This is a genomic window from Streptomyces vietnamensis, assembly GCF_000830005.1.
Classification (GTDB): Bacteria; Actinomycetota; Actinomycetes; order Streptomycetales; family Streptomycetaceae; genus Streptomyces; species Streptomyces vietnamensis.
The window spans coordinates 4,119,201-4,230,886 of record NZ_CP010407.1 but is presented as its reverse complement, the minus strand read 5'-3'; the positions used below and the strand labels follow the sequence as shown (position 1 = coordinate 4,230,886).

The 111,686-nt window shown below is 72.8% G+C and carries 108 protein-coding genes and 1 tRNA gene (2 of these 109 cut by a window edge); 54 read left to right on the top strand and 55 right to left on the bottom strand.

All coding sequences use genetic code 11. The annotated features are described in order from the left end of the window. Positions 1 to 52, bottom strand: the beginning of a protein-coding gene (locus SVTN_RS18875) for a glycosyltransferase (RefSeq protein ID WP_041130158.1). 1,100 nt of this gene lie to the left of the window's left edge; the window shows 52 of its 1,152 coding nt (coding positions 1-52); it begins with the start codon at positions 50 to 52; its stop codon lies off the left edge, out of view. Positions 53 to 266: 214 nt separating this feature from the next. Here SVTN_RS18875 and SVTN_RS18870 point away from each other — a divergent pair, with 214 nt between their 5' ends. From SVTN_RS18870 to soxR, 6 genes are all read left to right on the top strand, one after another. After that, the gene (locus SVTN_RS18870) at positions 267 to 1,949 is read left to right on the top strand and encodes an MDR family MFS transporter (RefSeq protein WP_041130157.1); all 1,683 of its coding nucleotides are present in this window, start codon (positions 267 to 269) and stop codon (positions 1,947 to 1,949) included. A 299-nt stretch (positions 1,950 to 2,248) separates the two neighbouring features. After that, positions 2,249 to 3,310 (top strand): glucose-1-phosphate thymidylyltransferase, encoded by a 1,062-nt coding sequence (locus SVTN_RS18865; protein WP_041130156.1) that lies wholly within the window; start codon positions 2,249 to 2,251, stop codon positions 3,308 to 3,310. Further along, complete coding sequence (rfbB, locus tag SVTN_RS18860; protein WP_041130155.1) at positions 3,307 to 4,272, top strand: dTDP-glucose 4,6-dehydratase; 966 nt, start codon at positions 3,307 to 3,309, stop codon at positions 4,270 to 4,272. Before SVTN_RS18865 ends, rfbB begins: the two co-directional genes overlap by 4 nt. 112 nt (positions 4,273 to 4,384) lie before the next feature. After that, complete coding sequence (locus SVTN_RS18855; protein ID WP_041130154.1) at positions 4,385 to 4,993, top strand: hypothetical protein; 609 nt, start codon at positions 4,385 to 4,387, stop codon at positions 4,991 to 4,993. 146 nt (positions 4,994 to 5,139) lie between these two features. After that, positions 5,140 to 5,763, top strand: a complete 624-nt coding sequence (locus tag SVTN_RS18850) for a DsbA family oxidoreductase (protein ID WP_052499203.1) — start codon at positions 5,140 to 5,142, stop codon at positions 5,761 to 5,763. Position 5,764: 1 nt separating this feature from the next. After that, a complete protein-coding gene (gene soxR / locus SVTN_RS18845; protein ID WP_078908406.1) occupies positions 5,765 to 6,322 on the top strand; it encodes a redox-sensitive transcriptional activator SoxR in 558 nt (185 codons plus the stop codon). A gap of 140 nt (positions 6,323 to 6,462) precedes the next feature. Here the strand turns inward: soxR and SVTN_RS18840 are convergent, their stop codons facing one another. Beyond that, on the bottom strand, positions 6,463 to 7,620 hold the full coding sequence (locus SVTN_RS18840; protein ID WP_078908405.1) for an acyl-CoA dehydrogenase family protein: 1,158 nt from the start codon (positions 7,618 to 7,620) through the stop codon (positions 6,463 to 6,465). 150 nt (positions 7,621 to 7,770) lie between these two features. Between SVTN_RS18840 and SVTN_RS18835 the strand changes: the two genes are divergently transcribed. Next, on the top strand, positions 7,771 to 8,736 hold the full coding sequence (locus tag SVTN_RS18835) for an NAD-dependent epimerase/dehydratase family protein (protein WP_063782262.1): 966 nt from the start codon (positions 7,771 to 7,773) through the stop codon (positions 8,734 to 8,736). Positions 8,737 to 8,830: 94 nt separating this feature from the next. Continuing rightward, on the top strand, positions 8,831 to 10,132 hold the full coding sequence (gene rfbH, locus SVTN_RS18830) for a lipopolysaccharide biosynthesis protein RfbH (RefSeq protein ID WP_041130153.1): 1,302 nt from the start codon (positions 8,831 to 8,833) through the stop codon (positions 10,130 to 10,132). A gap of 26 nt (positions 10,133 to 10,158) precedes the next feature. Here the strand turns inward: rfbH and SVTN_RS18825 are convergent, their stop codons facing one another. The 8 genes from SVTN_RS18825 to SVTN_RS18790 form a co-directional block, all read right to left on the bottom strand. Then, entirely contained in the window at positions 10,159 to 11,346 is a 1,188-nt protein-coding gene (locus SVTN_RS18825; protein ID WP_041130152.1) for a DUF6365 family protein, read from the bottom strand. Then, positions 11,343 to 11,954 (bottom strand): dTDP-4-dehydrorhamnose 3,5-epimerase family protein, encoded by a 612-nt coding sequence (locus SVTN_RS18820; protein WP_041130151.1) that lies wholly within the window; start codon positions 11,952 to 11,954, stop codon positions 11,343 to 11,345. Before SVTN_RS18820 ends, SVTN_RS18825 begins: the two co-directional genes overlap by 4 nt. A gap of 21 nt (positions 11,955 to 11,975) precedes the next feature. After that, positions 11,976 to 12,977 (bottom strand): Gfo/Idh/MocA family protein, encoded by a 1,002-nt coding sequence (locus tag SVTN_RS18815; protein ID WP_041134041.1) that lies wholly within the window; start codon positions 12,975 to 12,977, stop codon positions 11,976 to 11,978. Then, positions 12,974 to 14,323 carry an NDP-hexose 2,3-dehydratase family protein gene (locus SVTN_RS18810; protein ID WP_052499201.1) on the bottom strand — a complete coding sequence of 450 codons (1,350 nt, stop codon included), beginning with the start codon at positions 14,321 to 14,323 and terminating at the stop codon, positions 12,974 to 12,976. The genes SVTN_RS18815 and SVTN_RS18810 overlap by 4 nt, the downstream gene beginning before the upstream one ends. Then, entirely contained in the window at positions 14,320 to 15,069 is a 750-nt protein-coding gene (locus SVTN_RS44290) for a DUF6081 family protein (protein WP_041130150.1), read from the bottom strand. The genes SVTN_RS18810 and SVTN_RS44290 overlap by 4 nt, the downstream gene beginning before the upstream one ends. A 118-nt stretch (positions 15,070 to 15,187) precedes the next feature. Further along, positions 15,188 to 16,207 (bottom strand): LLM class flavin-dependent oxidoreductase, encoded by a 1,020-nt coding sequence (locus tag SVTN_RS18800; RefSeq protein ID WP_041130149.1) that lies wholly within the window; start codon positions 16,205 to 16,207, stop codon positions 15,188 to 15,190. Positions 16,208 to 16,241: 34 nt separating this feature from the next. Beyond that, positions 16,242 to 17,036: an SDR family NAD(P)-dependent oxidoreductase gene (locus SVTN_RS18795; RefSeq protein ID WP_078908404.1), complete on the bottom strand. Its 795-nt coding sequence runs from the start codon at positions 17,034 to 17,036 to the stop codon at positions 16,242 to 16,244. After that, entirely contained in the window at positions 17,036 to 17,854 is an 819-nt protein-coding gene (locus SVTN_RS18790; RefSeq protein ID WP_052499200.1) for an SDR family NAD(P)-dependent oxidoreductase, read from the bottom strand. Before SVTN_RS18790 ends, SVTN_RS18795 begins: the two co-directional genes overlap by 1 nt. A gap of 245 nt (positions 17,855 to 18,099) precedes the next feature. On the opposite strand from SVTN_RS18790, the gene SVTN_RS18785 reads away from it, so the two are divergent. The 4 genes from SVTN_RS18785 to SVTN_RS18770 all read left to right on the top strand — a co-directional run bounded on the left by SVTN_RS18785 (position 18,100) and on the right by SVTN_RS18770 (position 22,015). Then, on the top strand, positions 18,100 to 19,365 hold the full coding sequence (locus SVTN_RS18785; protein ID WP_041130148.1) for a beta-ketoacyl-[acyl-carrier-protein] synthase family protein: 1,266 nt from the start codon (positions 18,100 to 18,102) through the stop codon (positions 19,363 to 19,365). Then, positions 19,362 to 20,621, top strand: a complete 1,260-nt coding sequence (locus tag SVTN_RS18780; protein WP_052499199.1) for a ketosynthase chain-length factor — start codon at positions 19,362 to 19,364, stop codon at positions 20,619 to 20,621. Before SVTN_RS18785 ends, SVTN_RS18780 begins: the two co-directional genes overlap by 4 nt. Before the next feature lie 17 nt (positions 20,622 to 20,638). Then, positions 20,639 to 20,896 carry an acyl carrier protein gene (locus SVTN_RS18775; RefSeq protein ID WP_041130147.1) on the top strand — a complete coding sequence of 86 codons (258 nt, stop codon included), beginning with the start codon at positions 20,639 to 20,641 and terminating at the stop codon, positions 20,894 to 20,896. Between the two features lie 132 nt (positions 20,897 to 21,028). Continuing rightward, positions 21,029 to 22,015, top strand: coding sequence for an aromatase/cyclase (locus SVTN_RS18770; protein ID WP_041130146.1), 987 nt, complete (start codon positions 21,029 to 21,031; stop codon positions 22,013 to 22,015). A gap of 15 nt (positions 22,016 to 22,030) precedes the next feature. Here the strand turns inward: SVTN_RS18770 and SVTN_RS41045 are convergent, their stop codons facing one another. Beyond that, the gene (locus tag SVTN_RS41045; protein ID WP_052499198.1) at positions 22,031 to 22,813 is read right to left on the bottom strand and encodes a DUF6081 family protein; all 783 of its coding nucleotides are present in this window, start codon (positions 22,811 to 22,813) and stop codon (positions 22,031 to 22,033) included. A gap of 141 nt (positions 22,814 to 22,954) precedes the next feature. On the opposite strand from SVTN_RS41045, the gene SVTN_RS18760 reads away from it, so the two are divergent. From SVTN_RS18760 to SVTN_RS18750, 3 genes are all read left to right on the top strand, one after another. Further along, positions 22,955 to 23,383 (top strand): nuclear transport factor 2 family protein, encoded by a 429-nt coding sequence (locus SVTN_RS18760; protein WP_041130145.1) that lies wholly within the window; start codon positions 22,955 to 22,957, stop codon positions 23,381 to 23,383. Between the two features lie 128 nt (positions 23,384 to 23,511). After that, a complete protein-coding gene (locus SVTN_RS46185) occupies positions 23,512 to 24,168 on the top strand; it encodes a 4'-phosphopantetheinyl transferase family protein (protein ID WP_159026469.1) in 657 nt (218 codons plus the stop codon). Between the two features lie 19 nt (positions 24,169 to 24,187). Then, complete coding sequence (locus tag SVTN_RS18750; protein WP_052499196.1) at positions 24,188 to 25,108, top strand: MBL fold metallo-hydrolase; 921 nt, start codon at positions 24,188 to 24,190, stop codon at positions 25,106 to 25,108. A gap of 56 nt (positions 25,109 to 25,164) precedes the next feature. On the opposite strand, the gene SVTN_RS18745 is transcribed toward SVTN_RS18750, so the two are convergent. Continuing rightward, a complete protein-coding gene (locus tag SVTN_RS18745; protein ID WP_052499195.1) occupies positions 25,165 to 25,698 on the bottom strand; it encodes a flavin reductase family protein in 534 nt (177 codons plus the stop codon). Between the two features lie 270 nt (positions 25,699 to 25,968). On the opposite strand from SVTN_RS18745, the gene SVTN_RS18740 reads away from it, so the two are divergent. Then, positions 25,969 to 26,349, top strand: a complete 381-nt coding sequence (locus SVTN_RS18740; protein ID WP_041130144.1) for a DUF6344 domain-containing protein — start codon at positions 25,969 to 25,971, stop codon at positions 26,347 to 26,349. A 324-nt stretch (positions 26,350 to 26,673) separates the two neighbouring features. Here SVTN_RS18740 and SVTN_RS18735 read toward each other — a convergent pair whose 3' ends face one another. Further along, positions 26,674 to 27,372, bottom strand: coding sequence for a DUF5324 family protein (locus SVTN_RS18735; protein ID WP_041130143.1), 699 nt, complete (start codon positions 27,370 to 27,372; stop codon positions 26,674 to 26,676). A 247-nt stretch (positions 27,373 to 27,619) separates the two neighbouring features. Between SVTN_RS18735 and SVTN_RS18730 the strand changes: the two genes are divergently transcribed. Then, positions 27,620 to 28,147, top strand: a complete 528-nt coding sequence (locus SVTN_RS18730; protein ID WP_041130142.1) for a peptidylprolyl isomerase — start codon at positions 27,620 to 27,622, stop codon at positions 28,145 to 28,147. A 22-nt stretch (positions 28,148 to 28,169) separates the two neighbouring features. Beyond that, entirely contained in the window at positions 28,170 to 29,039 is an 870-nt protein-coding gene (locus tag SVTN_RS18725) for a rhomboid family intramembrane serine protease (RefSeq protein ID WP_041130141.1), read from the top strand. Between the two features lie 312 nt (positions 29,040 to 29,351). Here the strand turns inward: SVTN_RS18725 and crgA are convergent, their stop codons facing one another. Next, a complete protein-coding gene (crgA, locus tag SVTN_RS18720; protein ID WP_041130140.1) occupies positions 29,352 to 29,606 on the bottom strand; it encodes a cell division protein CrgA in 255 nt (84 codons plus the stop codon). 140 nt (positions 29,607 to 29,746) lie between these two features. On the opposite strand from crgA, the gene SVTN_RS18715 reads away from it, so the two are divergent. From SVTN_RS18715 to SVTN_RS18690, 6 genes are all read left to right on the top strand, one after another. Beyond that, positions 29,747 to 30,514, top strand: coding sequence for a DUF881 domain-containing protein (locus tag SVTN_RS18715; protein WP_078908402.1), 768 nt, complete (start codon positions 29,747 to 29,749; stop codon positions 30,512 to 30,514). 15 nt (positions 30,515 to 30,529) lie between these two features. Then, entirely contained in the window at positions 30,530 to 31,237 is a 708-nt protein-coding gene (locus tag SVTN_RS18710; RefSeq protein WP_041130138.1) for a class E sortase, read from the top strand. A gap of 64 nt (positions 31,238 to 31,301) precedes the next feature. Beyond that, on the top strand, positions 31,302 to 31,463 hold the full coding sequence (locus SVTN_RS44820) for a hypothetical protein (protein WP_015034837.1): 162 nt from the start codon (positions 31,302 to 31,304) through the stop codon (positions 31,461 to 31,463). Then, a complete protein-coding gene (locus SVTN_RS18700) occupies positions 31,460 to 32,098 on the top strand; it encodes an aminodeoxychorismate/anthranilate synthase component II (protein ID WP_041130137.1) in 639 nt (212 codons plus the stop codon). Before SVTN_RS44820 ends, SVTN_RS18700 begins: the two co-directional genes overlap by 4 nt. After that, positions 32,095 to 33,354, top strand: coding sequence for a class E sortase (locus SVTN_RS18695; RefSeq protein WP_041130136.1), 1,260 nt, complete (start codon positions 32,095 to 32,097; stop codon positions 33,352 to 33,354). The genes SVTN_RS18700 and SVTN_RS18695 overlap by 4 nt, the downstream gene beginning before the upstream one ends. 37 nt (positions 33,355 to 33,391) lie before the next feature. Next, on the top strand, positions 33,392 to 34,069 hold the full coding sequence (locus tag SVTN_RS18690; protein ID WP_041130135.1) for a class E sortase: 678 nt from the start codon (positions 33,392 to 33,394) through the stop codon (positions 34,067 to 34,069). 132 nt (positions 34,070 to 34,201) lie between these two features. On the opposite strand, the gene pknB is transcribed toward SVTN_RS18690, so the two are convergent. From pknB to SVTN_RS18660, 6 genes are all read right to left on the bottom strand, one after another. Continuing rightward, on the bottom strand, positions 34,202 to 36,217 hold the full coding sequence (gene pknB, locus SVTN_RS18685; RefSeq protein ID WP_041130134.1) for a Stk1 family PASTA domain-containing Ser/Thr kinase: 2,016 nt from the start codon (positions 36,215 to 36,217) through the stop codon (positions 34,202 to 34,204). A gap of 155 nt (positions 36,218 to 36,372) precedes the next feature. Further along, positions 36,373 to 37,833 carry a peptidoglycan D,D-transpeptidase FtsI family protein gene (locus tag SVTN_RS18680; protein ID WP_041130133.1) on the bottom strand — a complete coding sequence of 487 codons (1,461 nt, stop codon included), beginning with the start codon at positions 37,831 to 37,833 and terminating at the stop codon, positions 36,373 to 36,375. Next, positions 37,830 to 39,251 (bottom strand): FtsW/RodA/SpoVE family cell cycle protein, encoded by a 1,422-nt coding sequence (locus SVTN_RS18675; RefSeq protein ID WP_041130132.1) that lies wholly within the window; start codon positions 39,249 to 39,251, stop codon positions 37,830 to 37,832. The genes SVTN_RS18680 and SVTN_RS18675 overlap by 4 nt, the downstream gene beginning before the upstream one ends. A gap of 26 nt (positions 39,252 to 39,277) precedes the next feature. Continuing rightward, positions 39,278 to 40,771 carry a Stp1/IreP family PP2C-type Ser/Thr phosphatase gene (locus SVTN_RS18670; RefSeq protein ID WP_041130131.1) on the bottom strand — a complete coding sequence of 498 codons (1,494 nt, stop codon included), beginning with the start codon at positions 40,769 to 40,771 and terminating at the stop codon, positions 39,278 to 39,280. Between the two features lie 189 nt (positions 40,772 to 40,960). Beyond that, positions 40,961 to 41,479 (bottom strand): FHA domain-containing protein FhaB/FipA, encoded by a 519-nt coding sequence (locus tag SVTN_RS18665; protein WP_041130130.1) that lies wholly within the window; start codon positions 41,477 to 41,479, stop codon positions 40,961 to 40,963. A 10-nt stretch (positions 41,480 to 41,489) separates the two neighbouring features. Beyond that, a complete protein-coding gene (locus SVTN_RS18660; protein WP_041130129.1) occupies positions 41,490 to 42,356 on the bottom strand; it encodes an FHA domain-containing protein in 867 nt (288 codons plus the stop codon). Between the two features lie 435 nt (positions 42,357 to 42,791). On the opposite strand from SVTN_RS18660, the gene SVTN_RS18655 reads away from it, so the two are divergent. The 3 genes from SVTN_RS18655 (at position 42,792) to SVTN_RS18645 (ending at position 45,530) form a co-directional block, all read left to right on the top strand. Further along, a tRNA-Leu gene (locus tag SVTN_RS18655) sits at positions 42,792 to 42,878 on the top strand. 168 nt (positions 42,879 to 43,046) lie between these two features. Next, a complete protein-coding gene (locus SVTN_RS18650) occupies positions 43,047 to 44,834 on the top strand; it encodes a sensor histidine kinase (RefSeq protein WP_425428988.1) in 1,788 nt (595 codons plus the stop codon). Positions 44,835 to 44,870: 36 nt separating this feature from the next. Then, the gene (locus tag SVTN_RS18645) at positions 44,871 to 45,530 is read left to right on the top strand and encodes a response regulator (RefSeq protein ID WP_041130128.1); all 660 of its coding nucleotides are present in this window, start codon (positions 44,871 to 44,873) and stop codon (positions 45,528 to 45,530) included. A gap of 49 nt (positions 45,531 to 45,579) precedes the next feature. Here the strand turns inward: SVTN_RS18645 and SVTN_RS18640 are convergent, their stop codons facing one another. Then, the gene (locus SVTN_RS18640) at positions 45,580 to 46,047 is read right to left on the bottom strand and encodes a MarR family winged helix-turn-helix transcriptional regulator (protein WP_041130127.1); all 468 of its coding nucleotides are present in this window, start codon (positions 46,045 to 46,047) and stop codon (positions 45,580 to 45,582) included. A 106-nt stretch (positions 46,048 to 46,153) separates the two neighbouring features. Here SVTN_RS18640 and SVTN_RS18635 point away from each other — a divergent pair, with 106 nt between their 5' ends. The 4 genes from SVTN_RS18635 (at position 46,154) to SVTN_RS18620 (ending at position 50,408) form a co-directional block, all read left to right on the top strand. Next, positions 46,154 to 47,230: an ABC-2 transporter permease gene (locus tag SVTN_RS18635; protein WP_041134031.1), complete on the top strand. Its 1,077-nt coding sequence runs from the start codon at positions 46,154 to 46,156 to the stop codon at positions 47,228 to 47,230. 138 nt (positions 47,231 to 47,368) lie between these two features. After that, complete coding sequence (locus SVTN_RS18630; protein WP_041130126.1) at positions 47,369 to 48,829, top strand: DUF2252 domain-containing protein; 1,461 nt, start codon at positions 47,369 to 47,371, stop codon at positions 48,827 to 48,829. 149 nt (positions 48,830 to 48,978) lie between these two features. Then, positions 48,979 to 50,007 (top strand): hypothetical protein, encoded by a 1,029-nt coding sequence (locus tag SVTN_RS18625; RefSeq protein ID WP_245727587.1) that lies wholly within the window; start codon positions 48,979 to 48,981, stop codon positions 50,005 to 50,007. A 56-nt stretch (positions 50,008 to 50,063) separates the two neighbouring features. Beyond that, entirely contained in the window at positions 50,064 to 50,408 is a 345-nt protein-coding gene (locus SVTN_RS18620; protein ID WP_041130125.1) for a rhodanese-like domain-containing protein, read from the top strand. A gap of 15 nt (positions 50,409 to 50,423) precedes the next feature. On the opposite strand, the gene SVTN_RS18615 is transcribed toward SVTN_RS18620, so the two are convergent. The 6 genes from SVTN_RS18615 to paaA form a co-directional block, all read right to left on the bottom strand. Beyond that, the gene (locus tag SVTN_RS18615; protein ID WP_041130124.1) at positions 50,424 to 51,557 is read right to left on the bottom strand and encodes an acyl-CoA dehydrogenase family protein; all 1,134 of its coding nucleotides are present in this window, start codon (positions 51,555 to 51,557) and stop codon (positions 50,424 to 50,426) included. 143 nt (positions 51,558 to 51,700) lie between these two features. Next, positions 51,701 to 52,789 (bottom strand): 2Fe-2S iron-sulfur cluster-binding protein, encoded by a 1,089-nt coding sequence (locus SVTN_RS18610; RefSeq protein WP_041130123.1) that lies wholly within the window; start codon positions 52,787 to 52,789, stop codon positions 51,701 to 51,703. After that, positions 52,790 to 53,287 carry a 1,2-phenylacetyl-CoA epoxidase subunit PaaD gene (gene paaD / locus SVTN_RS18605; RefSeq protein ID WP_041130122.1) on the bottom strand — a complete coding sequence of 166 codons (498 nt, stop codon included), beginning with the start codon at positions 53,285 to 53,287 and terminating at the stop codon, positions 52,790 to 52,792. It lies immediately after the preceding gene. Continuing rightward, positions 53,281 to 54,006, bottom strand: coding sequence for a 1,2-phenylacetyl-CoA epoxidase subunit PaaC (gene paaC / locus SVTN_RS18600; protein WP_041130121.1), 726 nt, complete (start codon positions 54,004 to 54,006; stop codon positions 53,281 to 53,283). Before paaC ends, paaD begins: the two co-directional genes overlap by 7 nt. Further along, positions 54,003 to 54,290: a 1,2-phenylacetyl-CoA epoxidase subunit PaaB gene (gene paaB / locus SVTN_RS18595; protein ID WP_041130120.1), complete on the bottom strand. Its 288-nt coding sequence runs from the start codon at positions 54,288 to 54,290 to the stop codon at positions 54,003 to 54,005. The genes paaC and paaB overlap by 4 nt, the downstream gene beginning before the upstream one ends. Beyond that, a complete protein-coding gene (paaA, locus tag SVTN_RS18590) occupies positions 54,287 to 55,303 on the bottom strand; it encodes a 1,2-phenylacetyl-CoA epoxidase subunit PaaA (protein ID WP_041130119.1) in 1,017 nt (338 codons plus the stop codon). Before paaA ends, paaB begins: the two co-directional genes overlap by 4 nt. A gap of 112 nt (positions 55,304 to 55,415) precedes the next feature. On the opposite strand from paaA, the gene SVTN_RS18585 reads away from it, so the two are divergent. From SVTN_RS18585 to SVTN_RS18575, 3 genes are read left to right on the top strand one after another with little or no spacing between them, the layout of a single operon-like run. Next, entirely contained in the window at positions 55,416 to 56,291 is an 876-nt protein-coding gene (locus SVTN_RS18585; protein ID WP_041130118.1) for a DUF5819 family protein, read from the top strand. Continuing rightward, positions 56,288 to 57,568 (top strand): HTTM domain-containing protein, encoded by a 1,281-nt coding sequence (locus tag SVTN_RS18580; RefSeq protein WP_041130117.1) that lies wholly within the window; start codon positions 56,288 to 56,290, stop codon positions 57,566 to 57,568. The genes SVTN_RS18585 and SVTN_RS18580 overlap by 4 nt, the downstream gene beginning before the upstream one ends. Continuing rightward, entirely contained in the window at positions 57,565 to 58,224 is a 660-nt protein-coding gene (locus SVTN_RS18575; protein WP_041130116.1) for a TrmH family RNA methyltransferase, read from the top strand. The genes SVTN_RS18580 and SVTN_RS18575 overlap by 4 nt, the downstream gene beginning before the upstream one ends. Positions 58,225 to 58,276: 52 nt before the next feature. Here SVTN_RS18575 and paaN read toward each other — a convergent pair whose 3' ends face one another. Then, a complete protein-coding gene (gene paaN / locus SVTN_RS18570; RefSeq protein ID WP_041130115.1) occupies positions 58,277 to 59,974 on the bottom strand; it encodes a phenylacetic acid degradation protein PaaN in 1,698 nt (565 codons plus the stop codon). A 124-nt stretch (positions 59,975 to 60,098) separates the two neighbouring features. Between paaN and SVTN_RS18565 the strand changes: the two genes are divergently transcribed. Both SVTN_RS18565 and SVTN_RS18560 read left to right on the top strand, forming a co-directional pair. Continuing rightward, positions 60,099 to 61,694 carry a 3-hydroxyacyl-CoA dehydrogenase gene (locus SVTN_RS18565; protein WP_078908401.1) on the top strand — a complete coding sequence of 532 codons (1,596 nt, stop codon included), beginning with the start codon at positions 60,099 to 60,101 and terminating at the stop codon, positions 61,692 to 61,694. Continuing rightward, a complete protein-coding gene (locus SVTN_RS18560; RefSeq protein WP_041130114.1) occupies positions 61,691 to 62,284 on the top strand; it encodes a TetR/AcrR family transcriptional regulator in 594 nt (197 codons plus the stop codon). Before SVTN_RS18565 ends, SVTN_RS18560 begins: the two co-directional genes overlap by 4 nt. Before the next feature lie 96 nt (positions 62,285 to 62,380). Here the strand turns inward: SVTN_RS18560 and SVTN_RS18555 are convergent, their stop codons facing one another. Then, positions 62,381 to 62,905 carry an Lrp/AsnC family transcriptional regulator gene (locus SVTN_RS18555; protein ID WP_041130113.1) on the bottom strand — a complete coding sequence of 175 codons (525 nt, stop codon included), beginning with the start codon at positions 62,903 to 62,905 and terminating at the stop codon, positions 62,381 to 62,383. A gap of 192 nt (positions 62,906 to 63,097) precedes the next feature. On the opposite strand from SVTN_RS18555, the gene pdhA (SVTN_RS18550) reads away from it, so the two are divergent. The 7 genes from pdhA (SVTN_RS18550) (at position 63,098) to SVTN_RS18520 (ending at position 71,300) form a co-directional block, all read left to right on the top strand. Beyond that, on the top strand, positions 63,098 to 64,258 hold the full coding sequence (gene pdhA / locus SVTN_RS18550; protein WP_041130112.1) for a pyruvate dehydrogenase (acetyl-transferring) E1 component subunit alpha: 1,161 nt from the start codon (positions 63,098 to 63,100) through the stop codon (positions 64,256 to 64,258). Further along, the gene (locus tag SVTN_RS18545) at positions 64,258 to 65,304 is read left to right on the top strand and encodes an alpha-ketoacid dehydrogenase subunit beta (RefSeq protein WP_041130111.1); all 1,047 of its coding nucleotides are present in this window, start codon (positions 64,258 to 64,260) and stop codon (positions 65,302 to 65,304) included. The genes pdhA (SVTN_RS18550) and SVTN_RS18545 overlap by 1 nt, the downstream gene beginning before the upstream one ends. Further along, positions 65,304 to 66,677, top strand: coding sequence for a dihydrolipoamide acetyltransferase family protein (locus SVTN_RS46180; protein WP_041130110.1), 1,374 nt, complete (start codon positions 65,304 to 65,306; stop codon positions 66,675 to 66,677). Before SVTN_RS18545 ends, SVTN_RS46180 begins: the two co-directional genes overlap by 1 nt. Positions 66,678 to 66,982: 305 nt before the next feature. Beyond that, entirely contained in the window at positions 66,983 to 67,873 is an 891-nt protein-coding gene (locus SVTN_RS18535) for an NTP transferase domain-containing protein (protein WP_041130109.1), read from the top strand. Between the two features lie 11 nt (positions 67,874 to 67,884). Beyond that, entirely contained in the window at positions 67,885 to 69,183 is a 1,299-nt protein-coding gene (locus tag SVTN_RS18530; RefSeq protein WP_041130108.1) for a molybdopterin molybdotransferase MoeA, read from the top strand. 20 nt (positions 69,184 to 69,203) lie between these two features. After that, the gene (locus SVTN_RS18525; RefSeq protein ID WP_041130107.1) at positions 69,204 to 70,265 is read left to right on the top strand and encodes a potassium channel family protein; all 1,062 of its coding nucleotides are present in this window, start codon (positions 69,204 to 69,206) and stop codon (positions 70,263 to 70,265) included. A 48-nt stretch (positions 70,266 to 70,313) separates the two neighbouring features. After that, positions 70,314 to 71,300: an NAD(P)H-quinone oxidoreductase gene (locus tag SVTN_RS18520; protein WP_041130106.1), complete on the top strand. Its 987-nt coding sequence runs from the start codon at positions 70,314 to 70,316 to the stop codon at positions 71,298 to 71,300. Positions 71,301 to 71,462: 162 nt separating this feature from the next. On the opposite strand, the gene SVTN_RS18515 is transcribed toward SVTN_RS18520, so the two are convergent. From SVTN_RS18515 to SVTN_RS18495, 5 genes are all read right to left on the bottom strand, one after another. After that, entirely contained in the window at positions 71,463 to 72,008 is a 546-nt protein-coding gene (locus SVTN_RS18515; protein ID WP_041130105.1) for a bacterial proteasome activator family protein, read from the bottom strand. 97 nt (positions 72,009 to 72,105) lie between these two features. Beyond that, the gene (locus tag SVTN_RS18510; RefSeq protein WP_041130104.1) at positions 72,106 to 74,970 is read right to left on the bottom strand and encodes an ABC transporter permease; all 2,865 of its coding nucleotides are present in this window, start codon (positions 74,968 to 74,970) and stop codon (positions 72,106 to 72,108) included. After that, positions 74,967 to 75,701: an ABC transporter ATP-binding protein gene (locus SVTN_RS18505; RefSeq protein WP_041130103.1), complete on the bottom strand. Its 735-nt coding sequence runs from the start codon at positions 75,699 to 75,701 to the stop codon at positions 74,967 to 74,969. Before SVTN_RS18505 ends, SVTN_RS18510 begins: the two co-directional genes overlap by 4 nt. 144 nt (positions 75,702 to 75,845) lie before the next feature. Further along, the gene (locus SVTN_RS18500) at positions 75,846 to 76,502 is read right to left on the bottom strand and encodes a PadR family transcriptional regulator (RefSeq protein WP_052499193.1); all 657 of its coding nucleotides are present in this window, start codon (positions 76,500 to 76,502) and stop codon (positions 75,846 to 75,848) included. A gap of 96 nt (positions 76,503 to 76,598) precedes the next feature. Further along, positions 76,599 to 76,799: a hypothetical protein gene (locus SVTN_RS18495; protein ID WP_041130102.1), complete on the bottom strand. Its 201-nt coding sequence runs from the start codon at positions 76,797 to 76,799 to the stop codon at positions 76,599 to 76,601. Between the two features lie 280 nt (positions 76,800 to 77,079). Here SVTN_RS18495 and SVTN_RS18490 point away from each other — a divergent pair, with 280 nt between their 5' ends. Then, the gene (locus SVTN_RS18490; protein ID WP_159026468.1) at positions 77,080 to 77,568 is read left to right on the top strand and encodes a hypothetical protein; all 489 of its coding nucleotides are present in this window, start codon (positions 77,080 to 77,082) and stop codon (positions 77,566 to 77,568) included. 113 nt (positions 77,569 to 77,681) lie between these two features. Here the strand turns inward: SVTN_RS18490 and SVTN_RS18485 are convergent, their stop codons facing one another. Beyond that, entirely contained in the window at positions 77,682 to 79,322 is a 1,641-nt protein-coding gene (locus SVTN_RS18485) for a protein kinase domain-containing protein (protein ID WP_041130100.1), read from the bottom strand. A gap of 277 nt (positions 79,323 to 79,599) precedes the next feature. Here SVTN_RS18485 and SVTN_RS18480 point away from each other — a divergent pair, with 277 nt between their 5' ends. Beyond that, entirely contained in the window at positions 79,600 to 81,222 is a 1,623-nt protein-coding gene (locus SVTN_RS18480) for a protein kinase domain-containing protein (protein ID WP_041130099.1), read from the top strand. Positions 81,223 to 81,256: 34 nt separating this feature from the next. Here the strand turns inward: SVTN_RS18480 and SVTN_RS18475 are convergent, their stop codons facing one another. The 3 genes from SVTN_RS18475 to SVTN_RS18465 form a co-directional block, all read right to left on the bottom strand. Further along, the gene (locus tag SVTN_RS18475) at positions 81,257 to 82,273 is read right to left on the bottom strand and encodes a phosphotransferase (RefSeq protein WP_041130098.1); all 1,017 of its coding nucleotides are present in this window, start codon (positions 82,271 to 82,273) and stop codon (positions 81,257 to 81,259) included. 15 nt (positions 82,274 to 82,288) lie between these two features. Further along, the gene (locus SVTN_RS18470; protein WP_078908764.1) at positions 82,289 to 82,798 is read right to left on the bottom strand and encodes a pyridoxamine 5'-phosphate oxidase family protein; all 510 of its coding nucleotides are present in this window, start codon (positions 82,796 to 82,798) and stop codon (positions 82,289 to 82,291) included. 163 nt (positions 82,799 to 82,961) lie between these two features. Beyond that, complete coding sequence (locus tag SVTN_RS18465; protein WP_041130097.1) at positions 82,962 to 83,621, bottom strand: response regulator; 660 nt, start codon at positions 83,619 to 83,621, stop codon at positions 82,962 to 82,964. 344 nt (positions 83,622 to 83,965) lie between these two features. Here SVTN_RS18465 and pdhA (SVTN_RS18460) point away from each other — a divergent pair, with 344 nt between their 5' ends. The 5 genes from pdhA (SVTN_RS18460) to SVTN_RS18440 all read left to right on the top strand — a co-directional run bounded on the left by pdhA (SVTN_RS18460) (position 83,966) and on the right by SVTN_RS18440 (position 89,679). Beyond that, entirely contained in the window at positions 83,966 to 85,159 is a 1,194-nt protein-coding gene (pdhA, locus tag SVTN_RS18460; protein ID WP_041130096.1) for a pyruvate dehydrogenase (acetyl-transferring) E1 component subunit alpha, read from the top strand. 2 nt (positions 85,160 to 85,161) lie between these two features. Then, positions 85,162 to 86,142, top strand: coding sequence for an alpha-ketoacid dehydrogenase subunit beta (locus SVTN_RS18455; protein WP_041130095.1), 981 nt, complete (start codon positions 85,162 to 85,164; stop codon positions 86,140 to 86,142). 13 nt (positions 86,143 to 86,155) lie between these two features. Then, positions 86,156 to 87,577, top strand: coding sequence for a dihydrolipoamide acetyltransferase family protein (locus SVTN_RS18450; RefSeq protein ID WP_041130094.1), 1,422 nt, complete (start codon positions 86,156 to 86,158; stop codon positions 87,575 to 87,577). 138 nt (positions 87,578 to 87,715) lie between these two features. Then, positions 87,716 to 88,390 (top strand): GntR family transcriptional regulator, encoded by a 675-nt coding sequence (locus tag SVTN_RS18445; protein WP_078908763.1) that lies wholly within the window; start codon positions 87,716 to 87,718, stop codon positions 88,388 to 88,390. Further along, positions 88,387 to 89,679 carry an MFS transporter gene (locus SVTN_RS18440; protein WP_041130092.1) on the top strand — a complete coding sequence of 431 codons (1,293 nt, stop codon included), beginning with the start codon at positions 88,387 to 88,389 and terminating at the stop codon, positions 89,677 to 89,679. The genes SVTN_RS18445 and SVTN_RS18440 overlap by 4 nt, the downstream gene beginning before the upstream one ends. 115 nt (positions 89,680 to 89,794) lie before the next feature. Here SVTN_RS18440 and SVTN_RS18435 read toward each other — a convergent pair whose 3' ends face one another. Continuing rightward, positions 89,795 to 90,622: a maleylpyruvate isomerase family mycothiol-dependent enzyme gene (locus tag SVTN_RS18435; RefSeq protein WP_041130091.1), complete on the bottom strand. Its 828-nt coding sequence runs from the start codon at positions 90,620 to 90,622 to the stop codon at positions 89,795 to 89,797. A 155-nt stretch (positions 90,623 to 90,777) separates the two neighbouring features. Between SVTN_RS18435 and SVTN_RS18430 the strand changes: the two genes are divergently transcribed. Both SVTN_RS18430 and SVTN_RS18425 read left to right on the top strand, forming a co-directional pair. Then, positions 90,778 to 91,587, top strand: coding sequence for a carbon-nitrogen family hydrolase (locus tag SVTN_RS18430; RefSeq protein ID WP_041130090.1), 810 nt, complete (start codon positions 90,778 to 90,780; stop codon positions 91,585 to 91,587). Continuing rightward, complete coding sequence (locus tag SVTN_RS18425; protein ID WP_041130089.1) at positions 91,584 to 92,699, top strand: SMI1/KNR4 family protein; 1,116 nt, start codon at positions 91,584 to 91,586, stop codon at positions 92,697 to 92,699. The genes SVTN_RS18430 and SVTN_RS18425 overlap by 4 nt, the downstream gene beginning before the upstream one ends. Positions 92,700 to 92,768: 69 nt before the next feature. Here the strand turns inward: SVTN_RS18425 and SVTN_RS18420 are convergent, their stop codons facing one another. The 5 genes from SVTN_RS18420 to SVTN_RS18400 form a co-directional block, all read right to left on the bottom strand. After that, positions 92,769 to 93,587 (bottom strand): hypothetical protein, encoded by an 819-nt coding sequence (locus tag SVTN_RS18420; protein ID WP_041130088.1) that lies wholly within the window; start codon positions 93,585 to 93,587, stop codon positions 92,769 to 92,771. 31 nt (positions 93,588 to 93,618) lie between these two features. Next, on the bottom strand, positions 93,619 to 94,227 hold the full coding sequence (locus SVTN_RS18415) for a hypothetical protein (RefSeq protein ID WP_041130087.1): 609 nt from the start codon (positions 94,225 to 94,227) through the stop codon (positions 93,619 to 93,621). Between the two features lie 17 nt (positions 94,228 to 94,244). Beyond that, the gene (locus tag SVTN_RS18410; protein ID WP_041130086.1) at positions 94,245 to 95,702 is read right to left on the bottom strand and encodes a hypothetical protein; all 1,458 of its coding nucleotides are present in this window, start codon (positions 95,700 to 95,702) and stop codon (positions 94,245 to 94,247) included. 11 nt (positions 95,703 to 95,713) lie between these two features. Beyond that, the gene (locus SVTN_RS18405) at positions 95,714 to 96,091 is read right to left on the bottom strand and encodes a hypothetical protein (RefSeq protein ID WP_245727586.1); all 378 of its coding nucleotides are present in this window, start codon (positions 96,089 to 96,091) and stop codon (positions 95,714 to 95,716) included. 144 nt (positions 96,092 to 96,235) lie between these two features. After that, positions 96,236 to 97,777 (bottom strand): aminotransferase-like domain-containing protein, encoded by a 1,542-nt coding sequence (locus SVTN_RS18400; protein ID WP_052499192.1) that lies wholly within the window; start codon positions 97,775 to 97,777, stop codon positions 96,236 to 96,238. 63 nt (positions 97,778 to 97,840) lie between these two features. Between SVTN_RS18400 and SVTN_RS18395 the strand changes: the two genes are divergently transcribed. Beyond that, the gene (locus SVTN_RS18395; RefSeq protein WP_041130084.1) at positions 97,841 to 99,025 is read left to right on the top strand and encodes a trans-sulfuration enzyme family protein; all 1,185 of its coding nucleotides are present in this window, start codon (positions 97,841 to 97,843) and stop codon (positions 99,023 to 99,025) included. A gap of 6 nt (positions 99,026 to 99,031) precedes the next feature. Here SVTN_RS18395 and SVTN_RS18390 read toward each other — a convergent pair whose 3' ends face one another. From SVTN_RS18390 to SVTN_RS44990, 3 genes are read right to left on the bottom strand one after another with little or no spacing between them, the layout of a single operon-like run. Continuing rightward, the gene (locus SVTN_RS18390) at positions 99,032 to 99,523 is read right to left on the bottom strand and encodes an LURP-one-related/scramblase family protein (protein WP_041130083.1); all 492 of its coding nucleotides are present in this window, start codon (positions 99,521 to 99,523) and stop codon (positions 99,032 to 99,034) included. A gap of 31 nt (positions 99,524 to 99,554) precedes the next feature. Further along, the gene (locus SVTN_RS18385) at positions 99,555 to 100,304 is read right to left on the bottom strand and encodes a bestrophin-like domain (RefSeq protein ID WP_041130082.1); all 750 of its coding nucleotides are present in this window, start codon (positions 100,302 to 100,304) and stop codon (positions 99,555 to 99,557) included. Between the two features lie 2 nt (positions 100,305 to 100,306). Then, entirely contained in the window at positions 100,307 to 101,761 is a 1,455-nt protein-coding gene (locus SVTN_RS44990) for a DUF7507 domain-containing protein (protein WP_159026467.1), read from the bottom strand. A gap of 142 nt (positions 101,762 to 101,903) precedes the next feature. Here SVTN_RS44990 and SVTN_RS18375 point away from each other — a divergent pair, with 142 nt between their 5' ends. After that, positions 101,904 to 103,703: an NHL domain-containing thioredoxin family protein gene (locus tag SVTN_RS18375; RefSeq protein ID WP_041130080.1), complete on the top strand. Its 1,800-nt coding sequence runs from the start codon at positions 101,904 to 101,906 to the stop codon at positions 103,701 to 103,703. Here the strand turns inward: SVTN_RS18375 and SVTN_RS18370 are convergent. The 8 genes from SVTN_RS18370 to SVTN_RS41040 form a co-directional block, all read right to left on the bottom strand. Then, positions 103,700 to 104,023 carry a hypothetical protein gene (locus tag SVTN_RS18370; protein WP_052499191.1) on the bottom strand — a complete coding sequence of 108 codons (324 nt, stop codon included), beginning with the start codon at positions 104,021 to 104,023 and terminating at the stop codon, positions 103,700 to 103,702. The genes SVTN_RS18375 and SVTN_RS18370 overlap by 4 nt on opposite strands. A gap of 52 nt (positions 104,024 to 104,075) precedes the next feature. Then, positions 104,076 to 105,383, bottom strand: a complete 1,308-nt coding sequence (locus SVTN_RS18365) for a M18 family aminopeptidase (RefSeq protein ID WP_041130079.1) — start codon at positions 105,381 to 105,383, stop codon at positions 104,076 to 104,078. 96 nt (positions 105,384 to 105,479) lie between these two features. Further along, positions 105,480 to 106,763, bottom strand: a complete 1,284-nt coding sequence (locus tag SVTN_RS18360) for an ABC transporter permease (RefSeq protein WP_041130078.1) — start codon at positions 106,761 to 106,763, stop codon at positions 105,480 to 105,482. Beyond that, entirely contained in the window at positions 106,760 to 107,476 is a 717-nt protein-coding gene (locus SVTN_RS18355; protein ID WP_041130077.1) for an ABC transporter ATP-binding protein, read from the bottom strand. Before SVTN_RS18355 ends, SVTN_RS18360 begins: the two co-directional genes overlap by 4 nt. After that, positions 107,473 to 109,239 (bottom strand): peptidoglycan-binding protein, encoded by a 1,767-nt coding sequence (locus SVTN_RS46175; protein WP_052499190.1) that lies wholly within the window; start codon positions 109,237 to 109,239, stop codon positions 107,473 to 107,475. Before SVTN_RS46175 ends, SVTN_RS18355 begins: the two co-directional genes overlap by 4 nt. Next, a complete protein-coding gene (locus SVTN_RS18345) occupies positions 109,239 to 110,216 on the bottom strand; it encodes a hypothetical protein (RefSeq protein ID WP_041130076.1) in 978 nt (325 codons plus the stop codon). The genes SVTN_RS46175 and SVTN_RS18345 overlap by 1 nt, the downstream gene beginning before the upstream one ends. Before the next feature lie 132 nt (positions 110,217 to 110,348). Next, a complete protein-coding gene (locus SVTN_RS18340; RefSeq protein WP_159026466.1) occupies positions 110,349 to 111,311 on the bottom strand; it encodes a hypothetical protein in 963 nt (320 codons plus the stop codon). 122 nt (positions 111,312 to 111,433) lie between these two features. Further along, positions 111,434 to 111,686 carry the 3' portion of a peptidase inhibitor family I36 protein gene (locus tag SVTN_RS41040; protein WP_052499189.1) on the bottom strand. Its footprint extends 158 nt past the window's final position, so 253 of the gene's 411 nt are visible here — the last part of the coding sequence; its start codon lies beyond the right edge, outside the window; it ends in the stop codon at positions 111,434 to 111,436.

Sequence of the window (111,686 nt, the reverse complement as noted above, 5' to 3'; positions counted from 1 at the left end):
TGATGGGGAAGACCGCCCCCGCGCTTCCTCCGGACACAAAAAGGAATCTCATGGCCGCGGACGCTAGGGAGCGGGGGTCGAGCGCTCCTGGAGCGCTCCTCGAAGGGGTACGGGGGCGGGCGCGGTCGAGGGGCTCTGTAGTCGGGCCCTAGCCGGGCGCCGCACGATTCCCCTTGACCTCCAGTGCGCTAGAGGTTTCATCCTGGTCCGGACGCAGCGGCCACCCCTCCCGACGTCCCTTCCGAATCCGAAGGAAGAAACTCCCGATGACAGACACAGCGAAGCCGGATTCCCCCGCGCCCGATTCCGGTGCCGACGCCGGGACGGTGGACAAGCGCAGGATCCGGCTGATCATGACGGGTCTGCTGCTCGGCCTGTTCATGGCCGCGCTCGACCAGACGATCATCTCCGCGGCGCTGCGTACCATCGCCGACGACCTGGACGGTCTCTCGGAGCAGGCCTGGGCGAACACCTCGTACATGATCACCTCGGTGATCACGACGGCGCTCTACGGCAAGCTCTCGGACATCTACGGCCGCCGGCCCGTCTACGTCAGCGCCGTCGGCATCTTCATCCTCGGCTCCGTGCTCTCCGGCCTCGCCCAGTCCATGACGACGCTCGCCGTGTTCCGCGGCATCCAGGGCCTCGGCGCCGGCGGTCTGATGAGTCTCGCCTTCGCGATCCTCACCGACCTGGTGCCGCTGACCGAACGCAGCCGCTACCAGGCGTGGTTCGGCGCGGTCTTCGGCGTCTCGGCCGTCATCGGCCCCGTCGCGGGCGGCTTCTTCGCCGGGCTCGACTCCTTCCTCGGCGCGACCGGCTGGCGCTGGGCCTTCTTCGTCAACGTGCCGATCGGCCTGGCCGCCGCGCTCCTCATCGGCACGCTGGTGCGCGTCCAGCCGAACCGCACCCGGCACAAGTTCGACATCGCGGGCCTGCTCGCGCTGATCGCCTGCCTGCTGCCGCTGCTCTTCGCGGTCGAACAGGGCCCGAAGTGGGGCTGGACCGACCAGGGAACGCTTCTGCTGTTCGGTCTGGGCGCGGTCGGCCTGGTGCTGTTCCTGCTGGCGCAGAAGCGGGCGGCCGACGCGGCCCTGCTGCCCACGCCGATGTTCCGCAACCCGCTCTTCTCCGTCTACAACGGCGTCAACGTCCTCATCGGCGCCGCCGTGTTCGGCGCGCTGTCCGTCCTGCCGCTGTACTTCCAGATGGTCAAGGGCCTGTCCCCCACCGAGGCCGGCCTGATGATGCTGCCTCAGACGCTGGGCATCGTCGTGGCGGGCCGGATCGCCGGTCCGTACGTCACCAAGACCGGCCGCTACAAGGTGGTCCTGCTGACCGGCCTCGTCCTGATGGTCGCCGCGACCCTCTGGTTCGGGACGCTCACCGTGGACACCTCGCTGTGGCTGACGGGCGTCGCCGCCGGACTGATGGGCTTCGGAATCGGCCTGTGCTGGCAGGTCATGCTCATCGCGATCCAGACGGGTGTCGCGCCTCAGTACATGGGCGCCGGCATGGGCTCGTTCACCTTCTTCCGGCAGATCGGGGGCACCGCCGGCATCGCCGTCTTCCTGTCGATGTTCTTCGGCGCGGTCGGCGAGAAGGTCGCCGCCGCCTACCGCGACGCCGCCTCCGACCCCGCCTTCGCGGCGGCCCTGAACGACCCGTCCGTGACCGGGCAGGCAGCCAACAAGGTGCTGCTCGGGGCCCGGGACGGTGCCGTACCGATGGACGACAGCTCCTTCCTCGACCACGCCGACCCGCGGCTCGCCAAGCCGTTCCTGGAGGGCCTGGCCGAGGCGATGCAGACCGTCTTCGTGGTCAGCGCGGTCATGCTGCTGATCGCCCTCGTCCTCGCGGCCGTGCCGAAGGAGAAGCGCCGTGAGCCCGCCGCCGGTGCGCCGGGCGGCGCCAAGGAGCAGGGGAAGCAGCCCGCGGGCAAGAACTGACCGATCACCGCGCCGGGACCTCGGGGCCAGCACCCCGGGACCCCCGCCGCGCACCCGCGTGCCGCCCGCCCCACCGGCGGGCGAGCACGCCCCCGTACGGACGCGCGCCATTCCCCCGTCGCGCGCGTCCACGAAGGGGGCCGGCCCGTGCCGGCCCCCTTCTCCGTGTTCGCCCGGGCACGCTCGTACGGGAAGGTCCCGCGCCGGGTCCAGCTGGATTGGACCGGCCCTCTAGGTCGGCTTCGCAGAATCGTCCCCGTAACCGAGGCAAGGGCCCAAGGCGGGAGTGAAGGGTTGCCATGAAGGCACTGATTCTGTCCGGAGGGATGGGGACCAGACTGCGTCCCTTCACCTATTCCATGCCCAAACAGCTGGTGCCCGTCGCCAACAAGCCGATCCTGACGCACTGCCTGGAGAACGTCCGCGCCATCGGCGTCGAGGACGTCGCCGTCGTCGTCGGCGACCGCGCCGAGGACATCCGCGCCGTCGTCGGAGACGGCTCCGCCTACGGGCTGAACGTCACCTACCTCCAGCAGGAGGCCCCGCTCGGCCTGGCGCACGCCGTCGCCATCGCCGAGGAGTTCCTCGGCGACGAGGACTTCGTGATGTACCTGGGCGACAACGTCCTCGCCGACGGGATCGCCGAGCCCGCCCGCGATTTCCTGGCCGACCGTCCCGCCGCCCGGCTGCTGCTCACCAAGGTGGACGACCCGCGCGCCTACGGCGTCGCCGAGGTCGACGCCGAGGGCCGGGTCCGCGCGCTGGTCGAGAAGCCGCAGCAGCCGCGCAGCGACCTCGCCGTGATCGGCGTGTACTTCTTCACCGCCGCCGTGCACGAGGCGGTCCGCGCCATCGAGCCGAGCGCCCGGGGCGAGCTGGAGATCACCGACGCGATCCAGTACCTGGTGGAACGCGGCGACCGCGTCGTCGCCGGCGAGTACTCCGGCTACTGGAAGGACACCGGCAGCCCCGACGACCTGCTCGACTGCAACCGGGTGCTGCTGCGCGGACTCCACCCCGGTGTCCGGGGCGAGGTCGACGCGGCCAGCACCCTCGAAGGGCACGTGGTCGTCGAGGCCGGGGCCCTCGTGGAGCGCTCGCACCTCGTCGGCCCGCTCGTGGTGGGGGCGGGCAGCGTCGTGCGCGACAGCGAGCTCGGCCCGTACACCGCCCTCGGCCGCGACTGCGTGCTCGAGGACGCCGGCATCCGCGACTCGATCGTCCTCGACGGCGTGTCCATCCAGGGCGTGCGCGGCCTGTCCGGCTCGCTCATCGGCCGCTCGGCCGACGTGCGCGGCGGCGAGGCCACCGGCCGCCGGCTCATCATCGGCGACCACACCCGGGCGGAGGTGGCCGCATGAGGCTCCTGGTCACCGGCGCCGCCGGGTTCATCGGCTCGCACTACGTCCGCCAGATCCTCGCGGGCGCCTACCCCGAGACCGAGGACGTCCACGTCACGGTCGTCGACCGGCTCACCTACGCGGGCCGCCGCGACAACCTCCCCGAGGAGCACGGCCGGCTCGACTTCGTCCGGGGCGACATCTGCGACCGGGGCCTCCTCGACCGCGTCCTCCCGGGCCACGACGCGATCGTGCACTTCGCGGCCGAGTCCCACGTCGACCGCTCCCTCACCGGCCCCGGCGAGTTCGTCCGTACGAACGTCATGGGCACCCAGCAGCTGCTCGACGCCGCCCTGCACACCGGGGTGGACCGGGTCCTGCACGTCTCCACCGACGAGGTGTACGGCTCGGTGGACAGCGGCACCTGGACCGAGGACAGCCCGCTGCTGCCCAACTCGCCCTACGCCGCGTCCAAGGCCTCCAGCGACCTGATCGCCCGGGCCTACCACCGTACGCACGGGCTCGACGTCCGCGTCACCCGCTGCTCCAACAACTACGGGCCCCGTCAGCACCCCGAGAAGCTCATCCCCCACTTCGTGACGCGGCTGCTGACCGGCCGGAAGGTCCCGCTGTACGGCGACGGCCGCAACGTGCGCGAATGGCTGCACGTGGACGACCACTGCCGGGCCCTGCACCTGGTCCTCACCAAGGGCCGGGCCGGCGAGATCTACAACATCGGCGGCGGCAGCGGCATGAGCAACCGCGAGATGACCGCCCGCCTGCTCGACCTCCTGGGCGCGGACTGGGACATGGTGCGCCATGTCGAGGACCGCCTCGGACACGACTTCCGCTACGCGATCGACGACTCCAAGATCCGCGATGAGCTGGGTTACGCGCCTCGCTGGTCGATCGAGAGCGGACTGGGGGCGGTCGTGGACTGGTACCGCGACCACCCCGAATTCTGGCGCGCCCCCGTCTCCTGACAACGGGACGCCGTGTGCCGTCGGTCGGCACCGGCGCGCCTTCCGCACCATCCACCCAGCCGCCGGCACCCGGCCGGCGGAACACCGTCGACGAGAACGGAACCCCATCACCATGTCCGCACTGCGCAGCCGTGCCCGCACCGCCGCGATCGCCGTCCCGCTGGCCCTGGCCGGTGTCGCGGCCACCACGTCCGGCGCCCAGGCCGCTCCGGTGAAGACCTACTTCGACTGCCGGGTCGGCACCGTGACCGGCCTCGCCTACTCCGTCTACGTGGACGCAGTGGCCCCTGAGACCGTCCGCCCGGGGGCGACCTTCGACGTCACCCTCGACCCGGCCCCGATCACCCCGAACCCGGCCTACAACAAGGAGGTCAAGAACGTCGCCCTGCAGTTCAAGCTGCCGGCCGGCGCGACGGTCGTCTCCTACCAGGTCGCCGACGGCGGCGCCGCGGGCACCCCGGAGCTGCAGATAGACGGCACCAAGGCCGTGCTGCGCGCCGCCGGCCCGTACGTCGCCAACACCCCGTTCGACCTGCCCAAGATCACCATCAAGCTGAAGGCCCCCTCCACCCGGACCACCCTGGAGACCCGCTTCGGCGGCACCTCGCACGACGACCCGGGCTTCAGCTGGACCTTCCTCTCCCCGAACTGGAACGGCGAGGCCCAGCTCGCCTGCTGGCCCGACCAGCCGATCGCGCTCGCCAAGACGCTCGTCAAGTAGCGGTTCCGCGCGTGCGCCGCGCCGGCCGGTCCCCGAACGGGGCCGGCCGGCGCGTTTTCGGTGCACGGACCTCGAGCGCGCTTGACCTCCAGCGCACTCGAGGTTGCAGCCTGAGAGGTATTACCGGAAGTGGGGAGAGAGCGTCCGTGAAGATCGAGATCTGGTCCGACATCATGTGCCCGTGGTGCTACATCGGCAAAGCGCGCCTCGACAAGGCGGTCGCGCGCCTGGAGGACCGTGAGGCCCAGGTGGTGTGGCGAAGCTTCGAACTCCGTCCCGACCAGCCCCGTACGCCCGGTGCTACGCTCGGCGAGATGATGCGGGAGAAGCTCGGACTCCAACCCGGGGAGACGGTCGAGCTGTTCGAGAAGATCCGGATCCTGGGCGAGGCCGAGGGGCTCGACATCCGCCTCACCGGCGTACGCCCCGTGAACTCCTTCGACGCGCAGCGCCTGGTGCACCTGGCGGCCGAGGACGGTCTCTCGCACCGGATGAAGAGCGAGCTGTTCCGCACCTATCTGACGGAACAGCAGAACGTGGCGGACCACGAGGTCCTGCTGCGCACCGCGACCGCCGCCGGGCTCGACGCCGACCGCGTCACGGAGGTCCTGGCGACGGACGCCTACGGCGAGGACGTACGCGAGGACGAGCGGCTCGCTGTCCGCCGCGGGGTCACCGGCGTTCCGACGATCTTCGTCGACGGCGTACGGGTCACCACCGGCGTCCCCTCGGTGGACCAGCTGCACCAGGCCCTGGTGGAGGCCGGCTGACATGACCGTCGCCCGGCCCGCGTACCACCTCACCGAGCTCACCGTCGGACAGCTGTCGGCACGCAGCGGCGTCGCGGTCACGGCCCTGCACTTCTACGAGTCCAAGGGGCTCATCAAGAGCCGCCGCACGCCCGGCAACCAGCGCCGCTACACCCGGGACACGCTGCGCCGCATCTCGGTGATCCGGGTCGCCCAGCGCATGGGCATCCCCCTGAGCACGGTCGCCGACGCGCTGGCCGAGCTGCCCGAGGGGCGCACGCCCAACCGGGACGACTGGGCGCGGCTCTCGCAGCGCTGGCGCGCGGATCTCAACGCGCGCATCGAGCAGCTCCTCGCGCTGCGCGACGGCCTGGAGGACTGCATCGGCTGCGGCTGTCTCTCGGTACGGGACTGCCCGCTGACGAACCCGTACGACGAGCTCGGCGAGGAGGGCCCCGGGCCGCGCAGGCTCCTGCGCGAGCCGACGGGGGCGGCGGCCCGCGGCCGCCGGCACCGCGCCCCCACGGCGGACCCGTGCGGCGGCACGAGCCCCAGCTGCCAGGACGGCCCGCAGGACTGAGGGGAACGGGGCGGGCGCGGGACCGGGGCGGCGGGTGCTGGAGCGGGCGCGGGCGCGGGACCGGGGTGGTGAGGGCGCCCGCGGCGGCGGGCGCCGACCGGGGTGGTGAGGGCGCCCGCGGCGGCGGGCGCCGACCGGGGTCAGTTCGCGGGCTGCGGCGGGTGGAGTTCGCGGGCGTACGACTCGGCCGCGGCGGAGAAGGCCAGCACCACGTGGCCGGACGCCGTGTGCGCGTCCCGCCAGTGGCGCTGGAGCGGGGCCGCGTCCTGGTGGGCGCGGGTCCCCGCGGAGGCGAACAGGCGGTCCACGGCGGACGTGGCGAGTTCGGCCGCGAGCGCGCAGTCCCGGCCGCTGCGGGCCACGTCGAAGGCGGTGACCTCTCCGCTGTCGGCGGCACGGGCCGCCGCCTCCAGGAGCAGCGCCGCCGCGTCCGCCTCGCCCGCCGCGCGGCCGAGGACGACCGCCGCCGCACTGTCCAGACCGCCGGACGCCGAGGTGTGGCGGGGTGCCGTGCCCTCCCGCCAGGCCGCCAGGGCGGCCCGCGCGGCGCCGAGGACAGGGGCCGCGAAGCACAGCCCGTTGACGGCCTTGAGGGGCACACGGTGGCAGGGCGCGTCCCCGCCCTCGGCGACACCGCCGGCGATGGCGTCACGGGTGAAGGTCAGCTCGTCCGGCACGAACACCCCCTCCACCGACAGCGTGTTGCTGCCGGTCCCGCGCATCCCGACCGACGACCACGTGTCCTCGGTGCGCCAGTCGCCGCGCGGCACGGCGAAGAACCGGGCGGTCGGCCGGTCCTCGGTCGTCATCGCGCACACCAGCGCCCAGTCCGCGTAGTCCACGACGCTCACGTACGGCCAGGTGCCGCCGATCCGCCAGCCGCCCTCCTCACGCCGGGCCCGGCCCAGCGGCATGAGCGCGCCCACGATCAGGGCGTCCGGGCCCCCTGCCCAGATCCGCCGCTGTCCCTCCTCGGGAAGGTAGGCGGCCATCCGGCCGAGGGAGGCGGTCAGCGACGCCGCCCAGGCGGCCGAGGTGCAGCCCTCGCCGACCACGGACACCGCCCGCACGATCTCCTCGAAGGTCCCGGACCCGCCGCCGTGCCGACGCGGTACGAAATGGCGCGCGAAACCGGCGTCCAGCATGGACCGCACCACCTCCGGGGCGAGCCGGCGATCACGCTCGGCGTCCCGCGCGTGCTCCGCGGCGATCTTCGCGACACCGGCGGCCGCGACCACCACGGCCGCGGAATCGATGCGGGACGACGTCTGCCGTGCCGTCAACTGCTGAGTCGGCATCCTGGTCTGCTCCTTGTGAGTGCCTGCGGCCGGTGCCGGTCGCCCGGTCCTGTGCTCCTCGCGCCAGCCTCACGCGGACCGCTCGAGCGGGACTACAGGCCGCCCTGGAAGGCTCGGGCCCCGGCAGCAGCCCTGAAGGAAGGCCCTGACATGGCATCCCGTCCCCGCTCCGCGCCGTGTGTGCTCGTCCTCGGCGGCAGCGGATTCGTCGGAGGGCATGTGTGCGCCGCGTTCCTGGCCGCCGGCTGGGAGGTGCACGCCTGGTCCCGGCGCGCCCGGGCACCCAGAGGGGTCACGGCGCACACCGTCGACCTGGTGCGGGCCGGGCCGGGACGGCTGACGGACGAACTGGCCGCGCTGGCGCCGCGGGTGGTGGTCAACGCCGCCGGCGCGGTGTGGGGCGCGAGCGAGGAGGAGATGGCCCGGGCCAACGAGGAAGCGGTGCTCCGGCTCATGACGGCCGTGACCGCTCTGGGAGCCCTCGCGCCCCGGTTCGTCCAGCTCGGCAGCGTGCACGAGCACGCGGCGACGACCGTCTACGGCCGTACGAAGGCGGCGGCCACCGCGTGTGTGACGGCGGCGGGCGGTACGGTGCTGCGGCTGCCGAACCTGCTGGGTCCGGGCACCCCCGAGGGCAGTTTCCTGGGCGGGGTCGCCGCGCGGCTCGCCCGGGCCGCGCGCACCGGCGAAGCCGTGACCGTGACGACCCTCGCGGTGCGCGAGCGCCGTGAGTTCCTCGACGTACGGGACGCCGCCGACGCCGTGCTCGCGTCCACCGCGCCGCCCGCCGCCTCGCGGACGGGCGGCCGGTCCCTCGATCTGGGCACGGGCCGCCCGGTCGACGTACGGGAGCTCCTCGACACGCTCATCCGGCTCAGCGGGGTGCCCGCGCGCGTGGAGGAGCGCCTCCCGGAGCCGGGTCACACACCGCCCGGCGGCCTGTCCGGGGTGGAGCCGGGACCGTCCCACGAGGTCGCCGGGGAGCTCCTCGGCTGGCGGGCGGTGCGCGACCCGGAGGAATCGCTGCGGGGGCTGTGGGAGGCGGTGGCCGGGGCTTCCAGCGGGCTTCCAGCGGGGCTCGAGCAGGGGCCCAGCGGCGGGCTAGCGACCGGCTAGTCGGCGGCTAGCGGACGGCCCCAGGGTGACGGGGTCCGCGGTGGCACGTCCGCGCCGCGCTCCCTGTCAGCCCAGCGAAAGGCCAGTGGATCCGATGGACGCGGAGAAGACGCACATCCTGGCGAAGGTGCGCGAGTACCACCGGGCCACGGAGGACCTGGAGTTCGTGCCGGGAGTGACGCCGGTGCAGCCGGCGGGCGCGACACTCGACGCGAACGACCGGGTGGCGCTCGTCGAGGCGGCGCTCGACCTGCGGATCGCGGCCGGGCCCAGCAGCCGGCGCTTCGAGCGCGACTTCGCCCGCTACTTCGGCCTGCGCAAGGCGCACATGACCAACTCCGGTTCGTCGGCGAACCTCCTCGCCCTGACCTCGCTCACCTCCCACACGCTGGGCGAGCGCAGACTGCGCCCCGGTGACGAGGTGATCACCGTGGCGGCCGGATTCCCGACGACGGTCAACCCGATCATCCAGAACGGCCTGGTCCCCGTCTTCGTCGACGTCGAGCTCGGTACGTACAACACGACCGCGGAGCGGGTCCTCGCCGCGGTCGGCCCGCGGACGAAGGCGATCATGATCGCGCACGCGCTGGGCAACCCCTTCCCGGTGGCCGACATCGCCGCGATCGCCGCCGAACACGGCCTGTACCTCGTGGAGGACAACTGCGACGCGGTCGGCTCGTACCACCGCGGCCGGCTGACCGGCACCTTCGGCGATCTGACGACGACCAGCTTCTACCCGGCGCACCACATCACCACGGGCGAGGGCGGCTGCGTCCTGACCCGGAACCTGGCGCTGGCGCGGATCGTGGAGCAGCTGCGGGACTGGGGCCGGGACTGCTGGTGCGAGCCGGGCCAGGACAACACCTGCTTCAAACGCTTCGACTACCAGCTGGGGACGCTGCCGCACGGCTACGACCACAAGTACATCTTCACGCACCTCGGCTACAACCTGAAGGCCACCGACATCCAGGCGGCGCTCGGCGTCAGCCAGCTGACCAGGCTCGACTCGTTCGGCAAGGCCCGCCGGGCCAACTGGCAGCGGATGTACGAGGGGCTCGCGGAGGTCCCCGGGCTGCTGCTGCCCCGGGCGACGGAGCACAGCGACCCCAGCTGGTTCGGTTTCGTGCTCACCGTGCTGCCCGACGCGCCGTTCACCCGGCGCGATCTGGAGGGCTTCCTGGCCTCCCGGGCCATCGGCACCCGGCGGCTGTTCGGCGGCAATCTGACGCGCCACCCTGCCTACCAGGGCCGTGAGTTCCGGGTGGTGGGCGAGCTGGCCAACTCCGACGTCATCACCGAGCACACCCTGTGGGTGGGCGTCCACCCGAGCCTGACGGACGCGATGATCGACCATGTGACGGGCAGCATCCGGGAGTTCGCCGCCTCGGCGCGGTGAGCCGTACGGGGCCCGGTCCCGCGGGTTCAGCCCAGGCGGCGGACGGCCTCCGCGAAGATCTCGGGTACGGCGGGCAGCGCGTCGAGCAGGGCCAGATAGCGGGCGCGTCCCTCCGCGAGCCGGGCGCGCTCCCCGGGGTCGTTCAGGACGGCGTCGACGGCCGCCACCATCCCGTCGGTGTCGAGGAGTTCGGCCTGCCGGAAGGTGCCGGTCAGAGGGTTGTCCGCGAGCAGCGGCCGGACGACGGAGTTCCAGCGCAGCGGCCACATGCTGTACGGGGCGAGGGCGTCCGGCTCCTCGGTGTGCGGGCCGCTGTGGCCGACGTGCACGGCGGGCAGGTCCGAGAAGACCGAGCGGACCAGTGCCGAGGCGGGTACGTGCAGCGAGAGCACGGCGTCCGAGGCGTCCAGGAGGTCCTGGTAGCGGTCGGGCGGGCAGGACGGCACCCGGAGGGTGCGCTCGGCGGGCAGCCCTTCGAGACCGTCCAGGTCGGGCCCGACGACCAGGAAGCGGGTGGTGTCGGGCAGCCGGCGCAGCGCGGCGGCGACCCGCTCGGGCACCCGCCGGGCGAGGCCGCGCGTCACCGGGTCCTCGACCGACTGGGCGTGGCGTTGCCAGCCCGAGACGGACAGGGAGAGCAGCCGGTCCTCCTCGCGCAGTCCGAGGGCGGACCGCACGGTGCGGCGCGCCCCGGCGCCGGGGCGGGGCAGCGGACGCATGAACGGGTAGACCAGGGCACGGCTGCCGGGGCCCGGGTCGGGGCGGGCCCAGGGCGCGGGCCGCAGCGCGACCGGCATGCCGAGGATCCGCCGGTCCACCTCCAGGCCGAGCCCGAAGTGGTCGACGCGGAAGTCGGTGTTCTCCCACTCGTACAGGTCGAGCGGGATCACCGGGACGCCGAGCTGCTCCACGAACCAGGGGTCGGTGCGGTAGACGCGGTGCATCATCAGCCAGTACGAGAGGTAGTCGCTGAGCACGATCACGTCGGGCCGCTCGGCCCGTACGGTGTCCTCGACGACCGCGCGGACACCCGTACCCATCGACGCGTCGATGACGGTGCCGGGCACGCCGGCGGCCTTGAGCTGCGGTGCGTTGTGGGTGTCCACCACGAAGTGGGCGGTGATGCCGGCGGGTGCCAGGAGCCGGGCCAGGCCCAGACCCGTGGTGACCTCGCCGTGGGTGCCGACGACCGGCGCGAGGAACAGCAGCTTCATGGTGTCCCGTTCTTTCGGTGGGCCCCGGCGGGCGCGGTGCCGGGCCAGCGGGGGAGGATGCCGCGCTCCAGAGCGGTGCGCAGCGACGGTGCCCGGGCGTCCTTCTCGGACAGCAGGGGCGGTTCCTCATGGCCCCAGGGCAGTGCCAGTTCGGGGTCGAGCGGGTCGATCTCGAACTGGGTGCCCGGGACGTGCGCGGTCGACAGGGCGTAGGAGATGCAGGTGTCGTCGGTGAGGGCGAGGAAGCCGTGGCCGAGACCTTCGGTGACGTGTACGGCCATCCCGTTCTCGGGGGTGAGCAGGGTGCTCGCGCTCTGCCCGAAGGTCGGCGAGCCGACCCGTAGGTCCACCACCATGTCGCGCAGCGCGCCGCGCACGCAGGTGACGTACTTCGCCTGACCGGGCGGGATGAGCACGCCGTGGATGCCGCGCAGGGTGTTGCGGCGCGAGGTCGAGTAGTTGATCTGCCGTACCTCGAAGGGGCGCCCGACGGCCTCGCCCACCAGGTCGGTGCGGAGCGACTCGAAGAACGTGCCGCGCGGATCGGGCCACTGGTGCGGGGTGATCACGTAGGAGCCCGGGACCTGCGGGATCTCTCGGATGTCCATGTCCGTCGTCCGTTCCTCCGCTCAGACCTTCACGAGGTGGGCGGTCCGGCGGATCTCGTCCACCAGCCGGGCCTGGCGCACCACGGCTGCCGCGTCGCCCGCGTCGCCCGCGTCGGCCGCGCCGCCCGTGCGCCGGTGCCGTACGGACTCGGCGAAGGCGGCGACCGCGGTGGCCGCCTGGTCGTGGGCGGGCAGGACGCGTTCCTCGGCGCCGCCCGCACGCTCGATCCGCAGCACCGGGCGGTGCCCCGCCGGCGGGGAGTAGGCGCGGTCGAGGGCCAGGCTGCCCTCGCTGCCGAGCAGCCGCCAGCCCGCCGTGTACCCGTGCTCCATGCCGAAGACCAGCTGGGCACTCGCCCCCGTGGCGGGATCGCCGAGCAGCGCGCTGCCGCCGAGGTCGACGCCGCGCGCGGTGTCGTGGCGCAGGACGGCGCCGTGCACGCGCAGCTCGGGTCCGAGCAGCAGGGAGGCCAGCCGGACCGGGTACACGCCGATGTCGAGAAGGGCCCCGCCGTCCAGGTCGGCGCGGTAGCGGATGTCGTCGGCGGGGCGCGGCGGGATCGTGAACGAGGCGTGCAGCGCCCGTACCTCGCCGACCGCCCCCTGGGCCACCAGGTCCCGTACGGACGTGTACGCGCTGTGGTGGACGAACAGGTAGTTCTCGGCGAGGACGACACCGTGCTCGCGGGCGAGGCCGAGCAGCCGGACGGTGTCGTCGGCCCGTGCGGTGAGCGGCTTCTCGGCCAGGACGTGCTTGCCCGCGCGCAGCGCGCGCTCGGTCCACCGGGCGTGCAGGGCGACCGGCAGCGGTACGTACACGGCGTCCACGTCGGACCGTTCGAGCAGGGCGTCGTATCCCACGACGGCCGCGCAGCCGAAGGTGTCGGCGGCGGCCCGGGCCTTGTCGGCGGTGCGGCTGGCGATCGCCGTCACGACCGTGTGGGGGGAGGCCTCGAAGGCGGGCAGCATGCGGCGCAGCGCGATGTCGGCACAGCCCGCCACACCGATCCTCAGCGCGCTCACCGGGACGCCCCGTGGCCGGGCAGGGTACGGACGCACGCCAGGAGGGTGCGGGCCTCGACGTCGACGAGGTTGCCGATCCGGCCTGCCCGGGTGAGCTGGCGGACCGTCATCCAGGTGTAGTCCTCGGGGACGTCCAGGGGGATGTCGGTCCCGTCGACCACCAGGTAGCGGTTCTCCGCGTGGTAGAACCGGCCGCCCTCCTCGGAGTGCACGGTGTCGAACAGCACCTGCTCGGGCCGGGCGGCCAGCACGGCGTCCAGGTACGGCGGCCGCCGCGCGGACTCGGCGAGATTGCCCGGGTTGCACTGCACGCTGGGCCCGATCTCGGCGACGTCGAAGGTGCCCGCCTCCGCACGGGCCTGCACCAGCAGATGGCGCTCCCCGCGGATCTCCTTGCTCACGAAGGCGATGACCCCGCGTCCTGCCGGGGCCAGCATCGGCTGGGACCAGGAGGGCACCTCGCGGCTGTCGGCCTCGACGTCGACGCCGATGATCCGGAAGTACCGGCCCGCCTCGTGGGCGATCTCGCCGCGCCGGTCGTCGCGGTGCCAGCCGCCGACCCGCCTCAGCGGGATCGTCGTGCGCTCGGAGCGGTGACGCATCTTGGCCCCGGTGAACCAGTGCAGCAGCGTCGCGGTGTCGTGCAGCGGCTGCTCCGACGCCCGCCCCGGGAGCGGAGCCTCGCCGGAGCCGTCGCCGGTCACCTCGTCGGGCAGCCCCGCGAGCACCGTGCGTGAGTCCATGTTGACGAGGTTGTCGACCCGCAGCAGCTCCGCCATCACCGGGCGCGGCACCCAGCAGAAGTCCTCGTGGACCGGGACGTCGGCGGTCGTCTCGACGACGATGTTGCGGTTGCGCTTGCCCAGGAACCACGAGCCCTGCTCGCTCTGCAGGGCGTCGTAGTGGACCCGGTCCGCGGCGCCCGGGGTGAGGAAATGGTCGATGTAGCGGACGGCGGCGCCCCGGTGCACTCGCGTGTAGTTGCTGAAGGTGGCCTGCACGGTCGGCGAGAGCTGGAGCGTGGTGATGTTGCCCGGCTCCATCTTGGCCTGCATCAGCAGATGGGGGACCCCGTCGAACCGCTTGAGCAGCACGCCGAGGATGCCGGTCTCCGGCTGCCGGATGATCGGCTGCGTCCAGGCCGGTGCGTCCGGGGCGGCCGGCTCGAACCGCAGGCCCTCGATCGAGAAGAACCGGCCGCTGCGGTGCCGGACGTCGCCCGTGGCGGAGTCGGTGTACCAGCCGTCCAGGTCGTGCAGGGGGGTCGGGGTGATGCGGTACCGGTGGGCGGCGCTCCGGCCGGCGAACCAGGAGTGGAAGCCGGCCGCGTCCTCGATGTGCGTCACGCCGCCACCTCGTCGGCGACCGACAGCGCGCCCACGGTGAGACGCAGCCCCTGTCCGTGCGGACGGTCGCAGATCAGCGCCAGGCCGGGCACGAGCGTCGTGGACCGCACGGGGCCGAGCGGGCCCGGGGTCACCGAGTCCGGTCGTACCCCCTCCGGCAGGCCCTGGCCGAGGTGTTCCACGGAGAACACCTCGGTGCCGTCGAGGAACCAGCGGGCCACGGCCTCCGCCGTGTCCACCACGAGTGCGCAGCGGTGTGTGTCCAGGGGGCCGCGCGGGGCGAGCGGCACGCTGTACGAGAAGCCGCCCCGTGTGCCGTCCGGGCCGGGCACGCGGCCGTACAGCGCCCACACCCGGCCGCCGGTCAGCGCGAAGTCCAGGATCAGACCGGCGTCACGGTCCAGTACGACGAGGGCGCCCGCCCCGTCCGGTACGTCGTCCGCCGCCTCCCCCAGCGGCTCGGCCGAGAGCGTCGCGGACACGGTCAGCGTGGCGCCCCCGGTCGGGCACCCGGGGCCGAAGGCGGCCCAGCGCAGATGGTCGAGGGGCTCATTGCCGGGCGGCACCACGAAGGCCGGCTGCCCGGTACCCGGGGCCGTACCGGTCGGCTCCACCACCAGGCCGGCGTCCGTGGCGCGCGTGATGCCGTCCCCGGCCGTCAGCGCGCCGGCGGGCCGCAGCGACCAGGGGCCGTCGGGCCGGGCTCGCAGCCCTTCGGTGAAGTCGTCGTGGAAGAGGATCGTCATGGCGTTCTCCGTGCGATGAGCCGGGCGGGGACAGGGGACGACGGGGGCGGCCCTGTTTCACGTGAAACAGGGGCTCGTTTCACGTGAAACGAGACCTTCACGTGAAACGAGACCGGAGTCAGCCGGTGGCCAGGCCGGAGCGTTCCAGGGCCCGGGCGGCCGCTTCGACGATGGCCAGACGGCCCTCCAGGCCGGTCGCGGCGGCCGAGACCATCACCCCGAGGGTGGTCACGCCCGCGTCCGCGTAGGCGCGCATCCGGTCCGCGATCCGGTCGACGGGGCCGATCAGCGCCGTTCGGTCGATGAAACCGAGCGGGAGCGCCGCGCCGGCGCCCGCGCGGTCGCCGGCCGCGAGCCGGTCGAGGAAGGCGGCGACCTCGGCCTCGTACCCCATCGAACGGGCCATCGCGCAGTAGAAGTTGCGCTCGGGGTCGCCGATGCCCATGAGGTACACGTACTGGCCGCGCAGCGTGTCCGCCGCCTGGCCCGCGGTGTCCGCGACGGCGGTGGGCAGGCTGGGCAGCACCTCGAATCCGCTCAGGTCGTCCGTGCCCCGGCCCTTGCGGATCTCCGCGACGGCCCGGGTGACGGCCTCCGGGGAGGTGAAGACCCCGAGCCAGCCGTCCGCGATCTCGCCCGCGAGCCGTAGGTTGCGCGGGCCGACCGCCGCGAGCAGCACCGGCAGCCGGCCGGGGGGCCGCTCGGTCAGCAGGTGCAGGGGGGCGGGTCCGCCGACCTCGAAGTGCGTGCCCCGGTGGGTGACGGGCTCGCCGTCCAGGGCGCGGCGGACGATGTCGACGTACTCCCGGGTGCGTTCGAGCGGCTGCGTGAACTCGACGCCGTACCAGCCCACCGACACATCGGGGTTGGACACTCCGAGGCCGAGCCGGAAGCGGCCGCCGCTCAGCGAGTCGAGCGTGGCGGCGGTCAGGGCGGCCATGGCCGGCGGGCGGCCGGGGATCTGCATCACGCCCGAGATCAGGGCGATGCGTTCGGTCACCCCCGCCACGAGGCCCAGCACACTGGCCGCGTCGGAGCGGTAGCCCTCGGGGGCCAGCGCGGCGGCGTAGCCCAGCCGTTCGGCGGCGCGGGCGAGTTCACCGGCACCTTGGTGGACGAGGTTCACGGCGAGCCGCACGGTGGAACTCCTCGGAGAGACGGGGGTGGACGGTTCAGAGCAGGTGGGCGCCGCCGTCCACCAGCAGGACCTGCCCGGTGGTGTACGTGGCGCGGAGCAGCCCCAGGACGGCTTCCGCGACGTCCTCGGGGCGGCCCGTGCGGCGCAGCGGAGTGGTCTGCCGGACGTGCTCGGCGATCGGAGCGAAGAAGTCGCTGTTCTGTGTCCAGGGCGTCTCGATCAGTCCGGGAGCGACCGCGTTGACCCGGACGGCCGGACCCACCGTGTTCGCGAGGAGCCGGGTCATGTGCTCGATGGCCGCCTTGCTCACGGCGTACGGGATCGAGCTGCCGGCCGGGCGGCTGCCCGCGATGGAGGACACGTTGACCACGGCGCCGGCGCCCGAGCGGGACAGGTGCGGCATCGCGGCGACGGTGGTCTGCCAGGTCCCGATCACGTTGAGGTCGAGGATCTCCCGCCACACCTCGGGCGTGGCGGCGGTCAGGTCGGCGTGCGGGATGGCGCGGGTGCGTCCGGCGTTGTTGACCAGGACGTCCAGCCGGCCGTAGTGCGTGACGGCCGTGTCGACGAGGCGGCGCGCGTCCGCCTCGTCGGAGACGTCCGCCCGGACGTAGAGGGCGTCGGGCAGCGCGGCGGCCGTCTTCTCGCCCTCCTCCACGGAGCGGGCGGAGTTGACGACCACGCGGTAGCCCGCGGCGGCCAGCCGCTGGGCGACGGTCTGCCCGATGCCGGAGGAGGAGCCGGTGACCAGCGCGACGGGTGCCACGGCCGCCACGCGTGCGACGGGGGCGGGCGCCGTGTCCGGTGTCGTGGGGGCTTCGGCGGCCATCAGTAGTTGCCCAGCCCGCCGCAGACGTTGAGCGCCTGCGCGGTGACCGCCGCCGCGTCGTCCGCCACCAGGTACTCGACCATCGCCGCGACCTCGCGGGTCTCGACGTACCGGCCCATCGGCACCCGGGCGGTGATGCGGTCGAAGGTCTCCTGCTCGGACACCTGCCAGATGCCGGCGTAGTGCTCGCGCACCTTCTCGGCCATCGGGGTCTCCACGAAGCCGGGGCACACGGCGTTCACGGTGATGCCGGTGCGGGCCAGCTCCAGGCCGAGGGCCTTGGTCAGACCGACGACACCGTGCTTGGACGCCGAGTACGGCACCGCGTGCACCACGCCCTGCTTGCCGCCCGTGGACGCGATGTTGATGATCCGGCCGCGCTTCTTGGCCAGCATCCCACCGGCGCCCAGCACCTCCTTCGTCATGAGGAAGACGCTCGTCAGGTTGGTGTTGATGACGTCGAGCCACAGCTCGTCGGGGATCTCGGCGGTGGCGCCGCCGCCGCTGCGGCCGGCGTTGTTCACCAGGATGTCGACCGTTCCGTACCGTTGGACGGCCGCCGCCACATAGGCGCGGATCTGCGCCGGGTCCGCCACGTCGCACACCGTGCCGTCCACGTCGAGGCCCTCGGCCTGGAGCTCCTTGACCGTCTCCGTGAGCCGCGCCTCGTCCCGGGCGCAGAGGAAGGTGCGCGCGCCGAGTGCGGCGAGCCGCCTGGCGATCGCCAGACCGATGCCGCTGGTGGCACCGGTCACCAGCGCCACCGGCTTCGCCGGAGCGTCGGCCTCGGCCGTGTCCGTGGCTGTCTGCGTCGTCATGCTGCTCGTCTCCCTTGGGTTCCTCGGGCGGGTGCACGGCGGGGTCGCGGGGCGTCCCGCCGTCCACCCGAGAGCGTGGCCGCGGCCCCTTGAGCGGGGCTGGAAGGCGGCTCGCGGGCGCCCGCGAGCGCACCATCGGCCCACGAGCCGCCCTCAAGCCGGGCGGGGGAGTGTGCCGCTGTGTCAGAGAGGTACGGCGGGCGAAAGGAGCCCCACGCGATGCCCAGCAGCACAGGAGGACGACGGTGACCCGACGCGTAGTGATCACCGGGGTCGGGGTGCGCGCCCCTGGCGGCTCGGGGACGAAGGAGTTCTGGGACCTGCTCACCGCGGGCCGCTCGGCCACCCGGCCCATCAGCTTCTTCGACGCCGCTCCGTTCCGGTCCCGGATCGCGGGCGAGGTCGACTTCGACGCGCGGGCCGAGGGCTTCTCGCCGCGCGAGGTCCGGCGCATGGACCGCGCCACCCAGTTCGCCGTCGCCTGCACCCGGGAGGCGCTCGCCGACAGCGGCCTGGAGACGGGCGCGCTCGATCCCTCCCGGATCGGCGTCGCCCTGGGCAGTGCCGTCGCCTCCGCGACCAGCCTGGAGAACGAGTACCTCGTGATGGCGGACGCCGGCCGTGAGTGGGTGGTGGATCCGGCGCACCTGTCGCCGTACATGTTCGACTACCTCAGCCCGGGGGTCATGGCCGCCGAGGTCGCCTGGGCGGCCGGCGCCGAGGGGCCGGTCACCATGGTGTCCGACGGCTGCACCTCGGGTCTGGACTCGGTCGGCTACGCCGTCCAGCTGATCCGCGAGGGCAGTGTGGACGTGGCGGTCGCGGGTGCGGCCGACACCCCCGTCTCCCCGATCGTCGTCGCCTGCTTCGACGCCATCAAGGCGACGACTCCCCGCAACGACGACCCGGAGCACGCCTCCCGGCCCTTCGACGGCACCCGCAACGGCTTCGTCCTCGCCGAGGGCGCCGCCATGTTCGTCCTCGAGGAGTACGAGGCCGCCAAGCGGCGCGGGGCGCACATCTACGCCGAGGTCGGCGGCTATGCCACGCGCTGCAACGCGTACCACATGACGGGTCTGAAGAAGGACGGCCGCGAGATGGCCGAGTCCATCCGGGCGGCCCTCGACGAGGCCCGTCTCGACCGCACCGCCGTCGACTACGTCAACGCGCACGGCTCCGGCACGAAGCAGAACGACCGCCACGAGACGGCCGCGTTCAAGCGCAGCCTCGGCGACCAGGCGTACGCGGTGCCCGTCAGCTCCATCAAGTCCATGGTGGGCCACTCGCTCGGTGCGATCGGCTCCATCGAGATCGCCGCGTCGATCCTGGCCATCGAGCACAACGTCGTCCCGCCGACGGCGAACCTGCACAACCCCGACCCCGAGTGCGACCTGGACTACGTGCCGCTCACCGCGCGTGAGCTGCGCGTCGACACCGTCCTCACGGTGGGCAGCGGCTTCGGCGGGTTCCAGAGCGCGATGGTCCTGCACCGCCCGGAGGTGGCCGCATGAGCACGCCGTCGAGCGCCGGGGCCGGTGCCTCGGGACAGCGGATCGTCGTCACCGGTCTCGGCGTCACCGCGCCCGGCGGCATCGGCACCGAGCGTTACTGGAAGGCCCTGCTGACCGGCGAGAACGGCATCGGCGAGCTGTCCCGGTTCGACGCCTCGCACTACCCGTCCCGGCTGGCGGGCCAGATCGACGACTTCGAGGCCTCCGATCACCTGCCCGGCCGGCTGCTGCCGCAGACCGACGTGTCCACCCGTTACGCGCTCGTCGCCGCGGACTGGGCGCTCGCCGACGCGGGCGTGGGCCCCGACGCGGGCTTCGAGGACTACGACCTCGGTGTCGTCACCTCCACCGCGCAGGGCGGCTTCGACTTCACCCACCGGGAGTTCCACAAGTTGTGGAGCCAGGGACCCCAGTACGTCAGCGTGTACGAGTCGTTCGCCTGGTTCTACGCCGTCAACACCGGTCAGATCTCCATCCGCAACACCATGCGCGGCCCCAGCGCCGCGCTGGTCGGGGAGCAGGCCGGCGGCCTCGACGCGATCGGACACGCCTGCCGCACGGTCCGCCGCGGCACCCGTCTCGTGCTCACCGGCGGCGTCGACTCCGCGCTCGACCCCTGGGGGTACGCCTCCCAGCTCGCCGGCGGCCTGGTCAGCACGGTCGCCGACCCGGAGCGCGCCTACCTGCCCTTCGACGCCGAAGCCTCCGGCCACGTGCCCGGCGAGGGCGGCGCCGTGCTCATCGTCGAGAACGCCGACTCGGCGCGCGAGCGCGGCGTCGAGCGGATCTACGGCGAGATCGCCGGCTATGCCGCGACCTTCGACCCGGCGCCCGGCTCCGGCCGGCCGCCCGCCCTCGGCCGCGCCGCCGAACTCGCCCTCGCGCAGGCGGGTCTGACGCCCGCCGACGTCTCCGTGGTGTTCGCCGACGGCGCGGGTGTCCCGGACCTCGACCGGGCCGAGGCCGAGGCGATCAGCCGGCTCTTCGGACCGCACGGCGTTCCCGTGACCGCGCCCAAGGCCCTCACCGGGCGCCTGTGCGCGGGCGGCGGTCCCACCGATCTCGTGGCCGCCCTGCTCGCCCTGCGCGACCAGGTGATCCCCGCGACCGGCCGGACCGCGCGGGTGCCGGACGCCTACCGGCTCGACCTGGTGACCGGGCAGCCCCGCGAGGCCGCCCTGAGCACCGCCCTGGTTCTGGCCCGAGGCCGCCACGGCTTCAACTCGGCCGTCGTCCTCACCACCCACCGACCCTGAACCCAAGGAGCCCCACGATGGCACGACTGACCCTCGACGCACTGCGCACCATCCTCGTCGCCTGCGCCGGAGAGGACGACAGCGCCGACCTCTCCGGCGACATCCTCGACATCACGTTCGAGGACCTCGGCTACGACTCCCTGGCCCTCATGGAGAGCGCCGCCCGCATCGAGCGGGAGTTCGGCGTCACCCTCGACGACGACGACGTCAACGAGGCGCTCACCCCGCGTCTCCTGCTCGACCTCGTCAACGGTTCGGAAGTGCGGGCCGCCTGACGCGACCTCACCACCGGTCGGCCGGTCGGCCGGCCCCGGGGGCACGGCCAGCACCACCCGTGCGCGAGGTGCCCCCGGGGCATCCCGGCGACGCCGCCCCCGTACGAATCCCCCGTCCAAGGAGTACGCCCCATGGCCCGCACCGCCGCTCTCCCCTCCCCGACCGTCCACCGCAGCGAGCACTCCGTGACGGTGGCCGCGCCCGCCGAGACGCTGTACGCCCTCGTCGCCGATGTGACGCGGTGGCCCGCCGTGTTCGAGCCGACCGTGCACGTGCGGCACCTCGCCCGGGAGGGCCGGACCGAACGGTTCGAGATCTGGGCCGAGGTGAACGGCGAGATCGCGCACTGGCGCTCGCGCCGCGTCCTCGATCCGCGGCGGTTGTACGTGTCCTTCCGCCAGGAGCACAGCAGGCCGCCCGTCACGTCGATGTCCGGCGGCTGGCTCTTCCGGCGGCTGGCCGACAGCCGCACCGAGATCGTGCTGCGCCACCGGTTCACGGTCGCCGGCGACGACCCGGCCGCCGCAGCCCGGATCGAGGAGGCCCTCGACCGCAACAGCGCCCGCGAACTGGGAGCCCTCGCGGCGCTCGCGGAGACCGGCCACCCCGTGGACGACCTGGTCTTCTCGTTCACCGACACGATCCCGCTCACCGGAGCCGCCCACGACGCCTACACCTTCGTCGAGCGCGCCGAACGCTGGGCGGAGCTGCTGCCGCACGTCGCCCGCGTCACGCTGACCGAGCCCGAACCGGGCCTGCAGTGGCTGGAGATGGACACCGTCACGGCCGACGGCTCGGCCCACACCACGCGCTCGGCGCGGATCTGCCGCGCGCCGGAGTGGATCGCGTACAAGCAGCAGCGCACCCCCCGGCTGCTGTCCGGCCACAGCGGCGAGTGGACGTTCGCGCAGACCCCGCAGGGGGCGGTGGCGACCGCACGTCACACGGTCGCCGTCGATCCGACGGGCATCACCGAGGTGCTCGGCCCCGAGGCCACACTCGACGACGCCCGTACGTACGTTCGCGAAGCTCTCGGCCGCAACAGTCTGACGACCCTGCGCCACGCGGCCGGGGCGTCCGACGCGGCGGAGACGGCGGAAGCGGCCGAGGCCGGCTGACCGCCGCGCCCGGGATCAGGGCGCGTCACTCCCCTGAGAGCCCGCCGCCAGCGCCACGCGGCGGGCTCGCAGGCGCACCCCCTGACCGTACGCCGCCGCGGCGAGCAGCCCGATGCCGACGGTCAGCCGGTCCGGAGCCACCTCGGTGCGCGGACCCGGCGTGGAGCGCTCCAGGCGGTGGCCGTACCGGGCGTCGAGCTCCAGGCCCGTACGGTCCACCGCGAACACCTCCTCGCCCGCGAGCAGCCAGCGGGCCCGTCCCGCCGACGCGTCCACCTCGACCGCACAGTGATGCCACGCCTCCGGAGTGCGCGGCGCCACCGGAACGGCGTACGCGAACGAGCCGTGGGTCCCACCGGGGCGTGGCAGACGTTCGTACAGCGCCCACACGAACCCGTTCGTCAGCGCGAAGTCGAAGGCCAGGCCCGAGACCATGTCCACGCAGATCAGCGCGGCCATCGCGCACGCGGGGCCGTCCCCCTCCGGGTGCCGGTCCGCCGAAAGGACACGCGCCGACAGGTCCGCCTCCGCCCGGAACGGCCCGGGCCCGCGCGCCTCCGGCTCCGCGAACGCGGCCCACCGCAGATGCGGCTCCTGCTGCCCCGCCGGCACCCGGGTGAACGCGGGCCGCTCCCCGCGCCCCGTGCCGTACCCCGACGCCACGCACAGCCCGTCGCCGTCGCCGGGCGTCCACACCCGGGCGTCGCCCTGCGCGAGCCACGGCAGCGGTCGCAGCCGCCAGCGGGCCACCCGCCCCGGCGCGGCCCAGTCCTCGCGGAAATCGTCCTCGAACAGCATGCCCGGCTCCTGTCTCGGCTCGGTGACGAGGGGGTGTGACGGAGCGAGGTTCGTCGCCCCGGCTCAAGCCGCAGTGGAGGCCCCTTCGAGCCCGCCCGGCGAGGGTGACGCCACCGACCGTCCCGCGCTCCGGAGGAACCGATGACCGCCACCGCCGTCCGTACCGAGGTCTACGCCCAGGTCCAGCACTTCTACGCCCACCAGATGCAGGCCCTCGACGGGGGCCGCTTCGCCGACTACGCGGCCACCTTCACCGAGGACGGCACCTTCCAGCACTCCCCCGGCGTACAGCCGGCGGTGGGTCGGGCCGGGATCGTCGCCGAACTGGTGGAGTTCCACAAGCGCTTCGAGGGCGACCCGGTCCAGCGCCGCCACTGGTTCAACCACATCGCCCTGGAGCCGCAGGCCGACGGCTCGCTGCGCTCCACCGTGTACGCCCTCGTCGTCACCGTCCGGCCGGGTGGAAAGCCCGAGATCGCGCCCAGCTGCGTCGTCCACGACGTCCTGCTCGTCACCGACGAGGGGGTACGGACCCGCTCCCGCATGATCACCCACGACCAGCTGGTCTGACCGGCCGCGCCGCCGTGCGGACACCACGGGGCCGAGGCCCGGACCCCGGCCGCGATCCCCGCCCCGGCCCAGAGCCGGCCCCGAGCCCCGGCCCCGAGCCGACCCCCCGACCCGGGCGGCCGTTGCTCGTGCACGGCACCGTCGAGGACTGGGCGCGGGCCGCCGCATCCCGCCGGGCCCCGCCGCATCCCGGTGACACCGCCCGCCTGCGGGCCCTGCGCGACGACCGGCTGCGCCGCCGCTTCCTGGCCTCCCGGCTGCTGCTGCGCACCACACTCGGCGCGCTCGCGGACCGCGACCCCGACGGGATCGTGCTCGCCCGCACCGCACTGGGCCGCCCCTACGCCCCCGACCTGCCGGAGCTGGACTTCAGCCTCAGCCACACCGGCTCCCTGCTGGCCGTCGCGGTCGTCCGCGGCGGCCGGGTCGGCGTGGACGCGGAACGGCCCGGCCGCCCCATGTCCGTACTGGAGCACCGGATGTGCACACCCCATGAACGTGCCGGACTCGACGCACGAGGGCTGCGCGGCACGGCGCGCGACGCGGAGCTGCTGCGCCTGTGGACCCTCAAGGAGGCCTACGCCAAGGCGCTGGGCACCGGACTTCGGCACCCGCCCCGCACCTTCGGCCTCGACCCGGCGGACCCGGCCGGCAGGCCCACGCTGCCCGGCACCCTGAGCACCGCCACCCGCACACTGCCCGACGGGACGGTGGTCGGCGTGGTCAGCGCGATCGGGTTCGAGCGGGGCTCCAGCCGCTCAGCCGACGATGAGCCAGTTCCATGATGTCGAGGAGGAGACCCACATGACCGGAATCACCGCCGGCGCCGTCCGGACCGAGCTGACGGAGGTCGCCGACGGGGTGTTCGCCCACGTCCAGCCGGACGGGGGCTGGTGCCTGAACAACGCCGGTCTCGTCGTCTCGGGCGACCGCGCCGCGCTCGTGGACACCGCGGCCACCGAGGCGCGCGCCAGGACCCTGCGCGAGGTGGTGCTCCGGGTCGCCCCGGCCGCCCCACAGGTCCTGGTCAACACCCACTTCCACGGCGACCACACCTTCGGCAACTTCGTCTTCCCGGAGTCCCTCGTCGTCGGCCACGAGCGCACCCGTACGGAGATGACCGAGACGGGCCTGCACATGACCGGCCTGTGGCCGGACGTGGAGTGGGGCGACCTGCGGCTCGTCCCGCCGGCGCTGACCTTCCGCGACCGGCTCACCCTGCACATCGGCGAGAAGACGGCCGAGCTGCTGCACCTGGGCCCGGCGCACACCAGCAACGACACGGTGCTCTGGCTGCCGGCCGAACGGGTGCTGTTCACCGGCGACCTGGTGATGAACGGGGTGACGCCGTTCTGCCCCATGGGCTCGGTCGCCGGCTCCCTCGAAGCCCTGGACACGATGCGCGCCCTCGCCCCGGAGGTGGTCGTCCCCGGCCACGGCCCGGTCGCGGGCCCCGGCGTGTTCGACGAGACCGAGGGCTATCTGCGCCTGCTCCAGGACCTCGCCGAGCAGGGGCTCGCCGAGTCCCTCGACCCGGTCGAACTGGCCCGCCGCACCGACCTGGGCGAGTACGCGCGCTGGCTCGACGCCGAGCGGCTCGTCCCCAACCTCTTCCGCGCGTACGCCGAGAAACAGGGCGAGCCCCGCGGTTCCCACGTGGACATGAGCGAACTCTTCGCCCGCATGATCGACTACCACGGCGGCCTGCCCACCTGCCACGCCTGAGCGCCCGGCGGGTTCCCCGCCCGGCCGCCCCGGGCGGGGAACCCGCCGCCGCCCGGTCACGTGCCCGCGGCGATCTGTGCCGGTGCCGCGGCGGCCGACAAGGAGTCCCACGCGGCGAAGGCCCCCCGCCGGTAAAGCAGCGGGCGGGCCTCCTCGCGTAACAGAACCCGCTCCATGCGGCCGATCAGCAGCCGGTGGTCACCGGCGACCAGGCTCCGCTCCAGCGTGCACTCCGCGTGGCCCAGCACCCCGTCGAGCAGCACCGGGCACGCGGGCACGGAATCGCCGCGCCGCCACGCCACACCGTCGAACTTCCGGTCCGAGCGCCCCGCGAAGGTACGAGCGAGCTCCTCGCCCCCCTCGGCGTCGAGCAGATGCAGCGCGAAGGCCTCCGCGCCGAGCACCGCGGGCAGCGTCCGGGAGCCCTCGTCCACGCAGACCAGCAGCTGGGGCGGGTCGAGGGACACCGCGCTGAACGCGGTGCAGGTGAAGCCGAGTGGTCTGCCGTCAGGGCCGGCCGTGGTCACCACCGCGACGGCCGCCGGTACGGATCCGAAGAAGTCGCGGAATGCCTCGGGCCCCAAAGCCATGCCTCTCACCGCCGTCGTCTCGCACATGCGCAGCACCGGGGCGGACCCCCGGGGCTCTGACAGCGTCTGCGGGAGGTCTGGAGGCCGTCTGGACTCCCGCTGGAGAAGCAGATGCCCGGCCCTGGGCCGGACGGGTGGTGTTCATCGGAAGAACGGCGCGACGACGGCGTCGGTCCGCGGAAAACGGGCCCACATCCAGATCATGAGAAAAGTACGTAAAGCGCGCAACCCGAAATGAACCATCCGAGAACATCACGAAAGTGAGGGGCCATGGCCACCGCCAGGGTCAAGCAGTTCTGGACCGCCTTCATCTCCGTCCTCTTCGCCCTGCTCGCCTCCGTCGGTCTGGCGAACACCGCCGCCGCGGCCGGGCAGCCCGCCGTCCAGCAGCCCGAGGAGCCGGCCGCGCCCGCCGCCGCCACCGCCCCCGTCGCCGGGGAGCGCGCCCTCGTCTCCGTACCGGCACAGCGGGCGCATCGGTGGCCGCTCGTCGGGGACCGCTCCCTGCCGCCCACCATCAAGCAGCGCATCGCCGCCGAGGCCCACGGTTCCTCGCCCTCCGCTCGGCAGCGGTCCTCGTCGACCGCCGGCGTCGAGAGCGACCCGGCGGCGCTGACGGAGCTGGCGCTCGCCGCCACCGCGGCGGCGTAGGGAGCGGGGAGCCGACGACGCGTACTCCCCACACCCCACACGCAGCACCTCACACGCAGTTCCTCACGCACAGGACCCCGGCAGGACCCCGGCAGGAGCCGGTGAGGGTCCCGGCAGACCCCGGCAGGAGCCGGTGAGGGCCCCAGCAGGTCCCAGCAGGACCTAGCCAGGAGTCAGAAGAACCCCAGCAGAACCCCAGCAGGACCCCAGCAGGACCCCAGCAGAACCCCAACAGAACCCCAGCAGGACCCCAGCAGGACCCCAGCAGGACCCGGTAGGACCCCAGCAGGACCTCGGCAGGACCTCGGCAGGAGTGGCGGTCGGTCAGCGGCGCTCGTCGCGTTCGGCGGCTTCTGCGGCGGCCGCGGCATCGGCCTCGGTCTCCGCCTCCGCATCGAGGGAGGCCCCACTGCCGTCGACGGACGACGGCGAGGAGCCCTCGTCCATCTCGGTGGGCGCGGGAGGCTCGACCAGCCAGTCGGGATTGGCCTGCTTGTCCCACCACTTCCAGGCGGCGAACGCGCCGCCGACCAGTACGCCGAGGACGACGAGTCCCTTGGCGAGGCGTCCGGCCCTGACCCGACGCTCGTGCTTCTTCACGATCTTCCGGATTTCCTTCGGCGTCACCTGACCGCGCAGCGCGGCCCAGGCGGCAGTGGAACGCGACCCGGCCTCCTCGAGGACGGGACCGGTCGCGGCGACCGCGCTCTCGACGCGCGGAACGGTGTAGTCGGCCGCCTGACGGGCGGCCTGGCGGGTCTTGACCGCCGCACGGTGTGCGGCCGCGTCGACCCGCGGCGGTACGTGCGGCGCGACATACGAGTCGTACTGCGCGCGAGCCTGTGTACGGGCCGCGGACGCGGCCTTCGAGACCTTCGGCGCGAGCACCGCCCGCGCCTCGTGTGCGTAGTGCGTGGCCTGGTCCCTGGCCGAGCCGGCGTACGGCGCCACCACTTCCGCGGCGTGCAGGACGCTCTCCTTCGCCGAACCTGTCGCGGCGCGCACGCTGTCCATGCGGGTCACGGGATTCCTCCTCCTCGGTGGCGATGTCGGTTTTTCACCTTTCCATCCTTTTCGGAATCATGCCCGCCGGAGCGGCGTCCGGCATGCGGGGCTGGCATCCGGGGCATGCGAGGATCGGACACGCCAGAGACAGACGTGACATGACGCGAGTCGGCGCGATTCGACGCGATTCCATCCGAGACGACGCGAGCCGCCGCCGGACGACGCGGCACGACGCGACACGACGTGGGACGGAAGGCGACCGACCGTGGCCGAGCAGCTGTACGCGATCCTCAAGACGAGCCTGGGTGACATCACGGTGCGGCTGATGCCGTTCCACGCTCCGAAGACGGTCCGGAACTTCGTCGAACTCGCCTCCGGCGAGCGCGAGTGGACGCACCCCGCCACCGGCACGGTCTCCTCGGACCCGCTCTACGACGGAACGGTCTTCCACCGGGTCATCAAGGGCTTCATGATCCAGGGCGGCGACCCGCTGGGGAACGGCACGGGCGGACCGGGCTACGAGTTCGCCGACGAGTTCCACCCGGAGCTCTTCTTCGACCGGCCCTACCTGCTGGCCATGGCCAACGCCGGCCCGGGCACCAACGGCTCGCAGTTCTTCATCACCGTCGGCCCGGCGACCTGGCTGAACCGCAAGCACACCATCTTCGGCGAGGTCGCCGACCAGGAGAGCCGGAAGGTCGTCGACGCGATCGCGGCCACCCCGACCGACCCGCACACCGAGCGGCCGCTCCAGGACGTCGTCGTCGAGTCCGTGGTGATCGAGAAGCGCTGAGGCGGAAGGGACGGAACCTCCCATGGACACGCAGCCCGGTCTGCTGCGCTGCTACCGCCACCCGGAGGCCGAGACGGGCGTCCGCTGCGCCCGCTGCGAGCGGCCCATCTGTCCGCAGTGCATGATCCCCGCGTCCGTCGGCTTCCAGTGCCCCGAGTGCGTGCGGAACGGCTCGGGCACCGGTCACGCCGCCGGCGCCAACCAGCCCCGGACGCTCGCGGGCGGCCGGGTGGCGGCGGACGGGCGCCTCGTCACCAAGATCCTCATGGCGATCAACCTGGCGCTGTTCATCGCCGTGCAGGTGGTGGGCGACCGGCTCCTCGACGACCTCGCGCTCATCGGCGGCGGCCACGTGGTCCTCCCGAACGGTGAGCCGGTCGGGGTCGCGGACGGCGAGTGGTACCGCCTGCTGACCTCCGCCTTCCTCCACCAGGAGCTCCCGCACTTCCTCTTCAACATGCTGGGCCTGTGGATGATCGGCGGGATCGTCGAGCCCGAGCTGGGGAGGATCCGGTACGCGGCCCTCTGTCTGCTCTCCGCGCTCTCCGGCTCCACGCTGGCCTATCTGCTCTCCCCGCACACCCAGTTCTCGCTCGGCGCCTCCGGCATGGTCTACGGCCTGATCGGCGCCTGGATCGTGCTGGCCCGGCGCAGGCGGCAGGACATGCGTCCGGCACTCCTGTTCGTGGCGCTGAACCTGCTCATCACGTTCACCCGTCCGGGGATCTCCTGGGAGGCGCACATCGGCGGTCTGGTGGCCGGCGTCCTGGTGACGTACGCGATGGTGCACGCGCCGCGGGCCCGGCGGGACCTCGTGCAGTACGGGGCCTGTGGATTGGTGCTCCTGATCGACCTGGGGATCGTGCTCGCCCGTTCGGCAGCGCTCACCTGAGCACAGGGACCTGTGGAAGAGCTTCTCCGTAAGCTTTCCCCAGAGTTATCCACAGTGTGTGGCGAATCCTTCCCGCTCTGTGGGGAAAGACAAAGCCCCTCGCCTCTGACCTGGTGTTTCTCCAGGGAGGCGAGGGGCTTTGTGTGTTCTGCCGAGGGTGATTCCGGTCATACCGCCGTCAACCCCGTGTGAGTTATCCACAGATCTTCGTAAGTTATCCAGTGCTGTGCACAACGCTGTGGATAAGCTCGGGGGTGAGCTTGACGAGGGCCTGTCGCGACCGCTAGATCGCCCGGAGCACGGCTCCTCGGGCTACTTCCACTGCGTGGAGACGCCGAAGCCGGCCGCGATGAAGCCGAAGCCCACCACGATGTTCCAGTTCCGGATCGCCTCGACCGGCATGGAGCCGTCGGTGACGTAGAAGACCACGATCCACACAAGACCGATGGCGAACAGCGCCAGCATCACCGGCGCCACCCAGCCGCGGTTGGTCAGCTTGATGTTGGTGGCCTGCTTGGCGGGCGGAGGCGTGAAGTCGGCCTTCTTGCGGATCCGTGACTTCGGCACGAGGGACTCTCCTGTCGATGCGCTGCGTGACCGCGCAGGGAACTGTGGCTGGCGCCGGGATGTGACGAAGGAGGACGACTGCGTCCCCCAGGCGTCCGTTAGCGTAGTGGTTCCGCGGCACCGAAGGGGATCAGGGTACGTTGAGCAATTCCGCCGACACTCCCGAAGGGCCGGGCCGCACCACGAGGTGGCGCCCCGTCCGGGTGCTCACCCTTGCCGTTTTCGCCCTCGCCGGACTGATCTTCGTCACGAGCTTCAACACGGCCAAGGGCACCAACCTCCGGACGGACGCCTCGCTCCTCAGGCTGTCCGACCTCATCGAGGAACGCAGCCACAAGAACGCCGGCCTCGACGAGTCCACTGCCGCCCTCCGCGCCCGGGTCGACTCCCTCGCCGCCCGCGACGACGGCTCCACGCGCGCGGAGGACAAGGAACTCGACGCGCTCGAAGCGAAGGCGGGCACCACCGAGGTCTCCGGCTCCGGCCTCACCGTCACCCTCGACGACGCCCCGCCGAACGCCCAGGCCGCCCCCGGCTACCCCGAACCGCAGGCCAACGACCTGGTCATCCACCAGCAGGACCTCCAGGCCGTCGTCAACGCCCTCTGGCGGGGCGGCGCCGAGGGCATCCGGGTCATGGACCAGCGGCTCATCTCCACCAGCGCCGTGCGCTGCGTCGGCAACACCCTGATCCTCCAGGGCCGCGTCTACTCCCCGCCGTACAAGATCACCGCTGTCGGTGACCAGGGGAAGCTGACCAAGGCGCTCGCCGCCTCCCCCGCGCTCCAGAACTACCAGCTGTACGTCAAGGCGTACGGACTCGGCTGGAAAGTCGACGAGCACAGGGCGGTGACTCTTCCGGGGTACTCGGGCACAGTGGACCTCCACTACGCGAAGCCGGTGAGCTGACAGCGGGAGGGCCGCTTGCGTCTCGTCGTGAGGACCCTCAGCGAGCTGTGCCTGACCGTCGGCACCCTCATCGTCCTCTTCGTCGTGTACGTCCTGTACTGGACCGGCGTCCAGGCCGACAGCGCCAGCGCCGCCCAGATCGACACCCTCCAGCGCGAGTGGGCCGACCTGCCGGTCGCCGCCGCACCCGACCCCGCACCCGGCCCGGCACCCGACCCCGCGCGCGTACCGAAGCCGAAGCCGAAGCCGTACGTCACCGGCAAGGGCATCGCCGTGATGTACGTCCCCCGGCTCGGCCGCGACTGGAAGTGGCCCGTCCTCGAAGGCACCGGCCCCGACATCCTCAAGAAGGGCCTCGGGCACTACACCCGCACCACCACGCTCGGCGGCACCGGGAACTTCGCCGTCGCCGGCCACCGCCGCACCCACGGCGACCCCTTCAAGGACTTCCCGCGGCTGCGCCCCGGCGACGCGATCGTCCTCACCGACGGGACGACCTGGTTCACGTACCGGATCGACCGCGGGCCCTACCGGACCGTCCCCGGCGACACCGCCGTCGTCGACCCCGTCCCCAGGAAGTCCGGCTTCCACGGGCCCGGCCGCTACCTCACCCTCACCACCTGCGACCCCGAGTGGGGCAGCAGCCACCGGTTGATCGTGTGGGCGCACCTCGACGCCACCCGCCCGGTGACCGACGGTCGTCCACAGGCTTTGGACAGCTGACCCCTCACGGCCCCCTCGCCCCGTACTCTGGTCCCCGTAACGAACGGAAGGGGCGGTCCACGTCATGTACGGCTGGATCTGGCGGCATCTGCCGGGCAACGCGTGGGTACGGGCGCTGATCTCGATCGTGCTGGTCCTCGCGGTCGTCTACGTCCTCTTCCAGTACGTGTTCCCCTGGGCGGAGCCTCTGCTTCCGTTCAACGATGTGACGGTGGACGGCCAGTGAGCGCGCGAATTCTCGTCGTCGACAACTACGACAGCTTCGTCTTCAACCTCGTTCAGTACCTCTACCAGCTCGGTGCCGAGTGCGAAGTGCTCCGCAACGACGAGGTGGAGCTCAGCCACGCGCAGGACGGCTTCGACGGCGTGCTGCTGTCGCCCGGGCCGGGCGCGCCCGAGCAGGCCGGCGTGTGCATCGACATGGTGCGCCACTGCGCCGACACCGGTGTGCCCGTCTTCGGCGTCTGCCTCGGCATGCAGTCGATGGCCGTGGCGTACGGCGGCGTCGTCGACCGTGCGCCCGAGCTGCTGCACGGCAAGACCTCCCTCGTCACGCACGAGGGCCAGGGCGTCTTCGCGGGCCTCCCCTCGCCGTTCACCGCGACCCGCTACCACTCGCTGGCCGCCGAGCCCGCCGCCCTGCCGACCGAGCTCGAGGTCACCGCGCGGACCGAGGACGGCATCATCATGGGGCTGCGCCACCGTGAACTCCCGGTCGAGGGCGTGCAGTTCCACCCCGAGTCGGTCCTCACGGAGCACGGGCACCTGATGCTGGCCAACTGGCTGGAGCAGTGCGGCGACAAGGGGGCGGTCGGCCGGTCGGCGGGGCTCGCGCCGGTGGTGGGCAAGGCCGTCGCGTGACGACGGGCTCGCCGTGGTTCCGGCCGACGAACGGACCGGAGCCCGAGCCGATACCCGGTGACCCGTACGCGCCGTCCGCAGAACCGTACGTACCGGCCGAGCAGTACGTACCGGCGGATCAGTACGTACCGGCCGAGCAGTACGGGGCCGGGGAACCGTACGCGCCCGCCGAGCCGTACGCGCCCGCACCCGAGCCGTACGCGCCCGCACCCGAGCCGTACGCGCCGCCTGCCGAGCCGTACGTCCCCGCGGACCCGTACACGCCCGCGCCCGAGCCCTCGTACGCGTACGAGGGCCCCTACGAGCCCTCCTACGGCCCGTACGAGGCGGAGGAGCCCCCGCAGGCCCCGCAGGCCCCACAGGCCCCGCGGGACGGGACGATGCCCCTCCCGGTCGTGGAGGGGGGCTCCGAGCCGTCTCCGCCGTCCCCGGGGCCGGGGAGGGCCGAGCGCCGGCGCGCCGCCAAGGGCGGCCGGGGCAAGGGCCGGGGCGCGGCCCCCGCCGCCCCCGCGACTCCCGCTGCCGAGGGGCGGCCCCTCTCCCGCGTCGAGGCCCGGCGGGCCGCCCGCGCCGCCAAGGAGAGCGTCGGCGTCGTCGCCAGCCGCGTCGTCGGGGAACTCTTCATCACCTTCGGCGTCGTCATGCTGCTCTTCGTCACCTACCAGCTGTGGTGGACGAACGTCCGGGCCGGGCAGGAGACGGACCGGGCCAAGGAGCAGATCGAGGACACCTGGTCCAAGGGCGGGGACACCAGCGAGCCCGAGGCCTTCGAGCCCGGCAAGGGCTTCGCCATCATGTACATCCCCAAGCTGGACGTCGTCGTCCCCATCGCCGAGGGCATCAGCAAGACCAAGGTCCTCGACAAGGGCATGGTCGGCCACTACGGCGAGGGCAAGCTCAAGACGGCCATGCCCGCCGACAAGCAGGGCAACTTCGCGGTGGCCGGCCACCGCAACACGCACGGCGAACCGTTCCGGTACATCAACCAGTTGAAGCCCGGGGACCCGATCGTCGTCGAGACCCAGAGCGCGTACTACACGTACGAGATGGCCAGCATCCTGCCGCAGACCTCGCCCTCCAACGTCTCGGTGATCGACCCCGTACCGAAGCAGTCCGGCTTCAAGGGCCCCGGCAGGTACATCACTTTGACCACCTGCACGCCGGAGTTCACCAGCACGTACCGCATGATCGTGTGGGGCAAGCTGGTCGAGGAACGCCCGCGCAGCAAGGGAAAGCCGAAAGCGCTCGTAGGCTGAGCCCCCACACCTCCGGACGGGACGACGGGACGACCTAGTGGCACGCGCGCGCAACCGGATCGCCGGGCTCATCAGCCTCATCGGCGAACTCCTCATCACGGCGGGCCTGGTGCTCGGCCTCTTCGTCGTCTACTCCCTGTGGTGGACCAACGTCCTCGCCGACCGGGCCGCCGACAAGGACGGCGCCCAGGTCCGCGGCCAGTGGGCCGACCAGGGCCCGGGGGCGCTCGACACCAAGGACGGCATCGGCTTCCTCCACGTCCCCGCCATGCAGAACGGCGAGGTCCTGGTGAAGCAGGGCACCGGCACCGACGTCCTCAACCACGGCGTCGCCGGCTACTACACCGACCCGATCAAGTCCGGGCTGCCGCAGGACAAGCAGGGCAACTTCACGCTCGCCGCGCACCGGGACGGGCACGGCGCCAAGTTCCACAACATCCACAAGGTGAAGACCGGGGACGCGATCGTCTTCGAGACCAAGGACACCTGGTACGTCTACAAGGTCTACAAGACCCTGCCCGAGACCACGAAGTACAACGTGGACGTCCTCCAGCCCGTCCCGAAGGAATCCGGCAAGACCAAGCCCGGCCGCTACATCACCCTGACCACCTGCACCCCCATGTACACCTCGGACTACCGCTACATCGTCTGGGGCGAACTGGTGCGCACGGAGAAGGTCGACCGCGACCGCACGCCTCCGGCGGAACTGCGCTGAGCTTCGGGCCCCGATCTTCGGGCGCCGATCTTCGGGCACAGACGGGAGAGCCCCGGCATCCAGTGCGGATGCCGGGGCTCTCCCGTTGGTGCGTGCCGGTGCGTGCCGGTGCGTGCCGGTGCGTGCTGGGCGTCAGCCGAAGAAGCCGCCGCCGGGGTTTCCGTTGTTGTTGTCCCCGCCGCCGCCTCCGCCGCCCATCGTGGTGACGGTGACCGGCTGGTTGGTGGGGATCGTCGAACCCTCCGGAGGGTTCGTGCCGAGGACGAAGGCGTCCTCCTTGTCGGAGCCCACCTGGACGACCTGCAGACCCAGGGCCTGGAGCTGGTCCCGGACGTCCTTGAACTTCTTGCCGGCCAGGCCCGTGGGGATCTGGACCGTCTGCTGCTGCGGTCCCTTGGAGACCTTCAGCGTGATCTGGACGTCCTTCGGCTGGTTCGACGGGCCCTGCGGGGTCTGGTCGATGACGGTGCCCGCGGGCTGATCCGAGTCGACCTCCTCCTTGGTCACGTTCGTGAAGCCGATCGCGTTCAGCTGCTGGATGGCCTGGTCGACGTTGCGGGTCTTGACGTCGGGAAGCTCCGACAGCTGCTTCTTCGCGACCGTGATCGTGATCTCGGAGTTCTTCTCGGCCTTGGTGCCGCCCTCAGGGTTCTGCCGCAGGACCGTGCCGGGGTCCTGGTCGGACTCCTCCTGCTCGACCTTGACCTTGAAGCCCTTGTCCTTGAGGCTCTGCTCGGCCCGCTCCTGGGACTGCTCCATGACGTCCGGGACCTCGACGAGCGGGGCGCCCTCGGAGACGTACACCTGGATCGTGCCGTCGGTTTCCATCTTCGCGCCGGGGCCCGCGGCCGGGTCCTGGCGGCAGATGGCGTCCTTGGGCTGGTCGCAGCGCTCGGTGCCGGCCTGCTGGACCTTCACCTGGGCGTTCTTCGCCAGGTCCTGCGCCCCCTGCATGGTCTGGCCGACCAGCTGCGGGACGCTGACCTGCTGCTTGCCGTCCTTCTTGTCGAAGATCGAGACACCGATGAAGATCGCGCCGACGAGTACCAGGACGCCCGCGATGGCCAGCAGGATCGTCGAGGTGTTCGACTTCTTCTGGCCACCGCCGCGGCGGCGGTCCGGGCGGTCGTCGTAGCCGTAGCCGTCGTCCGGGGCGACCGGCGGCATCATCGAGGTCTGGCCGGCCGGGTCGGCCTGGCGCAGCGCGGTGGTCGGCTGGTCCTCCGGCGGATAGCCGTAGCCCCCGCCGTACGCGGGCGCGCCCGCCATGCCCATGCCCATGCCCATCGCGGCGGCGGCCGCGACCGGCTGACCGTCGAGGCAGGCCTCGATGTCCGCGCGCATCTCGTCGGCGGACTGGTAGCGGTAGTCGGGGTCCTTGACCAGTGCCTTCAGGACGATGGCGTCCATCTCGGGCGTGATCTCGGGGTCGAAGTTGCTCGGCGGCTGCGGTTCCTCGCGGACGTGCTGGTACGCGACCGCGACCGGGGAGTCGCCGATGAACGGGGGCCGGACGGTGAGCAGCTCGTAGAGCAGGCAGCCCGTGGAGTACAGGTCGGAGCGGGCGTCGACCTGCTCGCCCTTGGCCTGCTCGGGGGAGAGGTACTGGGCCGTGCCGATCACCGCGGAGGTCTGCGTCATGGTCATGCCGGAGTCGCCCATGGCGCGCGCGATGCCGAAGTCCATGACCTTGACCTGGCCGGTGCGCGTCAGCATGACGTTCGCCGGCTTGATGTCACGGTGCACGATGCCGGCGCGGTGCGAGTACTCCAGCGCCTGGAGGATGCCGACCGTCATCTCGAGGGTGCGCTCGGGCAGCAGCTTGCGCCCGGAGTGCAGCAGCTCACGCAGGGTCGACCCGTCGACGTACTCCATCACGATGTACGGGATGGAGACCTGGTCGACGTAGTCCTCGCCGGTGTCGTAGACCGCGACGATCGCCGGGTGGTTCAGCGAGGCGGCGGACTGTGCCTCACGGCGGAACCGGGCCTGGAAGGACGGATCGCGGGCCAGGTCGGCCCGCAGCGTCTTCACGGCGACGGTGCGGCCGAGCCGGGTGTCCTGGGCGAGGTACACCTCGGCCATGCCACCACGGCCGAGCACCGGGCCCAGCTCGTACCGGCCGCCGAGGCGACGCGGCTCTTCCATAGCTAATCCAGCCCTCTCCGTCTGTCCCGACCGCACCCATGGGTGGTCCGGCGGTGTGTGCTGTTCGCGCATACGCTACCGGCCCCGGGAAGGCGATCCGCCCGGGGCCGGTAGCTGATACCTGACCGGTACCTGGCTCGTACGGGGTCTGGGGGTCAGCCCCGGGTCTTGATGACCGCCTTCATCACGGCCTTGGCGATCGGGGCGGCCAGGCCGCCACCGGTGATGTCCTCACGGTCGGTGCCCGCCGAGTCCTCGACGACGACGGCGACCGCGACCGGGGAGCCCTCGGAGGTCTTCGCGTACGAGATGAACCAGGCGTACGGGCGCTTGGCGTTCTTCTCGCCGTGCTGGGCCGTACCCGTCTTGCCGCCGACCTTCACGCCGTCCATGTTCAGGTCGGCGTTGCCGCCGGTGCCCTTCGTGACGACGCTCTCCATCATCTGCTGGAGCTTCTGGGCGGTCTCCGGCGAGACCGGGCGGCTCAGCTCCTCCGGCTCGTTCTGCTTGATGACGTCGAGGTTCGGGGCCCGCAGCTGGTCGATCATGTACGGCTTCATCAGCTTGCCGTCGTTGGCGATCGCCGCTGTGACCATCGCCATCTGCAGCGGGGTGGTCGCGGTGTTGAACTGGCCGATCGACGAGAGCGCGTTGCCACCGCGGTCCGAGTTCTTGTCGAACACGGAGGCGGAGGAGCGGACCGGGGTGAACTGCTCGGCGTTGAAACCGAACTTCTCCGCCATCTCGACCATCTTGTCGCGGCCGACGTCGTCGCCGAGCTTCGCGAAGACCGAGTTGCAGGAGATCTCGAGGGCGTGGATGAGGCTGGTGTTCGCGCAGCCGTGGGCGTGGTTGACCATCTCCCGGTTGGAGAGCGGGATCTTCCAGCCCTCGGGGGTGTCGGTCGGCGCGTTGATGTCGGTGACCTTGCCGTTCTCCAGGGCCGCGGCGGCGGTGACGACCTTGAAGACGGAGCCGGGGGGGTAGATCTCGCGCAGTGCCCGGTTCTGCATCGGCTTGCTCTTGGACTCGTTCAGCGAGACCCAGGCCTTCTCGTCGTCGCTGCCGGCGATGGTCGACGGGTCGTACGACGGGGTGGACGCGAGCGCGAGGATCTTGCCGGTCTTCGGCTCGATCGCGACGACGGCGCCGGTCTTGTCGCCGAGGCCCTCGAAGGCGGCCTTCTGCGCGGCGCCGCTGAGGGTGGTGACGACGTCGCCGCCCTTCTTCTTCTCGCCGGTGAACATGGAGAGGGTGCGGTCGAAGAACAGCCGGTCGTCGTTGCCGGTGAGGATGCCGTCCTCGATCTTCTCGATCTGGTTGGCGTCGTACACCTGCGAGGCGTACCCGGTGACGGGGGCCCACATGGGGCCGTTCACATAGGTGCGCTTGTACTTGTAGTAGTTGCCGCCGGAGTCGACGGAGCTGGTGATCGGCTTGCCGTCGACGATGATGTTGCCGCGCGGGTTCGCGTACCGCTCGATCCGGACACGGGTGTTCTTGGGGTGCGCGTTCAGCTCGTCGGCACGGACGAACTGGATCCAGTTGTCCCGCAGGAGCAGGGCGAGGACGAGCAGGCCGCAGAAGATCGCGACCCGCCGCAGCGGCTTGTTCACGGACGGACCACCTGGGTCATCTCGGCGTCGGGGTTCGGGGCGGGGGCGGGCGCGGGACGGCGCGCGGTGTCGCTGATCCGGATCAGGATGCCGATCAGGGCCCAGTTGGCGATCACGGAGGAACCGCCGTACGCGAGGAACGGCATGGTCATACCGGTGAGCGGGATGAGGCCCATCACACCGCCGGCGACGACGAAGATCTGGAGCGCGAAGGCGCCGGACATGCCCATCGCGAGCAGCTTGCCGAAGGGGTCGCGGGCGGCGAGGGCGGTGCGGACACCGCGCTCGATGATCAGCCCGTAGAAGAGCAGGAAGACCATCACACCGGTGAGGCCGAGCTCCTCGCCGACCGTGGCGAAGATGAAGTCGGAGTTCGCGGCGAAGCCGATGAGGTCCGAGCTGCCCTGTCCCAGGCCGGCGCCGAGGATGCCGCCGGAGCCGAAGGACATCAGCACCTGGGTCATCTGGTCACAGGCGGCGACCTTCTCCGCACAGGCGAACGGGTCGGACCAGGCGTCCACACGGGCTTGGACGTGGCCCGCGAAGGAAGCCACGCTGACGGCGCCCGCGACGGCCATGAGCAGACCCATCACGATCCAGCTGGTCCGCTCCGTCGCCACGTACAGCATGATCACGAACATGCCGAAGAACAGCAGCGACGTACCGAGGTCGTTCTCGAAGACCAGGATGAGGAGGCTGACCGCCCAGATCGTGATGATCGGGCCGAGGTCACGGCCGCGCGGCAGGTAGAGCCCCATGAAGCGGCGGCTGGCCAGGGCCAGGGCGTCCCGCTTCACCATCAGATAGCCGGAGAAGAAGATCGCCAGGACCAGCTTGGCGAACTCACCGGGCTGGATGGAGAAGCCACCGATGTGGATCCAGATCTTGGCGCCGAAGACGTCCGCGCCGAGACCCGGCACGAGCGGCAGCAGCAGCAGGACGAGCGCCGCCATCATCGAGATGTACGTGTAGCGCTGCAGGACACGGTGGTCCTTGAGCAGCAGCAGCACGCCCACGAACATGGCGATGCCGACCGCCGAGTACAGCATCTGCTTGGGGGCGTCGGGGCTGAAGCTGCCGAAGTCCCGGATGGACTTGGCGATCAGCCGCGGCGACTGGTCGAGACGCCAGATCAGCACCAGACCCATGCCGTTCAGCAGGGTCGCGAGCGGCAGCAGCAGCGGGTCCGCGTACGGGGCCCACTTCCGCACCACCAGGTGCGCGACGCCCGCGAGGAGGGTCAGGCCGAGGCCGTACCCGAGCATTCCGGCCGGGACCTTGCCGTCGATGGCCAGGCCCACGTTGAGGTACGCGAACACCGGGATGACGACGGCGAACGCGAGCAGCGCCAGCTCGGTGTTGCGGCGGCTCGGCGCCTCGATCGCGCCGATGGTGGTCGTGTTGGTGACAACGCTCATGGTGGTGAAAGGCCCCCTACGGGTGCTTACTGCTTGCCGCAGTTCGAGGCCAGCTTCTGCTCCTCCGCGGTGAGGGTGGGACCCGGGGACGGAGCGGCTGTGGTGGGCTTGGAGGTCGGGGTGGCGGTGCCCGCGGGCTGCTGGGTGGCCGGCGGCTTGCTCGCCTGGTCGGCGGCCTTCTCGGCGGCGGCGTGACGCTGCTCGGCCTTCTTGCAGGCCGAGGCCTGCACAGCCAGCTCGGCGATCTTCGTCTCGGCCTTGCCGAGGCTGCCGCCCGCGATCGTGTCCTCGACCTGCTTCCGCTGGTAGGCGGGGAGGTACTTGAGTTCGATCTCGGGGTGGTCCTTCTCGACCTTCGAGAGCGACACCCACGCCAGGTCCTGGCTGATGCCCTGGTACAGCGCCACGTGCTGGTCCTTGGACCCCACGTAGTACTGCGTCTGCGTCCAGCGCCAGGCGCCGTACAGGCCGCCGCCGATGACGCCGAGGGTGAGGACGAGGAAGAAGGAGCGCTTGAGCCACTTGCGGCCGGTGCGCGGCTTGACGAAGTCGTCGTCCGTGTACGAGTCGAAGGAGCCCTGCGGGGGCATGCCGCCGTAGCCGTGGTCGCCGCCGCTGCCGGGCGGGCCGAAGCCGCCGGCGGGGGGCTGCTGGTGCGGCGCGGGGCGGCCGAGGCCGGAGGCACGGCCGGCGGGGGTCTGCATCGCCCCGCCGTCGTTCAGCTGGGCCTGGTTCTCGGCGACGGCGCCCACGATGACCGGGGTGTCGCTGAGGTGACCGGCGAGGGTGTCGCCGCCGTCGACGTCGAGGACGTCGGCGACGATCACCGTGATGTTGTCGGGGCCGCCGCCGCGCAGCGCGAGCTGGATCAGCTCCTGCACGGTCTCGTGCGGGCCCTGGTAGCTGGCGAGGGTGTCCTCGAGGGTCTGGTGGGAGACCACGCCGGACAGGCCGTCGGAGCAGATCAGGTAGCGGTCGCCGGCCCGGACCTCGCGGATGGAGAGGTCGGGTTCGACGTGGTCGCCGCTGCCGAGCGCGCGCATGAGGAGCGAGCGCTGCGGGTGGGTGGTGGCCTCTTCCTCGGTGATCCGGCCCTCGTCGACGAGGCGCTGGACCCAGGTGTGGTCCTGGGTGATCTGGGTGAGGACGCCGTCGCGCAGCAGGTAGGCGCGCGAGTCGCCGACGTGCACGAGACCGAGCCGCTGGCCGGTCCACAGGAGGGCGGTGAGCGTGGTGCCCATGCCCTCCAGCTGCGGGTCCTCCTCGACCATCATCCGCAGCTGGTCGTTGGCGCGCTGCACCGCCGTACCGAGCGAGGTGAGGATGTCGGAGCCGGGGACGTCGTCGTCGAGCGTGACGAGCGTGGAGATCACCTCGGAGGAGGCGACCTCGCCGGCGGCCTGGCCGCCCATGCCGTCGGCGATGGCGAGCAGCCGGGGCCCGGCGTAGCCCGAGTCCTCGTTGCCCTCGCGGATCATGCCCTTGTGCGAGCCCGCGGCGAATCGCAGGGACAGAGTCATGCCCACCTGCCCTGTCGACGCTGCATCGGGGTACAGCCGGTCTCGACCCACACTGCCCACCCTCCGGTCGCTCCGTTCACGCCGGCCCCGCCGGTCGCTCCGGTCGCTTCAGTCGCTCCGGTCGGGAGCGCGGCACGGCCTTTGACGGGGCTCGTCCCGGCTCGCTCGCTCCGCTCGCTCATTTTCGTACTACTTCCGCAGCTCGATGACGGTCTTGCCGATGCGGATCGGCGCGCCCAGCGGAATCGGTGTGGCGGTGGTGAGGCGGGCCCGGTCGAGATAGGTGCCGTTCGTGGACCCGAGGTCCTCGACGATCCACTGGCCGTCCCGGTCCGGGTAGATCCGGGCGTGGCGGCTGGAGGCGTAGTCGTCGTCGAGGACGATCGTCGAGTCGTGCGCCCGGCCCAGCGTGATCGTCTGGCCCTGGAGGGCGACGGTCGTGCCGGTGAGGGTGCCCTCGGAGACGACCAGCTTGGTCGGGGCGCCGCGGCGCTGGCGGCCTCCCGCGTTCTGCTGGCCGCGCTGCTGCGGAGGCGCGGCGGCCTGGCGCGCGTTCTGCTGGGGTCGCGCCTCCTGGCGCCGCGAACCGCGCTGGGTGACCCGCGTACCGAAGAGGTCGCTGCGGATGACCTGGACGGCCACGATGACGAACAGCCACAGAACGGCCAGGAAACCCAACCGCATGACCGTCAGGGTCAGCTCTGACATTGCCCCCGCTTCACCCTTCGGCTTGCCGGTAAACGATGGTGGTGCTGCCCACGACGATCCGCGAGCCGTCGCGGAGCGTAGCGCGGGTGGTGTGCTGCCCGTCCACCACGATGCCGTTGGTGGATCCCAGATCCTGGATCGTCGAGGGCGTTCCGGTCCGGATCTCGCAGTGCCGGCGGGAGACGCCGGGATCGTCGATCCTCACGTCCGCGTCGGTGCTGCGGCCGAGGACCAGGGTCGGGCGGGAGATCTGGTGGCGGGTGCCGTTGATCTCGATCCAGCGGCGCACCGGGGTGCCCGCTCCGGCGTGGGTGCCGGGGCCGGGCATGGATCCGGGGCCGCCCGCCGGGCGTCCGGCGGGCGCCGTCGGCCGGTGGCCGGGCGCGCCGGGAGGCGGAGAGGCGGGCATGGGCGGGGCGCCGGCCGGGGGGTACCCGTAGCCGCCGCGGCCCTGCTGCTGGTGCTGCTGCTGTCCCGGGGAGGGCGGCTGCGGCTGTGACGTACTCGACGCCAGCGTGCGGCTGCGGACGCGGTACAGGCCGGTGTCGAGGTCCTCGGCCTTCTCCAGGTGGACCTTGATCGGGCCCATGAAGGTGTACCGCTGCTGCTTCGCGTAGTCCCTGACCAGGCCGGCGAGCTCGTCGCCGAGCTGGCCCGAGTAGGGGCTGAGACGCTCGTAGTCCGGCGTGCTCAGCTCCACGATGAAGTCGTTGGGGACGACGGTCCGCTCGCGGTTCCAGATCGTCGCGTTGTTGTCGCACTCGCGCTGGAGCGCGCCGGCGATCTCGACGGGCTGGACCTCGGACTTGAAGACCTTGGCGAAGGTGCCGTTGACCAGACCTTCGAGACGCTGCTCGAAACGCTTCAGGACTCCCATGGGGCACCTCCTCCGTCGTTGTCGCCCTGGTACTGCTTACTGATCGTATCCACGCGTCGGGAAATCGGCTGGTTCCCCTTCTCTGCCCTGTGGACGAGTGTCACCTCTCACAGGCTTTCCCCACGGATCGTAGAGGCGGCCTGTGGACAGTGTCCCGCACCCGGCTGTGGGAGCGGAGGCGCGGGCCGGGGTTCCGGGGCGGTCCGTCCCCTTCCTCCCTCCTTCTCCCCTCCTTCTCTCCTCCTTCGCGCTTCCTTCTTCTCTCCTCCGGCCTCGGGTCCCTCCCCTCCTCGCTCCTCCTCTCCTCCCCCTCTCCTTGTTCTCCGGGAGCGGGGGCGAAACAACGGATGTGAATCCACGGTCTGCGACGTGCTAATCTTCAGATGTCGCCAGGCGCTCCCACTGAAAAGTGAGAGGGCAGGGAGACCACCCAATGCGCGGGTGGCGGAATAGGCAGACGCGCTGGATTCAGGTTCCAGTGCCCGCAAGGGCGTGGGGGTTCAACTCCCCCCTCGCGCACCAGACGGAAGCCCCGTAGGTCATCAACCTACGGGGCTTCCGCGTGTGTTGGCCTGGATGTGAGCCTTCCCACGTCGGCGCGGAGGACGCGCGACTTTTGTCTTCGGGGGGCGAGACGAAAGAGAGGCGTCCGGGGTTGTGGGCGCTGCCTAGGGTTCGAGCGTGGACGCTATGTCGAAGTCGGGGGGCTGGACCGCACGGGAGCTCGGAGCCAGGGCTGCCGCCTGGTGGAACTGGTTCGTGATGCCCGGGCAGTGGTCGCGGCAGAGGATCACCGGTGAGGTGGCCCTCGCCGTGGTCCTCGCGCTGCTCGCCGCGGGCGCCGAGGAACTCATGGGCGGCGAGGGATGGCGGCTGGCCGCAGCCGCCGCGGGCGCGGCCGTGCTGTCGCTGGCGCGGCGCAGACTCCCCGCGGGCGTGCTCGTCCTGACCGCCGGCATCGCACCCTTCCTGCCTGGCCTCGGGCCCCTGCTCATCGTGCTCGGCTGGTCGTCCGGCCGGTACGTGGCCAGCGCCGGGCGGGCACTGGCCGCGTTCGTCGCCGCCTTCGTCCTGAACGTCGGCGGGATGCTCCTGGAGACCTGGGACCGGCAGCGGCTGCTCACCGTCGCCTTCATGGCGACCCTCTACTACCTGGGCACCACGCTGGCTCCCGGGCTCGCCCACCGCTACTGGACCCAGCGGCGGACCCTGCTGCACGCGCTCCAGGAGCGCAACGCGCAACTGCTGCGCGAGCGGAACATGGTGGTCTGGCAGGCCAGGCTGCGCGAGCGGCAGCGGATCGCCCAGGACATGCACGACAGCCTCGGGCACCAGCTGGCGCTGATCGCCGTCCACACGGGGGCTCTCGAAGTGGACCGTGAACTGGGCGAGCGGCAGCGCGAGGTGGTCGGCGTCCTGCGGAACGCCTCGGTGACCGCCATGCAGGAGCTGCGGGAGGTCGTCGGGATACTCCGGGACGGGGTCGCGGCGGAGGACGGTACGGCGGCCGCGCCCGCGCCGGCCGGGGACGAGACGGGGCGGGCCGCACGCGGGACCGCCGGCATCGAGGGGCTCGTGGCGGCGGCCCGGGCGGCAGGCACCTCGGTCGGGCTGCGGCGGCTCGGGGAGGAGAGACCACTGGCGCCGGCCGCCGACCACGCCGCGTACAGGATCGTGCAGGAGGCCCTGACCAACGCCTACAAGCACGCACCCGGGACGCCGATCGGCGTCGAGCTGCGCTACGAGCCGGACACCTTCGTCGTGGAGGTCGTCAACGGCAAGCCGGTGGACGGACCGGTGGAGGACGTGGTGAGTGGCGGCCAGGGGCTGGCCGGGCTCGTCGAGCGGGCCCGGCTGGTGGGCGGCATGTGCCATGCGGGGCCGGCCGACGACGGCGGGTTCCGGGTGGCCGGGATGCTGCCGTACGGGGCGGCGCCGGTCGCCGAGATCGCGCCTTTGGTCGATGCGGCCGACGACTTCCGGCAGCAGACCACGAAGCCGTTGGTGGGCGATGGTCGTCCGGTCGCGGTCGGACCGGCCGACTGGACGTTCACGGAGCGGGAGCTGGCCATGGCGGTGCGTGGGGGCAAGGGCGGGAGCACGGGCGGGGGGATCGTGATCGGCTGCGGAATCGCGTTCGTGGTGGTCCTCCTGTTGGTGGTGGCGGGAGGCTTCGGCCTCTTCTTCCTCATGGGCTCGTCGGTGAGTGACGGAATGATGATCGACCCCGCCCAGTACGAGGCGGTGAAGGTCGGGATGACCGAGAAGGAGGTCCGGGACCGGCTGCCCTCGGGCGACGCCATAGACATCACAGGGCTGGACGGCCCGGGACCCGCACGGCCCGCGGGAGCCGACTGCCTGGTGCTGATGTCCTCGGACATGGGCGACACCGCCTACGACGAGGATCCCGTTTTCCGGTTCTGCTTCAAGGACGGCAAGCTGATCGAGAAGAAGTCGTACGCGGTCAAGCAGCGTTAGCGCTGAGCGGCCCGTACCGGGCGCGGGGGAGAAGCAGTGGCAGGGCAGCCCATCAGGGTCGTGATCGCCGACGACGAGCCTCTGATCAGGGCCGGGATCCGGATGATCCTCATCTCCGACCCGGAGATCGAGGTCGTCGCGGAGGCCGCCAACGGGCGGGAGGCGGTCGAGGCCGCCCGGGCGCACGCCGCGGACGTGGTGCTCCTCGACATCCAGATGCCGGTGCTCGACGGCCTCTCCGCCCTGCCGGAGCTGCGCCGGGCCGCGCCCGCGGCCCGGGTGATCGTCCTGACGACCTTCGGTGAGCGGGAGAACGTGCTGCGGGCCCTGGAGCACGGGGGTGCCGGGTTCCTGCTCAAGGACACGGCGCCCGCCGAGCTGATCCGGGCGGTGCGGGCGGCCGCGGCGGGGGACGCGTATCTGTCGCCCGCGGCGACCCGGCACGTGGTGGAGCGGCTGGCCATGGGCCGCGAGGTGGCGCGCGCCGAGGAGGCGCGGACGCGGGTGGCGGCGCTCAGCGAGAAGGAGCGGGACGTCCTGGCACTGCTCGGCGAGGGACTCTCCAACGCGGACGCCGGAAAGCGGCTGCACATGAGCGAGGGCACGGTGAAGACGTACGTGAGCCGGATCCTGTCCAAGCTGCACTGCGAGAACCGGGTGCAGGCGGCGCTGCTCGCGCGGGACGCGGGGCTGTAGCGGGGCTGTAGAGGCTCGGGCTCTTTGGGGGAAGAGCCCCGGGCGAGGTTCAGTTCGGCGGGGTGCCGGGGGCGGGGTTCGTGGCCGCGGAGTTGTAGTGCAGCAGGTACGCGGCGAAGCGGGCGAGGTCCTCGGCCGACCAGTCCTCCAGGCGCTGCTGGAAGGCGGCCATGCGGCTCGTCTGGGCCGCGGCGAGGACCTTGGTGCCGGCCTCGGTGGGGTGCAGGACCTGCACCCGGTGGTCCTCGGGGGCCGGGCGGCGCTCGACGAAGCCGAGCTTCTCCAGGCCGGCGATCTGGCGGCTGACCGTCGACTTGTCCAGGAGGTAGTGGGCCGCGAGGTCGGTGGCCCGGCAGCCGCGCTGCTCCTCGATGTGGGCGAGGAGCGTGTACGAGACGAGCGGGAGCTCGGGGTGGACCCGGGCCGCCGCGGCCCGGGCCCGACGGGCGAAGGCCGTCAGCTCGCGCTGGATGACGTCCACGGATGCCTCACGGGGTGGCTGTGCGCCGCCGATCATCGTGCGCTCCCTACTGCTGTCGTCCGGGTGCGGGGTGCACCGTGCGGACATTCGGTTGTATAGTACAACGGTTCTTTAGTTGTAAAAGCCAACCATGGAGGTCTCGGTGTCCGCAGGACCGAACACCAGCGGTGCGTTGCGGCATGTCCTCGGACATCTGCTCACCCCCCTGTTGATGTGCATCGGCATGGGGCTCGCCTACCTCGGTGCCTTCCACGCGCCCGAACCCCACGACCTGCGCGTCGACGTCGTCGGCTCCGACCCCACCACACAGGTCCTCGCGCAGACGCTCCAGAACAAGGGCGCCGGCGCCCTCGACGTCCGTACCGTCACCGACCGGGACACGGCCGTCTCCGCACTGCGCGAACAGCGCAGCTTCGGCGCCTACATCCCCGGCGAGAAGCCCGAACTGCTCGTCGCCTCCGGCTCCTCCGACACCAGCGCCATGGCGGTCGAGAAGGTGTTCACCAAGGTCGCCGCCGCCCAGGACGCACCGCTCGAAGTCACCGACATCGCCCCCACCGCCTCCGGCGACCCCACGGGCCAGGGCGTCTTCTTCCTGCTCGTCGCCCTCAGCATCGGCGCGTACGCCTCGGTCGCCGTCATCGGCGGAGCCGGCGCCGTCCTGCCCATGCGGATCAGGGCCCTCCTCGCCGCCGGCATGTCGCTCGTCGTCAGCCTCATCGGCACCCTCTTCGCCGGACCGGTCTTCCACCTCGTCGACCAGGGACTCGGCGGCGTGTGGGCGATGTCCTGGCTGTACGCGGCGGGCATCCTCGCCGTCGGCGTCGGCCTGCACACCTTCCTGCGCCGCTGGACCACGCTCGGCGTGATGGTGCTCTTCGTCATGCTCAACTTCACGAGCTCCGGCGGCATCTACCGCCCCGAGCTCCAGCCCGGCTTCTTCGGCTCGCTGCACGCCTTCTGGAACGGCGCGGGCTTCGTCGAAGGCGTGCGCGGCCACGTCTACTTCGACGGCCACGGGGTGGGCGGGCACGTCCTCGTCCTCGCCCTCTGGCTCCTCGCCGGCGCCGTGCTCGTCGTCCTCGCCGGGCTCACGGAGGCACGACGGAGGAAGGCGGGCGCCGTGACCACGGCGCCGACCGGTTCCGATGCCCGGGCCGAGGCTGCCCGGACCGAGGCCGAAGCCGAGGAGGAGATGGAGGAGGCCGTCGCGGTCTGAGGACCGGGCCGACTCGACCCGAGGGCGGGACCCGGAGGTTGTCCACAGGCGTTGCCCACAGGGGGAGACGGTCGATCGGGAACGGCGGTACGGTCGGGGCCGGATGATGTTGGACAACGCATCGGGGGAGGGCGTCCCATGGACGAGAACCGGGCCGTCGTGCCAGGACAGCGCGGCACGGACGGAGGGCAGGACGGGGCGCGCGTCCCGCACGTGCCGGGGTTCGCGCGCCGCACCGCGCCCGGCACCGGGGTCTCCCCCAAGGACCGCGGCAAGCAGCTGCGCGAGCGCGTCCCCCGCTCCTCGCACGACCGGCCGGCCCTCGCCGCCGACCGTCCGGACGCCGTGCGCGCCGTCGAGGAATCGAGCCGGGGCCGGGTCCCCGAGCTCACGCCGATACGGGTCGGCAGGATGGCGGCGAGCCCCTTCGCCTTCCTGCGCGGCTCCGCCGGACTGATGGCCCAGGACCTCGCCGGGACGCCCGTCACCGGGATAGCCGCCCAGATATGCGGCGACGCGCACGCCGCCAACTTCGGCCTCTACGGGGACGCCCGCGGCCGGCTCGTCATGGACCTCAACGACTTCGACGAGACCGTCGTCGGCCCCTGGGAGTGGGACCTCAAGAGGCTCGCCACCTCCCTCGTCCTCGCCGGACGGGAAGTGGGAGCGGACGAGGACGTGTGCCGGGCCGCCGCCTTCGACACCGTCGGCGCCTACCGGCGCACCATGCGCCTGCTCGCCCGACTGCCCGCCCACGACGCCTGGAACGCGATCGCCGACGAGGAACTCGTCTCGCACACCGACGCCCGCGACCTCCTCGGCACCCTGGAGCGGGTCTCCGCCAAGGCCCGCAACAACACGAGCGCCCGGTTCGCCGCCCGGTCGACCGAGGCCGTGACGGACGCCGAGGGCGGCGGCCGCAGGTTCGTGGACGCTCCCCCGGTGCTGCGCAGGGTCCCGGACGCCGAGGCCGCCGAGGTCGCCGCCTCCCTCGGCGCGTACCTGGAGACCGTGTCCGAGGACAGACTGCCGCTCCTCGCCCGGTACGCCGTCCACGACGTGGCCTTCCGGGTGGTCGGCACCGGCAGCGTCGGCACCCGCTCCTATGTGGTCCTGCTCCTCGACCACCGGGGCGAGCCCCTGGTGCTCCAGGTGAAGGAGGCCCGGCCGTCGGCCCTGCTGCCCCATCTGCCGGCCGCCGGCTTCACCGTGCCGGACACCGGCCACGAGGGACGGCGCGTGGTGCTCGGACAGAAGCGGATGCAGGTCGTCAGCGACATCCTGCTGGGCTGGACCACGGTCGAGGGGCGCCCGTTCCAGGTGCGCCAGTTCCGCAACCGCAAGGGCAGCGTGGATCCCGCCGCCCTCACCGCGGAGCAGCTCGACGACTACGGGCGGATGACCGGCGCCCTGCTCGCCCGTGCGCACGCCCACAGCGCCGACCCGCGCCTGATATCCGGCTACTGCGGCAAGAACGAGGAGCTCGACGAGGCCGTCGCCTCCTTCGCCGTCACCTACGCGGACCGCACCACCGCCGACCACGCCGACCTCCTCTCGGCCGTCCGCACGGGTCGCATAGCGGCGGAACTGGGCGTCTGACGTCCGCCGCGCGCGGAGCGTGCGGGCGGGGCGGGAGCGTGCGGGTGGGGGAGCTGAAGGGGGAGGGGCGGGAGGGGGAGGGAGGGGGGAGGCCCCCCCGAGAGGACCGTAGGCTGAGTGGGACGAGGCGGAACGAGGACTTGGGCGGCGTGGACGTGAGCGTGGACCAGGGTGTGAACGAGGGACCCGGGGACGAGCGGCCCGAGGCCGACCAGTCCGGGGACCAGCAGGCTGCGGGCCCGCAGGCCGGGGACGAGCGGCCCGAGGCCGACCGGTCCGGAGACGAGCAGGCGACGGGGCAGCAGGTCGGGGACCAGCAGGCTGCGGGTCCCCAGGGCGGGGACGAGCAGGTCGCGGGTCCGCAGGCCGGGGGCGAGCAGGTCGCAGGTCCCCAGGGCGGGGACGAGCGGCCTGAGGCTCGGTTGGAGCAGGCTGTGCGGGTGGCCGAGCAGGCGTTGATCGAGTTCGAGATCGCCGTCGAGACCTTCCGGGTCGAGGTGGAGAACTTCTCGCGGCTGCACCACCAGAAGCTCGGGCCGATGTACGCGCGGCTCGACGAGCTCGACGCGCGGATCGCCGAGGCGCGGGCGGCGCGTACCGGGGACCCCGAGGACCTGCGGCGGGCGCAGGAGGCGCGGGCCGCGGTGCTGCCGATGCCCGGCGTGGACGAGCTGTTCCACGACTGGATCGACGGCGACGGCCTCTCCCCCGAAGCCGCCGCGATGCTCACCGACCGGCCGGTGCAGCCGCCGAAGCGGGTCCGTCCCGGTGAGGAGGCCCGCAGGCTCTACCGCGAGCTGGCCCGCAAGGCCCACCCCGACCTGGCCCGCGAGGAGGAGGAGCGGAAGCGGCGCGAGGAGTTCATCACGCGGGTGAACGCCGCCTACGCCCGGGGCGACGAGGCGCTGCTGCGCGAGCTGTCCGCGGAGTGGGAGGCCGGTCCTGTGCCGGCCGAGGAGCGGCTCAGCGAGAGCGAGGAGCTGTACGCGCGCCTGGAGTGGCTGGCCGAGCGCAAGGACATGCTGTCGGCGGTGGCGCGCGAGCTGGAGGAGAGTGCGATCGGCGCGATGCTGCGGATGGCGCCGGACGACCCGGACCAGCTCCTGGAGGAGATCGCCGAGCAGCTGCTCGCGCAGGTCGCCGAGCGGGAGACCGAGCTGGCGGGGCTGGTGCAGTAGGTTTTCAGTACCACCCGAAGGGCTCGGGCGGTACTGGACGAAAGAAGGCGCCTCCCATGAATTTCTCCCCGCTGCCCTCGGTGGACGCGGCTTCCGTGCCGGCCGATGCCCTGGTGCTGGACGTCAGGGAGGACGACGAGTGGAAGGCCGGTCACGTCGAGGGCGCGCTGCACGTGCCGATGAGCGACTTCGTGGCCCGCTTCGGTGAGGTGACGGAGGCGGTGGCCGAGCACGGTCGCGCCTATGTGATGTGCCGGGTGGGCGGCCGTTCGGCGCAGGTCACGCAGTACCTGGTGCAGCAGGGCTTCGACGCCGTGAACGTGGACGGCGGGATGATGGCCTGGGACGGTGCCGGGCGTCCGATGGTCGCGGAGAGCGGCAGCCCGGCGTTCGTCCTCTGAGGGACGTCTGAGACGTCAGCCGAGGGGGTGGGCGGCCAGCAGGTCGCCGAGGGCCTCCTCGTGGGCCGCGGCGGGGCCGAGGGACAGTTCGAGGTGCTTGGCCCAGGCGTGGTAGCGGTGCAGCGGGTAGTCGGTGTCGGCGCCGAAGCCGCCGTGCAGGTGCTGGGCGGTCTGCACCACGCGTCGTACGCCTTCGGAGGCCCAGATCTTCGCGACGGCGATGTCCCCCGCCACGGGGAGCGCTCCGTCCGCGTCACTGGAGAGGCGCCAGGCGGCCTGCCAGAGGGTGGCCTCCATGGCGCGCAGGTCGATGTAGCGGTCGGCGGTCTGGACGGCGACGGCCTGGAACGTGGCCACGGGGTGGCCGAACTGCTCGCGTTTTCCGGTGTATTGGCTCGTCATGGCGAGGACGGCCTCGCCGAGGCCGAGGGCGAGCGCGCAGGTTCCGGTGGTGAGGGTGTCGCGCAGCCGTTCCCAGGCGCCGGCGGTGTCGATGACGTCCGTGGCGTCGAGGCGTACGGCGTCGAGGCGCAGTTCGGCGAGGAGTTCGCCGCTGGTGGAGTACTGGGCGGTGAGGGCGAGGCCCTCGTGGGTGCGGGGTAGCAGGGCGAGGATCGTGTCGCCTTCGGTGGTGTGGGCCGGTACGGCGATGAGGTCGGCCGTGTGGGCCCAGGGGACGGCGGTCTGGAGGCCGTCGAGGATCCAGTCGGTTCCGTCGCGGCGCGCGGTGACGGCCCGGTCGGCGGGTTCGTGGCCGGTGCGTCCCTGGGAGGCGGCGGTGAGGACGAGTTCGCCGCGGGCGATACGGGGGAGGAGCGCGGCGGCCGTACGGGGGTGGGCGTACCGCTCGACGGTCAGGGCGACGGCGCTGGTCTCCAGAAGCGGGACGCGGGCGAGGACGCGGGCGGACTCGCGCAGGACGAGGCAGAGGGCGACGGGGTCGAGTCCGGTGCCGCCGTGCTCGGGGGCCAGGGTGAGGCCGAGGAGGTCGGCGGCGGCGAGCCGGGACCAGAGCGGCCGGTCGAGGTCCTCGGCCACGGCGCCCGGGGTGAGGGCGGGGCTCGGGACCGCGTCGGGCGTGACGTCCTTGAAGACCGCCTTGGCCGCCTCGACGGCCGCCTGCTGCTCTTCGGTGAAGGTGAAGTCCACGGTGCTGCCTTCCCGTTGCCGACGCCTGTCTCTCTGTCTGACGGATCGTCAAGATAGAACAGGTTCTAGGGGAAGGGAATGGTGGCGCCGCACTTCGTCGGCGCCACCGTTCAGGCAGCGGTTCTCAGCTCCGGCAGCGGTTCTCAGCGGTCGAAGTCCAACTCCACGTCCGGGGTGGCCGGATGGGACTGGCAGGCCAGGACGTATCCGGCTTCGGTCTCCTCCGGCTCCAGGGCGAAGTTCCTGTCCATCCGCACCTCTCCGCCGACGAGGAAGGCACGGCAGGTGCCGCACACCCCGCCCTTGCAGGCGTACGGGGCGTCCGCGCGGGCGCGGAGCACCGTGTCGAGGAGGGTTTCGCCCCGCTCCACCGGCCAGGTGCCGGACCGGCCGTGCAGGGTCGCGGTCAGGGTGGCGTGCGCCGGGGCGTCGGCCGCGGGGGCCGGGGCGGGCGCGGAGCCGTCGTCGACGTGGAAGATCTCCTGGTGGATCCTGCCGCGGTCGACGCCCAGGCCGCGCAGTGCCTGCTCGGCGCCCTGGACGAGTCCGAAGGGGCCGCAGAGGAACCAGCCGTCGATCGTGTCGACCGGAAGCATCGCGGGCAGCAGTGCGGCGAGCCGTTCGCGGTCGAGGCGGCCGGACGGCAGTCCCGCCTGCTGCTCCTCCCGGGAGAGCACGGTGATCAGCTGGAAGCGGTCCGGGTAGCGGTCCTTGAGGTCGGCGACCTCGTCGAGGAACATCGTGGACGCGGCGGTGCGGTCGCTGCGGATCAGGCAGAACCGGGCCTCCGGCTCGCGGGCGAGCAGGGTGGCCGCCATCGACAGGACCGGGGTGATGCCGCTGCCGCCGACGATGGCGGCGAAGTGGCCGGGGCGCGGGGTGAGCGAGAAGCGGCCCATCGGTTCCATGACCTCGACGAGGTCGCCGACGGCCAGTTCCTTGAGCGCGTACGTGGAGAACGAGCCGCCGTCGACGAGCCGGATGCCGACGCGCAGGACGGGGGGCTCGCCGGCCGGGGAGGCGGGGGCGCAGATCGAGTAGGTGCGCCGGATCTCCTCCCCCTGCTCGCCGGTGCGGCGCAGGGCGAGGTGCTGGCCGGGGAGGTGCCGGTACGCCTCGTGGAGTTCGGGCGGGACCGCGAAGGTGACGGCCACGGAGTCGTCCGTGAGCCGGTCGACCTCGCTCACCCTGAGGGGATGGAATCCGGCCCGTCCGGCGGCTGAGGACTCCATCTACAACTCCTTGAAGTGGTCGAACGGTTCGCGGCAGGCGGTGCAGCGGCGCAGTGCCTTGCACGCGGTGGAGGAGAAGCGGCTCAGGAGCTCGGTGTCGGTGGATCCGCAGTGGGGGCAGCGGATGGCCAGGGTGAGCGGCACGGGGCCGTCGGCGGGTCCCTGGGGGCGTGGCGGGGCGATGCCGAACTCGGTGAGTTTGCGCCGCCCTTCCTCGCTGATGTCGTCGGTGGACCAGGCGGGGGCGAGGACGGTGACGACGGAGACGTCCGGCACGCCGTGCTCGTGGAGGGCCTGCTCGATGTCGGAGGCCATGGCCTCGATGGCGGGGCAGCCCGTGTAGGTGGGGGTGAGGGAGACCTCGACCCGGCCGGGGCCGAGGACCTGCACGCCCCGCATGACGCCGAGTTCCTCCAGGGTGAGGACGGGCAGCTCGGGATCGGGGACGGAGCCGGCGATGCGGCTCAGTTCCTCCTCCAGGGCCGTCATGGTCACCATGTCGCCCCCGGGTGGCTGCGGTGCAGGTGCTGCATCTCGGCGAGCATCCGTCCGAAGGGTTCGGTGTGCAGGCCCTGTCGGCCGGCGCCCGCGCTCCAGGCGCCGGTGCGGGGTCCGGAGGGGACGGTGAGGGTGGCGCGGCCGAGGACGTCGGTGACCGAGTCCAGCCAGGTGGTCTCCAGGGCCGGGAGGTCCACGTCGAGGCCGTCGACGGGCTGGAACAGTTCGCCGGTGTACCGCCAGAGGGCGTCGCAGGCGCGCTGCATCCGCTGGTGGCTCTCGGGGGTGCCGTCGCCGAGGCGGAGGGTCCAGTGCTCGGCGTGGTCCTGGTGGTAGGCGACCTCCTTGACGGCCTTGGCCGCGAGGCCGGCGAAGGGGCCGTCGCCGGAGGCCAGCTGCCCGTACAGGAGGCGCTGGTAGGTGGAGAAGTAGAGCTGCCGGGCGATGGTGTGGGCGAAGTCGCCGTTCGGCTGCTCGACCAGCTGGCTGTTGCGGAAGGAGCGCTCCTCGCGGAGGTAGGCCAGTTCGTCCTCGTCGCCGACGAGGGAGAGCAGGACCCGGGCCTGGCCGAGGAGGTCGAGGGCGATGTTGGCCAGGGCGACCTCCTCCTCCAGGACGGGGGCGGAGCCGGCCCACTCCCCCAGGCGGTGGGAGAGGACGAGGGCGTCGTCGCCGAGGGCGAGCGCCGCGGCCGTCGAAACGGTGGTCTCGGTGGTCACAGGTGCTTCACCCCTTCCGGGATCTCGTAGAAGGTCGGGTGGCGGTAGGGCTTGTCCGCGGCCGGCTCGAAGAAGGGGTCCTTCTCGTCGGGCGAGGAGGCGGTGATCGCCGCCGAGGGGACGACCCAGATCGACACGCCTTCGGACCGGCGGGTGTACAGGTCGCGGGCGTTGCGCAGGGCCATCTCCGCGTCGGGTGCGTGGAGACTGCCCGCGTGGGTGTGGGACAGTCCGCGGCGGGAGCGCACGAACACCTCCCACAGCGGCCAACCGTCGGTCGTCATGCCTGTGCCTCCCCGTGCTTTCCGGTGTGCTTCTCCGCGTAGGCCGCCGCCGCTTCCCTGACCCAGGCGCCGTCCTCGTGGGCCTGGCGCCGCTTGCTCAGCCGCTGGTCGTTGCAGGGGCCGTTCCCCTTGAGGACGTCCCAGAACTCGGTCCAGTCGATCGGGCCGAAGTCGTAGTGCCCGCGCTCCTCGTTCCACCGGATGTCGGGGTCGGGGAGGGTGAGGCCGAGGGCCTCGGCCTGCGGTACGGCGATGTCGACGAAGCGCTGGCGCAGTTCGTCGTTGGTGTGGCGCTTGATCTTCCAGGCCATCGCCTGGGCGGTGTGCGTCGACTCGTCGTCCGGCGGGCCGAACATCATGAGCGAGGGCCACCACCAGCGGTTCACCGCGTCCTGCGCCATGGCGTGCTGGGCCTCGGTGCCGTTCGACAGGGCGAGCAGTGCCTCGTATCCCTGGCGCTGGTGGAAGGACTCCTCCTTGCAGACTCGGACCATCGCGCGGGCGTACGGGCCGTAGGAGCAGCGGCAGAGGGGGACCTGGTTGGTGATGGCGGCACCGTCTACCAGCCAGCCGATCGCGCCGACGTCGGCCCAGGTCAGCGTGGGGTAGTTGAAGATCGAGGAGTACTTCTGGCGGCCGGAGTGGAGCTTGTCGAGCAGCTCGTCGCGGCTGGTGCCGAGGGTCTCCGCCGCGCTGTACAGGTACAGGCCGTGGCCGGCCTCGTCCTGGACCTTGGCCATGAGGATCGCCTTGCGCCGCAGGGAGGGCGCCCGGGTGATCCAGTTGGCCTCGGGCTGCATGCCGATGATCTCGGAGTGGGCGTGCTGCGCGATCTGCCGGACGAGCGAGGCCCGGTAGTCCTCGGGCATCCAGTCGCGCGGCTCGATGCGCTCGTCGGCGGCGACGGCGGCGTCGAACACGGCCTCGTAGGCGGCCTGCTCCGCCGCCACGGCCGCGTCCGACGCGCCGGGCGTGCCCGTGGTCCCTGTCGTCCCTGCCGTCACTGCGGTCATCAGACTCCCTACCGACCGATCGTTCGGTTGAATGACTTCAATGGTGGGTCGGCGGCCCGTATGGTGTCAACCCTGTGGATAACCGAGGCGGGTCGATCGGGATCGGGGCGGGATGGACGCGTACGTCGAAAAGGACGCGGTCGAGGTGAGCGGCGAGGGGCGGAGACCCTCCGAGGACCCGGCGGTCACTCCTCCCGAGACCCCGGGCACCGCTGCCGGGGCCGAGGCGGCCGAGGCGGCAGGGGCGGTTGAGAGGGCCGAGGCGGCCGGGGCGATCGATGGACCCAAGGGATCCGAGGCCCGTTCCGGCGTCGGGATCATGGCGCTCTCGCTGCCCTACCAGGTCGTCGTCGCCGTGGCGCTCGCCGTCGTCGGCGTGTTCGCCTGCGTCCACCTGGCGATGGTGTTCCTGCACGTGGCGCCGTCCAACACGCTGACCAAGCGGCACGGCGAGGCCGTCGACGACTGGATCTATCCCGAGTTCGAGCAGAACTGGAAGCTCTTCGCGCCCAATCCGCTCCAGACGAACATCGCCGTCGAGGTCCGCGCCGAGCTCGTCACCGCCGACGGCGGCCGCCGCACCACCGACTGGATCGACCTCACCGCCCAGGACATCGAGGCCGTACGGCACAACCCGATGCCCAGCCACGCGCAGCAGAACCAGCTCCGCAGGGCCGTGGACTTCTACCTCAACACGCACAATGACGGCGGCCGCCCCAACGGGCTGCGCGGCACCCTCTCGGAGCAGTACATGCGCCGCATCGCGATGCTCAGGCTCGACGCCCTCGAAGGCCCCGACGGACGCGCGATCGGCGCCGACGCGCGGCGCATCCAGCTCCGCACCGTCTCCCGGCCGGTCCCCGCCCCCCGGTGGAGCACCGAGAAGACGCGGTCCACCCCCTCCTACCGCGACTTCCCGTGGTGGATCGTCACCGAAGCCGACCGGACCACCGGCGCCGGCGCGAGCCGCACGGAGGCGGGCCGATGAGCACCTCCCCCGCCACGCCGCCGATGAGCACCTCCCCCGCCACGCCCGCGCGTGCCCGCGAGCCCTTCGACCGCCGGCTCGCCCGCGCCGTGCAGGCCGTCACGGGCCGCTCCCTCGCCCCGTACCAGAGCGCGATCGTACGGATCGGCTTCTCGCTGACCTGGCTGATCTTCCTGCTGCGCGAGCTGCCGCACCGCCACCTGCTGTACGGCCCCGACAGCCCCTGGTCCTTCGAGATGGCGCAGCGGCTGATCGCCGACAACCGGGCCTTCACCGTGCTCCTGTGGTCGGACGGCCGGGTCTGGTTCGAGCTCGTCTACGGGCTCGCCGTGCTCTCCGCCGCCCTGCTCCTGGTGGGCTGGCGCACCCGGGCCGTGTCCGTGGTCTTCATGGTCGGGGTGCTCTCGCTGCTGAACCGCGCCGTCTTCGTGGGCGACGGCGGCGACAACGTCCTCCACCTCGCCTCGATCTACCTCGTTTTCACCCGCTGCGGCCAGGTGTGGTCCCTCGACGCCCGGCGGGCGGCCCGCGAGGCCCGTGCGGCCCGCGCCGGGGAGAGCCCGCGCCGCGATGTCGTCGGACCGCTGCTGTGGACCGTGCTCGGCGGCTTCCTCCTCGCCGCCACCTGGTTCGGCGACGTCAGTGGCGAGTGGTGGGTGCTGGTGCTGCTGTGGGTGCTGTGGCTCGGGAACGGCCTGTGGTGGCTGGTCCGCCGGGTCGCGCCCGGGGAGCCGCGCATCCTGCTCGACGCCCTCGCCAACCTCGCGCACAACGCCACCCTCGTCGTGCTCATGGCGGAGGTCTGCCTGATCTACTCCACGGCCGGCTGGTACAAGATCCAGGGCTCGCGCTGGGAGGACGGCACCGCCCTGTTCTACCCGCTCCACCTGGACTACTTCTCGCCCTGGCCGGCCCTCTCCGAGCTGCTCGGCGCCAGCGGGATCATGGTGATGCTGCTGACCTACGGCACGGTGATCGCCCAGGTCGCCTTCCCCTTCACGCTCTTCAACCGCAAGGTCAAGAACGTCCTCCTCGTCGTGATGATGGCGGAGCACGCCGGCATCGCGGTCCTCCTCGGACTGCCGGTCTTCTCGCTGGCGATGATCTCCGCCGACGCCGTGTTCCTGCCGACGGCGTTCCTGGTGTGGCTGGGAACCCGGGCGGCCCGGGGCAGGGACCGGCTGCTGCGCCGGACACCCGCCGAGGCGCCCGCCGAGTCGCTGCCCGAGCAGCGCCGTACGGGTGAGGAGCACGGTCCCCGTACCCTCGTCGGGTGAGCACCACCGAAGAACAGTCCGAGCCGGTCCAGTACGACGAGGGCTTCGGCCCCGAGATCGGCGTCGGGCCGCACCCGGAGCCGTGGCCGCGGGACGAGCGGTACGACCCCGAGCTGCTCGCCGGCGGCGACCGGCGCAATGTCGTCGACCGCTACCGGTACTGGACGCGCGAGGCGGTCGTCGCCGACCTGGACACCCGGCGGCACGACTTCCACGTGGCGGTGGAGAACTGGGGCCACGACTTCAACATCGGCTCGGTGGTGCGGACCGCCAACGCCTTCCTGGCGAAGGAGGTCCACATCGTGGGCCGGCGCCGCTGGAACCGGCGGGGCGCCATGGTCACCGACCGCTACCAGCACGTCCGGCACCACCCGGACACCGCGTCGCTGACCTCGTGGGCGGCGGCCGAGGGCATCCCGGTCATCGGGATCGACAACCTGCCGGGCGCCGTCCCGCTGGAGCGGACCGTGCTGCCGCGCCGCTGTGTGCTGCTCTTCGGACAGGAGGGCCCGGGGCTCACCGAGGAGGCCCGCGCCCACGTGGAGATGGTCTGCTCGATCGCCCAGTTCGGCTCGACCCGGTCGATCAACGCGGGCGCGGCCGCCGCGATCGCCATGCACGCCTGGGTGCAGCGGTACGCGGAGATCGAGGCCTAGGAGGCCTAGGAGGAATCGTGGAGGCCCCGGAGGGCCTCCACGAGACCGTGGATCAGGCCTGGCGGCGGACCTCCACCACCCGGAAGCGGTTGGAGACGAAGGCGCCGTCGCACAGCGCGGCGTTCGCCGCCGGGTTGCCGCCGGAGCCGTGGAAGTCGGAGAACGCGGCCGTCTGGTTCACGTACACCCCGCCCGTGAGGTTCAGCGAGAGCTGGGCCGACTCCTCCAGGCAGACCTCCTCCACCGCGCGCTCGGTGTCCGCCGAGGTCGTGTAGGCGCCGACCGTCATGGCGCCCTTCTCCCGGACCGTGCGGCGCAGCAGCTCCAGGGCGTCGGCGGTGGAGTCCACCGAGACCGCGAAGGAGACCGGGCCGAAGCACTCCGAGAAGTACGCGGCCTGGGCGTCCGGCTTGGAGCCGTCCAGCTTCACGATGACCGGCGTGCGGACCACGGCGTCCGGGTACTCCGGGTTGACCACCTCGCGGGAGGCCAGCGCGACCTCGCCGAGCCCGGCGGCGGCCTCGAGGCGCGCCTTCACGTCCGGGTTGACCAGGGCGCCGAGCAGCCCGTTCGCCCGGGCGTCGTCGCCGAGCAGGCCGCCGACCGCCGCCGCGAGGTCGGCGACGACCTCGTCGTACGACTTGGGGCCCTGGTCGGTGGTGATGCCGTCGCGGGGGATCAGCAGGTTCTGCGGGGTGGTGCACATCTGGCCGCTGTACAGGGACAGCGAGAAGGCCAGGTTGGCCAGCATCCCCTTGTAGTTGTCGGTGGAGTCGACGACGACCGTGTTGACGCCGGCCTTCTCCGTGTACACCTGGGCCTGCCGGGCGTTGTCCTCCAGCCAGTCGCCGAAGGCGGTGGATCCGGTGTAGTCGATGATCCGGATCTCGGGGCGGACGGCCAGGGTCTTCGCGATGCCCTCACCGGGGCGCTCGACGGCGAGCGCGACCAGGTTCGGGTCGAAGCCGGCCTCGGCGAGCACCTCGCGGGCGACCTGCACCGTGAGCGCGAGCGGCAGGACCGCGCGCGGGTGCGGCTTGACCAGGACCGGGTTGCCGGTGGCGAGGGAGGCGAACAGGCCCGGGTAGCCGTTCCACGTGGGGAAGGTGTTGCAGCCGATGACCAGGGCGATGCCGCGGCCGACCGGGGTGAACTCCTTGCTGAGCTCCAGGGGGTCGCGCTTGCCCTGCGGCTTGGACCAGCCGGCCCGCCCGGCGGGCGTGCGGGTCTGCTCCTCGTACGCGTACGCCACGGCCTCGAGGCCGCGGTCCTGGGCGTGCGGGCCGCCGGCCTGGAACGCCATCATGAACGCCTGGCCGCTGGTGTGCATGACGGCGTGGGCGAACTCGTGGGTGCGGGCGGAGATCCGGGCGAGGATCTCCAGGCAGACCAGGGCGCGGGTCTCGGCGCCGGCGTCCCGCCAGGCGCCCATGCCCGCGCGCATCGCGGGGAGCAGCACGTCGAGGTCGGCGTGCGGGTACTCGATGCCGAGCGAGGGGCCGTACGGCGAGATCTCGCCGCCGGTCCAGCCGTCGGTGCCGGGCTGGTCGAGGTCGAAGCGGGTGTTCAGCGCGGACTGGTGGGCGGCGAGGCCCGCGGCCGCGTCGAGAGAGCCGTCCGCGCCGTACGCCTTCGGGTGCTCGGGGTACGGCGACCAGTAGGCGCGGGTGCGGATGGTGTCGAGCGCCTGGTCGAGTGTGGACCGGTGCTTCTCGGCCAGACGGTCGGTGGTCAGCTGAGCGGTGGCCATCGATGGACCAACTCCTCGTCGAGCTGGGCAGGGAGACGCGTACGGAGTTAGAGTAACCGAACGATCGGTCGGGACAAGGGGGTCCGTCGATCCTGTGGAAAACCCATCGGGGAGGATCACTCCTATGAGCGCCGACGTGAGCACCAACGTGACCGTCAGGGGGAGCGACGACGTGACCGCCCGTGAGACCGCCGCCGAGGGGCAGGACGGCGCCGCCGTCGGGCCCGACCGCACCGTCGCCGTCGTCGGCACCGGCACCATGGGCCAGGGCATCGCCCAGGTCGCGCTGGTCGCAGGCCACCCCGTGCGCCTCTACGACAGCGCTCCCGGCCGGGCCGCCGAGGCCGTCGCAGCCCTCACCGCCCGCCTGGACCGGCTCGTGGAGAAGGGCCGCCTCGACGCCGCCGCGCGGGAGGCCGCCGTCGGCCGGCTGCACGCGGCCGAGGACCCCGCCGAGCTCGCGGACGCCGCGCTGGTGATCGAGGCGATCGTCGAGGACCTGGCGGTCAAGCAGCGGCTCTTCGCCGACCTGGAGAAGATCGTCGGCGACGACACCGTCCTCGCCACGAACACCTCCTCCCTCTCCGTCACCGCCATCGCCGGGGGACTCCGGCTGCCCGGCCGGTTCGTCGGACTGCACTTCTTCAACCCGGCGCCGCTGCTCCCCCTCGTCGAGGTCGTCAGCGGCTTCGCCACCGACCCGGACGTCGCCACGCGCGCGTACGAGACGGTCAAGGGCTGGGGCAAGACGCCGGTGCGCTGCGCGGACACCCCCGGCTTCATCGTGAACCGGGTCGCCCGCCCCTTCTACGCCGAGGCGCTCCGGGTCTTCGAGGAGGGCGCGGCAGACCCCGCCACCATCGACGCGGCCCTGCGCGAGTGCGGGGGCTTCCGCATGGGGCCCTTCGAGCTGACCGACCTCATCGGCCAGGACGTGAACGAGGCCGTCACCCGGTCGGTGTGGGAGTCCTTCCACCAGGACCCCAAGTTCACCCCCTCGCTCGCGCAGCGCCGGCTCGTCGAGTCGGGACGCCTCGGCCGCAAGTCGGGGCACGGCTGGTTCTCGTACGCGGAGGGCGCGGAGCGGCCGGAGCCGCACACGGCGGCGCCGGCGGAGGCGCCGAAGCGGATCGTCGTCGAGGGGGACCTGGGCCCCGGCGAGCCGCTGGTGGCCCTCTTCGAGGAGGCCGGGATCGCCGTCCGGCGCAAGAAGGGCGACGGGCACATCGTGCTGCCGGGCGGCGGCCTGCTGATGCTCGCGGACGGCGAGAGTTCCTTCGAGTTCTTCCCCGACGAGATCGTCTACTTCGACCTCGCCCTCGACTACGCGCGCGCGAGCCGGATGGTCCTGTCCACGGGGCGGCGCACCGCGCCCGAGACCCTCGCCGAGGCCGTGGGCCTCTTCCAGGCGCTGGGCAAGCAGGTCTCCGTGATCGGCGACGTGCCCGGCATGATCGTGGCCCGTACGGTCGCCATGCTGGCCGACCTCGCCGCCGACGCGGTCGACCGGGGGGTCGCGACCGCCGAGGACGTGGACACGGCGATGCGGCTCGGGGTCAACTATCCGGCCGGCCCCCTGGAGTGGGCCGAGAAGCTGGGGCCCCGGCGGGTCTGCGACCTGCTCAGGGCGCTGCACGAGCGCTATCCGACGGGCCGGTACGGGCCGAGCCAGGCCGTCGCCCGTCGGTGTGCCGAGGCCGATGAGGAGGACTCCCGATGACCACGGCCAAGCGCGACACCTACACCCCCGAGACGCTGCTCTCGGTCGCCGTCCAGGTCTTCAACGAGCGCGGCTACGACGGCACGTCGATGGAGCACCTGTCCAAGGCGGCCGGGATCTCGAAGTCCTCGATCTACCACCACGTCTCCGGCAAGGAGGAGCTGCTGCGGCGGGCGGTCAGCCGGGCGCTCGACGGGCTCTTCGCGGTGCTCGACGAGCCGGGGGCCGGGCGCGGCAAGGCCGTCGAGCGGGTCGAGTACGTCACGCGCCGCACCGTCGAGGTGCTGATAGCGGAGCTGCCGTACGTGACGCTGCTGCTGCGGGTGCGGGGCAACACCGCCACCGAGCGGTGGGCGATGGAGCGGCGCCGCGAGTTCGACCACAAGGTGGCCGATCTGCTGAAGGCCGCGGCCGCCGAGGGCGACCTGCGGGCCGATGTGGACATCCGGCTCGCGACCCGGCTCCTCTTCGGCATGATCAACTCGCTGGTGGAGTGGTACCGGCCGCATCCGGGAGCGACGGCGGAGGGGGAGCAGCTCGCCGAGACGGTCGCCCACCTGGCCTTCGACGGGCTCCGTACGGCCCGCTGAGAGCCGTGCCGGCCTCGTACCGGCCCCTGAATCCGCCGCTGCCCCCCGTACGGCCTACGGGGGGCTTCGTCGTCCCCTCGTACGGCCCGTGAGGGCTCAGCGTCCCGGGTCCCGGTGGTCCGGGTCCAGGTCCGTCTCCTCGAAGACCAGCAGGGTCCGGGTGGAGAGCACCTCGGGGATCGACTGGAGCTTGGTGAGCACCAGCTCGCGCAGGGTCCGGTTGTCGGGCGTGTGGACGAGCAGCAGGACGTCGAAATCGCCGCTGACCAGGGCGATGTGTGCGGCTCCCGGCAGGGCCTGGAGCTGCTCGCGCACGGTCCTCCAGGAGTTCTGGACGATCTTGAGCGTGATGTAGGCGGAGGCGCCGTGCCCCGCCCGCTCGTGGTTCACGCGCGCGCTGAACCCGCGGATCACCCCGTCGTCGATGAGCCGGTTGATGCGCGCGTACGCGTTGGCCCGGGAGACGTGCACCCGCTCGGCCACGGAGCGGACCGAGGCGCGGCCGTCCGTCTGCAGGATGCGCAGGATGTCGCGGTCGATGGCGTCCAGCGGGCGTGCCGGGGCTCCTGGGATCACCGGTGCCGGCGCCGGTGCGACGACCCGCTCCCAGTCCTCGGCCATTTGTTCATCCGCCATGTGCCCCCGCCTCTCTCCGGTGGACGACCTGCCCTTATCCCAGGCTGTGGAGAACCGTTTGTCCACAGGCTGGAGGTGCCTGTAGCCAAAATGCCTCCACGACCGAACAATCGGTAGGTGAGGCGCGCCACACTCGCGCCACCCGCCTTCGGGTCTTATGCCCGCTCCCACGAGGAGGTGGACTCGTTGCAACAGCGCAGTTCGACAGTCCAAGAGCCGCCCGGTGCCGTTCCCGCCTACCGGCCCACCCCGCCGCCCGCCTGGCAGCCGCGCACGGACCCCGCGCCGCTGCTGCCCGAGGCCGAGCCGCTGCGCGTGCTCGGCACGGACGCGGTGGCCGACGCCGACCCCGCGCTGCTGCTCCGGCTCTACGCGGAGCTGATCCGCGGCCGCCGGTACAACACGCAGGCCACCGCCCTCACCAAGCAGGGCCGGCTCGCCGTGTACCCGTCCACCACCGGCCAGGAGGCGTGCGAGATCGCCGCCGCCCTCGCCCTGGAGGAGCGGGACTGGCTCTTCCCCTCGTACCGCGACACCCTCGCCGCCGTCGCCCGGGGCCTCGACCCCGTCCAGGCCCTGACCCTGCTGCGCGGCGACTGGCACACCGGGTACGACCCGCACGAGCACCGCATCGCGCCGCTCTGCACCCCGCTCGCCACCCAGCTCCCGCACGCCGTGGGCCTCGCCCACGCCGCCCGCCTCAAGGGCGACGACGTCGTCGCCCTCGCCATGGTCGGCGACGGCGGCACCAGCGAGGGCGACTTCCACGAGGCGCTGAACTTCGCCGCCGTCTGGCAGGCCCCCGTGGTCTTCCTCGTCCAGAACAACGGCTTCGCGATCTCCGTGCCGCTCGCCAAGCAGACCGCGGCCCCCTCCCTCGCCCACAAGGCCGTCGGATACGGGATGCCGGGCCGGCTCGTCGACGGCAACGACGCGGTCGCCGTCCACCAGGTGCTCACCGAGGCCGTGGCCCGCGCCCGGCGCGGCGGCGGCCCCACCCTCGTCGAGGCCGTCACCTACCGGATCGACGCCCACACCAACGCCGACGACGCCACCCGCTACCGGGCGGCCGGCGAGGTCGAGGCCTGGCGGGCGCACGACCCGATCCTGCTGCTCGAACGGGAACTGACGGAGCGTGGCCTGCTCGACGAGGACGGCAGGCGCGCGGCGGCCGAGGCCGCCGAGACGATGGCGGCGGAGCTGCGCGAACGGATGAACGCCGACCCGGTGCTCGACCCGATGGAGCTCTTCTCCCACGTCTACGCGGAGCAGACCACGCAGCTGCGTGAACAGGCGGCGCAGCTGCGCGCCGAGCTCGAAGCCGAGGGTGAGGCGTGATGACGACCGCGACGACCGGCACCGCGGCGGCCAAGGCCGGCGGGAACGCCGCGAAGCCGAAGCCCGCCACGATGGCGCAGGCGCTCCAGCGCGCCATGCGCGACGCGATGGCCGAGGACCCGACCGTCCATGTGATGGGCGAGGACGTCGGCACTCTCGGCGGCGTCTTCCGGGTCACCGACGGGCTCGCCAAGGAGTTCGGCGAGGACCGCTGCACCGACACCCCGCTGGCCGAGGCGGGCATCCTCGGCGCGGCCGTCGGCATGGCCATGTACGGTCTGCGGCCGGTCGTGGAGATGCAGTTCGACGCGTTCGCGTACCCGGCGTTCGAGCAGCTGCTCTCGCACGTGGCGAAGATGCGGAACCGGACGCGCGGCGCGATGCCGATGCCGATCGTCATCCGCGTCCCGTACGGCGGCGGGATCGGCGGCGTCGAGCACCACAGCGACTCCTCCGAGGCCTACTACATGGCCACGCCTGGGCTGCACGTCGTCACCCCGGCGACCGTCGAGGACGCGTACGGGCTGCTGCGCGCGGCCATCGCCTCCGACGACCCGGTGGTCTTCCTGGAGCCCAAGCGGCTCTACTGGTCCAAGTCCGACTGGTCCCCCGAGGCGCCCGCGCCCGTCGAGCCGATCGGCAAGGCCGTCGTGCGGCGCCGGGGCACCGGCGCCACCCTGATCACCTACGGTCCCTCGGTGCCGGTCTGCCTGGAGGCGGCGGAGGCCGCGCAGGCGGAGGGCTGGGACCTGGAGGTCGTCGACCTGCGCTCGCTCGTGCCGTTCGACGACGAGACCGTCTGCGCCTCCGTGCGGCGCACCGGCCGCGCGGTCGTCGTCCACGAGTCGACCGGCTTCGGCGGCCCCGGCGCGGAGATCGCCGCGCGCGTGACCGAGCGCTGCTTCCACCACCTGGAGGCGCCGGTGCTGCGGGTCGCGGGCTTCGACATCCCGTATCCGCCGCCGATGCTGGAGCGGCACCATCTGCCGGGCGTGGACCGGGTCCTGGACGCGGTCGCGCGACTGCAGTGGGAGGCGGGCAGCTGATGGCACAGGTCCTTGAGTTCAAGCTGCCCGACCTCGGTGAGGGCCTCACCGAGGCCGAGATCGTGCGCTGGCTGGTCGCCGTCGGCGACGTCGTCGCCATCGACCAGCCGGTCGTCGAGGTCGAGACGGCCAAGGCGATGGTCGAGGTGCCCTGCCCGTACGGCGGTGTCGTCACCGCCCGGTACGGCGAGGAGGGCACCGAACTGCCCGTCGGCGCACCGCTCCTGACGGTCGCCGTGGGCGGCACGGGCGCGCCGGAGGAGCTCACCGAGGCCGCTCCCGAAGCGGCGCCGAAGGCATCCGCCGAGGCCGTCTCCTCCGAGTACTCGGGCAACGTGCTCGTCGGCTACGGCACGGCCGGGCCCGCCGCCCGGCGCCGCCGGGTGCGGCACACGAGCCCGGCGGCCGCGCAGGCCCCGGCTGCTCCTGCTCCGGCTGCTGCTGCTCCGGCTCCTGTCGCCGCTCCGGCGGTCGCCCACGAGGGGCCCGTGCCCGTCATCTCGCCGCTCGTGCGGAAGCTGGCCCGCGACCGGGGCCTCGACCTGCGGGAGGTGCGCGGATCCGGGCCCGAGGGGCTGATCCTGCGTGCCGACGTGGAGCTGGCCCTCGCGGCCCTGGAGCGGCCGGTCGCCGCCCCGGCGCCCGCGCCCGCGTCTGCGCCCGCGTCTGCTGTCGCGGCACCGGCCGGTGAGCGGGTTCCGCTGCGCGGGGTCCGTGGCGCGGTGGCGGACAAGCTGTCCCGCAGCCGTACGGAGATCCCCGACGCGACCTGCTGGGTCGACGCCGACGCGACCGAGCTGATGGCGGCCCGCGCGGCGATGAACGCGGCCGGCGGGCCGAAGATCTCGCTGCTCGCGCTCCTCGCGCGGATCTGCGTCCACGCGCTGGCCCGGTTCCCCGAGCTCAACTCCACCGTGGACACGGCCGCCCGGGAGATCGTCCGGCTGCCGTCCGTGCACCTCGGCTTCGCCGCCCAGACCCCGCGCGGGCTTGTCGTCCCCGTGGTCAAGGACGCGGGGACCCGGACCGCCGAGTCGCTGACGGCCGAGTTCGCCCGGCTGACGGAGGCGGCCCGGCAGGGCGCGATCACCCCGGCCGATCTGACCGGCGGCACGTTCACCCTCAACAACTACGGGGTGTTCGGGGTCGACGGCTCCACGCCGATCATCAACCACCCCGAGGCGGCCATGCTCGGGGTCGGCCGGATCATCCCCAAGCCCTGGGTCCACCAGGGCGAACTGGCCGTCCGTCAGGTCGTGCAGCTCTCGCTCACCTTCGACCACCGCGTCTGCGACGGCGGCACGGCGGGCGGCTTCCTGCGGTACGTGGCGGACTGCGTCGAGCAGCCGGCGGTCCTGCTCCGCACGGTCTGACACGGACGCTCCGAGACGGACGCTCCGAGACGGACGCTCCGACGGGGACGGTCCGACGCGGACAGTCCGACACCGCCCGGCCGTACCGGACCCCCACCCGGTGCGGCCGGGCGTCTGTCGTGCGGCCGTCCCCGGTCCGGCGGCCGGGCGTCTGCCGGTGCGGCCGTCCCCGATCCGGCCCTTCCCCGGCGCGGTCGTCCGCCGCCGCAGTCGTCCCGTGCCTTCCCGTGCCTTCGTCCCTCCCCCTCCGTCTCAGCAAGGGAGACCCGACCGTCGGTGGCGGGGTTCGGCGACATACTGCTGGGGTGACCACCGCATACGACGTCGTCGTGCTCGCCGGGGGCGCCGCTCGGCGGCTCGGCGGCTCCGACAAGCCCGGGGTACGGATCGGGGGGCGGACCCTCCTCGACCGGGTGCTCTCGGCCTGTCCCGGCGCAGGCCGGACCGTGGTCGTCGCCGACCCCCGGCCGACCGTCCGCCCCGTCCGCTGGACCAGGGAGGACCCGCCCGGCGGCGGCCCCCTGGCCGCCCTCGGCGCCGGGGTGCGGGAGACCGGCGCCGACGTCCTCCTCGTCCTCTCCGCCGACCTGCCCTTCCTGGACCAGGACACCGTCCGGCGCCTCCTCGAGGCACTCGACGCGGATTCCGGCACCGAGGCCGCGCTTCTCACCGACGCCGAGGGGCGGGACCAGCCGCTCGTCGCCGCGTACCGCCGCACCCCGCTCCTGCGCGAACTGGCCCTCGTCGCAGAGCGGCGAGGCGGCACCCTCGCCGGCGGGCCGCTGCGGCTCCTCACCGGGGCACTGAGGCTCACCCGGGTCGCCGCGGGCCCCCTCGCCTCCTTCGACTGCGACACCTGGGAGGACATCGCCACGGCCCGGGCCCGCATCAGGGAGCATGGGACCGTGCTGGACGAATGGATCACCGCAGTCAAGAACGAACTGGGCATCGAGCTGGACGTCGACACCGGCGTGCTCCTCGACCTCGCCCGTGACGCCGCCCACGGCGTGGCCCGCCCCGCCGCGCCCCTGACCACCTTCCTGGTCGGCTACGCGGCGGCCCGCGCGGGCACCGAGGGCGGACCGGAGGCCGTCGCCGAGGCCGCCCGCAAGGCCGCCGCGCTCGCCCAGCGCTGGGCCGCCGAACAGGACGGCGAGCAGCCCGCCGAGCAGCCCGCCGAAAAAGCCACCGAGTAGGACGAGGCCGGATGACCCTGAAGGAGCCCGCCCCCGTGGCCCCGGGAGCCGCCGCCGGTGCGAAGGCCGGGCCGCCGCACCGCGCCACCGCCTGGCCCGAGGCCCGGGCCGCCGCCGTCCGCGCCGGGACCGCCGCACGGACCGGCCGCGAGCCCCGGCGCCTCCCGCTCGGGCAGGCCCTCGGCCAGGTCCTGGCCGAGCCGCTCCTCGCCCTCACCGACCTGCCCTCCTTCGACACCTCCGCCATGGACGGCTGGGCGGTCGCGGGCCCGGGCCCCTGGACCGTCCGCGCCGAGGCCCCCGTCCTCGCCGGTCACGCGCCCGCCGCCGCGCTGAACGACGGCGAGGCCGTACGGATCGCCACCGGCGCCCCCGTCCCGCCCGGGACCACCGCCGTCATCCGTAGCGAGCACTCCCGTACCGAGCGGGCCGAGGCCGCGGGTCTCGTGCTGCATGCCCTGCGTGACGTGGTCGCCGGGCAGGACATCCGGCCCCGGGGGCAGGAGTGCCGCTCCGGTGACGAGCTGCTTCCCGCCGACACCCCCGTGACCCCCGCCGTCCTGGGTCTCGCCGCGGCCGCCGGCTACGACGAGCTCCCCGTACCGCCGCGGCCCCGGGTGGAGGTCCTCGTCCTCGGCGACGAGCTCCTCACGGCCGGACTCCCCCACGGGGGACTCATCCGTGACGCCCTCGGCCCGATGCTCGGCCCCTGGCTGTCCGCGCTCGGCGCCGAGGTGCTCGCCACCCGGCGGATCGGCGACGACGCCGAGGAGCTGTACGCGGCCGTCACCGGCTCCGCCGCCGACCTGGTCGTCACCACCGGGGGCACCGCCGCCGGGCCCGTCGACCACCTCCACCGCGTCCTCGACAAGGCGGGCGCCACGCTCCTCGTCGACGGGGTGAAGGTCCGCCCCGGCCACCCCATGCTCCTCGCGGCCCTCGGCGGCCACCGCCACCTCGTCGGCCTGCCCGGCAACCCGCTCGCCGCCGTCTCCGGGCTCCTCACGCTGGCCGAGCCGCTCCTCGCCGCCCTCACCCGCACTCCGCTCTCCGAGGGCCGCGCCCCCGTCCTCGACGAGGTGCACGGGCATCCGTACGACACCCGGCTCGTCCCGGTCGTCCGCCGGGGCGAGCGGCTCGTTCCGCTGCACTACAACGGGCCGGCCATGCTCCGGGGCATCGCCGTCGCGGACGGCATGGCCGTCGTCCCGCCCGGCGGCGCCCGGCCCGGCCAGGAGCTGGACGTCCTCGACCTTCCCTGGCCACCGGCCCCGGGCGCCGTACCGGCTCAGGGAGCGTGTTTCACGTGAAACTTCCCAGCCGTGACGTGATGGCCCGCGAGGCGGACGAGCGGGTCTCGGGCTCACGGGTCCAGCTGCCCCGCCGGGTCGTCGAGAAGCCGCTGCGTCAGGTCGGCAAACGGCTGCTCATGGCGCTCGGCGTGCTGCTCGTGACGGTCCTCATCGTCTACGTCGACCGCGACGGCTATCACGACAACGCCGACGAGACGGTCGACTTCCTCGACTGCGTCTACTACGCGACCGTGACGCTCTCCACCACCGGATACGGCGACATCGTCCCGTACAGCGACTCGGCGCGGCTCGCCAACATCCTCCTCGTCACGCCCCTGCGCGTGCTGTTCCTGATCATCCTGGTCGGCACGACTCTCGAGGTCCTCACCGAGCGGACCCGGGAGGAGTTCCGGCTGAACCGCTGGAGGTCCACCTTGCGCGACCACACCGTCATCGTCGGTTTCGGGACGAAGGGGCGGTCCGCGATCCAGACGCTCTGCGCGACCGGGCTGCGCAAGGACCAGATCGTCATCGTCGACCCCTCCACCAAGGTGATCGAGACGGCGAACGCGGACGGGTTCGTCGGCGTCATCGGCGACGCCACCCGCAGTGACGTGCTGCTCCGCGCCGAGGTGCAGCGGGCCCGGCAGATCGTCATCGCCACCCAGCGCGACGACACGGCCGTCCTCGTCACCCTGACGGCGCGCCAGCTCAACAAGGGCGCGAAGATCGTCGCCGCGGTCCGCGAGGAGGAGAACGCGCCGCTGCTCCGCCAGTCCGGCGCGGACGCGGTCATCACCAGCGCCAGCGCCGCCGGGCGCCTGCTCGGCCTGTCCGTGCTCAGCCCCAGCGCCGGCACGGTGATGGAGGACCTCATCCAGCAGGGCTCGGGCCTCGACCTCGTGGAGCGGCCGGTGACCAAGAGCGAGGTCGGCAAGAGCGTGCGGGAGACCGGCGACCTGGTGGTGAGCGTGCTCCGCGGCCACCGGCTGCTCGGTTACGACGACCCCGCGGCCAGCCCGCTCCAGCTCACCGACCGGGTGATCACCATCGTGCGCGCCGCGCCGGTGACCCCGCTCTCCACGCCACCGGAGGACTGACCCCGCGGGACCGGGCCCGGGGACCACGGCCGGAGTAGCCTCGCCGCCATGTATGCGATCACGATTCCGGAACCCGGTGGGCCCGAGGCCCTCGTCTGGGCCGAGGTGCCCGATCCCGTACCCGGCGAGGGCGAGGTCCTCGTCGAGGTGGTGGCGAGCGCGGTCAACCGCGCCGATCTGCTCCAGCGCCAGGGCTTCTACGACCCGCCGCCGGGCAGCTCCCCGTACCCCGGTCTGGAGTGCGCGGGCCGGATCGCCGCGCTCGGCCCGGGGGTCTCCGGCTGGACCGTCGGCGACGAGGTGTGCGCGCTGCTCGCCGGCGGCGGCTACGCCGAGAAGGTCGTGGTCCCGGCCGGCCAGCTGCTGCCGGTCCCGGAGGGCGTCGACCTGACCACGGCCGCCGCGCTTCCCGAGGTGGCCTGCACCGTCTGGTCCAACATCTTCATGCTCGCCCACCTGCGGCCGGGCGAGACGCTGCTCGTGCACGGCGGGGCGAGCGGCATCGGCACGATGGCGATCCAGCTGGCGAAGGCGGTCGGCGCGAAGGTGGCGGTCACCGCCGGAGGACCCGAGAAGCTGGCGCGCTGCGCCGAGCTCGGCGCGGACATTCTCATCGACTACCGCGAGCAGGACTTCGTCGAGGAGCTGGCGAAGGCGACGGACGGGGCGGGCGCGGACGTCATCCTGGACATCGTGGGCGCCAAGTACCTGGAGCGGAACGTGAAGGCGCTCGCCGTGAACGGCCGCCTGGTCGTCATCGGCCTCCAGGGCGGGGTGAAGGGCGAGCTGAACCTCGGGGCGCTGCTCGCGAAGCGCGCCGCCGTCCTGGCGACCACGCTGCGGTCCCGTCCGGCGCAGGAGAAGGCGGCGATCGTCGCGGCCGTACGGGAGCACGTCTGGCCGCTGATCGGCGCGGGCACGGTCCGGCCGGTCGTCGACCGCACGGTGCCGATGCCGGAGGCCGCCGAGGGCCACCGGGCGCTTGAGGACGGCCGTCACGTCGGCAAGGTGCTGCTGCTCGTCCCGCGGGGCTGAGACGCGAAGGCCCTGCATGCAGGGTTGAGACGCGAGGCCCGTCCCGCAGGACTGAGACGCGAAGGCCCGGCACGCGGGGCTGGGACGCGAAAACTCGTCCCGCAGGACTGGAACGCGAAGGCCCGGCACGCCGTCCGTGCCGGGCCTTCGTGCGTACGTGACCTACAGGTACGGTCCCGAGCGGACCGCGTGGCCGTGGCCGTGGTCGTCGTCATCGTCGTGCGGCGCGCCCGGAGGCAGTGCACGGCGCATCTGCTCCAGCTGGGCGCGGGCCGCCATCTGCTGCGCGAACAGAGCCGTCTGGATGCCGTGGAACAGGCCTTCGAGCCAGCCCACGAGCTGCGCCTGCGCGATGCGCAGCTCCGCCTCGGAGGGAATCGCCTCGTCGGTGAACGGCAGGGAGAGCCGCTCCAGTTCCTCGACGAGCTCGGGTGCGAGCCCGTCCTCCAGCTCCTTCACGGAGCTGGCGTGGATGTCCTTGAGCCTGACCCGGCTCGCCTCGTCCAGAGGGGCCGCCCGTACTTCCTCCAGGAGCTGCTTGATCATGCTGCCGATCCGCATGACCTTCGCAGGCTGCTCGACCATTTCCGTCACCGGGACCTCGCGGGGTTCGTCGTCGCCCTGAGCGCCGCTGAGGGCCATCCCGTCCTGTCCCACGATGAGGACCTGGGGGCTCTCCTGCGACCTGTCATTCCTCGGCATCTCCATGCCGCCATTCTCTCGTACACACGCGTCACCACAGGGTGTGCCCCTGTACGGGGGTGATCCACCCTCGTACAGGGGCACGGGACGGGAACGAAGACCGTCAGGTCGCCGCGCGCCGGGCCAGCGCGCCGCGCGAGCGGGTCACCAGGGCGGCGAGGAGCGCGGCGCCGAGCGGGACGGCGACGAGCAGGCCGGCCAGGGTCTCCCAGGGGATGACGATCGGCACGTCGGGCGGGGTGAGGTCGGCGGTCCAGCCCTCGGCGACGCTCTGCTCGTAGTAGCGGAGCTCCTCGCGCTGCTCGGTGAGCCGGAGTCCGATCGCGGGCAGCAGTCCGGCGGCCGAGCCGAGGATCACGCCCATCGCGGCGACGACTCCGCACTGGAATCCGCTGAGCGTGCGGCGGACCCGGGGCGGGGCGCCCACGGCGGCGAGCGTCTTCAGATCGGCCTCGGCGTCGGCCTGGGCGAGCCCGGTGGCGATGCCGGCGGCGCCGATGGTGACCAGGCCCGCGAAGATGGCCAGCGAGAGCAGGATGATGCCGTACTCGTTGACGAACCCTTCTTCCAGGTGCAGTTCGACGTTGCTGCCGAGCTTGGCGAGGTCGCTGTCGAGCTTCTGGCGCTGCTCGCCGTCCGGGAGCCGGTCGGTGCTGGCGTACACGCCCATCGGCACCGTGGAGAGGCCGGCGGCCTTGGCGGTGGCCCGGGTCATGAGGGCCTGGACGCCGTAGGACTTCTTGTCGCCGGGCACCAGGTAGGCGGGCACGGAGCTGACCTTGCCGGGCGCGGGGCGGCCCAGCTCGGAGGCCTTGTCGGCGGCGGCGATGTCGGTGATCTGCTTGATCCCGACGGCGCCGTTCCTGTCGACCAGGGCGCGGTTGAAGGCGACGATCTTCCCGTCGGCGAGGGCCTTCACGGTCGCGGGGTCGTCGACGCCGAGGACCTGGAGGAGCTTGGCGTCACCGACGAGCAGGCCGCCGTCGGAGACCCACATCCCGCCGCTCGCGGACTCCTTGCACCGCCAGTCGTCGGTGAGCATCTTCCGCCGCTGCTCGGGCGTGTACTGCGCCGCGGGGTTGCCGCCGCCCGGGGCCGTCACGTTGAGCGGGCACTCGTTCGCCGGGGGGACGACGACCTCGTAGCGGCCGCAGCCCGGGTCGCCGCCCCAGGGCGGGCAGCCGGGCTTGCCGACCGATACGCGCTCGACGTCGGCGCGGACGTCGACGGAGAAGTCGCGCTGGACGGCCTCGCGGACGGCGGGGACGTCCCGGCCGCCCTCCTCCTGGACGAAGGCGGCGGCCACGCCGTACGGCAGCGTGGCCTCGTAGCCGGCCCTGTTCTGGGCCTCGCGGCCGGCCATGTACGTGGTGACGGCGACCGTGCCGGCGACGGCGGCGAGGACGGCGGCGACGGCGGGTGCCGTACGGCCCCGGTTGCGGACGGCGTCCCGCAGCGCGAGGCGCGGGGAGAGCGGCAGCCAGCGGCCGGTGCGCCCGAACAGGCCCACCAGGGTCGGGGTCATGGCGACGACGCCCAGCTCGGCGAGGGCGGAGCCGGCGGCCACGAGGGCGACCTGCTCGGAGACCATCGAGCCGAAGAGGGCGACCGCGCCGCCGATGAGCAGGGCCACCAGGCCGATCACGGGCAGCACCCGGCTGCTGCGGCGGACCCCGCGCCGGCCGGTGAGCGAGGCGAGGACGGTCTGCCGGGAGGCGGTGAAGGCGGGGACGATCGCGGCGAGCAGACCGGTCAGGACCGCGAGCAGCGCGATGCCGAGGAGTTCGAGGGGCCGGATGTCGAAGGCCCCGAACCGCTGGCCCATGGTGTCTTCCAGGACCGGCTGCAGCACCAGGGTCAGGATCAGCGCGAGGACGATGCCGGTGACGGCCGCGGCGAGGCCGATGACCAGGCCGCCGCTCAGCACGATGGCCCGGATGTGGCTGCGGGCACCGCCGTTGGCCCCGACCAGACCGAGCTGGCGGCGCGAGCGGCGGGCGCCGACCGCGAACGCGGGCCCGGCGAGGAGGCAGATCTCCAGCATCGCCAGGCCGACGACGGTGGCGAGGGAGGCGAGGTCGGCGGCACTGGCGGCCTGGCTGGACTCGTAACCGCCGAAGCCCTCCTTCTGGAAGAGCGGGACCTCGGACTTGGCCGGCGGGTCGAGGAGCACCGCGCGCGAGACGACGGTGACACCCTTGGTGTTGATCTCCTTGACGGTGTTCCACGTGAAACCACCGGGGCGGCGCACCAGGTACGAGACGGAGTCCTGGGGTGCCGGCACGCCGGCCTTCTCGACCGCCTTCCCGTACGGGGCGAGGAAGGCCCCCGGCAGCGCGTTGACCTGGTCGGCGTCGAGCGAGTCGGGAAGTTCGTAGGAGCCGACGATCCGGTACGGGCGGTCGAAATTGCGGGCGGAAAGGGTCGAGCCGACCGACAGACCGCTGCTCTCCAGGAAGTGCGAGGTCGCCATGACCTCGTCGTCCTTCTCCGGGTGACGCCCCTCCAGGAGCGTCATGATGCCGCGGGCGATCGGATCGGAGGCCTTGAGCTCACGCACCTCGGTCATGAGCAGACCGTGGGTGGTCGTCAGCTTGGCGGAACCCGTGCGGTCCGTGAGGACGGTGGAGCCCGCGGGGATGGCCTTGGTGACGTCGATGGAGCCGCTCGGCCACGGCTCGTCCTTGTAGTCCTTGACCGGCGTGCTCCCCTCGCCGGCCGGGTCCTGGAAGATCGGGACGCCGCCGACGGTGGCGTCCTTGAAGCGGGCGTCGGCCGCGCCGATCGACCGCTCCACCCGCTCGGCGGGGGAGAGTTCGGAGCTGCGGTAGGTCAGATCGAGGGCACTGACGCCCAGGATGGGCAGCGCGATCATCGCGAGGACGAGGGCGCTGCGGCCCTTGGAACGCCAGGCGTCGCGGCGGGCTATGCGGATCGCGGCACGCCAGGAGTGGAGCCAGGTCTTCACGCCTCGGCCACCTGACCCGACAGGAGCGAATCGGCCTCGCTGCGCACGGTCTGGTCGACGATGGCACCGTCCCGGAGGAACACGACCCGGTCGGCCCAGGCCGCGAACCGCGGCTCGTGGGTGACGAGGACACCGGCGGCGCCCGCGTCGCAGCGGGAGCGGAGCAGGGCGAGCACGGACTCGCCGGTCTCGGAGTCCAGGGCGCCGGTCGGCTCGTCGGCGAGGACGAGACGGCGGTCGCCGACCAGGGCGCGGGCGATGGCCACGCGCTGCTGCTGGCCGCCGGACATCTCGTCGGGGAAGCGGTCGGCGAGGTGGCCGAGCCCCATCTCCTCCAGGGCGGAGAGGGCCTCGACGCGGGCCTTGCGGGCGGAGGTCCCGTCCAGCTCGCGGGGCAGGGCGACGTTCTCGGCGGCGGTGAGGGCCGGGATGAGGTTGTAGTCCTGGAAGACGTATCCGATGCTGCGGCGGCGCAGGGCCGCGAGCTGCTTGACGCTCGCGGTGGTGATGTCGGTGTCCTCGACGATCACCCGGCCCGAGGTGGGGGTGTCCAGGCCGCCCGCGATGGTGAGCAGCGTGGACTTGCCGGAGCCCGAGGGGCCCATGACGGCGACGAGTTCACCGGGGTACACGGCGAGGTCGATGCCGCGCAGGGCGTGCACCTCGGTGGCGCCCGCGCCGTGGACGCGGGTCAGGTTCTGGAGTTGCAGCACGGGCTGCTGTGCGGTCATGGAGGGGTCCCCCCGTTTTCGGCCGTACGCGGCGGTCGGGCCGGGTACGGGAGCGTGCGGTGGAAGGTGGTGCGTCAGCGGTACGGGCGGGGCGCGCGCGTGCGGTCGGCGCACCCCGGGCGTACCGGTGGTCGAAGTGCGGCGCTACGAGGCCGGGGTGCCCGGAGCGGCCGGGGCCACCGGGGCGGTCGAAGAGGCCGGGGCCGCCGGGGCGGCTGCGGCGGTTCGCGTCCCCGAGGTCGTCCCCGCGGCGGCCGTCCCCGACAGGCGGATCAGCCGGGACTCGCAGTGGTCCAGCCAGCGGGCCTCCGCCTCGGTCTGGAAGATCAGCTGCTCCAGGACGAGCAGCCAGGCCACGTCGTCCCGCTCCCGCGCCCCGCCGCCCTCGACGGCGAGCAGGGCCTGCGCCTTGAGCCGGGTGTAGTCCTGCATCGCCTTCACGGTGTGCCGGCGCTGGGACTGGATGACGTCGCGGATGTCGACGCCGGGCGCGCCCACGGCCATGGCGAGCTTGATGGCCAGCTCGTCGCGGGCGGGGCTGGTGCGGTCCACCGGCTTCTCGAACCAGGTCCTGAGCTCGGCGCGGCCGCTGTCGGTGATCGCGTAGAGGGTGTGCCCGGCCGCGTCCTCGCCGCCCTGGGCGACCATGCCGTCGCGTTCGAGCCGGTTGAGGGTCGTGTAGACCTGGCCGACGTTGAGTGGCCAGGTGGAGCCGGTGCGGGACTCGAACTCCGTACGGAGCTGGGAGCCGTAGCGAGGGCCGCGTTCGAGGAGGGCGAGGAGCCCGTGGCGGATCGACATACTCAGTATGTATACCCGGTATGCCGACGTGGACAACCGTCCTGAGACGGAAGCCTCAGGTCCGACTCAAGGGGGACCCGGCGGTCCTGGTGGAGGTCAGCGGCGGCGCATCCGGAGCCCGAGGAAGCCGATGCCGAGCCCCATCAGGGCCAGCCCCACGCCTAGGGTGAGGACGGGAATCCGCTGGTCGACGAGGGCGGGCGAGGCCTCGGCCGAAAGGCCGGGCGCCGCGGCGGGCAGGCTGGCGGGCGCCGCCTCGGGCGGCGCCGGATCCTCCTCGCGTACCGGTTCGTCCATCCCCTCGGCGGTCTGGCGCTCGCGCGAGCTTGTAGCGGTTTCGGTACGAGAGGGGTGGGGCGGGGGCGCCGAGGCGGTCGCGGAGGGAGTCGCGGACTCCGGGCGTCCGGGGTGGGGCCGCCCTTCGCCGGCGGGCCGGCCCGCGAGGGAGGCGGAGCCGCTCGGGGCGGGGGCGTCGGAGGGCTCGGCGCTCGGCGCGGGCGGGGTGGAAGCCGCCCCGGTGCCGGTGGGCGCGGGCGCGGGGGAGGCGGGGGCGGCGGTGCCTGCCGGGGAGGCGGCGGTGCCTCCCGGAGAAGGGGACGGAGGGGCGGACCCGGAAGGGGAGCCGGCCGGCGCGGTCGCCGAGGGCGCGGCGGGGGACGGGCTCGCCGCGGGCGTCGGAGCCGTGGTGCCCACCGAGGTGCCGGGCGCCTCCGCCGCGTACCCGACGGACGTGGACCCGACGCGCGCGTGCCTGACGGACGTGGACCCGACCGACGCGGACCCGACCGACGCGGACCCGACGGGCGCGTGCCCGACGGGCGTGGACCCGACCGACGCGGACCTGACGGGTGCGTACCCGGCGGGCGTGGAGTCGGCGGTCGTGGCCCCGGGGTGCGCGTGCCCGATCTGCGCGTGCCCGAGAGGCGCGTACCCGATCTGCGCGTGCCCGGCCTGCGCGTACCCGAGAGGCGCGGCGTACAAGGCGCAAGCGCAGGTGAACGCGCAGGTGAGCGCGGGGCGCAGGGCCCTCGCGCGTGCCCTGCGGAGTGTTGGAGTCACCGGGTGACCCCCTCCCGTACCGAGCCGGCGAGATGTTCAACTCAGCGTCACATACCGGAAGATTTCCGGCATCCGGGACGGGGCAGGGGGCGTACGGCGGTCCTCGTGACTACCGCGGCACTACTGCGGCGGGTTGCCCGTCGAGATCTTCAGGGTGAACTCGGCGTCCTCGTCGGTGATGTCCTCACCGGCCGGCGGGTACTGCTCCAGGACCGTGCCCTCGCCGTACGTGGACTCGTCCACCGGGGTCTGGGTCATGAGCTTCCACCCGGCCTCCTGGATGCAGGCCTTCACCGACTGGATGTTCTTGTAGGTGAAGTTCGGGACCTCGAACTTGGTGGGGTCGTCGGCCGACTCCGAAGGCTGCGTGCACTTCTTCGTGTCGATCGTCTTGGTCAGGTCGGGGCCCTTGTGCCCGGGCGCCGCCGACTGGCTCTCCTGCGTCTGCGTGCCGCCGGTGCCGCCCGCCTGCGAGTTCGGGTCGTCCTTCAGGTTGAGCGCCACGATCAGTCCGCCGATCGCGAGCAGCGCGACGGCGATCGCGCCGACGAGCACCGGGGTGTTCCGGCGGGAGCCGGAGCCCGGGCCGCCGGTGGCGACGGGAGCGGGCATGGGCGCCGGCGTCGGGGCGTACGGCGCGGGGGCCGGGGTGGGGGCGTACGGGGCGGGCGTCGGCGCCTGCTGCGGGTAGCCGTACGACGGGGCGGGCGCCGGGGTCGCCGGGCCGTACGGGCCGGGCTGCGGCGTCGGCGGCAGGTAGGGCTGCTGCACCCCGTGCGCGGCCGGCGGCGGGGTCTGGCCGATGGGCGGGAAGACCGCCGAGCCGACGCCCGCGCCGCTGCTGACCGGACCGCCCTGGACGATCACCGGCGCGCTCGTCTGGCCGGCCGAGAGCACCCGCAGGCACTCGTCGCGCATGGCCGCGGCGCTGGGGAACCGCTCGTTCGGGTTCTTCCGCAGGGCGCGGGCGACGAGGGCGTCCATCGCCGGGGTCACCGAGCGGTTGACGGAGGACGGGGCGACCGGCTCCTCCTGCACGTGCGCGTAGGCGATGGCGAGCGGGGAGTCGGCGTCGAAGGGGAGACGGCCCGTCAGCAGCTGGAAGAGCATGATGCCGACCGAATAGAGGTCGGAGCGGGCGTCCACCGCGCGGCCGAGGGCCTGCTCGGGGGAGAGGTACTGCGGGGTGCCGACGACCATGCCGGTCTGCGTCATCGAGGTGACGCCGGACTGCATGGCCCGCGCGATGCCGAAGTCCATGACCTTGACCACGCCGCGCTTGGTCGTCATCACGTTGCCCGGCTTGATGTCGCGGTGGACCAGGCCCATCTCGTGGCTGACTTCCAGGGCGGCGAGCACGTCGGCCGTGACCTTCAGCGCCTTGTCGGCCGGCATCGCGCCGTACTGCTGGACGTCGGCGGCGAGGACCGAGCCGAGCGGCTGCCCCTCCACGTACTCCATGACGATGTACGGCATGACGGCGCCGTCGAGGGTGTCCTCGCCGGTGTCGAAGACCGAGACGATGTTCGTGTGCGACAGCTTCGCGACGGCCTGCGCCTCGCGCCGGAACCGCTCGCGGAAGGACTGTTCCCGGCCGAGTTCCGTGTGCAGCGTCTTGATGGCGACCTGCCGGTCGAGGGCGCTGTCGTACGCCAGGTACACCGACGCCATGCCGCCCTCGCCGAGAAGGTCGCGCAGCTGGTACCGGCCGCCCGCGACCGAACCGCCCGCATAGCGGCCCTGTGCGCCGTCCTGGCTCATCTGTGCTTCCCCCTACGCGCGCGTGGCGGCGTCGATGCCGGATTTTCCTGGCGCAAGTCTGCCGTAGGGCAGTGACACGTCAAGCCGCGCCCCGGTTCGGTACCCGTTCCGTGACCCTCCGCACAGGGAGCGATTCCACCCGGCCGGAGGAAACCCGTCGAATTTGCACAGGTGTACGTCGAGGGGGTTGGATGGCCGGTCCATCTCGGACCGGGGTGTCGCACGGAGCCTGTAGCGTGACGACTGGACACGGCACGACAGACGACGGCGAGGACTGATGGCACCCGAATCCGGAGCAGGTAACGGTGTGCCGGACGCGTCGGCGGAATCCTGGGGCGAGGGCGGCGTCGTCGGCGACGGCCGCTACCGCCTGACGCACCGCCTGGGCCGGGGCGGCATGGCGGAGGTCTTCGCCGCCGAGGACGTACGGCTCGGCCGCACCGTGGCCGTCAAGCTGCTGCGCGCCGATCTCGCCGAGGACCCGGTCTCCAAGGCGCGCTTCACCCGCGAGGCACAGTCCGTCGCCGGGCTCAACCACCACGCCATCGTCGCCGTGTACGACTCCGGCGAGGACCTCGTGGGCGGCCGGCCCGTGCCGTACATCGTGATGGAGCTGGTCGAGGGCCGCACCATCCGTGACCTGCTGCTCAGCGCCGAGGCGCCGGGTCCCGAGCAGGCGCTCATCATCGTCTCCGGGGTCCTGGAGGCGCTGGCGTACTCGCACCAGCACGGCATCGTGCACCGCGACATCAAGCCGGCGAACGTGATCATCACGCACAGTGGTGCGGTGAAGGTCATGGACTTCGGCATCGCGCGCGCCCTGCACGGCGCGCAGTCGACGATGACCCAGACCGGCATGGTCATGGGCACCCCGCAGTACCTCTCCCCCGAGCAGGCGCTCGGCAAGGCGGTCGACCACCGCTCCGACCTGTACGCGACGGGCTGCCTGCTCTACGAACTGCTCGCGCTGCGGCCCCCGTTCACCGGCGAGACCCCGCTGTCCGTCGTGTACCAGCACGTCCAGGACGCGCCGATCCCGCCGTCCGACGTCACGGGGTCCGTGCCGCCGGAGCTCGACGGCCTGGTGATGCGCTCGCTCGCGAAGGACCCGGACGACCGGTTCCAGAGCGCCGAGGAGATGCGCGGGCTCATCCAGTACGCCCTGCAGATGCTCCAGCAGCAGGGCGGCCACACCGGCATGTGGAACACCGGGCCGGTCGAGGTGCACGACGGCGGGCACACCCCGGGCGGCGGCATGGCCGCGACGACCGCGATGGGCCACCCGATGCACGGCGAGACCGCGCAGGGCCCGATACTCCCGCCGATGAACCCGGACGACGGCGGGTACGGCGGCTACGACGGCGGCACGGGCGGCACCGGCGGCTACGGCCAGAACGGGTACGGCGCGCAGAACGGCGGCAACGGCGGCCGGGGCAAGGTGTTGCTGCTCGTGGCGCTCGCGCTGGTCGCGGTCGTCGCCGGAGTCGTGTACGCGGTCAGCAAGGCGGGCGACCCGGGCGGCGGCGGTGGTGGCGTGACGCCGACGAAGACCGTCACCAACTCGCCGTCGACGGCCTCCGAGGAGCCCACTCCCTCCGAGGAGCCCACCCAGGAGCACACCGAGGAGCCGGGCACGTCGACGGGCGGCTCGACCGAGCAGCCGTGGACCCCGCCGACGACGCAGGCGCCGACCCAGTCCACGGGCATGCCGACGACCGAGACGCCGACGCAGCCGACGACCACGCCGCCGACGGAGTCCACGGACACGCCGACGGAGCCGACGAACGAGCCGACCACCGAGACCCCGACGGAGCCGACGAGCGAGCCGACCGACGCCACGGTGGGCGGCGCCGGCGGCCCGGACACCCCGACGACGGGCACGGGCACCGAGACCGGCTGACCGCCGCCCCCGTCCTTCGTCGCCTTCGCCGTGCTCAGCCGGCGAAGGCGTCGCGGACCGCCGCGTACTCGCGCGTCCACCAGACCGCCAGGGCCGACACCGCGGGGAACTGCGGGTCGGCCCTCCGGTCGTGCAGCTGGTAGCGCCAGCGCAGCGTCCAGAAGTCGTTGAGCCGCTCCCACCACACCCGGTGCGCCGCCGCCGCCAGCTCGGCGCCGTCGGCGCCCGTCGCCCGCCGGTACGCGCGCGCGTAGGCCCGTACCTTCTCCAGGGCCAGCTCCCCCTCCGGCCGTACGAAGAAGATCGCGGCGGCCCTGACCGCCTCCTCGGCCCTGGGGCGGACCCCGAGCCGGTCCCAGTCGACGATCGCGGCGGGCTCCGCGCCCCGGTACAGCAGGTTCAGCGGGTGGAAGTCCCCGTGCACCCAGCCGGCCGCGGAGGCGGGCGGCGGCCGGTGGTGGGCGTGCTGGGCGAGCAGCCTGCGCCGCTCCCTCAGCCGGTGCTCGGCGAGCGCGTCGAAGCTGTCGCGGGGGCGGTGGGCGCGGGCGAGGCGGAGCAGTTCCTCGATGGCGCGGAAGGTGTCCTCGGGGTGGGCGCTCGCGTGGTCGCCGCCCGGCGGCGGGGACTCCATGACCTGCTCCAGGCAGGTGTGGACGCGGCCGAGGAGGGTGCCGAGGCGGCGGGAGCAGCCGGTGGACAGCTGGGCGCCGTCGCGGTGGCGGCCGTCGACCCAGGGGTGCAGGGCGTAGCAGTGGCCGCCGACGAGGGCGACCGTGCGGCCCCGGCTGTCGGGGAGCGGCGGGGCCACGGGCAGGCCGAGGGCGTGCAGGCGCTGGGTGGCCCGGTGCTGGCGGGTGATGGTGGCCCGGTCGGAGGTGGGGGCGTCCAGGTGCTGCTTGAGGAAGTAGGCCCCGCGGGTGGTGGAGAGCCGGTAGCCGCGGTTGAGCAGGCCCTCGGTGACGGGGACGCAGGAGAGGGGCTCGCCGACGTCCGTGTAGCGGCGCAGGAGGGGGCGGACGGGCGGAGCGTGGGATACAGATGAGCGCGGCACTCCGCAGATGTTAGATCACGCTGCGTGGTGGAGGTGTCGCTCCGCGGAACGGTCCTCGGGCCGCTCGCCGGAACGGTCCTCGGGCCGCTCGCCGTAGTCGAGCTCGTGGACCGTCACGAACTGCGGTTCGATCCGCAGGAACACCGGGGTGAAGGGCTCGCCGTCCACCCGTACGGGCTCGGGGCCGAAGGCCGCCCGCTCCTCCTCCGTCGGCTCGACGATCTCGGCGGTGCCGGTGAACTGCACGGACCAGATGCGCTCGGCCCCGGAGTCGCAGTTGTCCGCGCCGTACGCGACGACGCTGCCGTTGCACGCGCGGTGGTAGCCGAGGCCGCGGTGCATCCGGAGCAGGACCCGGCCGCCGGCCACGACGTGGCGGGCGGGGGCGACGAACGGCATCGCCCGCATGCTCGTCGCCACCCGGCCGTACGCCACGCGGCCGAGCAGCTCGATGGCGCGGACCTCGTCGGCGGACGCGGCGCGGACTTCGTCGGCGGACACGGCGGGGACCTCGGCGGTGGACATGGCCTCGGCGGTGGGCATGTCTTCGTCGGTGGACATGGATTCCACTCTCCGCCACCCGCACCGTGTCGGAAAAGGGGCCCCTGCCCCGGTTCGAAAGGGACGTAGGTCCCGAAACCGGGCCGGGCCGGGGCGGGTCCCGGGGATGCCCCCGGGACCGGGCCCGTCAGTGGCGCTCGGCCTGGAGCCTGGCCACGTACGCCGCGGCCTGCGAGCGCCGCTCCATGCCCAGCTTCGACAGCAGGCTGGAGACGTAGTTCTTGATGGTCTTCTCCGCGAGGTGGAGCCGCTCGCCGATGACCCGGTTGGTCAGGCCCTCGCCGATCAGGTCCAGGATCTTGCGCTCCTGCTCCGTCAGGTTGGCGAGCCTGTCGTCGCCCTTCGGGTTGTTGCCGTCGCGCAGCCGCTCCAGGACCCGGGCGGTGGCCACCGGGTCGAGCAGCGACTTGCCGGCCGCCACGTCCCGCACGGCGTTCAGGAGTTCGTTGCCCCGGATGGCCTTGAGCACGTAACCCGAGGCCCCGGCCATGATCGCGTCGAAGAGCGCCTCGTCGTCCGCGTACGAGGTCAGCATCAGGCACTTGATCGACTCGTCCTGCGAGCGGATCTCCCGGCACACCTCGACCCCGCTGCCGTCCGGCAGCCGGACGTCGAGCACGGCGACGTCGGGGCGGGTCGCGGGGATCCTGACCAGCGCGTCCGCGGCCGTCCCGGCCTCGCCGACCACCTCGATGTCGGCCTCCACGGAGAGCAGCTCGTGGACGCCGCGCCGGACGACTTCGTGGTCGTCCAGCAGAAATACCGTGATTTTTCCTTGTTCGCGCACCCGGTCAGTCTCACATATTGGCTCTTCCCGCGCCCGGGGTGCGCGGGATAACGTGCCGGGTGTTCCGGCGGCCCTCCGAAGCCGTTGCCGACGCGCTGACCAGCCGCTGTTCCCTCTTTTCTCGATTTACTTGGAAATCCAAGCAAAATCGCAGGTCAAGTGGGGTTTCGCGGGAATGCCGTGCTGTGGGTAACGTGCCTATGACAGGGCGCTCGCCGGGGCACCTGTCACGCCCGACCCCGGCCGCGTCGCACCCACCCCGTGCGAAGGGTACGGATAAGGCGGAGAGCCGCACTGGCCTTGCCCGGCGAACCCGGAGGCCGGACCGACGGAGGAGCACGCACGTGACCGTGGAGAGCACTGCCGCGCGCAAGACGACGCGACGCAGCAGCGGCACCAAGCGCACCGCAAGCGCGAGCACCAGCACCACCAAGAAGACGAGCACGCGCGCCGAGGCGGGGCCCGTGGAGCCCGAGCTCGTCCAGCTGCTGACGCCTGAGGGAGAGCGCGTCCAGCACCCCGATTACGACATCGACCTGAGCGTCGAGGAGCTGCGCGGTCTGTACCGCGACATGGTCCTCACCCGTCGCTTCGACGCCGAGGCGACCGCCCTCCAGCGGCAGGGCGAGCTGGGCCTGTGGGCCTCGCTGCTCGGCCAGGAGGCCGCCCAGATCGGCTCCGGCCGGGCCCTGCGGGACGACGACTACGTCTTCCCGACCTATCGCGAGCACGGCGTCGCCTGGTGCCGTGGGGTCGACCCGACGAATCTGCTGGGAATGTTCCGCGGCGTGAACAACGGCGGCTGGGATCCCAACAGCAACAATTTCCACCTGTACACGATCGTCCTCGGCTCGCAGACCCTGCACGCCACCGGTTATGCCATGGGCATCGCCAAGGACGGCGCGGATTCCGCCGTACTCGCGTACTTCGGCGACGGGGCCTCCAGCCAGGGCGACGTCAACGAGTCGTTCGTCTTCTCCGCGGTCTACAACGCCCCGGTCGTGTTCTTCTGCCAGAACAACCAGTGGGCGATCTCCGAGCCCATCGAGAAGCAGACCCGCGTCCCGCTCTACCAGCGCGCCCGCGGCTTCGGCTTCCCCGGCGTCCGCGTCGACGGCAACGACGTCCTCGCCTGCCTGGCCGTGACCCGCTCCGCCCTGGAGCGCGCCCGCCGCGGCGAGGGCCCGACGCTCATCGAGGCCTTCACCTACCGGATGGCCGCCCACACCACCTCCGACGACCCGACCCGCTACCGCCGCGACGCGGAGCGCGAGGCGTGGGAGGCCAAGGACCCGATCCTGCGCCTCAAGGCGTACCTGGAGAACGAGGGCCACGCCGACGCGGCCTTCTTCGAGGAGCTGGAGGCGGAGAGCGAGGCCCTCGGCAAGCACGTCCGCGAGGTCGTCCGCGCCATGCCCGTCCCGGACCACATGGCGATGTTCGACCACACGTACGCGGACGGGCACGCGCTCGTCGACGAGGAGCGTGCGCAGTTCGCCGCCTACCAGGCGTCCTTCGAGGGCGGAGAGGCCGAGTAATCATGGCTGTTCAGAAGCTTCCCCTGGCGAAGGCGCTCAACGAGTCGCTGCGCAAGGCCCTGGAGACCGACCCCAAGGTCGTCGTCATGGGCCTGGACGTCGGCAAGCTCGGCGGTGTCTTCCGGATCACCGACGGTCTGCAGAAGGACTTCGGCGAGGACCGGGTCGTCGACACCCCGCTCGCCGAGTCCGGCATCGTCGGCACCGCGATCGGCCTCGCCCTGCGCGGCTACCGGCCGGTCGTGGAGATCCAGTTCGACGGCTTCGTCTTCCCGGCGTACGACCAGATCGTCACCCAGCTGGCGAAGATGCGGGCCCGTTCGCTCGGCACGGTGAAGATGCCGGTCGTCATCCGCATCCCGTACGGCGGCGGCATCGGCGCCGTCGAGCACCACTCCGAGTCCCCCGAGTCGCTCTTCGCGCACGTCGCGGGCCTCAAGGTCGTCACCCCGGCGAACTCCTCCGACGCCTACTGGATGCTCCAGCAGGCGATCCAGAGCGACGACCCGGTCATCTTCTTCGAGCCCAAGCGCCGCTACTGGGACAAGGGCGAGGTCGACACCGAGGCCATCCCCGGCGAACTGCACAAGGCCCGTGTCGCCCGCGAGGGCACGGACCTCACCCTCGTCGCCTACGGCCCGATGGTGAAGACCTGCCTGGAGGCCGCCGCCGCCGCGGCCGAGGAGGGCAAGTCGATCGAGGTCGTGGACCTGCGCTCGATCTCCCCGCTCGACTTCGACACCATCCAGGCCTCGGTCGAGAAGACCCGCCGCCTGGTCGTCGTCCACGAGGCGCCGGTGTTCTTCGGCTCCGGTGCGGAGATCGCCGCCCGGATCACCGAGCGTTGCTTCTACCACCTGGAGGCCCCCGTCCTGCGGGTCGGCGGCTACCACGCGCCGTACCCGCCGGCGCGCCTGGAGGAGGAGTACCTGCCGGGCCTGGACCGCGTGCTCGACGCCGTCGACCGCTCGCTGGCGTACTGAGGAGAGCACGACCATGACGATCCGCGAATTCAAGATGCCCGACGTGGGCGAGGGCCTGACCGAGGCCGAGATCCTCAAGTGGTACGTCCAGCCCGGTGACACCGTCACCGACGGGCAGGTCGTCTGCGAGGTCGAGACGGCCAAGGCCGCGGTCGAGCTGCCGATCCCCTTCGACGGCACGGTCCACGAGCTGCTGTTCCCCGAGGGCACCACGGTCGACGTCGGCCAGGTCATCATCTCGGTGAACGTCGGCGGCGGCGCCGAGCCCGAGGCCCCGGCGGCGCCCGCCGCGGCCGCCGCCCCCGCGCAGGAGCCGGTGGCCGAGCCGGCCGCCGAGCCGGAGGGCCGCCAGCCGGTCCTCGTCGGCTACGGCGTGGCCGCGTCCTCCACCAAGCGCCGGGCCCGCAGGACGACGGCCGCCCCGGCCGCCGCTCAGGCCGCCCCGGCCGCACCCGTCGCGGCCCCCGTCGCGGTCCCCGAGCAGCTCAACGGCCACGGCCCCGTGACCGGCGACCGGCCGCTGGCCAAGCCGCCGGTGCGCAAGCTCGCCAAGGACCTCGGCGTCGACCTGGCGACGGTCACCCCGACCGGCCCGGACGGGATCATCACCCGCGAGGACGTCCACGCGGCGGCCGCCCCGGCGCCCGCCCCGGCCGTCGAGGCCCCGGCGCCCGTGGCGGCCCCCGCCCCGGTCGCGGCTCCGGTCCAGGCGGCGCCCGCCGCCGTGTCGGACGCCCGGGAGACCCGTATCCCCATCAAGGGCGTACGGAAGGCCACGGCGGCGGCGATGGTCGGCTCGGCCTTCACCGCGCCGCACGTCACCGAGTTCGTGACCTTCGACATCACGCGCACGATGAAGCTGGTCGAGGAGCTCAAGTCCGACAAGGACATGGCGGGCCTGCGGGTCAACCCGCTCCTGATCATCGCCAAGGCCGTCCTGGTCGCGGTCAAGCGCAACCCGGACATCAACGCGGCCTGGGACGAGGCGAACCAGGAGATCGTCCTCAAGCACTACGTGAACCTGGGCATCGCCGCGGCCACCCCGCGCGGTCTGATCGTGCCGAACATCAAGGACGCGCACGCCCAGACCCTGCCCGAGCTCTCGCGGTCCCTGAGCGAGCTCGTCGCCACCGCCCGCGAGGGCAAGACGACCCCGGCGGCGATGCAGGGCGGCACCTTCACCATCACCAACGTCGGCGTCTTCGGCGTCGACACCGGTACGCCGATCCTGAACCCCGGCGAGTCCGCGATCCTCGCGGTCGGCGCGATCAAGCTCCAGCCGTGGGTCCACAAGGGCAAGGTGAAGCCGCGCCAGGTCACCACGCTGGCCCTCTCCTTCGACCACCGCCTGGTCGACGGCGAGCTCGGCTCCAAGTTCCTGGCGGACGTCGCCGCGATCCTGGAGAACCCGAAGAGGCTCATCACCTGGGCCTGACGCCCCATGTGACCGTTTCACGTGAAACATCCGGTGGTGGCACCAGCCGCCACCGGATGTTTGTTTTCGGCTCCCGTAAGGAGTCCAAGATGCGGACGCGGCTGTCTGTTGCACCCCTGTTGTATCTATGCTGTGCGCATGCCATCAGCGCCAGCCGGTCCCGCCCCCCTGCCCACGAAGCAGCCCCCCGCCGCCGACCGCGTCTACATGCACGTCAAGCAGGCCGTGCTCGACCGGCGTTACGAGGGAGGGACCCTCCTCACCGAGGGCGAACTCGCCCAGGCCGTCGGGGTGTCCCGCACCCCCGTCCGCGAGGCGCTGCTCAAGCTGGAGATGGAAGGGCTCCTCAAGCTCTACCCGAAGAAGGGCGCCCTCGTCCTCGCCGTCTCCGCGCAGGAGATCGCCGACGTCGTCGAGACCCGGCTGCTCGTCGAGGAGTTCGCCGTCCGCCGGGCCGTGCCCGCGCCCGCCGCCCTGATCGCCCGCCTCGAAGAGCTCCTGGAGGAGCAGAAGCGGCGCGCCGAGGCGGGGGACCTCGCCGAGGTCGCCGTCACCGACCGCTGCTTCCACGCCGAGATCGTCAAGCACGCCGGCAACCAGATCCTCGCCCGCCTCTACGACCAGCTCCGCGACCGCCAGTTGCGCATGGGCGTCGCCGTGATGCAGTCCCAGCCGGACCGCGTCGCCAAGAACATCACCGAGCACGCCGAGATCCTCGACCGCATCAAGGCCGGCGACGTCGAGGGCGCCGCTACTTGCGTCCGCCAGCACCTCAGCTGGGTCAAGGTCCTGGTCCGGGGTGAGGCCCGGTGAGCGCCCCGTCCCTGCCCGGAGACCCGCCCGGCGGGAAGCGCGCCGCCCTCGTCTGGGGCGTCGGCGTCGCCGTCTACTTCGTCGCCGTCATCTTCCGCACGTCCCTGGGCGTCGCCGGACTCGACGCCGCCGACCGCTTCGACGTCAACGCCTCCGCGCTCTCCACCTTCTCCATACTTCAGCTGCTCGTCTACGCGGGCATGCAGATACCCGTCGGCCTCATGGTCGACCGGCTCGGCACCAAGAAGGTCCTCGCCCTCGGCGTCGTCCTCTTCACCGCCGGCCAGCTGGGCTTCGCGCTCTCCCCCTCGTACGGCACGGCCCTCGCCTCCCGCGCCCTCCTCGGCTGCGGCGACGCCATGACCTTCATCAGCGTCCTGCGGCTCGGCAGCCGCTGGTTCCCCGCCCGCCGCGGCCCGCTCATCGGCCAGGTCGCCGCCCTCTTCGGCATGGCCGGCAACCTCGTCTCCACCGTCTTCATCGCCCGCGCCCTGCACGGCCTCGGCTGGACGACCACCTTCGTCGGCAGCTCCCTCGCCGGCGTCGTCGTCCTCGTCCTGCTGCTGCTCCTCCTCAAGGACCACCCCGAGGGGTACGAGCCGGAGCCGGCCTCGCACGCGGGCGCCGCCTTCGTCCGCCGCCAGATCGCCGAGTCCTGGCGCGAGCCCGGCACCCGGCTCGGCATGTGGGTGCACTTCACCACCCAGTTCCCGGCCATGGTGTTCCTGCTGCTCTGGGGCCTGCCGTACCTCGTCGAGGCGCAGGGCCTGTCCCGGCCCACCGCGGGGACGCTGCTCACCCTGGTCGTCCTGTCGAACATGGTCGTCGGCCTCGCGTACGGGCAGATCATCGCCCGCCACCACGCGGCCCGTGCCCCGCTCGCCCTCGGTACGGTCGCGGCCACCGCCCTGCTGTGGGGGACCACCCTCGCGTACCCCGGCCACGCACCGATGTGGCTGCTCGTCACCCTCTGCCTGGTCCTCGGCGCCTGCGGACCGGCCTCGATGATCGGCTTCGACTTCGCCCGCCCGGCCAACCCGCCGGAGCGTCAGGGCACCGCCTCCGGCATCGTCAACATGGGCGGTTTCGTCGCCTCGATGACGACGCTGCTCGCCGTGGGCGTGCTGCTCGACGCGACCGGCGACGACTACCGGATCGCGTTCTCCTCGGTCTTCGTCCTGGAGGCCCTCGGCGTCGTGCAGATCCTCCGCCTCAAGGCCCGCACCCACCGCAGGGAGCGGGAGCGGCTCGTCGCGAGCCGCGTCGAGGCCGTGCACGTGCCCGTCTGACAGGTCCCGCGTCGAGGCCGTGCACGTGCCCGTCTGACAGGTCCCGCGTCGAGGCCGTGCGCGTACCCGTCTGGCAGGTCCCGCGTCGAGGCCGTGCGCGTGCCCGTCTGACAGGTCAGCGGGGCGTCACCGCGAAGTTGTCCAGGATCGCCGCCGCGAGGCCCTCGTCGCCCTCGATCTTGACCCGGTCGGCCACCTCGGCCGGCCGGACCCGGCCGCAGGCGAGGCGTACGAACGTCTCCCAGTCCGTCGCGAGGGTCACCGCGGGGCCGAGGGACGGCGCCCCGTCGATCGAACCGCGCCCCTCCGCGTCGACCCGTACCGTCCGCAGGAACTCCACAGGACCGGTCACGTCGAGCACCACCGCCGAGGACGCGGGCGCCCCCGCGTCCTGCGCGATCACCTTCGGCAGCGCCTCCAGGAGCACGTCCCGGGCCACGAGCGCACCCGCCGAGTCCAGGTTGCCCGGCACGCCGAGCGCCGTCCGCAGGTCCTGCTCGTGCACCCACACGTCGAAGGCACGGTCCCGGTAGCCGAGTTCGAGGGTCTGCTCGGCGCCGAGGGGAGCGCGGATCAGATGCTCGGGGGAGCGGCTCTCGTTGCGGAGCTGCCGGGCCCGCCGGATGAGGATGTACTCCAGCTCCGAGGTCATCTCCGGGGCGGTGTGGTGCCGCCGCACATCGACCTGGACCTCCATGTAGCGGGCGAAGTCACTGCGCACGTGGTACAGGTCGCGGGGCAGGGAGTGGATCGGCCGAGGGTCGCCGAGCATCTCCGTCTCCATGCCGATCACGTGGGACACGATGTCCCGCACCGACCAGCCGATGCACGGGGTCGGCCGGTTCCATTCGCCCTCCACGAGGGGCTGTACCAGCTCGGCTATCGCCTCGATGGAATGGGTCCAGGCGTCGGCGTAGTTCTGGAGGCTGGGATGGACGGTCACGGGACCCCTCGGCGGTTCTTCGGTGCGCGGGCTGAAAACACGACTGGGTGGGAGGCTCGGACGCTAAGTTACGCTGCCCGAAGGCACCCCGGCAGTGCTTTCGTGTGACGATCGTAGGCCGGTGTTGACGGCTCGAATGCCAGGACGGTGGTAGTGTGCGCGCCTCGCTGATCCAGATCGCGGTAGACCCGGACGAACCGGTCGAAGCACGTCGCGCCCGCGTGGCGCGGCTCGTACGGGAGGAATCCGGCCGCGCCGACCTCGTGGTCCTTCCGGAACTGTGGACCGTCGGGGCCTTCGCCTCCGACCTCTTCGCCGCCGAGTCCGAACCGCTGAACGGCCCCACCCACCGGGCCATGGCGGCCGCCGCCCGCGACGCCGGGGTCTGGCTGCACGCCGGCTCCTTCGTCGAGGCGGAGGGCGGCGCCCTCTACAACACCTCGCTCCTCCTCTCCCCCGACGGCGAACTCGCCGCCTCCTACCGCAAGATCCACCGCTTCGGCTTCGACAAGGGCGAGGCCGTCCTCATGGCCGCCGGCGAGGACCTCGTCACCGTCGACCTGCCGCTCCTCACCGTCGGCGTCGCCACCTGCTACGACCTGCGCTTCCCCGAGCTCTTCCGCGGCCTCGTCGACGCCGGCGCCCAGGCCTTCGTCGTCCCGGCCGGCTGGCCCGCCCTCCGCCGTGCCCACTGGACGCTCCTCGCGCGGGCCCGGGCCGTCGAGAACCAGGCGTACGTCCTCGCCTGCGGCACCGCCGGCACCCACGCGGGCGTGGAGCAGGCCGGGCACTCGATCGTCGTCGACCCCTGGGGCGAGACCCTCGCGGAGGCCGGTCCCGACGAGGAGATCCTGCGGGTCGTCCTCGACCCGGCGAAGGTCAGGGCCACCCGGGAACAGTTCCCGGCACTGAAGGACCGGGTCCTGGGGATCGCGGCACCGCGCCGGACCGGCCGCGTCTCGTGAACGACACGGCCCTCGCCGCCTTCGCCGAGCTCTTCGGCCCGCCGCCCGAGGCGCCCGCCCCGCCCGTCGACTGGGACGCCGTCGAGGAGTGGCTGGGCCTCCGCCTGCCCGCCGACTACAAAGCGATCGCCACCGCGTACGGCCCGCTCGACATCGGCGAACGGCTCTGGCTGCACACGCCGTTCGACCGGGCCGGCGGCTGGTTCGACTACGGCGCCTTCGTCGAGGAGGGCCGCCGGGCCGCCCCCGGTGTCCTCCCCTTCGGCGCCACCCGCGCGTCCGACACCCTGTTCTGGGACACGACGGCCTCCGACGACCCCGACCAGTGGCCCGTCGTCGTCCACGTGCAGAACCTCGCGAACGCCGGCAAGGACCCCTGGCGCCGCCCCGGCACCACCCTCCTGCCCACCCTCGCCGGCTTCGTCTCCGACGGCCTGCGCCCCGCCCTCGCCCGCAGCGGCCTCGCCGGCGACGAGGCGTACGCCTGGACCCCGCCGGCCCGCCGGCCGGAACCGACCCCCGCACAGCGGGCCGCGCTCGTCTCCGGTGCCACCGGCTTCGACACCCTCACCGCCCTGCTTCCGCCGCCCGCCGAGCCGTACCTCGGCGAGCAGAGCTGGGAGTGGCTGTACGAGCGTCTCGGCACCCGCCTCCCCACCGAGTACGTCCGCCTGATGGAGACGTACGGCGGAGGCGAGTGGGTCCAGTGGCTGCGCTTCAGGGCCCCGCTGGGCACCGGGCAGTACGACCTCGCCCCCTGGGCCGAGTGGTACGGCGACACCTACCGCGGCCACCGTGCCGACTTCCCCCAGTACAACCCGCTGGCCGCCTGGCCCGAACCCGGCGGCTTCCTGCCCTTCGCCGACTCCATCGACGGCGACCAGCTGTGCTGGCTCACCGAGGGCGACACCCCCGACGACTGGCCCCTGATCGTCGTCCCGCGCCACGCCGGCCAGGGCCCACCGCTCACCGGCACCCTCACCGGGACCCTGCTCGCCTGGCTGCGCGGCGAACTCCGCACGGAAGGCCTCCCCGGCCTCGTACGCCCCCACGAGGACCCGCTGGACGTCATCGCCTTCGAGCCGTACGGGGGAAAGAAGGAGACCGACTAGGGCCCGTCTGACCATTCGCGTCGGATCAGGCCGGGCGGGCCGGACCCGACGGGAACGGTCGGACAGGTGCTAGGACGCGGCCAGCTCCGCCGCGTCCGGCAGCAGCGCCGTCAGCTCCTGCCAGATCCGCTTCGCGGCGACCCGACGCAGCCGGAACGGGTCGCCCTCCGAGGCGGCGCCCTCCGCCATCGGTTCGGCGGGGAGCTCCCGCAGCCAGTAGCCGAGCGGCCCGCAGTCCCAGGCCGCCGCCGCGCGCGCGACCACGCCCTGCGCGCCCTCCTGGGCGCCCTGCCAGGCGGCCGTCATGCGCCACTGGGACCGCAGCTCCACGATCAGCTCCGCGAGCCGCGGGGCGATCTCGACGCCTCCCGCGGCGCGCAGCGCCTCCGCGACCAGGACCCGCTCGTCCGCGCCCGGCGTCGAGGAGGCCTTCTCCAGGGCCGCGAGCCCCGCCTCCAGGACGCCCGTCGTCGTCTCCACGACCTCCTCGGCCGCGTCCCCGTCCGACTGGCGCAGGGCGATCAGGTCGGCGAGCGTCCACACCACGGTCCTCGGCTCCACGAGCCGGTACTCCGCCTCCTCCTGGCCCGGCCAGGTCTCGTGGCAGACGACGTGCTCGTCGCCGATCAGCATCCCGTGGTGCAGGACGCCCTGCCGGCCGCCCGCCTCGAGGGAGACGATCACGGACGGATGGACCAGGGTCTTCATCAGCGGCAGCAGGAGCGCGGACAGCTCCCCCGCCTCGTTGGCGAGCCCGGCGTCCCGCAGCCGCGCCGCCGCGGCCGCCAGGGACTCGGGGACCTGCTGACCGGTCGCCAGCTGGGCGAGGACGAAGACCTCGTCGTCGCTCAGCCGGAAGCGGGATCGGGTCACGTCGAAGGAAGGCATGAATCGCTCAATCGTCAGAGAGGTCGGAAGGTCAGTACTGGGACTCGGTCCAGAAATGGGTCACGCGGGAGATGCCGGCCTTCACCGCGCCGAGCTGCGTCAGGGTGGAGCGGTCGACGCCCGCGAAGACCAGGGCGAGCGACAGGTCCCCGCCCTCGGCCCGCCCGTCGACGTGCACGGAGAGCCTGCGGTTCTTGCCGCGCCCGCCCTCGCGGACGGTGATCCGGACGCCGGGGTCCTCGTCGTCCGCGGCGCGGCTCAGGACGTAGCCGTGCTTGTCGAGGGCCGTGAGCCGGTAGTGGTCGCCCGCGTACCGCATCGCCAGGGCACGCTGCTCCAGGGTCGCGCCGAAACGGTTCCGCTCCACGTACACGACCCGGTCGCCGACCCGCAGCGTGGACCGGTTCAGGCCCGGCAGCTTCATCCCCTCGACGTGCATCCCGCGCGCCTCGAAGGAGGCGGTCGGCAGCTGCCCGCCGCGCACCTCCGAGACGAGCGACTCGGGAGAGGTGCGGGGGAGGGGACAGGTCAGCGTGATCTCGCCGAACTCCGGCGAGACGCCCTTCCAGCCGGCCCGGTAGTCGTGCCGGTTGCCCTCCTTCCACGCCTGGAGGTCGAACGGCGTGACGTGCGTGTGCATCTCTTTCAGGCTCCTGCTCAGTCGAAGGGGTTCAGTGCGCTGCCGAGCTTCTTCGCGCCGTCCTTGATGCCGTTCCCGATGTCGGACGCCTTGTCGCCGACCCAGTCCCCGGCCGCCTCCAGACCCTTCCCGATCGCCTCGTGGTTGTCCCAGATCAGCGCCGCGCCGTACGCCACGCCCGTACCGACCGCGAGGCCGAGGGTGACCGGGTTCGGGGCCACGGTCAGCGCCGTCATCGAGGCGCTGAAGGCGGTACCGGTGAGGTCCGTGGCGAACTTCGCCGGATCCGCCTTGATCATGTCCGTGTTGTACGTGGCGAGGTTGGCCACGCCGTACGCGGTGGCCGCGACACCGCCGACGACACCGGCGCCGCGCAGGAAGCCCGCCGCCTTGGCCGCGTTGGCGAGGCCGCCGTTCTGGGCGACCTTCAGCAGGTTGGCCTCGGCGGCCGTCGGCATGAAGAAGGCGCCGTTGCGCATGAACCCGCCGTACATGGCGGCCTCGTCGGAGCCGGTGATCGCGGTCGCGAGACCCGGCGGGACCTTGCTGAGCAGGCTGCCCGGAGCCGCCCCGGCGAGCCGCATGTTGAACTGCTTCGACAGGAAGGTGCCGGGCGCGGTCGGGTGCACGAACGGCGGCCGGAGCGCCTTGGACAGCTTGTACGAGTACAGGCCCGCGGTCGTCAGGGCGCTCGCGAACGCGCCCGCCGTGATGGTCCCCTCCGTGAACTTCTGGACCAGGTCGGCGAGTTCCTTGTTGCCGGTGAGCTTGGCGATGCCGTCGTGCTGGAGGCGCTTGACGTAGTCGTCGAGCGTCTCGTCGTCCTTCATCTTCAGCCAGGCCAGGTTCATCCGGTCGTCCTTGGCCTTGTCGTCGGCCGCGGAGACCTTGCCCGCGTCACCGTTGAAGCCGGTGCCGAGCGTCTCGTCGTTCTTGTTGCCGTAGCCGTCCTTGACCACGGCCTCCAGGTCCTTCTTCAGGTCCTGGTCGGCGACGTCCATGGCCTTGACGCAGCTGTCGAGGTGCTCGGCCCAGGCGACCTCGGCGTCCCGGACGCTCTTCGCGCCGTCCGGGTCGTGGTGCAGGGCGCTGCGCTCCTGGGGAGTGAGCCGCTCGTAGTCGTACGCGACCCGCCCCTCCTCGGAGACCTTCATGCCCGCCTTGATCGCGTCGGCGCGGGCGTTCTCCAGCTGCTTCTTCAGCTCCACGAACTGCTCGTGGGCGTTCCGCAGCAGCGTCGCCGTGGCCTTGGCCTGGATCTGCGCCGCCTGGTACTCGTACCGCGTGGCGGTGAAGTTGGTGTGGGCGGCGGTCGCGCTCTCGCCCAGCCAGGCCTGCGAGGTGGGCAGGGACTGCACGCTCTCCCCGTAGCGCTCCTCCACCTTGCCCAGCTCGCCCGCCATCTCGTCCCACTTGTCGGCGGCGGTGGCGAGCTTGCCCAGATCGGTCGTCATGATCTCGGAGTACGTCAGCACGGTCCGCCCCCTCAGTACTTCGTGATGCCGGAGGCCGGCTGGACCCCCGCGATACGGGCCCGGGTGTCGAGCTCCTGCTGGCCGAAGGTGCCGGCCGTGGCGCGCAGGGCGGCCTTCTCGGACGCGAGCCGGCCCAGGAGCGTCTTGACCTGCTTGTCCCAGGTGGCCTCGACGGTCTTCAGACCGGCAGCCGTCTCCCAGCCGGCGAAGCCGCCGACGGCCGCCGTGGTGGCGGCGTCCGCCCACTTGGCGGCCTTGTCCGTGTTCGGCTCCAGCTCGGTCTCGATGGTGTTGGCCGCGGCCCGCTTCTTTGCTGGTGCAGTGGCGAGATTGGGCTGACCGCCCGCCGCACCGCCGCCACCGCCGCCGTCGAGCTGGTTCAACCTCATGTCGACGGCGGCCTGTTCCGGTGCGGCAGACCGTATGCCGGCCCACTCCTCGTCAAAGCCCATAGCGCAGTGCCCCCATCGAAGAATGCCCATCACTTTGCAGGTGCATCGTATGTTTCCGTGGGGATCGTGCGGGGCGCAAGGTCAAACGGTGATTCCCCGCAGGGACGCGCGCCCCGCGGGGAGTTCCGGTGCGTACTCCGCCCAGGCGGCCGCCAGTCTCCGTACCGCCTCCGTCAGCACCTCCGGGGCCGCCAGGAAGTGCAGCCGCAGATGGCGGAGGCTGCCGCCGAGCGCGTCGGTCGTGGCGCCCGGGAGGACGGCCACCCCGTGGCGGAGGGCGAGCTGTGCGAAGGAGACGCCGTCGCCGTGGGGGAGCCGCACCCACAGGGTCTGCCCGCCGGCCGTCGGGGCGCACGACCAGGACGGCAGCAGCCGGGCCAGCTCGGCCCGCAGATGGTCGTGGCCCGCGCGGACCGCCCGCAGCCGGGCCGCGAGGAGCGGCCCGTACCCGTCGAGCAGCCGGACCGCCGCCAGCTGCGACGGCACGTCGCTGCCCAGGTCGTGCAGGGCCTTCAGCCGGGCGAGGCGGTCGATCAGCGGCGCCGGGCCGCGCACCCAGCCGATCCGCAGCCCGCCCCACACCACCTTGCTCAGCGAACCGACGCCGATGACGTCGCCGTACGAGGCGAGGGGAGCATGGCCGGTGTCCGCTTCCGCGTCGAAGGCGAGGTCGGCGAGGACCTCGTCGTCCACCAGCGGCACGCCCAGCGCGTTCGCCGCCTCGACGAGACGGCGGCCGGCGAGCGGCGGCAGGACCGCCCCCGTCGGGTTCTGGAACCGGCCGATCACATAGGCCAGGGCCGGCCGGTGACGTTCCATCACCCGCACCGCCTCCGCCACGTCCACTCCGTCCGGCCCCACCGCCACCGGCAGCGGCACGGCCGCCGCCTCCCGGAACAGATCCAGCGCCCCCGGATACGTCGGCGCCTCCACGAGCACCCCGTCGCCCGGTGCGAGCAGGAGCCGGGCGAGCAGCGAAAGGGCCTGCTGTGCGCCGGTGGTGACCAGGATCTGCCCCGGCCCGGTCGGCACGCCCCGCGCCGTGTACCGCGCCGCGACCGCAGCCCGCAGGGACCCGATCCCCGCCGGGTGGTAGCCGAGGTCCCCGTGCGGGAGCACGAGACCGCGGTACGTCTCCGCCAGCTCGGCCGGCGGCCGGTCCGGGGCGGCGCAGCTCAGCAGGATCACGTCGTCCGGCGCCTCGAGGAGGTGCAGGAAGAGCGGGTTGGAAGTCTCCTTCACCCGCGAGGTCTCCTTCACCCGCGGGGCGTCCTTCACCCGCGGGGCGTCCGGCACGAGGGCGGCCGCCGCCCCGTGCTCCCCCAGGGCCAGCGCGGGCGCCGCCACCCGGGTCCCGCTGCCCTGGCGCCGCACCAGCCGGCCTTCCTGCCGGAGCGTCTCGTACGCGGCGACCACCGTCGTACGGCCCACGGCCAGGGCCTGCGCGAGCCGCCGGTCCGGCGGCAGGAGCGTGCCCGACGGCAGCGCGCCCTCGTCGATCAGCCGGCGCAGCCGGGCGGCGAGCAGCAGATACAGCGGCCCGCGCCCGGCGGACCAGCGGCCGAGCCGGGCGACGAGGTCGTCGAGGGACAGGGGCGGAGGTGACGCGTCGATTGGCTCCATCGGCGAACCAATCTGCCGGGATTGGACCTGTGAGGGCAAGTTCCCCGTCCACACACTGAGTTCATGACCGACTCCCCGCGCCCCGAGACCCTCGCCGTCCACCCGCCCCACGTCGAGGTCACGGGCAGCAGGCCCCTCGGCGTCCCCCTCCACCAGGGGCACGTCTTCGCCTTCGACTCGGCCGACGCCCTCGCCGAGGGCTTCACCTCCCCGGACGCCTTCCTCTACGCCCGCCTCGGCAACCCCACCGTCCGCACCCTGGAGGACGCCGTCGCCCGCCTGGAGGGCGGGACCGCCGCCCAGTCCTTCGCCTCCGGCATGGGCGCCATCAACGCCGTCCTCCTCGGCCTGCTCGGCAGCGGCGACCACGTCATCGCCCAGACCTGCCTGTACGGCGGCACGTACGCGGTCCTCACCGACCTCGCCGCCCGCTGGGGCGTCGACGTCACGTACATCTCCGGCACCGACCCGGAGGAGGTGCGGGCGGCCCTGCGCCCCGAGACCCGCCTCCTCCACCTGGAGACCATCGCCAACCCCACCACCCGCGTCGTCGACGTCCCCGCGCTCGCCGCCGTCGCCACCGAAGCCGGGGTCCCGGTGGTCGTCGACAACACCTTCGCCTCCCCGCTGCTCTGCCGCCCCCTCGACCACGGCGCCGACATCGTCGTCCACTCCGCCACCAAGTACCTGGCCGGGCACGCGGACGTCCTCGGCGGCATCGCCGTCTTCAAGACCCCCGAGCTGTACGGCCGCGTCCGCCACCACGCCGTCGAACAGGGCGCGTCCACCGACCCGTTCGCCGCCTGGCTGACCCTGCGCGGCATGCAGACCCTGTCCCTGCGCATGGAACGCCAGTGCGCGAGCGCCGCCGAGCTCGCCGCCCGGCTCGAAGCGCACCCGGCGGTCGAGGCCGTCCGCCACCCGGCCCTCGCGAGCCACCCGGACCGGGAGATCGCCGCGCGCCTGCTGCCCGGGGGCGGCGGCGGGGTCGTCTCGGTGGACCTCGCGGGCGGCCGGGAGGCGGGCCGCACCTTCGTCGAGGCGGTACGGCTCGCCTCCCTCAGCGTCTCCCTCGGCGACGTGAAGACGCTGGTGATGCACCCGGCGTCCACCTCCCACCACCAGCTCGACGCGGCGGCCCTCGCGGCGGCCGGCATCGGCGCGGGCACGGTCCGTCTTTCGGTCGGCATCGAGCACGTGGAGGACCTGTGGGCGGACCTGGAGCAGGCACTCGCGAAGGCCGGCTGAGCGGGGTCAGTCCTCCCGCTCCCGCTCCGCCATCCGGATGACGCACACGGCGACCGCGATCTGCAGCGCCGCGTCCGCGTCCTCACGGACCACGTTCACCGCGTACGTCTCGCGGACGTGGAACCACTGCCGGGAGATGTGCGCCAGGAGCTCGCCCTCGTACTCGACGGTGAACTCCCGGTCCAGGACGCGGCCGCTGACGTCCAGTTCGGTGCCGTCGACGAGCGTCACCCGGTAGTGGTTGCGGAGCAGGGAGAGCCGCTTGCGGCGGACGGTCGCGAGCGGCCGCTCGTCCCGCTCGATCGTCATCGCGTCCCGGAGGCTGAACATCTTCTGCCGCAGGGTCACGAGGACCCGCCCGTCGGGGTCCTTCAGCTCCAGGGTGTCGCGCAGCCGCAGGGCCTTGCCGTCGACGAGGAAGGCGTGCCGGCCCCGCTCGTCCTCGATCCAGTAGTCGTCGCCGATCGCGAACATCTTGTCCCGTACGAGATATTTCACGGCCCTATGTCTGCCCCGGTCGCCCGGCTTCTCACCCGAAGTACCGGGTGAACGGGTCCGGCGTCGCGCCGAGCATCGATCCGAACGGCGCGTCGAGCTGATGGATCAGCAGCACGGTGAAGGCGATGAACCCGGACAGGCCCATCACCATCACCACGTGCGTCGTACTCCTCCTGATCCCGAAGAGGAACATGAACGCCAGCGTCAGCGCACCGCCGATCAGCAGACCCGTCCACAGCACCGGGGAGAGCCGCTCCTGCGCCGCCGCCTCCCGGCCCCGCCGCGCGTCGTCGACGTAACCGAGCTGGGCCAGCACCTCCTGGGCCGCGATCTGCTCCGGCACCCTGGCCGAGTCCCCCACCTCACCCGCCCTCCGGACCTGTTCGAGCAACCGCCAGCCGGACGGGTCGAGCGGCTCGCGCTCCGCCATCGCCGGCCACTCGACGCCGACGACGTGATCGGCGTACGTACGGGCCGCTTCCCGCAGCGGCTGCCGCTGGGCGGCGGGGAGCGCGTCCGCGAGGAGGTACGTCTGGTGCAGGGCGCTCGCCTCGGCCTGGACGTTGTCGGCGGCGTCGGACCGGGTGTCCCAGACGGACACCAGACAGAGTCCGAGCACCACCGCGTAGAGGACCGACACCATCATGGCGATGTACTCGGCGACGTCCTCGCGCGGCTCCTCGTCCTCGCCCGCCGGGAAGAGCCTGGTCTTGGCGAAGACGGCGAGGGCGGCGACGAGCGCGACACCGAGGACGACGAAGAGCGTCTCGAACAGGTCCACGGTCAGTGCCCCCGGTTGCCGAGCAGAGCCGCCGCGATCGCCGCCGGGATCAGGAGCAGCAGCAACATCGCCACGACCCCGAACTCATGCGCCTCCCGCGCCCGCCGCCGCAACCGCCCGAGAAACCCCTCGTCGTCCCGCGCGGCAGAGGTGGTGGTGCGGGGCACAGCCTCCGATACGCCGGCCACGTCCGGCACGGCGCGCGGCGGGGCCACGCGGGCGGGGGCGGGGGCGGTGGAGGCACCGGCGGCCCGGGACGGGGCGGGAGGGACGGCGGCGGGCGGGATGCCACCGGGCGGGATGCCACCGGGCGGGGCGGGGGCTTGCGGGGCGGTGCCCGGAAGACCGGGGGCCCCGGGCGCGGCTCCAGCGGCCCCGGCAGCACCAGTGGCTCCAGCAGCTCCAGCAGCACTGGCTGCACCGGCAGTTCCGGCTGCACTGGCGGCCCCCGATGCTCCGGCAGCACCAGCCACTCCTGCTGACCCAGCCGCTCCTGCCACCCCAGCAGCCCCTCCAGCCCCTCCAGCACCCACAACCCCACCAACCCCGGCAGCACCCCCGCCAACCGCCCCAGCGGCAGCCCCACCCACCCCAACAGCTCCACCCACCCCACCAGCCCCGCCCGAACCGGCCCCCGCTCCCCCCGCCGCCGCCCGTGGCGAGGCGATCGTGAAAGTGGCGGAGGAGCGCGCGGTGAGCGTCGGTGCGGGAGCGAGCCGGCCCCCGGCGTCATAGGTCGCGACCCGGTCGCTGCCGGTGGCGAGTCCGGTGCTCCGGTGGGTGCCGGGCGGACGCCGGACGGTGGCCGTGCAGCGGGCGGAGGCGCCCGGGGCGAGCAGGGCCACGGTCCCGTCGCAGTTCACGGCCCCGGGGCCGAGCCGCAGGGCGGGGTCCTCGACGCGTACGGCGTGGACGGGCCGGTTGCCCCGGTTGGTGACGGTGTACGTGACGGTCGCGGTCCCGGCGGGGGCCACGCCGACGGCCCGCCCGGCCCGCCCCGCTCCACCGGCCCCGACCGAGACGCGCTCGGCGAGCGCGAGGCCTCCGGCGACCCCGGTGTACCCGGAGCGGGCGGTGGCGTGCATCCGCAGCCCGAGGGACGGGACGTCCCCCTCGGCCCGCGCGGTGGCGAGGCGCGCCCCGGGCAGGGCCGGGAAACGGGCGACGCACTCCATCTCCCCGAGCGCGGCGAGCGGCCGCCGGGGGCACGGTACGGACCCGCCGGGGACGCCCGGGTCGACGACCCGCACCCCGTACAGATGGGCCTCGCTCCGGTTCACGAGCCGGTACCGCTTCACGATCTGCGCCCCGACCCGTACGGCCGCCGCCGGCGTCCCGCTGTCGGCCCGCCCGTTCACGGTCACGGTCATCCGGAGCCCCCCGTCCCCGACGCCACCGGCCCAGGCGCCGGCGCCGGGCAGCAGGAGCAGCACCGCCATCAGCAGCCCACCGCTCACCCGACGGAGGTAATAGTCCGATGATCTGCCCGCACGCGTCATGCGCCCCATGCCACCGCCCGCCCCCGGCCCACCCCCGCCCAGGACACGCCCCGTCCCCCCACCCGGCCCCCACTTTCCACCCGTACGGCACCCTTGAACCATGAACGACTCCGCGCCCACCCCCGCGCCCCGCCGTGCCCGTGTCCGCGCCCCCGAGCTGATCGGCAAGGGCGGCTGGCTGAACACGGGTGGAGAAGAACCCACCCTCGCCGACCTGCGAGGAAAGATCGTTCTGCTCGATTTTTGGACGTTCTGCTGCATCAACTGCCTGCACGTCCTCGACGAGCTCCGGGACCTGGAGGAGAAGCACCGCGACACGCTCGTGATCGTCGGGGTGCACTCGCCGAAGTTCGTGCACGAGGCCGAGCACCAGGCCGTCGTCGACGCCGTCGAGCGGTACGAGGTGCACCACCCCGTGCTCGACGACCCGGAGCTCGCGACCTGGAAGCAGTACGCCGTGCGCGCGTGGCCGACGCTCGTCGTGATCGACCCCGAGGGGTACGTCGTCGCCCAGCACGCCGGTGAGGGGCACGCCAACGCCATCCGGACGCTCGTCGAGGAGCTGGAGGCCGAGCACGAGGCCAAGGGGACGCTGCGGCGCGGCGACGGGCCGTACGTGGCGCCGGAGCCGGTCGCGACCGATCTCCGTTTCCCCGGGAAGGCCGTCGTCCTCGGCAACGGGAACTTCCTCGTCTCCGACACCACCCGGCACCAGCTCGTCGAGCTCGCCGAGGACGGCGAGACCGTCGTGCGGCGGATCGGCGAGGGGGTCTTCCGGGAGCCGCAGGGGCTCGCGCTCCTCCCCGGCGGGAAGGTCGTCGTCGCCGACACCGTGAACCATGCGTTGCGGACGTACGACCCCGAGAGCGGCGTGATCGAGCTCGTCGCCGGGACCGGCAAGCAGTGGTGGCAGGGGTCCCCGACCTCCGGGCCCGCCCTCGACGTCGACCTGTCCTCGCCGTGGGACGTCGCCTGGTGGCAGGGCAAGGTGTGGATCGCCATGGCCGGTGTGCACCAGCTGTGGACGTACGACCCGGAGACGAAGACCGTCGAGGTCGCCGCCGGGACGACCAACGAGGGGCTCGTCGACGGGCCCGCCGCCGAGGCCTGGTTCGCGCAGCCCTCCGGGCTCGCCGCCACCGAGGACCGGCTGTGGATCGCCGACTCCGAGACCAGCGCCGTGCGGTACATCGACACCGAAGGCGTCGTGCACACCGCCGTCGGCACCGGCCTCTTCGACTTCGGCCACCGCGACGGCGCCGCCGAGCAGGCACTCCTCCAGCACCCGCTGGGCGTGACCGCCCTGCCCGACGGCTCGGTCGCCGTCTCCGACACGTACAACCACGCCCTGCGCCGCTTCGATCCGGCGACGGGCGAGGTGACCACCCTCGCCACCGATCTGCGCGAGCCCAGCGACGCCGTGCTCGTCGGCGGCGACATCGTCGTCGTCGAGTCCGCCCGGCACCGGCTGACCCGGCTGCGGCTGCCCGAGGAGGCCGTCCAGGTCGAGTCCGCCGCCTACCGGACGCAGCGCGAGGCCACCGAGGTCGCGCCCGGCCGGCTCCGGCTCGACGTCGTCTTCCAGGCGCCGACCGGGCAGAAGCTGGACGAGCGGTACGGGCCTTCCACCCGGCTCCTGGTGTCCTCGACGCCGCCCGAGCTGCTGCTCGGCGGCGAGGGGACCGGTACCGATCTCTTCCGGGAGCTCGAACTGAACCCGGACGTGACCGAGGGCGTGCTGCACGTCTCCGCCATGGCCGCGTCCTGCGACGACGACCCGGCCAACGAGTACCCGGCCTGCCACGTCCACCAGCAGGACTGGGGCGTCCCGGTGAAGGTCACGGCAGAGGGTGTGTCCCGTCTCCCGCTGATCCTCGCCGGCATGGACGAGCAGGCCTAACGCACGATCCCCTGGTTCCTGGACGGGCGCCCCGCGGCCCCGTCCAGGCACCCCTCCACCCAGGCCGCCGGGTCGTGCACGGCCCGGTCGCCGCCCATCCCCCGCCGCTCCATGTCGGCGCACTCGCCCTCGCGCAGGGCGCGCCACTTCACGATCCGTACGGCTTGCAGATAGCCGCCCTCGTACGCGATGTCCGTGCCCCACGGGGGCCGTTCGTCGTAGCGCGCGATCACGGCTCCCCCCGCCGCCGTGGCGAGCACCACGGCGGCGGCGAGGACGGCGAAGAACTTGCCCCGGGGCGGGCCCTCATGACGTTCCATGAGGGCGACGCTGCCAGCCGGGACCTTTCGCGGATGTTTCCGCCTGTGCTCCTCAGCCCTCCAGGAACGCCACCAGCGCGTTCGCCAGGAGGTACGGGTCGTCCGCGCCGCACAGTTCGCGGGCGCTGTGCATGGAGAGGATCGCGACGCCGATGTCGACGGTCGAGATGCCGTGCCGGGCGGCGGTGATCGGGCCGATCGTGGTGCCGCAGGGCATGTCGTTGCTGGAGACGAAGGACTGCCAGGGCACCCCCGCCTTCTCGCAGGCGGCGGCGAAGACCGCGCGGCCGCTGCCGTCGGTGGCGTACCGCTGGTTGACGTTCACCTTGAGGATCGGGCCGCCGTTGACGCGCGGGTGGTGCGTCGGGTCGTGGCGCTCCGCGTAGTTGGGGTGGACGGCGTGGCCGGTGTCGGAGGAGAGGCAGACGGTGCCGGCGAAGGCGCGGGCCCGGTCCTCGTAGGAACCGCCGCGGGCGTAGACGGAGCGCTCGAGGACGTTGCCGAGGAGGGGGCCCTGGGCGCCGGTGTCGGCCTCGGAGCCGTTCTCCTCGTGGTCGAAGGCGGCGAGGACCGGGATGTACGGGAGGTCGTCGCGGCCCGCGAGGGAGGCGAGCGCGGCGGTGGCGGCGTGCACGGACAGCAGGTTGTCCATGCGCGGTCCGGCGAGGAGTTCGCGGTCGCGGCCCAGGTAGGCGGGGGCGTCGACGGCGTGGACCATGAGGTCCCAGCCGGTGACGTCCTCGGCGTCGACGCCTGCCTCGGCGGCGACGAACTCGATCAGGTCGCCCTCGTGGACCTGGCCGATGCCCCAGATGGGCTGCATGTGGCGCTGGCGGTCGAGCTTGAGGCCGTCGTTGACCTGGCGGTCGAGGTGGATGGCGAGCTGCGGGACGCGCAGCAGCGGCCGGTCGACGTTGACGAGGTGGTGGCTGCCGTCGCGGAGGGTGAGGCGGCCGGCGAGGCCGAGGTCGCGGTCGAGCCAGGTGTTGAGGAGGGTTCCGCCGTAGATCTCGACGGCGACCTGGCGCCAGCCCTGGGCGCCCATGTCGGGCTGCGGCTTGACGCGCAGGTTGGGGGAGTCGGTGTGGGCGCCGACGATCCGGTACGGGGTGTGGGCGGCGGCGCCCTCCGGCACGTACCAGGCGATGATCGCGCCGCCGCGGATCACGTACTTCCCGCCGGCCGTCCCGTCCCAGGCCGCGGTCTCCTCGACCCTGCGGAAGCCGACCTTCTCGAGCCTCTCGGCGGCGCTCGCCACCGCGTGGTACGGCGAGGGGGAGGCCGTCAGGAAGGCCATCAGGTCGTCGGTGTGTCCGCGGTCGAAGGGGCCGGCGGTGGGACGGGAAGCTGCGCTGCTCATGGGTTCACCATACGCAGGGACCGGAATGCGAAGACGGGACCCCGAAAAGTGGGACGGGGGACGGGAATCCCGGGAACCTCCGGTGTGCTCCGCCGGTCATCGGCGCAGGGCCTCCACCGGCTGGATGCGGGCGGCCCGCCAGGCCGGGTAGATCCCGGCGACCACCCCGGTGACCAGGCCGATCAGCGGGGCGGCGACGACGGTGCCGGTGTGCAGGACGGGCGTCCAGTCGCGCAGCCAGGCGACCAGGACCACGGTGACCGAGCCGATGCTCGTGCCGACCAGGCCGCCGAGGGCGCCGAGGAAGCCGGACTCGGTGAGGAACTGGGCAGTGACGTGGCGCCCCCGGGCGCCGAGGGCCCGCCGCAGGCCGATCTCCCCGGTGCGTTCCAGTACGGAGACGAGCGTGGTGTTCGCGATGCCGACCGCGCCGATGAACAGGCAGATCGCGGCGAGCAGCAGGAACAGCTGGTCCAGGTCGGAGGTGACGGAGGAGCGCAGGGTGCGCGGGTCGGGCGGCGCCGCGGCCTGGAGGTAGTCGGGGTGGTCGGGGCGGAGCGCCACCGGTATCTCGGCGGCGATCTGGGGGGCGGCGCCGAGGTCGGTGGCGACGATCATGCGGGAGTCCTGGGTGGGCTCGCCCCACAGGCCGCGGGCGACGGTGTCCGGCACGAGCACGGACATCAGCATCTCGGGGCGCCGCCGGACGTCGTCGATGACGCCGGCGACGGTGAACGGCTGGTCGCCGATGAAGAGCGTCGGGGAGGTCTCCAGGGTGGAGATGCCGAGCCGGGCGGCGATGCCGCTGCCGATGACGGCGACGGGCTGGCGGGCCTTCGCGTGGTACGCGTCGTACAGCCGGCCCTCCGCGAGCCGGGGCATCACCGCCTGGAGGGCGCCCGGGGAGACGGCGGTCACCTCGATGTTCGCGCCTCCCGTGCCCGCCGCGTCGCTCACCGGCGACGAGCGCACGGTGGGCGCGCCCGTCGGGGGCCGCACCGGCCAGAACACGCCGGCGTGCCGGACCCCGCGGAGCCGTTCGACGCGCGGTCCGGCGTCCTCGGGGAAGCCGGGGGCGGCGAAGGGGTCCTTGGTGCGGGCCACGTCCTCGACGGTCACCTCGGTGGCGGTGAGCACGTTGAAGCGGGCGTCGATCTGCGAGGACGCGGTCGCGGTGAGGCCGAGGACCGCGACGAAGGTGCCGACGCCGAGGACGGTGCCGAGGGCGGTGAGCGTGGCGCGGCCGGGGCGCTGGAGGATGCCGGCGAAGGCCTCGGCGAGGAGGTCGCGCAGGGGGAAGGAGGTCGGCTCGACGACCCGGGCCCTGGAGCGGCTCGTACGGAATCCGTTGGTACGGGGCGGCCCGTCCGGTCGGGTCACGCGGGGACCGCCTGTTCGCTCAGGACGCCGTCGCGTACGGCGATCGTGCGCAGCCCCCGGGCCGCGACCTCGGGGTCGTGGGTGATGAGGAGGACGGTCATGCCCTCGCCGTGGAGTTCGGCGAGGAGCCGCAGCACGGTGGCGGCGTTGGCCGAGTCCAGGTTTCCGGTCGGTTCGTCGCACAGCAGCAGGGAGGGCCGTCCGACGAGGGCGCGGGCGATGGCGACCCGCTGGCGTTCGCCGCCGGACATCCGGCTGGGCAGTGCGTCCGTGCGGTGGCCGAGCCCGACCCGCCGCAGCGCCTCCCGGGCGAGGCCGGGCCGTGCGGCGCGGGGCGCTCCCCCGTACACGAGGGCGAGCGACACGTTCTCCAGGGCGCTGCGGTGCGGCATGAGGTGGAAGGACTGGAAGACGAAGCCGATGCGGCGGCCGCGCAGGGCCGTGCGGTCGGTGTCCCGCAGGGTGCCGGTGTCGATGCCGTCGAGGAGGTAGCTGCCGGCGGTGGGCGAGTCGAGCAGGCCGACGATGTTCAGGAAGGTCGACTTGCCGGAGCCGGAGGGGCCGACGACGGTGACGAAGTCGCCCCGGTGGACGGTGAGGTCGCAGGGGCGCAGGGCTTCGACGGGCGGCGGCCCGGGGTAGGTGAGCGCGACCTGCCGGAACTCGATGACGGGTGCTTCCTGTGGTGCGGGGTCGGGCTCCGGTGGCGTCATGGCGTTCCTTCCTGCTGCCGTACGCCGGTCAGGACGCGCTCGCCCGCGGTGAGGGTGCCGGGGGCGACGGGGACGACCTGCACGTAGCCGTCGCCGGTCGCGCCGAGCCGTACGGGGAGCCTGCGGCGCGGGCCCTCGCCGTCCTGGCCGGTGACGACGGTGACGACGGTGGAGCCGTCGGGCGCGGCGGAGACGGCGGTCACCGGGACCACGAGGACGGCGCCGTCGGTGGCGCTGGACTCGACGGTCAGCCGGACGTCCTGGCCGGCGAGGTCGGCGGTCAGCCGGCTGTCGGGGGCGACGATCATCAGATAGCCGGAGCCCTGGGGGCCGGAGCCGCCGCCGGTGCCGGCGTTCTGGCCGCTTCCCGCGGCGGCGGCGCCGGATCCGGTGCCGGAGCGGGCGACGGTGGGGGTGCCGGCGACGGACCGGACCCGGGCGGTGGCCTCGGCGCCGGTGAGTTCGGACAGGATCCGCACCTTCTGGTCCGGGCGGACGAGGCTCTTCTGGGAGGCCTGGAGGTAGCCGTGGACGACGAGTTCGCCGGAGGTCACGGTCATCACGGAGCCGGAGACCTGGGCTCCGACCCGGGCGGAGAGGCTCTCCACGCGGGCCGGGAAGCGCTCAAGGAAGACCACTTCGGAGGCCGGGACCATCGCCCCGGCCGTGCTCTCGGCCGTGGCGAGGTCCTCGCGCGCGGTGGCGAGGTCCTCCCGGGCCCGGGCGAGGGCCTTGCGGAGCCCGGAGAGATCGGCCTCGCTCCCGCCGGAGCCGCCGGGGCCGCCGGGGCCGCCGGGGCCGCCGGGGCCGCCGGGGCCGCCGGGGCCGCCGGAGCCGCCGGAGCCGCCGGAGCCGCCGGAGCCGCTCGCGCCGCCCGAACCACCCTGACCGCCCGTGCCGCCGGAGCCGCCCGCGCCGCTTCCGCCGGTCGCGGTGGCTCCGGTCCCGCCGGTCGCGGAGGTGCTCGCGTCCGGTTCGGCCGAGGCCTCGGCGGCCGCTTCGGCAGCGGCCGCCTCGGCGCGCTCCAGGGCCTCCCGGGCGTCCTCGACCGCCCGCTGCCGCGACTTGACCTGCTCCTTCGCCGCCTTCACCGCCGAGTCCGCGCCGCCCGCCTCCGTACCGCCGGCCGCCACCGGTTCGTACCCGACCGCCCGGTAGAGCTCCTCCACGGCGTCCTTGGTCCCGGAGCCGTACGTCCCCCGGGCGTCGGGCGAGGTGGAGTGGCCGAGCGAGGCCAGGGCCTTCTGGAGCTGGGCCACGTCGGCGCCCTCGGCGCCCGGCTTGAGGTCCCGGTAGACGGGCAGTGCTCCCGGGAGCGCGATGACGGGCCGCCCGGAGACCTCGATGAGGACCCGGCCGGCCGCGACGGAACCGCCCGTCTGCAGGGGCGTCTTGGTGACGGTCGGCGGCCCGCCGCCCTCGGCGCCCGCACCGCCGGCCGGGGCGATGTCGACGCTCTGCCCGGCGACGACCTTGCCGCGCAGCACGACGGTGGACTTCAGGACCCGCTTCTCGACGGGTGCGGTCAGCACGTCGGGGCGTGGCGGCTTCGAGTCGGCCGCGGCCTGGGCGGGCGACCTGACGACGAAGGAGGCGCCGACGCCCGCGCCGGTCAGGACGACGGCGCCGACGGTCACGGCGATCACCCACCGACGCGCCCGCGAGGCCCCGCCGGGGGCGGCCGCGGGCGCGGCCGCCTCCTCGGCGGGTGCGAGGAGGAGGGAGTCGTCGTGCTCGGGTTCCGGTATCGGTGTCTGGGTCATCAGTGGTCCGCGAGGGCCTTCTGCGCGTTGGCGAGGTAGCCCTTGTTCCAGGCCTCCACGGTCTTGAACTGTTCGGCCCGGCTGTCGATCTCGCTCTGCTGGAGCGGCTTCACCACGGCGTACCAGGCCTGTTCGAGTCCGGCTTCCGCGTTGCAGGCGCTGTCGGCGACCGCGACCTTCTTCTCCTCCTCGGTGGCGGCCGCGGCCATGGGGCTGCCGTCGGAGGGCCGGTCGCCGCCCGAGCTGCCCTTGCCGGAGAAGCGGGCGACCGGTTCCTGCGGCTGGGAGAAGAGGAAACCGCTCTTCTTCATGCAGGTGCTCCACTTGCCGATGGCGGCGATGAGCCGGTTGTCGGCCTGGGCCTTCTGGGCGGCGGTGTTGGCGGCCTCGTCGACCGGGCTGGGCACGGGGAGCTGGGGGAGGCCCTTGGCCATGGTGCGGGAGGCCTCGCCCTTGCAGCCGCCCTCGGGGACGGCCTGCCCCGCCACCGTACGGGCGCCGGTGCCGACGCGTACGGCCTCCTCGGCCTCGCTGCCGGACTTGCCGTCGCCCGTGTCGTCGCCGCCGGCCGTGGCGGGCTTGGGCGAGCGGTAGCCGTAGGAGGCGGCCTGGGCGGCGGGGATCATCCGGTACTCGGAGTCGCGGGCGGGCTTGTTCTCCTCGACGGCGTTCTTGGGCGCGTAGTCGAAGCCGTACCGCTTCATGCAGGCGGAGATCAGCAGCTCGCTCGCCCGCTGGATGGTCTTGACGTCCTCGGCCGAGCCGCGCATGTACGCGGTGAGGGGGAGCGGCTGGTCGACCGGGCCGGCGTCCGCCGGGGCCTTGGAGCCGCCGGGTGCCTGGGCGTTCGTCTTGGAGTCCTGGCCCTGGGGGGCGTCGCCGGAGCCGCCGCAGCCGGTGAGGGTGAGGGCGGTGGCGAGGACGAGGACGGGGAGGGCGGCGGCGCGGAGCGCGGGCCGGCGGGACGGGGTCTTCATGGTGTGCTCCAGTACGAGAGGGAAAGCGTCTTCGGCAGAGCGAGAGGTACGGAAGAGCGAGAGGTACGAACCGGTGTCGGCGGTGGAGCGACTGCGGCGCGGCGACCGCGGCGCGGCGTCGGCGGTGGGGCGTCAACCGCTCGTCTTCGCACCGGCGTTGATCCGTCGGGCGTGGGCGAGGCGGGCGTCCCGGTCGGCCTTCGCCGCCGCGAGTTCCGTGCCGTGCCCGCGCATGAGGCTGCGCTCGATCTCGCTCTCGACGCGGTGCCAGAGGGCGACGAGCCCGGTCTTCTCCTTGCAGGCCACGTCGGCGACGGCGGTGGCGCGCTCCCGCTCGTCGGCGGGCGGATTGCGGGGGAAGGACGGGTCGTTGGCCGGTTCGAGCGGCGTCCTGTACGTGAATCCGCGCTGTTTCATGCAGGCCGCCCAGTCGGCCGTCGCGGCGGTCACCCGGGGGTCCTGCTGGGAGTCCCGGTACGCCTGCGCGTAGAGGGCCGATCCGATCCGGGTCGGGTCGCGGTTGTCGTTCCGCCCGGCCAGGGTGCGGCGGGCCTCGCCGAGGCAGCCTCCCTCGGGCACCTTCCTGCCGTGGTGCGTGGTCAGGAGGGGCTGGTCGGAGATGCGCTGGGGGGTGCCGTTCCGGTCGTAGGTGACGCCGCCGGTGATGAGCGCCACGGTGGTCGGGTCGGGCAGCGGCCGGCTGCCGTGGTCCGTGGCGATGAGGGCGGGCGGGAGGCGGTAGCCGTACTTGCGTGCCCAGTCGGGATCGGTGACGCCGTACGGGCCTTCCGGGGGCGGCTGCGCCGAGGAGCTGCCCGCCGGGGACCGGTAGGTGACCCCGAACCCGCGCAGGCAGGTGGTGACGAGGGCCTGTTCGGCGGCGTACAGCTCGGCGTGGTCGGCGCCGCTGAGCCGGTACGGGTCGAGGGGCATGGGCAGCGGTTCGGGGACGTGTTCCACGGCCTCCGCGCGCGTCGATGCACTGGCCGGGACGTCCGGGGCGCCGGATCCGGCGCTGGAGCAGGCGCTGAGGGACAGCGGGCCCACGGCGAGTAACAGGCAGGCAAGGGGGCGGGAGGGGCGGCGTGACGTCATGGCTCCGCTCGGCGGGGTCGTCCGGACGATCCGGCGGTGGGGGCGGGTGCCCGCCCGTGACGGACGGGCACCCTGGTGACGGGTTGTGCCGGGTTCCGGGCCGCTGTGGACGCGGCCCGGTTCTACCACCAGGAGTGCGAGGCGTTCTGGTTGTAGACGTTGTCGAACACGCCGTCCTGGGAGTTGGCCGGGAGGGTGTCCGAACGGCCGCTGTACGTACCGAAGTTGTAGTCGCGGTTGTACCAGACCGTCACGTTGTGGCTCGGGTCGATGTTCTTGGCGCCGGCCGCGTTGTTCTTGACGGACTGCCCCTGGCCGTTGCCGCTGCTCAGGAAGGCGTCGTCGACCAGGTTCGGGTCGTTGCCGTAGAAGTCG

Excerpts from the sequence above, each read along its gene's own strand:
- SVTN_RS18610 (WP_041130123.1), bottom strand. The coding sequence starts at position 52,789 with ATGGAGTCCTCAGCCGCCGGACGGGCCGGATTCCATCCCCTCAGGGTG.
- SVTN_RS18865 (WP_041130156.1), top strand. The coding sequence starts at position 2,249 with ATGAAGGCACTGATTCTGTCCGGAGGGATGGGGACCAGACTGCGTCCC.
- SVTN_RS18620 (WP_041130125.1), top strand. The coding sequence starts at position 50,064 with ATGAATTTCTCCCCGCTGCCCTCGGTGGACGCGGCTTCCGTGCCGGCC.
- SVTN_RS18450 (WP_041130094.1), top strand. The coding sequence starts at position 86,156 with ATGACGATCCGCGAATTCAAGATGCCCGACGTGGGCGAGGGCCTGACC.
- SVTN_RS18630 (WP_041130126.1), top strand. The coding sequence starts at position 47,369 with ATGGACGAGAACCGGGCCGTCGTGCCAGGACAGCGCGGCACGGACGGA.
- SVTN_RS18495 (WP_041130102.1), bottom strand. The coding sequence starts at position 76,799 with ATGGACGAACCGGTACGCGAGGAGGATCCGGCGCCGCCCGAGGCGGCG.
- SVTN_RS18480 (WP_041130099.1), top strand. The coding sequence starts at position 79,600 with ATGGCACCCGAATCCGGAGCAGGTAACGGTGTGCCGGACGCGTCGGCG.
- SVTN_RS18820 (WP_041130151.1), bottom strand. The coding sequence starts at position 11,954 with ATGGACATCCGAGAGATCCCGCAGGTCCCGGGCTCCTACGTGATCACC.
- SVTN_RS18560 (WP_041130114.1), top strand. The coding sequence starts at position 61,691 with ATGACCACGGCCAAGCGCGACACCTACACCCCCGAGACGCTGCTCTCG.
- SVTN_RS18725 (WP_041130141.1), top strand. The coding sequence starts at position 28,170 with ATGGACACGCAGCCCGGTCTGCTGCGCTGCTACCGCCACCCGGAGGCC.
- SVTN_RS18515 (WP_041130105.1), bottom strand. The coding sequence starts at position 72,008 with ATGGAGATGCCGAGGAATGACAGGTCGCAGGAGAGCCCCCAGGTCCTC.
- SVTN_RS18780 (WP_052499199.1), top strand. The coding sequence starts at position 19,362 with ATGAGCACGCCGTCGAGCGCCGGGGCCGGTGCCTCGGGACAGCGGATC.
- SVTN_RS46180 (WP_041130110.1), top strand. The coding sequence starts at position 65,304 with ATGGCACAGGTCCTTGAGTTCAAGCTGCCCGACCTCGGTGAGGGCCTC.
- SVTN_RS18585 (WP_041130118.1), top strand. The coding sequence starts at position 55,416 with ATGGACGCGTACGTCGAAAAGGACGCGGTCGAGGTGAGCGGCGAGGGG.
- SVTN_RS18665 (WP_041130130.1), bottom strand. The coding sequence starts at position 41,479 with ATGTCAGAGCTGACCCTGACGGTCATGCGGTTGGGTTTCCTGGCCGTT.
- SVTN_RS18670 (WP_041130131.1), bottom strand. The coding sequence starts at position 40,771 with ATGACTCTGTCCCTGCGATTCGCCGCGGGCTCGCACAAGGGCATGATC.
- SVTN_RS18770 (WP_041130146.1), top strand. The coding sequence starts at position 21,029 with ATGGCCCGCACCGCCGCTCTCCCCTCCCCGACCGTCCACCGCAGCGAG.
- SVTN_RS44290 (WP_041130150.1), bottom strand. The coding sequence starts at position 15,069 with ATGACGATCCTCTTCCACGACGACTTCACCGAAGGGCTGCGAGCCCGG.
- SVTN_RS18640 (WP_041130127.1), bottom strand. The coding sequence starts at position 46,047 with ATGATCGGCGGCGCACAGCCACCCCGTGAGGCATCCGTGGACGTCATC.
- SVTN_RS46175 (WP_052499190.1), bottom strand. The coding sequence starts at position 109,239 with ATGACCCAGACACCGATACCGGAACCCGAGCACGACGACTCCCTCCTC.
- pknB (WP_041130134.1), bottom strand. The coding sequence starts at position 36,217 with ATGGAAGAGCCGCGTCGCCTCGGCGGCCGGTACGAGCTGGGCCCGGTG.
- SVTN_RS18470 (WP_078908764.1), bottom strand. The coding sequence starts at position 82,798 with ATGTCCACCGCCGAGGTCCCCGCCGTGTCCGCCGACGAAGTCCGCGCC.
- paaA (WP_041130119.1), bottom strand. The coding sequence starts at position 55,303 with ATGACCGCAGTGACGGCAGGGACGACAGGGACCACGGGCACGCCCGGC.
- SVTN_RS18835 (WP_063782262.1), top strand. The coding sequence starts at position 7,771 with ATGGCATCCCGTCCCCGCTCCGCGCCGTGTGTGCTCGTCCTCGGCGGC.
- SVTN_RS18545 (WP_041130111.1), top strand. The coding sequence starts at position 64,258 with ATGACGACCGCGACGACCGGCACCGCGGCGGCCAAGGCCGGCGGGAAC.
- SVTN_RS18395 (WP_041130084.1), top strand. The coding sequence starts at position 97,841 with ATGACCGACTCCCCGCGCCCCGAGACCCTCGCCGTCCACCCGCCCCAC.
- SVTN_RS18530 (WP_041130108.1), top strand. The coding sequence starts at position 67,885 with ATGACCCTGAAGGAGCCCGCCCCCGTGGCCCCGGGAGCCGCCGCCGGT.
- SVTN_RS18365 (WP_041130079.1), bottom strand. The coding sequence starts at position 105,383 with ATGAGCAGCGCAGCTTCCCGTCCCACCGCCGGCCCCTTCGACCGCGGA.
- SVTN_RS18580 (WP_041130117.1), top strand. The coding sequence starts at position 56,288 with ATGAGCACCTCCCCCGCCACGCCGCCGATGAGCACCTCCCCCGCCACG.
- rfbH (WP_041130153.1), top strand. The coding sequence starts at position 8,831 with ATGGACGCGGAGAAGACGCACATCCTGGCGAAGGTGCGCGAGTACCAC.
- SVTN_RS18825 (WP_041130152.1), bottom strand. The coding sequence starts at position 11,346 with ATGAAGCTGCTGTTCCTCGCGCCGGTCGTCGGCACCCACGGCGAGGTC.
- paaB (WP_041130120.1), bottom strand. The coding sequence starts at position 54,290 with ATGACGACCGACGGTTGGCCGCTGTGGGAGGTGTTCGTGCGCTCCCGC.
- SVTN_RS18415 (WP_041130087.1), bottom strand. The coding sequence starts at position 94,227 with ATGCACACGCACGTCACGCCGTTCGACCTCCAGGCGTGGAAGGAGGGC.
- rfbB (WP_041130155.1), top strand. The coding sequence starts at position 3,307 with ATGAGGCTCCTGGTCACCGGCGCCGCCGGGTTCATCGGCTCGCACTAC.
- paaN (WP_041130115.1), bottom strand. The coding sequence starts at position 59,974 with ATGGCCACCGCTCAGCTGACCACCGACCGTCTGGCCGAGAAGCACCGG.
- SVTN_RS18790 (WP_052499200.1), bottom strand. The coding sequence starts at position 17,854 with ATGACGACGCAGACAGCCACGGACACGGCCGAGGCCGACGCTCCGGCG.
- SVTN_RS18855 (WP_041130154.1), top strand. The coding sequence starts at position 4,385 with ATGTCCGCACTGCGCAGCCGTGCCCGCACCGCCGCGATCGCCGTCCCG.
- SVTN_RS18795 (WP_078908404.1), bottom strand. The coding sequence starts at position 17,036 with ATGGCCGCCGAAGCCCCCACGACACCGGACACGGCGCCCGCCCCCGTC.
- SVTN_RS18525 (WP_041130107.1), top strand. The coding sequence starts at position 69,204 with ATGGCCCGCGAGGCGGACGAGCGGGTCTCGGGCTCACGGGTCCAGCTG.
- SVTN_RS18485 (WP_041130100.1), bottom strand. The coding sequence starts at position 79,322 with ATGAGCCAGGACGGCGCACAGGGCCGCTATGCGGGCGGTTCGGTCGCG.
- SVTN_RS18870 (WP_041130157.1), top strand. The coding sequence starts at position 267 with ATGACAGACACAGCGAAGCCGGATTCCCCCGCGCCCGATTCCGGTGCC.
- SVTN_RS18650 (WP_425428988.1), top strand. The coding sequence starts at position 43,047 with ATGTCGAAGTCGGGGGGCTGGACCGCACGGGAGCTCGGAGCCAGGGCT.
- SVTN_RS18675 (WP_041130132.1), bottom strand. The coding sequence starts at position 39,251 with ATGAGCGTTGTCACCAACACGACCACCATCGGCGCGATCGAGGCGCCG.
- SVTN_RS18660 (WP_041130129.1), bottom strand. The coding sequence starts at position 42,356 with ATGGGAGTCCTGAAGCGTTTCGAGCAGCGTCTCGAAGGTCTGGTCAAC.
- SVTN_RS44820 (WP_015034837.1), top strand. The coding sequence starts at position 31,302 with ATGTACGGCTGGATCTGGCGGCATCTGCCGGGCAACGCGTGGGTACGG.
- SVTN_RS18420 (WP_041130088.1), bottom strand. The coding sequence starts at position 93,587 with ATGCCTTCCTTCGACGTGACCCGATCCCGCTTCCGGCTGAGCGACGAC.
- SVTN_RS18760 (WP_041130145.1), top strand. The coding sequence starts at position 22,955 with ATGACCGCCACCGCCGTCCGTACCGAGGTCTACGCCCAGGTCCAGCAC.
- SVTN_RS18445 (WP_078908763.1), top strand. The coding sequence starts at position 87,716 with ATGCCATCAGCGCCAGCCGGTCCCGCCCCCCTGCCCACGAAGCAGCCC.
- paaD (WP_041130122.1), bottom strand. The coding sequence starts at position 53,287 with ATGGTGACCATGACGGCCCTGGAGGAGGAACTGAGCCGCATCGCCGGC.
- soxR (WP_078908406.1), top strand. The coding sequence starts at position 5,765 with ATGACCGTCGCCCGGCCCGCGTACCACCTCACCGAGCTCACCGTCGGA.
- SVTN_RS18740 (WP_041130144.1), top strand. The coding sequence starts at position 25,969 with ATGGCCACCGCCAGGGTCAAGCAGTTCTGGACCGCCTTCATCTCCGTC.
- SVTN_RS41045 (WP_052499198.1), bottom strand. The coding sequence starts at position 22,813 with ATGCTGTTCGAGGACGATTTCCGCGAGGACTGGGCCGCGCCGGGGCGG.
- SVTN_RS18500 (WP_052499193.1), bottom strand. The coding sequence starts at position 76,502 with ATGTCGATCCGCCACGGGCTCCTCGCCCTCCTCGAACGCGGCCCTCGC.
- SVTN_RS18455 (WP_041130095.1), top strand. The coding sequence starts at position 85,162 with ATGGCTGTTCAGAAGCTTCCCCTGGCGAAGGCGCTCAACGAGTCGCTG.
- SVTN_RS18505 (WP_041130103.1), bottom strand. The coding sequence starts at position 75,701 with ATGACCGCACAGCAGCCCGTGCTGCAACTCCAGAACCTGACCCGCGTC.
- SVTN_RS18840 (WP_078908405.1), bottom strand. The coding sequence starts at position 7,620 with ATGCCGACTCAGCAGTTGACGGCACGGCAGACGTCGTCCCGCATCGAT.
- SVTN_RS18375 (WP_041130080.1), top strand. The coding sequence starts at position 101,904 with ATGAACGACTCCGCGCCCACCCCCGCGCCCCGCCGTGCCCGTGTCCGC.
- SVTN_RS18400 (WP_052499192.1), bottom strand. The coding sequence starts at position 97,777 with ATGGAGCCAATCGACGCGTCACCTCCGCCCCTGTCCCTCGACGACCTC.
- SVTN_RS18745 (WP_052499195.1), bottom strand. The coding sequence starts at position 25,698 with ATGGCTTTGGGGCCCGAGGCATTCCGCGACTTCTTCGGATCCGTACCG.
- SVTN_RS18750 (WP_052499196.1), top strand. The coding sequence starts at position 24,188 with ATGACCGGAATCACCGCCGGCGCCGTCCGGACCGAGCTGACGGAGGTC.
- SVTN_RS18355 (WP_041130077.1), bottom strand. The coding sequence starts at position 107,476 with ATGACGCCACCGGAGCCCGACCCCGCACCACAGGAAGCACCCGTCATC.
- SVTN_RS18405 (WP_245727586.1), bottom strand. The coding sequence starts at position 96,091 with ATGAGGTTGAACCAGCTCGACGGCGGCGGTGGCGGCGGTGCGGCGGGC.
- SVTN_RS18775 (WP_041130147.1), top strand. The coding sequence starts at position 20,639 with ATGGCACGACTGACCCTCGACGCACTGCGCACCATCCTCGTCGCCTGC.
- SVTN_RS18555 (WP_041130113.1), bottom strand. The coding sequence starts at position 62,905 with ATGGCCGAGGACTGGGAGCGGGTCGTCGCACCGGCGCCGGCACCGGTG.
- SVTN_RS18370 (WP_052499191.1), bottom strand. The coding sequence starts at position 104,023 with ATGGAACGTCATGAGGGCCCGCCCCGGGGCAAGTTCTTCGCCGTCCTC.
- SVTN_RS18345 (WP_041130076.1), bottom strand. The coding sequence starts at position 110,216 with ATGAAGACCCCGTCCCGCCGGCCCGCGCTCCGCGCCGCCGCCCTCCCC.
- SVTN_RS18565 (WP_078908401.1), top strand. The coding sequence starts at position 60,099 with ATGAGCGCCGACGTGAGCACCAACGTGACCGTCAGGGGGAGCGACGAC.
- SVTN_RS18340 (WP_159026466.1), bottom strand. The coding sequence starts at position 111,311 with ATGACGTCACGCCGCCCCTCCCGCCCCCTTGCCTGCCTGTTACTCGCC.
- SVTN_RS18520 (WP_041130106.1), top strand. The coding sequence starts at position 70,314 with ATGTATGCGATCACGATTCCGGAACCCGGTGGGCCCGAGGCCCTCGTC.